Here is a 112,703-nt window from a genome sequence, read left to right on the forward strand (position 1 = left end):
GCCGGGGGTGACGGCGGCGGGGTGTGAGAGGCCGGGGGTGACGGCGGCGGGGTGTGAGAGGCCGGGGGTGACGGCGGCGGGGTGTGAGAGGCCGGGGGTGACGGCGGCGGGGTGTGAGAGGCCGGGGGTGACGGCGGCGGGGTGTGAGAGGCCGGGGGTGACGGCGGCGGGGTGTGAGAGGCCGGGGGTGACGGCGGCGGGGTGTGAGAGGCCGGAGGTGAGGGGGGCGGATGGGGTGATGGCGTCGGCGGCCGCGTCCGGCGTGCCCCGGTTGCCGCGTGACCTCGCGCGCCGCGCGCAGTTGATCCCGGTATGAAGAAGCGCAGCATGCTCGCCATCGCCTCCCTCGCCACCGGCTTCGTCGTCGCGGCGATCACCCCCTCGCACGGTCTGGCCGGTCAGGACCTCGACGGGCTGAACGTGGGGGACACCCTCACCACGCTCGACCCGGCCATCGCGAGCGACAGCCTGTCCGGCGTCGACGAGAGCGCCCTGGGCGGGAACGACTGACGGATCCGCACACCGCCGTGGCGCCGGTCCCCGCCCCGGGGGCCGGCGCCACGGTGTTCACGCGACCTCAACGGGAGGTGGTTTCCGTGGCAGGGTGGAGCGGGCAAGCCACAGGGGGCCAACAGAAGAGGGGGAAACGTGATCGTCTGGGTCAACGGTGCGTTCGGCGCGGGGAAGACCACCACCGCACGCGAACTGGTCGACCTGATCCCGAACAGCACGCTCTTCGACCCCGAGGTCATCGGTGCGGCGCTCCCGCAGCTGCTGCCGGCCAAACGCCTCGCCGAGGTCGGCGACTTCCAGGACCTGCCGATCTGGCGCCGGCTCGTGATCGACACGGCGGCCGCGCTGCTGGGCGAACTCGGCGGCACCCTCGTCGTCCCCATGACCCTGCTGCGCCAGGAGTACCGTGACGAGATCTTCGGTGGCCTCGCCGCCCGGCGCATCCCCGTGCGGCATGTGCTCCTCGCCCCGGCGGAAACGATCCTGCGCGAGCGAATAGCCGGGCGGGACATCCCGCCCGACCTCCCCGACGGCGAGATGCGCCTACGGCAGTGGTCCTACGACCACATCGAGCCGTACCGCGCGGCCCTCGCCGCCTGGCTCACCGCGGACGCCCACCCGGTGGACACCAGCGACCTCACCCCGTACGAGACCGCCGTGCGCATCGCGGAAGCCGTCGGCAGCGGCGCGGTGCCCGCCTGCGACATCGTGCAGACCCCCGAACCCACCGGGGAGACACTCGCCGCCGGCGTGCTGCTCTTCGACGACCGGGACCGGGTGCTGCTCGTCGACCCGACGTACAAACCCGGCTGGGAGTTCCCCGGCGGTGTCGTGGAGCCCGGCGAGGCCCCCGCGCGCGGGGGCATGCGCGAGGTCGAGGAGGAGACCGGCGTGCGCCTGGACGACGTACCGCGGCTGCTCGTCGTCGACTGGGAACGGCCGGCACCGCCCGGCTACGGCGGGCTGCGCCTCCTCTTCGACGGCGGCCGGCTCGACCCGGCGGCGGCCGAGGGGCTGCTGCTGCCCGGGCCGGAGCTGCGCGCCTGGCGCTTCGTCACGGAGGACGAGGCGGCCGATCTGCTGCCACCGGTCCGCTACGAGCGGCTGCGCTGGGCGCTGCGGGCGCGCGAGCGGGGCACGGCGCTGTACCTGGAGGCGGGGGTCCCGGTCTGACGGGTCAGCCGGCGGGGACGGCCCGCCGCAGCGCCTCCGCCGGGTACGGGGTCGACGGGTGGACGGCCCCTGTCCGGCGGGTGAGCGCCGCCCGCCGGACAGGGGCCGGTGGCGGCTCAGCTCGCCGCGTAGGTGCGCAGGAACAGGGCCTCCGCCACCGACAGGCGCTCCAGTTCCTCGGGGGACACGCTCTCGTTGACCGCGTGGATCTGGGCCTCCGGCTCGCTCAGGCCGATGAGCAGGATCTCCGCCTTCGGGTACAGGGCGGCGAGGGTGTTGCACAGCGGGATGGAGCCGCCCTGGCCGGCGTACTGCATCTCCCGGCCCGGGTAGGCCACCGCCATCGCCTCGGCCATCGCCGCGTACGCCGGGCTCGCCGTGTCGGCGCTGAACGGCTGGCCCTGCCCGACCTGCTCGGTCCGCACCCGCGCGCCCCACGGGGTGTGCGCCTCCAGGTGGGCCCGGAGCAGCGCGGTCGCCTCGGCCGCGTCCCTGCCCGGCGGCACCCGCAGGCTGATCAGCGCGCGGGCGCTCGCCTGCACGGACGGGGTGGCGCCGACGACCGGCGGGCAGTCGATGCCGAGGACGGTGACCGCCGGGCGGGCCCAGATGCGGTCGGCGACCGTACCGGAGCCGATGAGGCCGACGCCGTCGAGGACCTTGGCGTCCCGGCGGAACTGCTCCTCGTCGTACTCCAGGCCCTCCCAGGCGGGGCCCTCGGTCAGTCCGTCGACGGTCGTCGAACCGTCCTCGGCGCGCAGCGAGTCCAGGACGCGGATCAGCGCGCCGAGCGCGTCGGGCGCGGCGCCGCCGAACTGTCCGGAGTGCAGGTTGCCCGCCAGCGTGTCGATCTGCACCCGCACCAGGGTCATGCCGCGCAGGGTGGTGGTGACGGTGGGCAGGCCGACGCGGAAGTTGCCGGCGTCGCCGATGACGATGGTGTCGGCCGTCAGCAGCTCGGGGTGCTGCTCGGCGTAGCGCTCCAGACCGCCCGTGCCCTGCTCCTCCGAGCCCTCGACGATCACCTTCACGTTCACCGGGACGCCGCCGTTCGCCTTCAGGGCGCGCAGGGCGAGCAGGTGCATGATGAAGCCGCCCTTGCAGTCGGCGGTGCCGCGCCCGTACCAGCGGCCGTCGCGCTCGGTCAGCTCGAACGGCGGGGTGACCCAGCCGGCCTCGTCCAACGGGGGCTGCACGTCGTAGTGGGCGTAGAGCAGGACCGTCCGGGCGCCCTCGGGTCCGGGCAGGAAGCCGTACACGGACTGCGTCCCGTCCGGCGTGTCGAGCAGGGCCACGTCCTGGAAGCCCTCGGCGCGCAGCACGCCGGTCATCCAGTTCGCCGCGGCCTCGCTCTCGCTCCGGGGGAACTGGTCGAAGTCCGCCACCGACCGGAAGGACACCAGCTCGGTGAGCTCCGCCTTCGCCCGGGGCATGAGCGAGGCGACGGTCTCGGCGACCGGATTCGACGACATGGGCACGCTCCTTGTGGGTGCGACGTTGTACCGATGAGTGCCGTCGATCCTCCCACAGCGGGCCGTGGCGATCTCGGTCGTAGGATGCGGGGGACAGGTGCGGCAGGCGGCGTGATCGGGAGCAGTAGACCATCGTGAGCAGCGAGAACTCTTCGGCGGACGACGAGCGGCGGGTGTGGGACGTCGTCGTGGTGGGCGCGGGACCCGCGGGGGCTTCGGCCGCCTACGCGGCGGCGGTCACGGGACGGCGCGTGCTGTTGCTGGAGAAGGCGCAACTGCCCCGCTACAAGACGTGCGGCGGCGGCATCATCGGTCCCTCCCGCGACGCCCTGCCACCCGGCTTCGAACTGCCCTTCCAGGACCGGGTGCACGCGGTGACCTTCTCCCACAACGGGCGTTTCAGCCGCACGCGCCGCTCCCGGCACATGCTGTTCGGGCTGATCAACCGGCCGGAGTTCGACCAGCAGCTCGTCGAGCACGCGCAGAAGGCGGGCGCCGAGCTGCGCACGGGCGTCACCGTGCAGCGCGTCGAGCAGCACGGCTCGGCGGTGCCGGACCGGCGGTCGGTCGCGGTCGTCCTCCAGGGCGGCGAGACGATCCTGGCGCGCGCGGTCGTCGGCGCCGACGGCAGCGCCAGCCGCATAGGGGCGCACGTCGGGGTGAAGCTCGACCAGGTGGACCTCGGCCTGGAGGCGGAGATCCCGGTGCCGGAGACGGTCGCCGAGGACTGGAAGGGGCGGGTGCTCATCGACTGGGGCCCGATGCCCGGCAGTTACGGCTGGGTGTTCCCCAAGGGCGACACGCTGACGGTGGGGGTGATCTCGGCGCGCGGCGAGGGCGCCGCCACCAAGCGGTACCTGGAGGACTTCGTCGGGCGGCTCGGCCTGGCCGGCTTCGAGCCGAGCATCTCCTCCGGCCATCTGACCCGCTGCCGGGCCGACGACTCCCCGCTCTCGCGCGGGCGGGTCCTGGTGTGCGGGGACGCGGCCGGCCTGCTCGAACCGTGGACCCGGGAGGGCATCTCCTTCGCGCTGCGCTCGGGCCGGCTCGCCGGGGAGTGGGCGGTCCGCATCGCGGAGGCGCACGACGCGGTGGACACCCGCCGCCAGGCCCTGAACTACGCGTTCGCGATCAAGGCGGGCCTGGGCGTGGAGATGAGCGTGGGCAAACGCATGCTGGCGCTCTTCGAACGGCGCCCGGGTATCTTCCACGCGGTCCTCACCGGCTTCCGTCCGGCCTGGCGGGCGTTCACGGACATCACCCGCGGCCGGACCACGCTCGGCGAGCTCGTCCGGACGCATCCGCTCGCCCAGCGCGCGCTGAACGCGATGGACCGGCGCCAGACGGGCGAGGACGCCGGATCCGCCTCCTGAGCGGACGGACGGCGCGGCTCAACGTCGCTCCGGATCACCGTCGGCCCGGCCCACCGTCAGCTCCGCTCACCGTCGGTGCGGATCGCCTTCGGTGGGGACCGCCGTCGGTGGGGACCGCCGCGGTACGTGCCGTCGGTCCGGATCACCGTCGGTTCGTGACGGTGATCCGGAACACCGGGTGGTCCGGGGCGACGCGGCGCAGGTCGGCGTCGGCGGAGTCCGGGCCGACGCCCTTGAAGAAGACCCCGACCTCGGCCTTCCAGCGCTTGAGGTAGGCCCGCAGCAGCGGCACCTTCTCGTCGTCGCCGACCTCGACGGCGGTGAACTCCTCCACCGTCCGGCCCAGGTGCAGTTCGCCGCCGCCGGCCGCGCGCATGTTGTGCGTCCACTGGACGTGCCCGCGCGGGGCGACGAGGTACCGCTGCCCGTCCACGGTCAGCAGGTTCACCGGCGTGGTCCGCCACTCCCCGCTCTTGCGGCCGCGCACGGCCAGCACCCGAGAGCCCCACACGCTCAGGCCACGGCGGGTCAGCCATGCCACGGCGCGGTTGAGGACGTTCACGGTGAGCCAGCCGGGCTTCTGGACGTGCGTGGTGGTGGACATGTCTGTGGCCTCCTCGGACGAAGTGTGAGCACTGCTCTCGCTCGTTCATGGGAAGTCTGCACCGGATCGGTGATCCATGGCAAGAGCAGTGCTCTTCTTTGTGCTCAGCGCTCTCCTTTGTGGGCACTGCTCCGCTTCCATGGGACACTGGCCCCATGAACAGCAGCGCACGCGGGGTCCGCGCCCGCGCCCGGATCGAAGTCACTGCCGCGATCAAGGAGGAGGCGCGCAGGCAGCTGGCGGCGGAGGGCGCCGCCAAGCTCTCCCTGCGGGCCGTCGCCCGCGAGCTGGGCATGGTCTCCTCCGCGCTGTACCGCTATTTCCCGAGCCGCGACGACCTCCTCACCGCTCTGATCATCGACGCCTACGACTCCCTGGGGGAGAGCGCGGAGACCGCCCACGCCGCCGTCATGGACGACGGGCCGGTCCGGCGCTGGGTCGTCGTCTGCGAGGGAGTGCGGGCGTGGGCGCTGGCCCATCCGCACGAGTACGCGCTCATCTACGGCTCACCGGTGCCCGGTTACAGCGCGCCGCGGACGACGGTCCCTCACGCCGCCCGCGTCGGCACCCTCCTCCTCGGCATCGCACGCGACGCCCGGGGCGGCCGGACGCGGCCCGTCGAGCCGGAGCTCCCCGCCGACCTGCGCGCCGAGGCCGCGCGGATGGCGTCCGACCTCGCGCCCGACCTGCCGCCGGAGGTGGTCGTGGCGCTGGTCGCGGCCTGGGCGCAGCTGTACGGGCTGGTCGGCTTCGAGCTGTTCGGGCAGTTCCACCGGGTGGCGGAGGACCGCGAGCCGTTCTTCCGGCACGCGGTGACGCGGCTCGCCCACGGGGTGGGGCTGGCGGAGAACGGGTGACGGGTTCGGTGGCCGGAGGGCGATGTCGTGCCGCCGGGCGGGTACGGCCGGCCGTGGCCGGTGGTGGCGGTCCGGCCGTGGCCGGTGGTGGCGGTCCGGCCGTGGCCTAGGCGTCGGGGTCGGTGCGGCCGGGAGGGGTCCCGTCGGTCCCGTCGGTCCCGTCGGTCCGGTCGGTCCGGTCGGTCCGGTCGTCGGCGGAACGGAAGCGGGTCAGGACGCTCACCACCCGGACCGTGAAGAGCACGGGCGCGAGCACGCCCCCCGTGCGCAGGAGCAGTGTCTCGACGCCGTCCGGGAGCCGGAACAGCAGCGCCGGGCCGGCCACCGCTCCGAAGAGGACGGCCGCCGCGAAGGCGGCGCTGGCCAGCGCGTACCCGATCTCGACGGTGATGGCATCGCGTTCGGCCTGTGTGCGCCGTCCCCCGTGACCGCTCATACGGCGAGTGTCGCGGACGTGCGCCCGGCGGGACAACCACCCCCGCCGGGCGCACGTTGGGAGGCGCCTCCCTACCTGCGCACCGGGACCGGTTCCGCGTGTGCCTCCTCCACCGTGGACCCGGCGACCACGACCGACCGCTGCGCGCGGCGCGTGCGCAGGCCGGTGAGGCTGATCAGCAGCCCGAGGGCGGCGACCGCGGTGACCACCGCCAGGCCGGGCCGGTAGCTGTCCAGGACCGCCTGCGGGGTGGGGTCGGCCGGGGCGCCCGCGGTCACCACCGCCGTCACCACGGCGAGGAACAGTGCGCCGCCCACCTGCACCGACGTGTTCAGCAGGCCGGAGACCATGCCCTGCTCGTGGTCCTCCACCCCGTTGGTGGCCTGGATGTTGAGCGAGGGGAAGACCAGCGCGCAGGCCGCGCCGATCAGCAGCATGCTGGGCAGGATCGCCGCGGCGTACACCGGGTCCAGGTCGACGCGCAGGAACAGCGCGTACCCGACGGTCATCAGGGCGAAGCCCGCCACGAGCAGCCGCGGGGTGCCGTACCGGTCGACGACGGAGCCGACCCTGGTCGAGGAGAGCGCCACCAGCGCGCCCGCCGGCAGGAAGGCCAGTGCCGTGTGCAGCGCGGACCAGCCCAGCAGCGTCTGCATGTAGAGCGTCGCCAGGAACTGGAAGCCGACGTACGAGCCGAAGAAGGCCATTGCGCCGAGCTGGGCGCGGATCTGGCTGCCGGAGCGCAGGACGCCGAGCCGGACCAGCGGCCCGGCCGAGCGCCGCTCGACGAGGACGAAGACGGCCAGCAGGACGGCCACGGCGAGGAAGGACAGCAGGGTGCGGGCGGAGGCCCAGCCCGCCTCGGGCGCCTGGACGACGGTGAAGACCAGCAGCAGCATCGACGCGGTGCCGAGGACGGCGCCCGGGACGTCGTAGCCGCTGTGCCGCTCTTCGCGTTCGCTGCGCGGCAGCAGCCTCAGGCCCGCCAGCAGGGCGATGAGCGCGATCGGCGCGGGCAGCAGCATCGTGAGGCGCCAACTGGCCTCCGTGAGCAGACCGGAGAGGACGAGGCCCATGGAGAAGCCGGTGGCGGCGCAGGTGGTGTAGAGGGAGAGCGCGCGGTTGCGCAGCGGGCCCTCCGGGAACGTCGTGGTGATGATCGACAGGCCGGCCGGGGCTGTGAAGGCCGCGCTCAGGCCCTTGATGAACCGGCTGGCGATCAGCAGCGGTCCCGAGTCGACGAGCCCGCCGAGCAGGGAGGCGAGCGCGAAGACGCCCAGGGCGACCAGGAAGACCTGGCGGCGGCCGAGCAGATCGGCGGTGCGGCCGCCGAGGAGGAGGAGACCGCCGTAGCCCAGGATGTAGCCGCTGACGATCCATTGCAGGGTCGAGGTGGACAGGCCGAGGTCGGAGCCGATGGACGGCAGGGCGACGCCGACCATCGACACGTCCAGCGCGTCCAGGAACATCGCCGCGCAGAGCACCAGCAGGGTGCCCCACAGCCGCGGGGTCCAGCGGACCTCCGGCGGAAGTGACGCGGGGGAGGGGAGCGGAGAGGTCATGCGGCGACACTACATGCACATGCATGGAATGCAAGTGCATTTAATGTTGGTGCAATGAAATCGGTTCTCTGCTACGGTGCGGGCCATGGCGGCGGAGAAAGCCGGACAGGCGGCGCTCGTGGAGCGGTGGCGGGGCATCCTGGCGATGCACGCGCGGACCCAGTGCGCACTCGACCGCGCGCTGCACCGGCACGGCCTGTGCGGCAGCGACTTCGAGGTGCTCGACGTGCTCGCCGGGAAGACGGCCCCGGACGGCTCGTGCGGTTTCCGCGTCCAGGAGATCTCCGAGCGGGTGCATCTGAGCCAGAGCGCGCTCTCGCGGCTGATCGCCCGGCTGGAGAAGGAGGGCCTCGTCGAGCGCGCCATGTGTCCCGAGGACCGCAGGGGTGTCCGGGTGGCGCTCACGGGAAAGGGGCGCGCGCTGCACGGTGAGGTACTGCCCGCGCAGCGCGCGGTGCTGACCGAGATGCTGGCGCAGTGACGGCACCGGCCGGCCGGTCCCGTCGGCCGGTCACCTCATGACGATGGCGGACGTCTCGCGCCACAGCTCCGCGAGCGTGGCGTCGCCCGTGACGGCGGGGAACGGCAACCGGTTCCACAACGCCAGGTAGAGCTGCGCCGCGGTTCCCGACACCTCGCAGTCGGCGTCGCCCCCACCGCCCCGCACGGCCGCGGGCGGCTCCGACGACAGGCGTACGGTCCACACGGCGTCGTCCGCGTCGGTCGCCCGCACCCGCAGGACGCGGGGCGTCCCGGTGCGGACCCGGCTCTTGGGGCGCGCGTGGAAGGCGCGCAGCAGTTCGTCGACGCCGTCCGCCGCGAAGGCGTGGTCGAAGAAAGCGGCGCTCTCCCCGGGCGCCGTGCCGCGCGCGGACTCCGCGTCCACCCGGTGCACGGCCGTCTCGTGCGCCTGCCGCCGGGCCCAGAAGGCGAGCGGCGAGGGCGCGGGCAGGAAGGCCCAGCACTCCACGTCGGGCGGGGCGGTGGTGAGGGTGTCGACGAGCCGGCGGTGCCCCTCCTCGAACCAGGTGAGCAGGTCGGCGCCGTCGAGGTCCGGCGGGTCCTCCACCGGGTGCGGGACGGTGAGCCGCTGGGCGACGTGCGACGTCGCCCAGCGGTGCACGACGCCCGTGTGCCGCAGCAGATCCCGGACCTGCCAGTCCGGGCAGGTCGGCACCTTCGCGTCCGGGCCCGCCGCGGCCGCGGCGGCGGCGAGCCTCGAGCCCTCCCGGTCGAGGACGCTGATGAACTCGGCAGTCTCCATGCGGGGAAGTGTGCCGGATGGAGTGCGCTCCAGGCACTCCCGCGCGGTGCTCCCGATCGGCTCAACTCGCCGTCGCGCGGCGGAAGAAGACGCCGATCAGGGCCGCGACCGCCGCCAGCGCGGCCACGCTGGTCAGGGCGACGGGCAGGGAGAACCAGTCCGCCATGAAGCCGATCGCGGGCGGTCCGAGGAGCATCCCGCCGTACCCGAGGGTGGAGGCGACGGCGACGCCGGTGGGTCCGGCGAGGGCGCCCGCGCGTTCCACGGCCACGGGGAAGAGGTTGGCCAGTCCGAGCCCGGTGACGGCGAACCCGAGCAGGGCCGGCCAGGCCGTGGAGGTGAGGGAGGCGACCAGCATGCCGGCCGCCGCGGTCGTGCCGCCCGCCACGACCGTGCGCGTCCGGCCCAGGCGCTGCAGAAGCGTCGTGCCGGTGAGCCGGCCGATGGTCATGGCGAGCGCGAAGCAGGAGTAGCCCGCGGCCGCGAGCCCCGGGGAGGCCGCCAGGTCCTGCTGGAAGTGCAGGGCGCCCCAGTCGGCGAGGGCGCCTTCGCCGTAGGCCGTGCACAGGGCGATGAGGCCGAAGACGACGACGAGGCGGCGGTCGCGGGGCGCGAGGCGGTGCGGCGGCCCGGCGGGGCGCGCGCGGGGCGCGGGCTCCTCCCGGACGGGCGGCGCGGTGCCGGCGGGAGCCGGGCGCGTGCGGTCGCCGGAGGGCCGCCGCCCGGTGTGCGTCTCGCCCACGACGGTCCCGGTGTGCGTCTCGCCCGCGGCGGTTCCGGTGTGCGTCTCGCCCGCGGCGGTTCCGGTGTGTGTCCCGTCCGCGGCGGTCCCGGTGTGCGTCTTGTCCGCGACGGTCCCGGTGTGCGTCTTGTCCGCGACGGTCCCGGCGTGCGTTCCGCCCACGGCGGTTCCGGTGTGTGTCCCGTCCGCGGCGGTCCCGGTGTGCGTCTCGCCCGCGGCGGTCCCGGTGTGCGTTCCGCCCGCGGCGGTTCCGGTGTGTGTCCCGTCCGCGGCGGTTCCGGTGCGTGTGTCCTCCACGGCTGTCCTGCCGTGGGCCCCGTCCATGGTGGTCCCGGGGCGGGGGGCGTCCCCGGCCGTTCCGCCGGTGTCCCGGGCGGACGCCGGCGGAGGCGGTGTCTCGCGCAGCAGCGTCGGCCCGGCGAGCGCGGTCACCAGCAGGCCGATGAGGCACAGGCCCACCAGATGGCGCGTGGGGGAGAGGGTGCCCGCGACGAGCCCGCCCAGACCGGCGCCGATCATCCCGCCGAGGCTGAAGGCCGCGTGGAACGTGGGCATGATCGGTCGGCCGAGGGCCGCGACCAGATCGACGGCGGCGCTGTTGAAGGCGACGTTGATACCGCCGTAGGCGGCCCCGAAGACAAGGAGGACGGCCGCCAGCGCGGTCGCGGAGCGGGTCAGCGGGGGCAGGGTGACGCTGAGCGAGAGCAGGACCGCGCAGACCACGGTGACCTGGTGGTTGCCGTAGCGCCGGCAGAGCCGTCCCGTGAGCATCATCGTGACGACCGCTCCGGCCGAGACGCCGAGCAGGGCGAGCCCGAGCGCGCCGGTGGAGGCGTTCGTCTGTTCCTTGACGGCCGGGATGCGGACGACCCAGCCGGCGAAGACGAATCCGTCGAGAGCGAAGAAAACGGTCAGGGCGATCCGGATCCGGCGGAGCGCGTCGCCCGGCACGGCGTTGTGCGGACGGGTTTTGTTTATGAGCGGCACAAAGTCAGGCTAGGTGAGCGGCGCGCCCGGAACAAGGCAGGTTTCGGGCGGTGGGAACGTTCCCGTCCCCCTCGGGGCCTGGCCTCCGCTCTCCTCGGGGTCCGGCCTCCGCTCTCCTCGGGTCCCGATTCCCGCCTCTTCCCGGGCCCCCTTCCCGGGCCCCCTTCCCGGGCCCTCTCCCTGGGCCCTCCGCTCGGGTTTCGGACTCCCTCCTCGGACCACCGCTCGCCCCCGCGGGTGCGCAGATTCTTCACACTCCGCTCACCGAAAACTCTACTTGCTTAAGTCAATCAAAGGGACCTAGAGTCTGGGCCGTCGTGCACACTGCATCTCCCCCCGGAGGCCCGGCCCATGACCCCTGCCCACCCCAGCCCCGAGCCGACGGCGGGGGTCCCCGCCCCGCGGGCCGGTCTCGTCGTGGCGGTGCTGGCCTTCGGCGGGATCGTGGTCTCGCTGATGCAGACCCTGGTGATCCCGATCGTTCCCGAACTGCCGCGGCTGCTGGACGCCTCGGCCTCGGACGCGGCGTGGGCGGTCACCGCCACGCTGCTCGCGGCTGCGGTCGCCACCCCCGTCATGGGCCGCCTCGGCGACATGTACGGCAAGCGCCGCATGCTGCTGGTCAGCCTCGTGCTGCTCGTCGCCGGGTCGGTCACCGCCGCGCTCAGCGACACGCTGGCCCCTCTGCTCGTCGGCCGGGCGTTGCAGGGACTGGCCTCCGGCGTCATCCCCCTCGGCATCAGCATCATGCGCGACGAACTGCCCGCCGAGCGGCTCGGTTCGGCCACCGCGCTGATGAGCGCCTCCCTCGGGGTCGGTGGCGCCCTGGGGCTGCCCGCCGCCGCGCTGATGGCCGACCACTTCGACTGGCACGCGCTGTTCTGGACCTCGGCCGGGCTCGGCGTCCTCGCCGTGCTGATCGTGCCGCTGGCCGTGCCCGAATCGGCGGTGCGCACCGGCGGGCGGTTCGACCTGGTGGGGGCCGTCGGTCTCGCGGCGGGGCTGGTCTGTCTGCTGCTGGCGGTCTCCAAGGGTGCCGACTGGGGGTGGGCCGACGGCACCACGCTCGGGCTGTTCGCCGCCGCGGTCGTCGTCCTGCTGCTGTGGGGCGCCTTCGAACGGCGCGTCGCGCAGCCGCTGGTGGACCTGCGCACCACCGCGCGCCGCCAGGTGCTGGTGACCGACCTCGCCTCGACGGCGTTCGGATTCTCCATGTTCGCCATGTCCCTGGTCCTTCCGCAGCTCCTGCAGTTGCCTGAGGCGACGGGCTACGGTCTGGGCCGGTCGCTGCTGGACACGGGCCTGGTCATGGCACCCGCAGGCCTGGTGATGATGGCCGTGGCGCCGGTCTCCGCCGCGCTCTCCAGGGCGCGGGGGCCGAAGGCGACCCTGATGCTCGGTGCGATGGTGGTCGCCGTCGGCTACGGCCTCGGCATCGTGCTGATGGACGCCGTGTGGCAGCTCGTCCTGGTGTCCTGCGTGATCGGCGCCGGCATCGGCTTCGCCTACGGCGCGATGCCCGCGCTCATCATGGGCGCCGTGGACCCCGCCGAGACGGCCGCCGCCAACAGCCTCAACACCCTGATGCGGTCCATCGGCACCTCCACCGCCGGTGCCGTCGCCGGCGTCGTCCTCGCCCGGATGACCACGACGTTCGGCACCACGGCCCTGCCCTCGGAGAACGGGTTCAGGGTCGTCATGGCCGTCGGATCGGGCTCCGCCGTGCTCGCCCTGCTGGTCGCCGCCTTCATCCCCCGGCAGCGGACGGCCGCCGCCGAGGAGCAGGGGGGCGGGGACGGTCCCGCGCTCGCTGCCACCGCAGGGCAGCGCCCCGAGGGCCCTGTACCGGCCACCGCCGGGCAGCGCCCTGTACCGGTCATCGGTGAGCAGCGCCCCGAGAGTCCTGTACCGGCCGCCGCCGAGCAGCACCCCGGCCGCCCCGTACCGGTCGTCGCCGGGGCATCGGAGCGGGCCGTGGGCGCGGCTGTCGCCGTTCCGCTGGCCCGTGCCGTCGCCGACCTGGTCGCCGCCGTGCCGGGCCTGGCCGACGGCGGCCCCGCGACGGGCGGGTACCGGGTGCGCGGCCGGGTGCGGGGCGCGGAGGGCGCTCCGGTGGGCGGCGCCTCCGTCACCCTGATCTCCCTGGGCGGACGCCAGCTGAGCCGATCGGCCGCCGCGCCCGACGGCTCCTATGCGGTGGAGGCGCCGGGGGAGGGGACGTACGTGCTGATCGCCTCCGCCGACGGCCACCAGCCGCAGGCCACCACCGTCGTGGTCGGCGCCGCGCCGGTGACGTACGACGTGCTCCTCGTGGGCGGCAGCGGGCTCGCCGGCGTGGTGCGGTCGGCGGACGGCGGGAAGCCCGTCCCGGGAGCCGTCGTGGTCGTCACGGACGTGCGGGGCGACGTGCTGGCGACCGTGCGCGGCGACGGCGCCGGCGCGTTCTCCGTCGCCGATCTGGTACCGGGGCCGGTGACGCTCGCGGTCAGCTCCCCCGGACACCGTCCGTCGGCGATGTCCGTCGAGGTCGCCGCCACGGGGATCACCCGGGTCGACGTCGAGCTGCGGCCCGGGGCGCAGGTGCGGGGCACCGTGCGGGGAGCGGGCGCGCCGCTCGCTGACGCGCGGGTCACGCTGGTGGACGCCGCCGGGAACGTCGTCGCCACCACCACGACCGGGAGCGACGGCAGGTACGCCTTCTCCGACCTGGACGGCGGGCAGTACACGGTCACGGCCACCGGCTACCCTCCGCGCGCGCAGGGCGTGCGCCTCCTGGGCGGGGACGTCGACGGCCACGACATCGAACTCGCCCACGCCGCCGACTGAGTTCTCCGGACGGAGATCCCGATCCCCGATCCCCGTTCCCCGACGTGCGATCCCCGATCCCCGACCTGCGATCCCCGATCCCCGTTCTCCGGACCGGGGGTCCCTCCGCGGCGTTCACGCACCGCGGAGGGAATCCATACGTTGCGGCGTGGGAGGTGTACGCGGGGCCGCCGCGTCTGGCAGTACTGCAAGGAGCCGGAAGCCCGGGGTCCGCCCCTCCGGCGCACCCGTCCGCCCGCTCTCCAAGGAGTCGCCCATGCCCCGCTCGGAAGCCCGCGTCCGCACCGACCGCCCCCACCGCTACGGCAAACAGCTCGCCGCCCACCTGGGCCGTCGCGCCGAGTCGAGCTGGGACGAGGAGAAGGGGGTGGGAAGCATCACGTTCCCGCAGGGCACCGGCACCCTCACCGCGACCGAGGACGCTCTGCTGCTCACCCTGGACACCGAGGCCGAGCACCTCGACCGGCTGGAGGACGTGATGGGCCGTCACCTGGTCCGCTTCGGCACCCGTGACGAACTGGTCGTCGAGTGGCACCGCGACACGGGGGAGCCGGGCAGCACCCAGCGCGGCGAACCCGCCTGACAACAGCGGCCGGGCCCGCCCGAGTTCGGCGGCCGGGCCCGCCCGAGTTCGGCGGCCGGGCCCGCACCGGAAGGCGGCCCGGCCCGCCCGGGTCACGGCGGTCGAGCACGCCCTGGGAACGACGGCCGGGCCCGCCCGAGCACGGCGGCCGAGCACGTCCATCGCACAGGGGCCGCCACGACCGCCGAACGGCCGCCGCGACCGATGAACGCCCCCGCCCGTCCCACGGCGGGGGCGTTCCTGCTTCGCTCGTCAAGACATGCGTCTCAGCATGTGAAACCAGCCTTTGACATTAGCCGATCTTATGGCTGATAAAGGGGATGCTTTGGCCATCTATTAGCGTTCTGTAGCCGATCAGCCGATCAGCCGATCAGCCGATCAGCCGATGGCCCCCTTCTAGCCGAATGAGTTCCGCCGTGCCCGAGCCCGCCACCGCTCCCTCTCCCACCGATGCCGCGGAGCGATGGAACGCCTGGTGTGCCGGGCGCCGCACGGCGCTCACCGCCCCCACGGGCAATCTCGCCCTCGTGGAGACCCGCTGGCTCCCGGCGGGCGAACTCCCGGACGTGGACGCGGCCCGCGCCGGTCTGCCCGACACCGTGACCGTCACCACGGTGAGCCGCACCGACCTGGTCACCGGCGCACCCGAGCACGGGCTGCGCTTCTGGGACGCCGCCGCGCCCGCCGTCGAGGGCTTCGAGCGTGTGGACGTCTTCCCCTACGACCCCTCGTGGGTCCTCGAGGCCTCCTACACCCCGGTCCCGGGCGCCCGCCGCGTCGACTTCGAGCACATCCGGGACAACGGCGGCACCCGCGACCTCGTCGTGCCCGGAGACATCTCGCTCACCGTCGACGGCCACGACTACACCCTCAGCGCCTTCGACGACGACGGCACCCTCCTCCTCGTCTTCGGCGACCCCACCAACGGCGACAGCACCTACGGCGCCGGCCGTTTCCTCTTCGTCGAGCGCACGGAGGACGACCACCGCGTGGTCCTCGACTTCAACCGGGCCTTCGTACCGCCCTGCGGGTTCTCCGATCAGTACAACTGTCCGATGCCGCCGCGGCAGAACCGCCTCCACCTGGCCGTCGAGGCCGGCGAGAAGCGCCCCGTCTTCCGCGACGGCTTCCCCGCACAGCACTGATCGCTCCCTTCCCCGTCCCGCAGCACGCACGAAAGCACCGCACGCCATGAGCATCCAGAAGTCGTCCCTGTACGCGATCACCACCGCGGCCGCCCTCTCCCTCACCCTCACCGCCTGCGGCGGCGGCTCCACCGGGGGCAGCGCCTCCGGCGGCACCTGGGACAAGGACGCCACCGTCAACATCGGCTCCCTCTACGAGCCGCAGAACCTCGACAACACCGCGGGCGGCGGCCAGGGCGTCACCGAGGCGCTCAACGGCAACGTCTACGAAGGCCTGTTCCAGCTCAGCGACGACGGCGACGTGAACAAGCTCCTCGCCCAGGACTACCAGGTGAGCGCCGACGGCCTCACCTACACCTTCACCCTCCGCTCCGGCGTGAAGTTCCACAGCGGCAAGGAACTCACCAGCGCCGACGTCAAGTACAGCCTGGAGAAGGTCCTCGCGGACGACTCGCAGTCGGCCCGCAAGAGCAACCTCGAGGTCGTCAAGGACATCGCCACCCCCGACGCGAAGACCGTCAAGGTCACGCTGTCGCAGAAGTCGATCTCCTTCGTCTACAACCTCTCCTACGTCTGGATCATCAACTCCGAGGCGAAGGACCTGAAGACCGGCGAGGACGGCACCGGCCCCTACACCCTCGCCAAGTGGACCCGCGGCTCCGCGCTGAGCCTGAACCGCTTCGCCGGCTACTGGGGCGACACCGCCGCCAACAAGCAGGTCGTCTTCCACTACTACAAGGACGCCACGGCGCTGAACAACGCGCTGCTGACCAACGCCGTCGACGTGGTCACCGGCGAGCAGTCGCCCGACGCCCTGGAGCAGTTCAAGAGCAACCAGAACTACAAGGTCAACGACGGCGACTCCACCACCAAGCTGCTGCTCGCCTTCAACGACAAGGCCAAGCCCTTCACCGACGTCAAGGTGCGCCAGGCCGTCTCCGCCGCCATCGACGACAAGAAGCTCCTGGAGTCGGTCTGGGGCGGCTACGGCAAGCTCATCGGCTCGATGGTGCCGCCCACCGACCCCTGGTACGAGGACCTCACCGACGTCAACGCCCACGACGTCGCCCAGGCCAAGAAGCTGCTCGCCGAGGCCGGTTACGCCAAGGGCTTCAGCTTCACCCTCGACACCCCCAACTACGACCCCCACCCCACCGCCGCGACGTTCATCAAGTCCGAACTCGCCAAGGTCGGCATCACCGTCAAGATCAACACGATCACGCCCGACGAGTGGTACACCAAGGTCTACAAGAACCACGACTTCACGGCCACGCTCCAGGAACACGTCAACGACCGCGACCTCGTCTGGTACGGCAACCCCGACTTCTACTGGGGCTACGACGACGCGCAGGTCACCCAGTGGGTCGAGCAGGCCGAGGCGGCTTCCACCGCCGCCGAGCAGACCGAGCTGCTGAAGAAGGTCAACCGCAAGACCGCCGAGGACGCCGCCAGCGACTGGCTCTACCTCTACCCGCAGATCGTCGTCGCCAGCAGCAAGCTCTCCGGCTACCCGCTCAACGGCCTGAACTCCCAGTTCTACGCCTACGACATCAAGAAGACGGGCTGATGGGCCGCTACCTGCTGCGCCGGCTCGCCTTCCTGCTGGTGTCGCTGGCCCTGGCGAGCGTGGTGCTGTTCGTCCTCCTGCGCATGCTGCCCGGCGACCCGGCCAACGCCCTCACCGCGGTCGGGGCCACCGACGAGCAGATCGCCGCCGCCCGCCACGCCATCGGCTCCGACCGCCCGCTGCCCGAGCAGTTCACCCACTGGCTCGGGCAGCTGGCGAGCGGCGACCTCGGCACGTCCTTCGTCAGCTCGCTGCCCGTCGGCCCCGAGGTCACCGCCCGGCTGAACGTCACCGTGCCGCTCACCCTGGCCGCCTTCGTGCTCGCGGTCCTGGTCGCCGTACCGGCCGGGTTCGTCGCCGCGCACAAACGGCGCACCTGGTACGGCGCCCTGCTCAGCGGCGTGTCCCAGCTGGGCATCGCCGTACCCGTGTTCTGGCTCGGCATGATCCTCATCGCCGTGTTCGCGCTGAACGCCGAATGGCTGCCCTCCGGGGGATTCCCCCAGGACGGCTGGTCCGCCCCGGCCGACGCGATCCGCTCGCTCGTCCTGCCGGTCGTCACCATCGCCCTGGTGATGAGCGCCTCCCTGATCCGCTACGTCCGCTCCGCCACCCTCGACGTGCTCGGCAGCGACTACCTGCGCACGGCCCGCGCCCTCGGCGAGGGCTTCGGCACGGCCATGTGGCGCCACGGCCTGCGCAACGCCTCCGTACCGGTCATCTCCATCCTCGGCATCGAACTCGCCTCCACCCTCCTCGGCGCCGTCGTCGTCGAGTCCGTGTACGCGCTGCCCGGACTCGGCTCCCTGCTCGCCACCGGCATCGCCCAGCACGACTACCCGGTGATCCAGGGCGTCCTCTTCGTCTCCACCCTCGCGGTGCTGCTCATCGGCTTCCTCGCCGACCTCGTCCAGCGGATCGTCGACCCGCGGCTGCGCGGCCGCCTCTCGGGAGGTGCCAGGTGACGGCCCCCACGGACATCCCCGCCCGCCCGGCCGAACGGCGGACGGGGTCCCGCACCCGCCGCGGCTCCGCCACGCTGACCGTGGGCTGCGTCCTCACCGGCCTGGTCGCGCTGCTCGCCCTGGTGTCGTTCCTCTGGCTGCCCTACGCCCCCGACGACACCACCGGCGGGCGGCTGGCCGGCCCCGGCGACGGACACCTGCTCGGCACCGACAAGCTGGGGCGCGACCTGTTCACCCAGCTGATGACCGGTGCGCGCATCGCCTTCGGGGCGGGCCTCGGCTCCGTCGCCGTCGCCGCCCTCATCGGCGTCACGCTGGGCGTGCTCGCCGCCTTCGCCCAGGGCTGGCTCGACGACACGCTCTCGGCCTTCCTCGACATCCTCATCGCCTTCCCGACCCTGCTGCTGGCGATGCTCGTCGTCGCCGCCCGTTCGGCCACCCTCGGATCGGCGGTCCTGGCCATCGGCCTGGCGCAGAGCGCGGTCGTGGCCCGCCTCGTCCGCATCCTGGCCAAGCGGGTCCTCACCCAGGACTACATCACCGCGGCCCGCACCTCCGGCACCTCCTGGCCGCGCACCGTCGCCGGCCACGTCCTGCCGAACATCTGGCCCACCCTCGTGGTCAACCTGGCCCTCCAGTTCGGCCTCGCCGTCCTCGCCGAGGCCGGACTGTCCTACCTCGGCCTCGGCGCGCCGCCGCCCAACGCCTCCTGGGGACGCCTGCTCCAGGAGGCCCAGGCCACGTTCACCATCGCGCCGGCCGGCGCCCTCGCCCCCGGCATCCTGCTCGTGCTCCTCGTCGTGGGCGTCAACCTGATCGCCGACGGCCTGCGCGACACCCTCGACCCGGCGAGCCGCGGGAGGCGGACATGACCCTCCTCGACGTGGACGGGCTGTCGGTGCGCACCGCCGGCGGACGGCCCCTCGTCACCGACCTGTCCTTCACCCTCTCGGGCGGCGAACGCCTCGGGCTGATCGGCGAGTCGGGTTCCGGCAAGTCCCTCACCACGCTCGCGGTGCTCGGACTGCTGCCGGAGGGCATGACGGCCACCGGCAGCGTCGTCCTCGCCGGCACCCAGATCGTCGGCGCCCCGGACAGACGCCTGGCAGCCGTCCGGGGCCGTGACGCGGCGGTCGTGTTCCAGGAACCGCTGACCGCCCTCGACCCCCTGATGCGCGTGGGCCGCCAGATCGCCGGCCCCCTGGCCCGGCGCACGGGTCTGAAGGGGAAGAAACTGCGGACCGCCGTGTTCGACGCGCTCGAACGGGTCCGGCTGCCCGAACCCGAACGCATCGCCCGCGCCTTCCCGCACGAGATCTCCGGCGGCCAGCGCCAGCGCGTCGCCCTCGCCGCCGCCCTGGCCTGCGAGCCCGCGCTGCTCATCGCCGACGAACCGACCACCGCCCTCGACGTGTCCGTGCAGGCGGAGATGCTCGACCTGCTCGACACCCTCGTGCGGGAACGCGACATGGCGGTGCTGTTCGTCAGCCACGACCTCGCCGTCGTCGCGAAGGTGACCGACCGGGTGCTCGTGATGAAGGACGGCCGGGCCGTCGAGGAGGGCACGGTGCGGGAGATCGTGGGCGACCCCCGCGAGGAGTACACCAGGAACCTGGTCGCCAGCGCCCGCACGCTGGAGTCCGCACTGCACCTGAGGAGCGCGAAGTGACCCCCGTGCTGGAACTCGCCGACGTGGCGGTGCGCTACCGGGGTGCCCGCGCCGACGTGGTCCGGGACGTGTCCCTCGCGGTGCGGCCCGGCGAGAGCCTCGCCCTCGTCGGTGAGTCCGGCGCCGGCAAGACCACGCTGCTGCGTCTCCTCCTCGGCCTCGCCCGACCCACCGCCGGCACGGTCCGCTTCGACGGCGCGCCCCTGGCCCTGCGCGACCGGCAGCAGATGCGGCGCTTCCGGCGCAGCGTCCAGTGCGTCTTCCAGGACCCCTACTCCTCCCTCGACCCGCGCCGCCGGGTGGGCGCGATCGTCGCCGAGCCGCTGCGCTCGCTGGGCCTGGACTCCCGCGCGAGCGCCGCGCCGAAGGTGGCCGCGGCGCTCGAAGGCGTCGGGCTGCCCGCCGACGCCGCCGAACGCTATCCGCACGAGTTCTCCGGCGGCCAGCGCCAGCGCATCGCCATCGCCCGCGCCACGGTGTGCGACCCGCGCGTCCTGCTCGCCGACGAGCCCGTCAGCGCGCTCGACGTCACCACCCGCGTGAAGGTGGTCGACCTGCTGGCCGAGCTGAAGCGGGAGCGGGGCCTGACCCTGGTGATGGTCTCCCACGACCTGTCCGTCGTGGCCTCCCTGTGCGAGCGCACCGCCGTGCTGGAGCGCGGCCTGATCGTCGAACAGGGCGACACGTCACAGGTGCTGGGCGACCCGGCCCACCCGTACACCCGGCGCCTGATCGACAGCGTCCCCCGCCTCCCCGCCTGACGCGCCACCGGCGCCGGGCGCGGGCCGCGTGCTCCGCCCCGCATGCCTCGATCCCCGTGCCTCGGCCCCCGACACACACCCGTGGTCCCCGCTCGGGGACGTAGCAGCCGCCGACGCGGCCGGGAGTGTCCGTGCCGGACGCGGAGGGCATCGGCCTGCTCGATCTGGGGCGGGGCGCGGCCGACGCCTCTTCCCGCGCGCGCCGGGTCCGGCGCGCGCGGCCACCGGGTGATCGACGTGCCCTGCCGGTGACCGGCTTCGCCGACGGAGTTCTTCCGGAGCACGTGTCCTTCCCCCCGGACCGACGGTGCATTAGGTTAGCCTCACCTAAGCGTTGGGGGTTCGGTGCGGCGCACCGGGCTCCGTGCACAGATCCACCGCGCCACCGTGACAGAGCCGGTGCCCGGAGCGCCGGACGAGTACTCCGGATCCTTCACCCTCACCCGTCAGGAGAGGAACCAACAGTCATGGCCAACCCGTTCGACGCCGACGACGGCGTCTTCCTCGTACTGGTCAACGACGAGGGCCAGTACTCCCTGTGGCCGGAGTTCGTGCCCGTCCCGGCCGGCTGGGCCGGCGTTCACGGCCCCGACAGCCGGGCCGCCTGCCTGGAGCACATCGAGCGGAACTGGACGGACATGCGCCCGCGCAGTCTGGTCGAGGCCATGCGCGGAGCCGGGGACTGAGGGTGGCCCGCCCGGTCGTGGAGGGCAGCCTCCGCCACCCGCGGGCCGCCTACCGCCCCCGGCGCTCCGGCCGCCCCGTCCAGCCCCGTGCGGGCTCGTCCGGCACACGCGGGACACCGTCGGCGGCCTACCACCGCCCGACCTCCCCCTGGCCGACCTGACCCACGAGGACATCGACGACTTCGAGAGCGACGTCGAGAACGACGTCGAGAGCGGCTCCAGTACTTCCAGGACTTCCCCGACGACGACGTGTGAGTGAGGGAGCGGAGGAACCGGTGACGCAACACCCCCCGACCGCGGACGACCTGCTCCGTGCGGTCATCGACACGTTCGACCCCGCGCGGCGACCGGGCGAGGACGACAGCCTCATCTCCTGGGGCCTGGACCCGGTCACCCTGATGAGGATCGCCGGCGGCTGGCGCCGGCAGGGCGTCGAGGTCGGCTTCGCCGAACTCGCCGAGGAACCGACGCTCAGCGCCTGGCGGACCCTGCTGGCCTCCCGCAGCCAGGCCACCCCCACCCCCACGCCCACCCCCACCCCCACACCAGGCCTCGGGCCGCAGGCCGCAGCCCGCCCCACCCCGGCGCCCGCCCCCGACGCGCCGTTCCCGCTGGCCGTGATGCAACATGCGTACCGGATCGGACGCGGCGAGGACACCGTCTGCGGATCCGTCGCGGCCCACCTCTACGTCGAGTTCGACGGCACCGCCGTGGACCCCGGGCGCCTCGACGCGGCCGTAAGGGCCCTCGCGGCCCGCCACGGCATGCTCCGCGCCCGGTTCACCGACGACGGCCGCCAGGAGATCCTGCCCGCGCTCACCCGCCCCGCCACGACCGTGCACGACCTGCGCGGCCTCGACGAGAAGGCGGTCGCGACCCGCCTGGAGGAGCTGCGGCAGGCGTCCTCGCACGCCCGGCTGGACGTCGAGGGCGGCGAGGTCTTCTCCGTGCGGCTCTCGCTGCTGCCGGAGGGACGCGCCCGGCTCCACGTCGACGTCGACAGGCTCGCCGCGGACGCGCTCAGCCACCGGATCCTCCTCGCCGACCTCGCCGCGCTGTACGAGGCCCCCGGCGCCGCCCTGCCGCCCATCGGCACCAGCTACCCGGCCTACCTCGCCGAGCGCGCGGACGTACGGCGGCTCAGCCGCGAGCAGGCGCGCGCCTGGTGGCGACGGCGGGTGCCCGAGCTGCCCAGCGCCCCCGACCTGCCCCTGGTCGCCGAGTCGGAGCGGGCCGACCCGACCCGGATGACACGGCGTCACCACCGGTTGTCGCCGGGGGAGAAGCGCCGGCTGACCGCCCGCGCCCACCAGCACGGGCTGACGCCCGCCATGGCGCTGGCGACCGCCTTCTCGGAGGTGCTCGCCGCCTCGAGCGGTGAGCCCCGCTTCCTGCTCCAGGTGCCGGTGTCCGACCGGCGCGGCTCGCACCCGGACGTCGGCCTGCTCGTCGGCGACTTCACCAGCTCGGTGCTGCTGGACGTCGACCTCGGCGCTCCCGAGCCCTTCGCGGAGCACGCCCGGCGCCTCCAGGACCGGATGCACACCGACGCCGCGCATGCCGACTACTCCGGCGTGGAGGTCCTGCGCGACCTCTCCCGCGAGCGCGGCCAACAGGTTCTCGCCCCGGTCGTGTTCACCAGCGCGCTCAACCTCGGCGAACTCCTCGCCCCCCGGGTGCGGCGGACCTTCGGCGAACCGGTGTGGATCATCTCCCAGAGCCCGCAGGTCCTGCTGGACGCCCAGGTCACCGAGGTCGACGGGGGGCTGCTGGTGCACTGGGACGTCCGTGAGGACGCGTTCCCCGCCGGGCTGGTCGACGCGATGTTCGCCGCCTTCCACGGGCTCGTCACCCGCCTCGGCACCGAGGACGAGGTCTGGGACCGGCCGGGGCCCGCCCTGCTTTCCGCCGACCGGCGTGAGGTCCGTTCCGCCGTCGACGCCACCGCCGGCCCGCGCGGCCACCGCCTGCTCCACGACGCCTTCTTCGCCCGGGCGGCCGTCCGGCCGGAGGCGTCGGCGCTGCTGTGCGGGGCGGACGGAGTGCTGACCCGCGGCGAGCCGGCCGACCGCGCGCCGCGCTGTAGTGTGCCGCCGCCCTCGTGGCCCGCGGCACCCGACCCGGGGACACCGTCGCCGTGAGCCTCCCCGCCGGGCCCGACCGGCTCACCGCCGTCCTCGGGTGTCACCTCCGGCTCCACCGGCGAGCCCCAGGGCGTCGACGTCTGCCCTACGGGGAGCGGCACGGACAGGAGGACGAGGACGGGGAAGGCGAGGCGTGGAGGAGGGGCCGCGGGGCGGACCGTACACCCCGCGGCCCTCCGGTTCGGACGGGCCGCGCCGGTCGCCGGTCGCCGGGTCGCCGGTCGCCGGGTCGCCGGCCGAACGCGGCGAACCGGGCTCCGGGTGTCCGGCGCCCACGGGGAGGATCGCGGGCGCTCGGCTCCGCCTCAGGGCCGGTCGGTGAGGTAGCCCCCCATCGTGCGGAAGTACTCGCCCGCCGCGTACTCCGTGCCGTCGTCCGTGCGCAGCCGGCGGATCACCAGCCCCCGGGACCGGCCGGTGTGCGCCTCGGGACCGGCCACGATGACCACGCCGTCGCCCTCCCGGATGAAGATCCGCCCCGGGGTGCCGCCGTAGCGGCCCTCCGAGACCGCGGCCGAGACGATCCGCAGCCGCTGTCCCCGGTGGTGGGTGAACGCGTTCGGGTACGGGTCCGACTGGGCGCGCACCAGCCGTTCCAGCCGCTCGGCCGGCCACCGCCAGTCGATGCGGCTGTCCTCGAGCGCCCGCTTGTGGAAGAAGCTCGCCCGGCCGCGGTCCTGTGGCACCCACTGCCCCGTGTCCCGGCCCGAGGCGATGAGGTCGAGCGATTCGCGCACGATCGGCGCGATCAGGTCGACCGTGCGGTGGAACAGGTCGGTCGCCGTGTCGGTGGGGCCGACCGGCACCGCGCGCTGCACCAGGATGTCCCCCGCGTCCAGTTCGGCGTTCATCCGGTGCGCGGTCACGCCGACCCGCTCCTCGCCGTTGATCAGCGCCCAGATGAGGGGGGAGAAGCCGGCGTACGCCGGCAGCAGCGAGTCGTGGATGTTGAGCGTGCCGTGTGGCGGGAGGTCGAACAGCTCGGGCGGCAGCCAGGTGCGCCAGTTGTTGGCGACGATGATGTCGGGGCGGGCCGCGCGGACGGCGTCGAGCAGTTCGGGGTCGTCGGGGCGGTTGCGGAGCAGGACCGGGATGTCGTTCTTCTCGGCGAGTTCGGCGACGTTGTCGCCCCATATCTTCTCGTAGGCGTGGTCGCTCTTGGGGTGGGTGAGCACGAGGACGACCTCGTGCCCGGAGTCGAGCAGGGCCTGGAGCGTGCGGTGACCCCAGGTCTGGTAGCCGAGCATGACGACGCGCAAGGCGGTTCTCCCCTCGGACGGCTCCCATTGCAAGGTAAGGCTTACCTTATCTAACATGTGGCTGCCTGAGGGAGGCGATGCCACGGTGAAACCACCGCATCTGGGATCGGACATCAGCCACGACATCCTGGGAATCGGCTTCGGCCCGTCGAATCTCGCCCTGGCCATAGCCATCGAGGAGCACAACGCCGGACTCCCGCCCGAGCGGCGGCTCGACGCCCACTTCCTCGAACGCCAGCCGCGTTTCGGCTGGCACCGGGGCATGCTCATCGACGACGCCACCATGCAGGTGTCCTTCCTCAAGGACCTGGTGACGTTACGGAACCCGGCCAGTGACTTCAGCTTCCTGTGCTTCCTGCGTGACCGCGGCCGGCTCGTCGACTTCCTGAACCAGAAGACGCTCTTCCCGCTGCGCGTGGAGTTCCACGAGTACTTCGAGTGGGCCGCCGAGCGGATGCGCCACCTGGTGTCGTACAGCCACCACGTCGTCTCCATCGACCCGGTCCGGGACGAGTCCGGCGTCGTGACCTGCTTCGACGTCGTCTGCCGGGACCCCGGGCGGCCCGGCCGGACCCTGACCCGCCGGGCCCGCGACATCAGCGTGGCCGTCGGCCTCGAACCCCATGTGCCGCCGGGCGTCGAACTGACCGAACGGGTCTGGCACAACAGCGAGTTGCTGCCCCGGGTCGCCGAACTGACCGCACAGGGGCGTCCGGTGCGCCGGGCCGTCGTCCTCGGCGCCGGACAGAGCGCCGCCGAGACCGTCGACTACCTCCACCGGGCCTTCCCCGCCGCCGAGATCTGCGCGGTCTTCGCCAAGTACGGCTACACCCCGGCCGACGACAGCCCGTTCGCCAACCGCATCTTCGACCCGGAGGCGGTGGACGTGTACTTCACCGCGCCCTCCGAGGTGAAGCAGTCCCTGTTCGACTACCACCGCTCCACCAACTACTCGGTCGTCGACATGGACCTGATCGAGTCCCTGTACGCCACCTCCTACCGGGAGAAGGTCACCGGCCGGGAGCGGCTGCGCTTCCTCAACGTCTCCCGCATCCGCGACGTACGGCCGCGGGCCGACGCCTCCCTCGACATCGCCGTGGAGTTCCTGCCCACCGGCGAGGAGCAGGTGCTGGAGGCCGATCTGCTGGTGCACGCGACGGGATACCGCCCACGGGACCTGACGGCCCTGCTCGGCGAGGCGGCCAAGGTCTGTCTGCGCGACGACGGGGACGCCCTCCGGGTCACCCGGGACCACCGGGTGGAGACCGCGCCCGACGTCACCGCGGGCATCTACGTCCAGGGCGGCACCGAGCACACCCACGGTCTGACCTCGACCCTGCTGTCGACCACCGCGGTCCGCGCCGCGGAGATCCACGGCTCCCTGCTGGACCGGCGCGTCGCGTCCGCGTGACCCGGCCCCCCGCGCCGGCCGTCCCCGGGTGCGCCCCTGGCCGGCACCCGGAGATCCCCGCCTCATCGCACCGCCGCACCGCATCCACCCGACCATCGCCCCGGCCCCGTCGCGGGCGGCGGCGCCGGCCCGACCCGCTCGCCGGCCCGGTCCGTACCCAGCGCCCCGCCGCCGCCCGGCCGCCGCCCGCGGCCTCGGTGCTGACCGGCCGGGCAGCCACGTCCCCCGACCCCGACCGGGAGGTGCCGTGCCCCTCACCACCACCGGCGAACTGGTCAGCCGGGCCCGCGCGGCCCGTACCGCCGTCGCCGCCTTCAACATCGTCACACTGGAGCACCTCGAGGCCGTCGTCACCGGAGCCGAGTCCGTCCGCGCCCCGGTCGTCCTCCAGATCAGCGAGAACGCGGTGAGGTTCCGCGGCGGACGCGTGCTCCCGCTCGCCCGCGCCGCCGCCACCGCCGCCGAACAGGCCGCCGTACCCGTCGCGCTGCACCTCGACCACGTCCGCGGTGACGCCCTGCTCCGGCAGGCCGCGGACGCCGGTTTCAGCTCCGTCATGTACGACGCCTCCCGCCTGCCGTACGAGGAGAACCTCGCCGCGACCCGGGCGGCCGTCGACTGGGCGCACGCCCACGGACTGTGGCTCGAGGCCGAGTTGGGAGAGATCGGCGGCAAGGACGGGACGCCCCCGCGCGACGCCCACGCGCCCGGCGCCCGCACCGACCCCGCCGAGGCCCGTGCGTTCGTCACGCACTCCGGGGTGGACGCCCTGGCCGTCGCCGTCGGCAGCGTCCACGCGATGACCACGCGCACCGCGTCCCTCGACCACGACCTGCTCGGGCGGCTCGGCACGGCCCTGGACGTGCCCCTCGTCCTGCACGGCTCCTCCGGCGTGCCCGACGAGGAGCTGCGGGCCGCCGTCGCGGGCGGCATCGCCAAGGTCAACGTCGGCACCGCCCTCAACCTGGCCCTGACCGGCGCGATCAGGCAGTACCTCGACGCGCACCCGGACGCGGTCGACGCACGCGCCTACCTGGACGCCGGGCGCGAGGCGATGGCCCGGACGGTGGAACGGATCCTCACCGGCGTGGGGCTCACCCCCGCTTGACGGCCTTCAGCACCACGAACTTGCGGTCACCGGCGACCAGCCTGCTGTTGCCGAACAGCCGCCGCAGCTTCACGTGGTACCCGAGGTGCCGGTTGCCCACCACCCACAGCTCACCGCCCGGCCGCAGCGCGCGCCGCGCCCCGGTGAACATCCGCCACGCCGTGGCGTCCGTCGTCGCCTGGTGGGAGTGGAACGGCGGATTGTTCAGGACGAGGTCGACGCTGGCGTCCGGTACGCCCGCCAGCCCGTCGCCGACCCGGAACTCCGCGTGCCCCGGCACCCCGTTCGCCTTGTACGTCGCCTCCGCCGAGGCCACCGCCTGGAACGACTCGTCGGTGAACAGCACCTCGGCCCGTGGGTCGGCCAGCGCGACCGCCGTCCCGACGATCCCGTTGCCGCAGCCGAGGTCGACGACGCGGCGCGCGCCCCGGGTGTCCGGCAGGTGCCCGAGGAGGAACCGGGTGCCGATGTCGAGCCGGTCGGCGCAGAACACGCCCGCGTGGTTGACGACCGGACGGCCGGAGAGCGGCCCGATCCCGTCGGGGAGGTCGTAGCCGTACGGCCATGGACTGGTGGGGCGCTCCAGGGACGGGTCGCACGTGGTGAGGATCAGCCGCGCCTTCTGCTCGGCGAGCGAGGTCCGGGTCGGGCCGAGGATCCGCTCGAACAGCCGGAGCGTCGAGGTGTGGATCTCCTTCACCATGCCGGTCCCGACGACGACCGTGTCCGCGTGCACCGACGGCGCCAGCCGCAGCAGCTGGTCCTCCAGGAGCGCGAGGCTCTTCGGCACCCGCACCAGCAGCACGTCGATCCGCGCGGGCGGCGGGTCCTGGGTGGTCAGCAGCCGCACGGAGCCGGGTTCGGCGCCGTTGCGGGCGAGGTTCGCCCGGGTCGCCTCCTGCCCCAGCCACGAGTCGGTGATCTGCGTCGGCCGGTACGCGGCGAGCGCCGTGGCCAGCGCTCCCCAGCGGTCGCCGAGCACCACGACCGTCCCGGTCAGCTCGGTCCGCTCCGCGGCGAGGTGGCGCAGCAGGTACGCGTCGGAGGCGTCCCAGGCGCGCAGGCCGTCGCGCGGGTCCTCGGGGTGGCGGGCGAGCGAGAGCTCGCCCCACGGCGTCGTCATACGGTCGTCCATCGTGCGTCAAGGCTAGCCGAGCCGCAGCTCAGGCCCGCCGGGGGAGGATGGGGGCATGGACGGTGAGCTGTTCCCCCGCGAGCGCGCGCTGATCGCGCCGGGCGCGGTGCACGCCCCGGGCTGGCTGGACGCGCCCCGCCAGCGACGGCTGCTGGACGCCTGTAGGGAGTGGGCCCGCCCGCCGGCCGGCCTGCGTACGGTCCGCACCCCCGGCGGCGGCACCATGACCGCCCGCCAGGTCTGCCTCGGCTGGCACTGGTACCCGTACGCCTACGCCCGCACGGCCGTCGACGGCGACGGCACCCCCGTCAAACCGTTCCCGGCGTGGCTCGGCGACCTGGGCCGGCGCGCGGTGGCCGACACACTGGGCGCCGGACGGGCACAGACGGCGGCGTACGACATCGCGCTCATCAACTTCTACGACGGCGACGCCCGCATGGGCATGCACCGGGACGCCGACGAGCGCTCCGACGCACCCGTGGTCTCGCTCAGCCTCGGCGACACCTGCGTCTTCCGCTTCGGCAACCCCCAGACCCGTACCCGCCCCTGGACCGACGTCGAACTCCGCAGCGGCGACCTGTTCGTGTTCGGCGGGCCGTCGCGGCACGCCTACCACGGGGTGCCCCGGGTGCTGCCGGGAACGGCGCCGGCCGGGCTGGGACTGAGCGGGCGGCTGAACGTCACCCTGCGCGTCAGTGGCTTCCCGGCGGCCACCTGACCAGCGGATCATGGGAGACTCGCCCTCATGAGCGGCAAGGCGGACCCCCGGGCGGCGGGGGAAGGGACCACCTCCAGGGCGCGGCTGGACCGGGGGCGCGGTGCGCTCGGCCCCGCGTTGGAGCTCGTGCACACCGGACGGGCCCCCACCCGTGCGGTGCTCACCGCCGAGCTCGGCGTCACCCGCGCCACCGCCGGCGCGGTCGCCGCCGAACTGGAGGCGCTGGGCCTCATCCGGGTCGACGCGCGGCCCGGCGCCGCCGCCGGCTCCCAGGGCCGCCCCTCCCACCGGCTCGAACTCGCCGAGGACGGCCCCGTCGCCCTGGCCGCCCAGGTGCACGCCGACGGCTTCCGGGCCGCGCTGGTCGGCCTCGGCGGGCGGATCGTCGCGACGACACCCGGCTGCGAGACCGTCGACGCCGACCCGGCCAAGGTGCTCGCCACCGTCGTGGAGGCCGGCGCGGAACTGCTGCGGTCCACCGGCCGCCGCTGCGTGGGCGCCGGACTCGCCGTGCCGTCCGCGGTCGCCGCACCCGAGGGCCTGGCCCTCAACCCCCTGCACCTGGCCTGGCCGGTCGGGGCACCGGTCCGGGAGATCTTCGCCGAGCGGGTCCGCGCGGCCGGCATCACCGGCCCGGCCTTCGCCGCGAACGACGTCAACCTCTCCGCCCTCGCCGAACACCGGCACGGCGCCGGGCGCGGCGCCCGCGACCTGCTGTGCGTGGCGACCGGCCACCGCGGGGTCGGCGGCGCGCTGGTGCTCGACGGGCGGCTGCACACGGGCAGTTCCGGGCTCGCCCTGGAGGTCGGCCACCTCACCGTCAACCCCGAGGGCCGGCCCTGCCACTGCGGCAGCCGCGGCTGCCTCGACGTCGAGGCCGACCCGCTGGCCCTCCTCACCACCGCCGGCCGCCGGCCGGGCCCGGAGGGCTCGCTGCTCCAGCAGGCCAACGAACTCGTCCGCGAGGAGTACGCCGACCCGGTCGTCCGCATGGCCGTCGAGGCCCTCATCGACCGGCTCGGGCTGGGCCTGGCCGGCCTGGTGAACATCCTCAACCCCGACCGGATCATCCTCGGCGGGCTGCACCGCACCCTCCTGGACACCGATCCCGAGCGCCTCCGCGCGGTCGTCGCCGACCGCAGCCTGTGGGGCCGTAGCGGAGGCGTCCCCATCCTGGCCTGCTCCCTCGACCACAACAGCCTGGTCGGCGCCGCGGAGCTGGCCTGGCAGCCGGTGCTGGACGACCCGCTGGAAGCGCTGAGCCGGGTCTGAACACCCCCGTACGCGGTACGCCGCCCGCCGCGACGGACGGTACGCCGCCCGCCGACGGACGGCCGCGATCGCCTCGGCCGGCCCCTCGCGCGTCCGACGCTCCGGCGTCGCCCCACGACCGCGCACCTCGCGGCGCGGTCCCCGCCCGCCGCGGCTCCGGCGGGACGCCCCCGAACGCGGTGCGGACGGCGTTCACCACTGCCGGCCCCCGGGCAGCACGGGCCGCCCCGGCGCCGACACGTGCAGCACCTGGAACAGGTCGCCGCCGCCCTGCACCGCGCCGGGGTCCGGGTGCTCCCACAGCGAGAAGTGCACGGTCTCCCAGCGGCTCGTGTCGACGGCCGCCGCCGCGAGCACCGCCCCCTCCTCCCGCGCGAGCCGGCCGGCCTCGTCCGCGGCCTCCCGCGCCACCTGCGCGTACTCCACTCCGTCCGGCACGGGCCGACGGTGCCGTACGGCGAACCGGGCGGGTGCGCCGACGGCGACGCCCTCCTCGTACGCGAGGCCCGTCCACTGCCGGACCACCGGACGCCCGAAGTCGTCGCTCAGCCCCTGGAAGGGGCCGCCCCACAGGAAGGCGTTCATGCCCTCCACCGTGTTCCACAAGTAGAACGGCGCGTACTGGTCGACCGGCGAGCCGTGCACCCCGCGCTCGCGCAGGAGATACGCCTTGAGGCCGAGCCCGGCCCAGTCGTCGAGCTTGTGCCCGACGCGCGACACACGGGCGCGGATCAGGTCCGTGTCGTATTCGGCGGGCAGCGTCACCGCGTACTGCATGGCGTGCATCGGGATCGGGCTCCTCGGAAGGCGGGGGGCGGTCGTGCGGACAGAGGCGCCCGGCGGGGGACCGGGGGCCGAGGGCCGGGCGGCGGTGCTCGGGGACCGGGCAGGTGGCGCCGGGCGGAGGAGCCCGGTTGGTTCGGGTGCCGGGCGCGTGTGCTCGGCGGGGGTGGTTCGGGGCGCCGGGCGGGGGGTGTCCGGCGGGGGTGGTTCGGGGTGCCGGGCGGGGGGTGTCCGGCGGGGCTGGTTTGGGGTGCCGGGCGGCAGGCGGATACTGCCGGGTGGCCCGGGGGACGCCGGAGGTGGCGGTTCCTAGCGGGCGGTACGGGAGGCCGGCGGGGAGTCCGGTGGGGAGGCCAGCAGGGACAGCAGCCCCCGGACGCCCGCGTCGAAGGCGGCGGGTGAGCCCGAGGCACGAGCGAGCACATAGCCGCCCTGTACGGTCGCCACCACGGCCGCGGCGATCTCGTCGCCGTCCAGACCGGGCCCGAAGTCGCCCCGCGCCTTGCCCTCCTCGACGATCCCGGCGAGCCGCCCGCGCAGCCAGCCGATCGTCTCGTCGACCGGTGCGCGCAGCTCCTCGTCGGCGACTACGTCCGGGTCCATGGTCAGCCGACCGAGGGGACAGCCGCGCAGTACGTCACGCTCCCGCAGCAGATACGCCTCGATCCGCTCGTACGGCGTGCCCGGCCCGCCGAGCACGCCTTCGGCCGCCGCCCGCATCTCCTCGGCCGTCCTGCGGATCGCCGCCGCGGCGAGATCGGGTTTGCCCCGGAAGTGGTGGTACATGCTGCCCTGCCCGGCACCGGCCCGCTCCAGGATCGCCTTGGGGCTGGTGCCCACGTAACCGCGCTCCCAGAGCAGCTCCCGGGTGGACTCGATCAGTCGCTCCGACGTCCTCATGCACCGCACTGTACATACCAGTAGGTACAGAAGTCGACGCCCGTCGGCCGTCCTCGACGTGCCTACCGCGGGAAAGGCTCCGGCGGAGGAGCCGCCGGCACGGACATCGCCCGCCCGCGCCGCCGTGGACGGACGGACAGTCCCGGCGGTCACGGCCGTGGAGCCCTCACCGCCGTGGACGGCGCGGCGAGGGCATGCACAACCGGGGCGCCGCCGGTCAGCCGACGACGGCCGACCGGGCGGGAGCGTGCGCCGGCGCGAGGTCGTCGACCGCGACGACCTCCGGGAACCGGCGCGCACCCTGCTCGTCGGCCGCCCGGCGCGGGGGACGCGCCGCGCGGTCCCGTGGCGCACCGAGGGCCGGCAGCGTGAACCACACGACCTTGCCGGACTCGCCGTCCGGCCGTGCTCCCCAGCTCTCGCTGACCGCGGCCACCATCGCGAGCCCCCGCCCGCACGTGGCGAGGACGTCGGGGTCCGTGACGTGCTCCACCGCGGGAAGCCGCGGATCGTGGTCGCGCACGGAGACGGTGAGCCGGCCGAGCAGCAGTTCCATCTCGACGGTGCACGTCTTGTCAGGCTGGGCATGCCGGTGGACGTTGGTCAACAGCTCCGTCACACCGAGCGCGGCCCGGTCTATGAGGGGATCCAGATGCCAGTAGCGCAACTGCGCCGATACGATTCTGCGGACCTGGCCGATCCGCGACGGCAGGGCTTGAAGCTCCACCGTGCAGTGCCTGCTTGGGTTGCTGATCACGGCTGCGACTCCCCGACGTGAGGTCCGGAAGAACACGGAGTTCGGATCGATCGGAGCAGTGCGTCTGCGCGAGGGCGGCCGCCTGCTGTCGTGGCCGGCGGGCTGGTTCGCAGCGTTGTCGCCGGTAAACCCAGAGTGACGTGAGACCAGCGTGACGCACGGTGTCGCGGATCGCAACTCGCCGTCAGGGAACGGTCACCCTGCGCGGCCGGCCCGGCCGTCGCGGCCCGCCGCCCGGCGTACGGCCTCGATGAACCGCCGCGCCGCGGGCGGACCCGGCTCGCCCGGTGCCGGGTCGTGGTCGCCGAGGGTGAGCAGGTACCGCTGGCCGTTCAGATCGGCCAGTGCCCGGTCTTCCGGCGCGAACCACGGCCGCGAGGCGCGTACCGCCTGCACCGGAGCGCTGTCGATCTCGCTGCCGTAACTGGTGAGCAGCTCCAGCCGGCCGTCGCTGATCCGGACCTGTCCGGCCCGGGTGAGCGACCGCAGCCGCTTCCCGATCCGCACGCCCGTCGCGGTGAACTCCGGCTCCGCCATGCCCGCCCCCTTGCCCGTGGGTGTCCCGGCCCGCGTCCCGCGCCTCCTCCGGCGTGCTGCCACGCGGGCCGGCACCAGCTCGTGTCGTGATCCAGTGTGCGCCCCCGAACGGGACCTTCGTCCCGCCGGGTGCAGTCTGCCCGCGCGGGGCGTCGAGCACCAGTGCGTGCGGCACGCGGTCCGGAGGCGGCCGGAGCACTCGCGTGAATGCGCCCCCACCGGGCGCGGCCGCTCGGCCCCCGACCGGCGCGCCCCCTCGCCCCCAGGGCCGTCTTTCAGCCGCTCAAAGCAGCGTTTATGCAGGTGGGAAGTGGTGCGAAAGGTGCTTATGATCGAACCGCCGGCCGCCCGAGGGGCCGTCGGCGCGCAGCACGAAGGAGCACCACCGTGACCGTCCCCGCGCAGAGTCCGACCGGCGCCACCCTCGACGTCGACCGCAGCGATCCCGCCTACCGCACCTGGCTGAAAGAAGCCGTCCGCAAGGTCCAGGCCGATGCCAACCGCTCGGCCGACACGCACCTGCTGCGCTTCCCGCTGCCCGCGGACTGGGGCATCGACCTGTACCTCAAGGACGAGTCGACCCACCCCACCGGCAGCCTCAAGCACCGCCTCGCCCGCTCCCTCTTCCTCTACGGCCTGTGCAATGGCTGGATCCGGCCGGACCGCCCGGTGATCGAGGCGTCCAGCGGCTCGACGGCCGTCTCCGAGGCGTACTTCGCCCAGCTGATCGGGGTGCCCTTCATCGCCGTCATGCCGCGCACGACGAGCGCCGAGAAGATCCGCCTGATCGAGTTCCACGGCGGCCGGTGCCACTTCGTGGACGACTCACGGAAGATGTACGAGGAGTCCGCCCGCCTGGCTGGGGAGACCGGCGGTCACTACATGGACCAGTTCACCTACGCCGAACGGGCCACGGACTGGCGTGGCAACAACAACATCGCCGAATCCATCTTCCGGCAACTGGCGCTGGAGCGGTTCCCCGAGCCCGCGTGGATCGTCGCCACGGCCGGCACCGGCGGCACCTCCGCGACCATCGCGCGTTACGTCCACTACATGCAGTGGGACACCCGCGTCTGCGTCGCCGACCCCGAGAACTCCTGTTTCTTCGACGGCTGGACCACCGGCGATCCGGACGTCACCTGCGACCGCGGCTCCCGTATCGAGGGCATCGGCCGGCCCCGTATGGAACCGAGCTTCGTCCCCGGCGCCGTCGACCGGATGATGAAGGTGCCGGACGCCGCCGGCGTCGCCGCGGTCCGCGCCCTGGAGCGGGTCATCGGCCGCAAGGCGGGCGGCTCGACCGGAACCGGCCTGTGGAGCGCGTTGAAGATCGTCGCGGAGATGGCGGCCGAGGGGCGGCAGGGCAGTGTGGTGACCCTGCTGTGCGATTCCGGCGACCGCTACCTCGACAAGTACTACTCCGACGCCTGGCTCACCGGACAGGGCCTGGACATCACCTCGTACAGCGCGGCGATCGACACGCTCCTGGCCACGGGCGTCTGGCCGGACTGAGGGCGCCTGAGGCGGGACTCGGTCCGGGCGCGGGCGCCCACGACGGTCCGGCGGGTCTCCGGGGCGGCCGTGTCACCGCGTCCTGGGAGGCCCGGCCCGCCCGGCCCCGGCCGGGGACCAGCCGTACGGGTGCCAGGCCCTCCGGCCGGAGCCCTCCAGCCGGACAAGCGCCGTCCGAAACCCCGTCAGGTGTCCGTGTCCCGGTCGGGCTCGCCCGCGACCACCAGCCGCCGCAGGTGCTCCGAGACCTCCGCGCGGGCCTCGTCCGGCAGACCGGAGTCCGTCACCAGCGTGTCGACCTGCTCCAGCGCCGCGAAGGAGCTGAGCCCCACCACCCCCCACTTGGTGTGGTCGGCGACCACCACGACCCGGCGCGCCGACTGCACCAGACGCCGATTGGTCTCGGCCTCCGCCAGGTTCGGCGTCGACAGGCCGGCCTCGGCCGATATCCCGTGCACCCCGAGGAAGAGCACGTCGAAGTGGAGCGCCGCGATGGCCTGGTCGGCCACCGGCCCCACCAGGGAGTCCGACGGTGTGCGCACGCCGCCCGTCAGCACCACCGTGGCCGCGCCCTGCCGGGCACCTGCCGCGCGCTGCGCGACGTGGAAGACGTCGGCCACCCGCACCGAGTTGGTCACCACCGTCAGGTCCGGCACGTCCACCAGCCGGTGCGCGAGCGCGTACGTGGTCGTGCCGCCCGACAGCGCGATGGCGCTGCCCGGCACGACCAGCTCCGCCGCCGCGCGCGCGATGTCCTCCTTGGCGGTCAGTTCCAGGCCCGACTTCGCCTCGAAACCCGGCTCGTGCGTGCTCGCCTCGACCACCGGCACCGCGCCGCCGTGCACCTTCTCGAGCATGCCCTGCCGGGCGAGCGCGTCGAGGTCGCGGCGCACGGTCATGTCCGACACGCCGAGCTTGCGCGTCAGCTCGTTGACGCGGACGCCGCCACGGCGCCGGACCTCGTCCAGAATCAGGGCGCGGCGCTGCTCCGCGAGGAGGTTCTGATTCTCACTCACGTCCGCTCCGGTCCTCTCGCCTCAAGCCGATCCGCTCAGTCCGACACGCCCCGCGCACCTGCTGCGACGACGCCGTCGCGCCGGTCGCTGAAGCGGGCGTCCCATCCTCGCACGGGCCGGTACGGGCCGCGCCACCACCCACCCGACGCGGACATGCCATCGTCGTGCGTACGTCGGTCCCGTTCCTCACACGGATCGGGGGAGATTCGGTGACGACAGGTGTGCGCGGGCCCCCGAGCGGAGAACCTGATGCCCGCACGCACACAGAGACCGACGCAGCGTCACGGGGGAAGTGCGAGACAGTGGAACGAGTCCACGAACGGGACGGCATCCACCGGCCGACCGGAACAGCCCTGGAACTCCTGGTGCACGGCGTGGGCGGGGCCACGCCCGACAAGATGCTGGGCGACCCGCGCACGGTGCGGATCACCGGCGACGACACGGCCGCCGTGTTCCGCCGCGCCGACGACGTGGACGCCGACCGGGCCGACGGCGCGACCGACGGCCCCCGCCAGCGGCCGGTCCCCGAGGCCTACGTCTGGTGCAACCTGACCTCCGGCAACGGCACACGCGCCCTGTGGCTCCTGCTCCTGCCGTTCATGGTCGTCAACCTCGCCCACTGGATGCGCCCCGCCGCCCGGGAACGCACCCGTGCCGTCCGCCTCTACGGGCTCCTGGTGCGGCTCGCCGGCCTGACCCTGACCGTGCTGCTCGTCGCCGCGGCCTGCGAGGTCGCCCTCGACCTGACGGCCTGGCAGTGCGCGGGCACCCGCGCCTGCGCCCAACGGCACTCCTGGCTGGGTTTCCTGTCGCCGGACGTCAGGGACGGCGGCTGGTGGACCCGGCCCGGCCGCCGCCTCGCCCTCGCCGCCCTGGTCCCGGCCGCCCTCACCGGCCTCCTGTGGTACCTCTCGCACCGCACCTGGCGGGCCTACGAGTCCCAGGAACCCCTCGACGGCAGGCCCGAGCGCGAGGACATGCTCGGCCACACCGCGCTGGGCCGCCCCGGCTTCTGGTACGGGCGCCGCCTGGTCGCCCGGCTGCGGGCGGCGCACACCGCGGCCGGCCTGCTCACCGTGGCCGCCGCGGTCGGCACCGCCGCCGCCCACCAGGACCACCGACCGGGCGGCCCCGCCCTCCTCGACGTCCTCGGCCGGCTCCTGGAGGCCGCCCTGGCCGCCGGCGCCCTCGCCACGGTCTGGGTGGTGTGCCGCCGGGGCCGCAGCGAACGCCGCCTCGACCGCCGGCTCGACGCCCACCTCGTGCGCAGCCTCCCCCTGGCCGCCCTCGTCCTGCTCGCCCTCACCCTGGTCTACGCCGGCTGGCACCGCCCCGGCTGGACATCGGCCGGACGCCTCCCCGGCGACGCGGCGTTCGGTGCGATCGCCCTGCTCCAAGGCGCCCTGGTACTCGTCCTGGCCGTCGTCGCCGCCGTCCTCCACCGCGCCGCCGGCCCCGACCCGCGGGGGCGCGCCGCGCTCCGGGGGCTCGGCGGTCCCGCCGTCGTGATGCTGGCCTGCGCGCTCGGCGGTGTGATGTCCGGCGGGGTCTCCCAGCGGGTCTCCGACTGGCTCGACGGCACCGGCACCTTCCTCGCCGGCCCGCCCGTGCTGCTGACCTGGCAGGCGTCCGTGATCCCGGTCCTGCTGATCGTGCTGGGCGTGCTGGGCGGTCTGCTCGGCCGCAGCGCCTGGCGCCTGACGCGGGCCGAGCGCGCGGCGGTGGCCCGTGAGTACGGTGCCGACCCGGGCGACCCGGCCCGCACCCAGCGCATCGCCCGCGCCCGCGCCATGGCCACGCTCACCGACCGCGCCCCGCTCTTCGTCGGCGTCACCTCCGCCACGACCCTCCTGCTGGGCGCGGGAGCCCTGGCCGGCGCCTTCGCCACGGGAAGGACACCCAGCCGGGCCACCGAGGGCGCCCCCTCCTTCCTCCAGGGCGCCGCCCAGACCGGCCAGGCGCTCGGTTCCTGGCTGATCGGATTCGGCTTCATACTGTTCGTCACCTGGGGCAGGCGCGCCTACAAGGACGCCTCCGCGCGCCGCACCATCGGCATCCTCTGGGACGTCGGCACCTTCTGGCCCCGTGCCGCCCACCCCTTCTCGCCGCCCTGTTACGCCGAGCGCGCGGTGCCCGACCTGACCTGGCGCATGGCCACCTGGACCCGAGCCACCGGCGGCCGCCTGGTCATCTCCGGCCACTCCCAGGGCAGTGTCCTCGCGGCGGCCGCGGCCTGGCAGCTGAGCGCAGCCGACCGTGGACAGGTCGCCCTGCTCACCTACGGCTCCCCGATCGAGAGGCTCTACGGCCGCTGGTTCCCGGCCCACTTCGGCCCGGCCGCGCTGAAGGCCCTGCACGAGGACGTCGACTGCTGGCGCAACCTCTACCGGCTCACCGACCCCATCGGCGGCCCCGTCCGGCTGTCCGGCGAGGGCCGCGTGCCCGAGGTGGACCGCGCGCCCCTCGCGGACCCGCTCGCCTACGGACGTACGGAGCACCACCCGCTGCCGGCGCCCGTGCTGGGCCACTCCGACTACCAGGCCGACCCGGCGTTCGCGGAGGAACGCGAGCGGCTGCTGGCGCGCCTGTGCCCCGTCGTCCCCCCGCAGGGCGGCGAGCCGCGGGAGCAGGAACGGTCCTGATGACACCCCTCCGGCCCGTCGTCCGGGCGGACGACGGGCCGGAGGCCGGGCTGGAGGCGCCGGGGGCGGGCTGGAGGCGCCGGGGGCGGGCTGGAGGCGCCGGGGGCGGGCTGGAGGCGCCGGGGGGCGGGCTGGAGGCGCCGGGGGCTGCGAAGACGGACGGCGTCAGCGCAGTTCGGGCAGATCCTCCGGGTACAGCAGCGTCAGATCGTCCGTGGTCGGCTCGGTCACCTGAGCGACCCGGCCGGCGTGCCGCTCGACCATCGCCTCGAACGTCTGGCGCGCGGTGCGGCCATTGCCGAAGGCGGGGCCCTTCGGGATCTCCGTCAAGTACTTCAGCAGCGCTTCCTCGGCGCCCGGCGTGAGCCGGTACTCGTTCTCCTCGGCCTGCTGCTGCACGATCCGCAGGAGTTCCTCGGGGCCGTAGTCGCCGAAGGTGATGGTCCGGGAGAACCGGGAGGCGACACCGGGGTTGACCGTCAGGAAGCGTTCCATCTCGGCCGTGTACCCCGCGACGATCACCACCACGGCGTCCCGGTGGTCCTCCATCAGCTTCACGAGCGTGTCGATGGCCTCCTTGCCGAAGTCCCGCCCGGCGTCCTCCGGCGACAGGGCGTACGCCTCGTCGATGAAGAGCACGCCCCCGCGGGCCCGTTCGAAGGCCTCCTGGGTGCGGATCGCGGTGGAACCGATGTGCTCGCCGACCAGGTCGACCCGGGACACCTCGACCAGATGGCCCTTCTCCAGGACGTCCAGCGCGGCGAGGATCTCGCCGTACAGGCGTGCGACGGTCGTCTTGCCGGTGCCGGGGGAGCCGGTGAAGACCAGGTGACGCTTGACGGAGGCCGCCTTCAGGCCGGCCCGCTGCCGGCGCCTGCCCACCTCGATCATGTCGGTCAGCGCCCGGACCTCCCGCTTCACGCTCTCCAGGCCCACCAGCGCGTCGAGTTCGCCGAGGACGTCCGTCGAGGACCGCGCCGGCTGCTCCGCCGCCCCGGCGGCCGACGCCGCCTCCGGCAGGTCGGCCCGCTGCCCGGGGAGCGCGCCGAGCAGGCCCGTCGAGGGGGGCGTCTGCGCGGCAGTCTCCCGCGCCGCCTCCGGCGGAGTGCGCGGGCCGGCGCTCTCGTCGCCCGTGCAGTCCTCGACCACCGGCCCCGCACCGGCCGCCGCGTCCGGGCCGCCGTCGGCGAACTCGTAACCGCCCCGCGTGCAGCGCTCGGTGCGGCACTTGCGCAGGGTCGTGCGGCAGCCGTCTATCACGTGGAAGCCGTAGCCGCCGCTGTTGGTCACGCGGCAGTTCAGGAAGGTGCCGCGGCCCCCGGCCGACACGTAGAAGCCGGCCTCGGCGGGGGAGTCGACGGTGCAGCGCTCGATGGTGGGGTCGGCGCCCTTGGTGACGATCACACCGGTCTGGGTGGCGTCGATGCTGCAGCTGTTGAGGGTGCCGCCGCTGCCGTGGTCGCGGAACCAGGCGCCGGTCCCGGCGTCCCGGATGCGGCAGTCGTCGAGCTGGGCGGTCGCGCCGTCGCTCACCGACACGGCCGTGTTGCGCACCTGGGACACGTCGCTGTCGACGACGTCCGCGCGGGAACCGCGGTCGAGGACGAACAGGGCGTCCGGCACGTCGTGCACCCGGCAGGAGTCCAGGACCACGGTGGCGCCGTCACTGACCCAGACGGCCGGGTAGTCACCGGTGCTGTCGAAGATCTCGCACTGGTTGGCGTCCACGCGCGTGCCCGGGTCCCACACCGACAGCCCGTTGCGCCCGAACCGGCTGACCGTCGTCCGGGTGAGCGTCAGCACGGAACGCGACCTCAGATCGACCGCGTTCTCGGGAATGTCGTGGATGCGGCAGTCGGCCAGGGTGAGCACGGCGTCCGTGTCGAGTGTGACCCCGTCGGCGGTGGTGCGGTGGACGTCGCAGTCGGTGAGGTGCGCGGTGGCCCGGGCGGTGATCTGCACACCGCTGCCACGGACCTCGTACACCTCGCAACCGAACGCCTCCAGGGCCGAGTTGTCGCCGGTCGCGCTCAGACCGGCGCCCGAGGCGTGGTGCACCCGGCAGTGCTCCAGACGGGGGTGGGCACCGCCGCGCACCGCGACGCCCGCCTGCCCGGCCGCGACGACCTCGCACTCCTCGAAGACACCGCCGCCGCCGTCGACCACGGCGATGCCGATGCCGGCCGGGTTGTCGACGGTGCACCGCCGGACGGTCGGGCGGGCACGGCCCCGCACCTCGATGCCGGCCGCGGACCGCGTGACGACCCGCACGTCCAGCAGCTCGGGGGCGCCCTCCTCGACGAGTACCGCGGGCGCCGCCGCGTCCTGGCCCTCCACGTGCAGGTCCTGCACCACGGCCGAGGCGCGCACGGTCAGCGGCACCCCGTCCAGGGGCGCGATGCGCACGGATCCGGGGGAGCCCTCGGGGCCGCGCAGGGTCACGGCCCGCTCCACCACGAGGTTCTCCCGGTAGGTGCCGGGGGCGATGGTGAGGACGTCACCCTCGGCCGCGGCCTCCAGGGCGGCGGCGAGCGAAGCGTACTCACCCGTGCGGCGCCGCCACCGCGACGTGCCGGTGTGCGTCACCTGGACCGTGCCCTGTGCCATGGCGTTGCTGTGCCCCCACCTAGGTCGTGCTGGACGGCTCGTTCGCCTTCGGGGCGTGCGCCCCTACGGATCCCTCGCGCGGGTTGTCGCCGAATGCGTCGGCCGGTCCACCGTAGCGTGCGCACGGGCCGTGGGTTGACCACAGACGCGACACCGTCAGCTACCTGTGCCGGTACGGCCCCAGTCGGGGCCCGCGCGGTCCCAGGCCTGGTCCCAGCGGGCGTACCGGCGGCGGACCATCCGCCACACGATCAGCCGTCGGCCGGCCTCCACCACACCGGCGGACAGCAGCGCGGCACCGAACCCGGCGAGGACCGCGTGTGTCGTCGCCGTGGCGGAGTCGAGCGGACGGGCCACCAGACGGCCGTGGGTGTCCGTCCATATCGCGAAGTGGTCGCCGCGGTGCGGGGACTCCAGACCCGCCAGGACCGCGCCGTGGCGCGCGGTGCCGTCCGGGGCGGTCCAGTCGGCGATCACCCGGCTGCGGAGGTCCCGCCCGGAGGCGATCTCGGGGTCCGCCTCCAGCAGCGGACCCTCGACCCTGCGCACCACGGTGGCCGTCACCTGGTGCCGGGCCGCGTGCTGGGCGTGGACCGACCGCTGCAGCGCGTCCCGGGCGACAGCACCGGTGAGCGAGCCGACGACGGGCGCGGCGAGGAGGATCAGGAGCAGCGCGCACAGGGCGACCCACGCCTCGACCAGATCCGTCGTACGGCGCAGCGGATTGTGCCGCCAGCGCCAGATGCCACCGATCACCCGCACCGTCCGCACCCCCTTTCCGCTCCGTGATAACCCCCCGCCGGGCCGTTCACGCGCGGGACGGGCCGAAGAGAGAGGCAAATCACCCGCGGCCGCGGCGCGTCGTGAACGTCCGGGAACGTCTCACAACGGCAAACGGCCAAGGGGGTGGCGGAGGTTCCCGCGGCCGCCCGACCGGTGCGGGACCGCCGGGACGTTCGCAACAGCCCTAGGTTCTGTTGTCACCTTCCCGTCTGCCCGGCGACGCCCTGCACGCTCCCCCACTGCCTGAACGGCGTGGGCGGTGCCCCCACTCGCCGCACCGGGCCCAGACCCAAGTACATCCAGTACGCGGGCCGGGGCCCGGCACTCCCCCAGCCTTCGGCCGGGGGGACCCCCGGAGCACGCACCTGACGCCGCCGGGCCCGCCCTTCGGGCGGACGACGGGAATGTGACGACAGGGCCTAGGCGACGACCGTCACCGGATCGCCGACCCGGATGGTGCCGCGGGACAGGGGCACCAGGTTCTGCCCGAAGACCAGCTTGCCGCCGAGGCGGCGGTGCCGGCCCAGGCTGTGCAGGGGCTCCCTGCCGCGGCCCGCGGTGGCCTGGTCGGTCGTGGTCACGACGCACCGCCCACAGGCCTTGGCGACGCGGAAGTCGACCTCGCCGATCGTCAGGCGGAACCAGCCGTCCTCCGCCCACGGGTCGGTGCCCGCCACGACCACGTTCGGCCGGAAGCGGTTCATCGGCAGCGGGCCCTCGGCGGTGTGCTCCCCCTGTGCGATCAGGGCGTTGAGGGCGTCGAGGGACGCGCTGGTGGTGACGAGCAGCGGATAGCCGTCGGCGAACGTGACCGTCTCGCCCGGCAGCGCGTACTCGGGGTCGACGGGCCGGCGCGTGGCGGGGTCGTCCATGTGCACCAGACGGACGTCGGCGCCCAGGTGGGAGCTGCACCAGGCGTGCGCGGCCTCGTCGGCGAGGACCCCCTCCACCTTGTCGCGGAAGATCGCCAGCGAGACCGTCCCCACCGGCTCGGGCACCCGCACGGTGAGCGGTTCGAGCCCGGGCGCGGACAGACGGAGGCCGCCACCGGGCAGAAGCTCGGCGGCGGCCAGCGCCATGCGCGGCTGCTGGCGCTGGGTGACGACCTTGCCCCCGTCGTCGATCAGGGCCCAGCGTCGGTCTCCGGCCAGCCCCCAGGGCTCCACGACGGCCTCCCGGGGTGACTGGGCCCGGAAAGCCTTGACCGGATGAACGTGGATCGACAGCAGCTGCGCATTGCCCATGAGGCCCATCCTGCCAGGTGGCGCGGACGGTCCCCGGTCCGGCTCAGTAGCCCCGGTACTGCTGGTTGCCGTACGGGTCCTGGTACTGGGGGGCGGCGGGCCGGGGAGCCGCGGGGCGCATCGCCTCGTAGCCCATGCCGGGCGCGGCCGGGCGCGGCTGCTGCGCCTGCGGGCCGGGGTAGCCGCGCGGCGCGGTGGCCTGCGGCGGGATGTAGGCCGCCGGGGCCTGCTGCAGCGGGGCGGGCTGCTGCATCTGCGGGTAGCCGTAGGACGGCTGGGACGGTGCCGCCGGGAGGGCGGGCAGCGCCGACGGCAGCGCGGGCAGGTTGCTGCCGGTGTCGTAGGCGGCGGGAACCCGGATCGGGGCGATCTGCGGGGTGCCCCGCTCGGCCACGAGCGAGTCGTAGATCGGAGTGTCCGGGAAGGAGGCGGAGTAGTAGCCGCCGCCATAGGTGGAGCGGGGGGAGGTCATGGCACATAAGTTAAGCCCACGATGTGCTGGTTGGGGAGACCGATAAGAGGGTTGTTTTCCGTGTCGGCGGTGACCTTGGATCCTCAATGCGAGCGAACTTGGGAAAAAGGGGCGGCATTCACGGTTTGGATCGTGTAAGGCCCCATTTCTGCAGGGGTTACCGGCGGTCCGGCCGGCGCGGGCCACGGCCGCTCCGGGGCCGGGCGGACGCCTTCCGGGGCCGGTGTGCGCGTGTTCCTGTGCCGGGGATGGGAGTTCGCCGTCCGGCCGCATAGGTTGGCCGGACAGAATCCCGATGGGTGCCGGGGCACGTGGCCCGGCACGGAGACAGGTGATGGGGGCGGACATGTCGATGTCGAAGGGATCCAACGCTCCGGTGCCGACGACGGCACTGCGCGTCGAGGTGGGCTGGCGCTCCGGTCCGGGCGTACCCGACGCGGACGCCTCGGCACTGCTGCTGGCCGCCGGAAAGGTCCGCTCCGACGCCGACTTCGTCTTCTACAACCAGCCGGCGCATTCCTCCGGAGCGGTCCGTCACGAGGGCAAGCGGGAGACCGGCGGCCGGGTGACCGACACCCTGGTCGTCGACCTCGCGCGCGTGGAGCCCGCGATCGAGACCGTCGTCCTCGCGGCCTCCGCCGACGGCGGCGCGTTCGGGCAGGTGCCGGACCTGTGCATCGAGGTGCGGGAGGCGGCCCGCGACACCGTGGTCGCCCGGTTCGACAGCACCGGGGCCACCGTCGAGACGGCGTTCGTGCTCGGGGAGTTCTACCGCCGCCAGGGCGCCTGGAAGTTCCGGGCCGTCGGCCAGGGCTACGACAGCGGACTGGAGGGGCTGGCCACCGACTTCGGCATCACCGTCGACGAACCGCAGCACACCGGGCCCCCGGCCGCCACCGCGCCCACGCCGCCGCCTCCCCCTCCGACGCCGCCCGCCACCGTGCCACCCCCCGTCCCCCGCATCCCGCCACCACCGCCCGCCGCACCGGTCCGCCTGACCAAGGTGACGCTCACCAAGGCCGCCCCGTCGGTGTCGCTGACCAAACAGGGCGGCACCTCCGGCGCCCTGCGCGTGAACCTCAACTGGGAGGTGCGCAAGCAGTTCTCGGGCTGGGGCAGCAAGCGGGGCCGAGCGATCGCCCTGCACAACGACCTCGACCTCGACCTGTGCGCCCTGTTCGAACTGGCCGACGGCCGCAAGGGCGTCGTCCAGTCCCTCGGCAACGCCTTCGGCGCCCTGCACCAGCCGCCGTACATCCACCTCGACGGCGACGACCGCACCGGTGCCCTCGCCGCCGGGGAGAACCTCACCGTCAACCTCGACCACAAGGACGACTTCCGGCGCATCCTCGTCTTCGTCACCATCTACGAGGGCGCCCGTTCCTTCGCCGACCTGCACGCCACCGTCACCCTGCAACCCCAGTACGGCGCCCCGATCGACTTCTCCCTGGACGAGTGCACCGTCCCCTCGACCGTGTGCGCGCTCGTGCTGATCACCCACCAGGGCGGCGACCTCGTCGTCCAGCGTGAGGCCCGCTACCTGGTGCCCGAGCGCGGGGTGAGCCCGCAGCGGACCGTCGACCACGCCTACGGCTGGGGCATGAACTGGACGCCCGGCCGCAAGTAGCGCCCGGCGTCGGCTCACCCCTCGTCGGCCACCGCGTCCGGACGCGCGTAGGTGCGGCCCTTCCAGGCCGCGCCACGCCCCCGGTGGTGCTGCACCGCGGAATCCACCGTCATCAGCAGATAGAGGAGCGCGGTGAACGGCAGCAGCGGGGCGAGCCGCACCGGCAGCCGGTAGTAGCGGAGCATCGGGACGTACGTCCCCGTCATCACCAGCCACGCGGAGCCCCCGAACACGGCCGCGGCCGGATCGCCCAGGGCGAGCCCGGCGAGCAGGGCGACCGGAGGCACCAGGTACACCAGGGCCAGCCCCAGCACCGTGCCCGCGAGCACCGCCAGGTTGTGCCGCAACTGCGCGTAGGCGCTGCGCGACACCATCCGCCACAGGTCCCGCAGCCCCGGGTACGGGCGCACGCTGTCCACGTGCTCGGCGAGCCCCAGCCAGATGTGACCGCCGCCCGCCTTCACGGCGCGGGCCAGCGCCACGTCGTCGATGACGGCGTGCCGGATCGCGTCCGGGATCCGGGCCCGCTCGGCGGCCTCGGTCCGCAACAGCACACAGCCGCCCGCCGCGGCCGCCGTACGTGCCCCGCGCCGGCCGACCCGGCGGAACGGGTACAACTGGGCGAAGAAATAGACGAAGGCCGGCACGACCAGCCGCTCCCACCGGCTCTCCGCCCGCAGCCGCGCCATCTGGGAGACCGCGTCGAAGCCGCCGGTGTGCGCCGCCGCCACCAGTTCCCGCAGACTGTCCGGCGCATGCGCGATGTCGGCGTCGGTCAGCAGCAGGTATTCGGGCCCACGCGCGCGTGCCAGGGCGACGCCGTGCCGCACCGCCCACAGCTTCCCCGTCCAGCCCGCCGGCGGCTCGCCGGGCGAGTCCACGGTCAGCGGCACCCCGCCGTGCCGCCGCGCGAGCTCCCGGGCCAGCTCCCCGGTCCCGTCCAGGCTCCCGTCGTCGACGAGGAAGATCTCCACCCGTCCCGGATAGTCCTGCGCCAGCAGCGACGGCAGACTCGCGGCCAGGACCGCCGCCTCGTCGCGCGCGGGGACGACGACACAGACCGACGGCCATGCGTGCGGCTCCCGTCGCGGCGGCAGCCGCACGTCGGTGCGCCAGAAGAAGCCCTGACAGAGCAGCAGCCACAGCCAGACGGCGAAGGACACGGCGGCGATCCACCCGATGAGGCCCACGCGCGCAGTCTGCCCCACCCGGCCGGGCGGCACCGGCACATCGTCTATCGTGGCCGGGTGAAGATCGCGCTCATGGACTCCGGAATCGGGCTGCTGGCGGCCACCGCCGCGGTACGGCGCCTACGACCCGACGCCGATCTCGTGCTGTCCCTGGACCCCGACGGGATGCCCTGGGGACCACGCACCCCCGAGGACCTCACCACGCGCGCGCTGGCCGTCGCCGAGGCCGCCGCAGCCCGAGGCCCCGAGGCCCTCATCGTCGGCTGCAACACGGCCACCGTGCACGCCCTGCCCGCCCTGCGCGCCCGTCTGGAACCGGCCGTTCCGGTGATCGGCACGGTCCCCGCGATCAAGCCGGCCGCGGCCGGCGGCGGCCATGTCGCGATCTGGGCCACACCCGCCACCACCGGCAGCCCCTACCAGCGGAACCTGATCCGGGACTTCGCCGACGGCGTCCCCGTGGCCGAGGTGCCCTGCTGGGGCCTGGCCGAGGCCGTGGAGCGGGCGGACGAGGAGGAGATCGACGCCGCCGTCGCCGCGGCCGCTGAGCTCACCCCCGAGGACGTGACGACCGTCGTCCTGGGCTGCACCCACTACGAACTCGTCGCCGAGCGCATCCGCGCCGCCGTCCAGCGCCCCGGCCGCCCACCGCTCGCCCTGCACGGCTCGGCCGGCGCCGTGGCCGCCCAGGCACTGCGCCGCATCGGTGCCGGGCCCGCCCCCGACGCACCGGCGCACGGCACGGTGACGGTCCTGCTCAGCGGCCGGGAGGGCGTGCTTCCGGCGCCCGCCCTCGCCTACCCGGAGGGCCGGCTCCTCCAGGCGGTCAGCCCGGCCCGGTGACCCCGGGCCGCCTGGACGGCCGGATTCCGTCCGTCGTCGTCCGGTCGGCGCAGTCACCCTGCGCGACCCGGTAGCGGCGGAGCGAAACGTGAGTAACCTCATGAATATGAGGGACCACCACCCCCGCGACGACGACGTCCCGAACCCCGAGGTCTGGCACGGGCGCGCGACCAACCGCTTCCAGTGGCTGCTCGCCATCGCCGGCGCCGCCTGCATGGCGCTCGGCATCGCTCTGGCGGTCGACTCCGCGTGGACCTCGGGTATCGCCCCGCTGGCCATGTCCGTCGTCGGCTGCATCGCCGCCGGACTGCTGGTCCTCTTCGGCACCCTCGCCTTCGTGCACGTCGACCTGAAACTCGACAGGGAGTGCCTGGAGATCCGCTGCGGCCACATCGGCGTCCCGCGCCGCCGTATCCCGCTGTCCCACGTCGCCGGAGCCGACTTCGAACCGCACGTCACCCCGCGCCACTGGGGCGGCTGGGGGTATCGCTGGCGTCCGGAGAAGGGCACCGCCGTGGTCGTACGGCGCGGCGAGGGCGTGGTACTGAGGCTGTGGGACGGCCACACGTTCACCATCACCGTGGACGACGCCGAGTCCGCCGTACGGGTCATCCGGGACCGGCTGCGGCAGGAGACGCCCGGCGCGGCGCACTGACCTCAGGCCGCCGGGCGGTCGCCCCACGGGCTCGGGTCCCCCGCCCACTCCGTCGGCGCCCCGGCCGCCTGCGGCTCGGCGCCGAACGGGCGGGCCGTGGCCAGGCCGGCCAGCAGCCCGGCGCCGGCCGACACCGTGGTGAAGCTGAGCACGTTGCCCACCGAGGCGAGCGCGGCCAGCGCCGTGAGCGTGGCACCCGCCGTGAGGACGACCGGGGTCGGCCGCGCCGCGCGCCACAGCGCGAACAGCACCCAGCAGAAGGCCGCCGCGAGGAGCAGCACTCCCACGACGCCCTGTTCCGCGGCCATCTGGAGCGGCGCGGAGTGCGGTCTGCCGTCGGACGGCGCCACCCCGGCCGCCGTGGCACTGAGCTCCCCGAAGCGCCCGGGACCCACACCCAGACCGGCGTCGCCGCGCGCCAGGCCCAGGGCGTCGCGCCAGAGGCCGGCCCGGTGGGGCGTCAGCTGGTCCTCCAGCGCGGCGGCGAGCCCCGCGGGCAGCGCGTTCCCGGCGACCGCCCAGGTCAGGCCCGTCACGACGGCCGCCACCAGGGCAAGGCCCGCCAGCCCCGGCCCCCGGTGGCGTACCCGGCCGGCGGCCAGGGCACACAGCAGCACGCCGCAGCAGGTCACCACCGCCACCGTCGAGCCCAGCACCGCCCCGGCGAGCGTGATGCCCGCCGCCAGCGCCCACAGGCCGAGCCGCACGAGGGGCCGGGGAGCGGACCGGGCGGCGCAGCAGGCGGCACCGGCCGACAGGGTGAGCACCGCGGCCGTGGCGCCCGCGTGGCCCAGGGGCGCGGCGATCTCCGGCCCCGGCGTGAGCCGCGGCAGCGCCACCGTCAGGGCGAGCCCGGCCAGCGCCGCCGCACCGGGCGCGGCGACCGGCAGCAGCGCCCCGGCGATACGGCCCGTGGCGTATCCGGCGGCCACGGCCAGCACCGCGAGCAGCACGCCCTCGGGCCGTCCGCCGTGTGCGGCCGCGGTGATCAGGGACCAGGCGGCGCAGGCGCCGAGCACCGCCACACCCGTCACGTCCGAAACGTTTCGTCTGTCCCCGTCCGCGTCCTGACCGGCTGTGGACGTCATCCCCGTGGACCCCACCCCGTCCGTCCCCCCTGCGTCCGGTCGCCCCCCGACCGTGACGGCCCCGGCCACCCCGCGCGACAGGAGCTCTGCCACACCGTAACCGCCGATGGGCGGTTTGGGGATGTGTCGTACACGGGCGGGAGGACCCGGGGCCGGGACCGGCCGAGGCGCCGTGCGGGCGACGGAGCCGCCGTGGGGCGACGGAGGTGGTGTGCGGGCGACGGAGGCGGCGTGCGGGCGACGGAGGCGGCGTGCGGGCGGCGGGGCGGCCTTGCCGTACCGGGCCGGCCCGGGGCCGAGCCGCCCGTGGACCGTGTTGCCGGCCGAAAGGTCACCCGCCGTACACTCCCGGGGTGACCGTCACCGCACCTTCCGTGGACCGACAGGACGAGCCGGAAGCCAAGGCCTCGCCGTCGTGGGGCGCCCGGCTCCTGCGCCTCGTCCCGGCCGCCGCAGCGGCGCTCTCCGGAGTGCTGCTCTACGTCAGCTTCCCGCCGCGCACCCTGTGGTGGCTGGCCCTGCCGGCCTTCGCCGTGCTCGGCCGGGTGCTGCGTGGCCGCGGCTGGAAGGCGGCCCTCGGCCTCGGTTACCTCTTCGGCCTCGGCTTCCTGCTGCCCCTGCTGGTGTGGACCGGCGTCGAGGTCGGCCCCGGCCCCTGGCTGGCCCTGGTCGCCATCGAGGCGGTCTTCGTCGCCCTGGTCGGCGTCGGCGTCGCCGCGGTGTCGAAGCTGCCGGCCTGGCCGGTGTGGGCGGCCGCGGTGTGGATCGCCGGCGAGGCGGCCCGCGCGCGCGTGCCCTTCCACGGCTTCCCCTGGGGCAAGATCGCCTTCGGGCAGGCGGACGGTGTCTTCCTGCCGCTCGCCGCCGTCGGAGGCACCCCCGTGCTCGGCTTCGCCGTCGTGCTGTGCGGCTTCGGCCTGTACGACGTCGTCCGCGTGGGCCTGGAGTGGCGGCGCACGCGCCGGGTGCGGCGCCCGGCCGCCGCGATCGCCCTGCTCAGCCTCGTACTGCCGGTCGTCGCGGCCCTGGCCGCCCGCCCCCTGGTGAGCGACGAGGCGGAGGACGGCACCGCGACGGTCGCCGTCATCCAGGGCAACGTCCCCCGCCTCGGCCTGGAGTTCAACGCCCAGCGCCGGGCCGTGCTCGACTACCACGCGCGCGAGACGGAGCGGCTGGCCTCCGAGGTCGAGGCGGGCAAGGTGCCGCAGCCCGACTTCGTGCTGTGGCCCGAGAACTCCTCCGACATCGACCCCTTCGCCAACGCCGACGCCGCCGCCGTCATCGACCGGGCCGCGCGGGCCATCGGGGCGCCCATCTCGGTCGGCGGGGTCATCGAGCGCGACGGCAAGCTCTACAACGAGCAGATCCTGTGGGACCCGGACAAGGGCGCCACCCAGACCTACGACAAGCGGCAGGTCCAGCCGTTCGGCGAGTACCTCCCGCTGCGCTCCCTCATCGGAGCCGTCAACGACACCTGGACCTCGATGGTCCACCAGGACTTCAGCCGGGGCAGCGAGCCGGGCGTGTTCGACTTCGGCGATGCCCAGGTCGGCCTCGCCACCTGCTATGAGGCCGCCTTCGACTGGGCCGTGCGCGACACCGTCACCCACGGCGCCCAGATGATCTCCGTCCCCAGCAACAACGCCACCTTCGACCGCAGCGAGATGACCTACCAGCAGCTCGCCATGTCGCGCGTACGCGCCGTCGAGCACAGCCGCACCGTCACGGTGCCGGTGACCAGCGGGGTGAGCGCGATCATCATGCCGGACGGCACGATCAGCCAGAAGACCGGCATGTTCGTCGCGGACTCCCTGGTCCAGGAAGTGCCGCTGCGCTCCTCGCAGACACCCGCGACCCGCCTCGGCATCCTGCCGGAGATCGCCTTGGTGCTCGTCGCCGCGGGCGGGGTGGGCTGGGCGATCGCCGTGGGGGTCCGCGGACGGCGGGTCTGAGAGGGCGCTCGTACCCCTCGTACACGCCCCCGCCTTGCTTCGGGCCGGACGCCGGCCCCGTTAGGGTCGGGGCATGCCGATTCCTGACTTCATCCGTGACATCCGGGCCACTGCCGGCCACCAACTCCTCTGGCTCCCCGGCGTCAGCGCCGTCGTCTTCGACGACGACGGCCGGGTACTGCTGGGGCAGCGCTCGGACAACCACCGGTGGACCGTGATCACGGGTATCCCGGATCCGGGTGAGCAGCCCGCGGACTGCGCCGTCCGGGAGGTGTACGAGGAGACGGGGGTGCGCTGCGTGGCCGAGCGCGTGGTGCTGGTCCGCTCCGGACGGGAGGTCGAGTACCCGAACGGCGACCGGTGCCGGTTCATGGACATCACCTTCCGCTGCCGGGCCGTCGGCGGGGAGGCCCGGGTCAACGACGACGAGTCCGTCGAGGTGGGATGGTTCGAGCTGGACGCGCTGCCGGTGATGCCCGAACGGCAGCTGTTCCGCATCAAGCAGGCCCTCACCGACGAACCCACATGGTTCGAGAACACGACTTCCTGATGAACTGTGGGGCCTGACCATATGGGGTGGGGGGTGGGCGCTGCCTAGGGTCGGGTCATGACCTCGCCCCCCGCCGCCCCGGGTTCCCCCGCCCCCTCGCTCGACCTCGGTGGTCGCACCGCCCTCGTCACCGGCGCCGCCGGTGGCATCGGCCGCGCCTGTGCGCTGCGGCTGGCGGCCGCCGGGGCCGAGGTACGGGCCGTCGACCGGGACGCCCCCGGTCTTCGGGCGCTCGCCGAGAGCGCCGCCGGCCTGCCGGGCGTCGTCGAGCCGCACGTCCTGGACCTCACGGACCTGGACGCCGCCGAGAGCGCCGCCGCCGGAACCGACGTCCTCGTCAACAACGCCGGGCTGCAGCTCGTGCGCCCCCTGGAGGACTTCCCGCCCGACGTCTTCCACATGGTGCTCACCGTGATGCTGGAGGCGCCGTTCCGGCTCATCCGCGGCGCTCTGCCCCATATGTACGGCCAGGGCTGGGGCCGGATCGTCAACGTCTCCTCCGTCCACGGGCTGCGCGCCTCGGCCTACAAGTCGGCGTACGTGGCCGCCAAGCACGGGCTGGAGGGCCTGTCCAAGACCGCCGCCCTCGAAGGCGCCGCCCACGGCGTGACCTCCAACTGCGTCAACCCCGCCTATGTGCGCACCCCGCTGGTGGAGCGGCAGCTCGCCGACCAGGCGAAGGCGCACGGCATGCCCGAGGAGCGGGTGCTGGCCGAGGTCCTCCTGCGGGACAGCGCCGTCAGACGGCTCATCGAACCGGAGGAGGTCGCCGAGGCCGTCGCGTACCTGTGCGGCCCGTCGGCGTCCTTCGTCACCGGCACCTCGCTCGTCCTCGACGGCGGCTGGACCGCGCACTGAGCAGCACCGCGGCCCGCGGGACGGGAGTTTTCCACAGGGCTGACGGGCCGGCCCGGTCATGAGTGATCCTGTGAGCATGTCCCGCGATCACGTGGAGCCGGCCGAGCGCTCCGTCAGCGATGCCCAGGCACCCCGGGGTGCCTGGGCGGCCCCGGGCGTCCCCGACGGCGTCGAGGCGCCGTTCCTCGCGCTGCTCGCCCGAGGCGCTCCCGCCGAGGCGTACGAACGGCCGGTCCTGCTCGCGCGCGCCGAGGGGCTCCCCGTCGAGGGGATCACGGCGCTCGAACACGCCAAGCTGCTCGCGCTGCGGGTCCGCGCGGAGCTGGAGGGGCTCCGCCGGCGGGAGACCGAGCTGTCGGCGCTCTTCGAGACCGCCCACGACCTGGCGGGCCTGCGCGACGTCGACGCCGTCCTCCAGGCCATCGTGCAGCGGGCCCGTTCCCTGCTCGGCACGGACGTCGCCTACCTCAGCCTCAACGACCCGGTCAGGGGCGACACCTACATGCGGGTGACCGAAGGCTCGGTCGCCGCCCGCTTCCAGCAGCTGCGCCTCGGCATGGGGGAGGGGCTCGGCGGCCTGGTCGCCCAGACCGCCCGCCCGTACGTCACCGACGACTACTTCCGCGACGACCGCTTCCGGCACACGACGACCATCGACGCGGGCGTCCACGACGAGGGCCTGGTGGCCATCCTCGGCGTCCCGCTGACCCTGGGGGCGAACGTCATCGGAGTGCTGTACGCCGCGGACCGGCGCGCCCGGGTCTTCGAGCGGGAGCAGATCGCGCTGCTCGGCTCCTTCGCGGCGCTGGCCGCGGCCGCCATCGACACCGCGAACCTGCTCACCGAGACCCGCTCGGCGCTGGCCGGCCTGGAACGCGCCAACGAGATCATCCGGGACCGCAGCGGTGTCATCGAACGTGCCTCGCACGTCCACGACCGGCTCGCCGAACTCGTCCTGCGCGGCGGCGGCGTCCACGACGTGGCGGCCGCCGTCTCTCAGGTCCTCGACGGCACGGTCGAGTTCACCGAGGCCGCCGACACACCGTCCGAGGCGCTGGAGCGGTCCCGCGCCGAAGGACACGCGGTACGGCACCGGGACGACTGGGTCGCCGCCGTCGCCGCGGGCGGTGAACTGCTCGGCGCGCTCGTCCTGCGCGGCCACCCCGGCCTCGACCCCGTCGACCAGCGCACCCTGGAGCGCGCCGCGATGGTCACTTCCCTGCTGCTGCTCGCCCGGCGTTCCGCCGCCGAGGCCGAACAGCGCGTCCGGGGCGAGCTGCTCGACGACCTCCTCGACGCCCGCGACCGCGATGCGCGCCTGCTGCGCGAGCGCGCCTCGCGGCTCGGGGCCGACCTCGACGCCACGCACGTCGTGCTCGCCGCCCGCCTGGACGCCGACGCCGCCGACGCCGATCAGGAGGCCGTCGCCCGACGGCGCCTGTGGTCCGCCGCCTCCCACCTCGCCGCCACCCGGCACGGCCTGGCCGCCGCCCGTGACGGCGGCACCGTCCTGCTGCTGCCCCTCGCACCCGGCGACACGGCGACGGAGCTGGCCCGCCGCACCGCCCGCCGGCTCGGCACCGCCGTCCGCGAGGCCGTCACCGTCGGCGCCTCCGCGCCGGTCCAGGACCTCACCGCCCGCCCGGACACGGTGGTCGCCGCGTACGAGGAGGGCCGCCGCTGTCTGGACGCCCTGCGCCTGCTGGGGCGCTCCGGCGACGGAGCGGCGGCCGAGGACTTCGGCTTCCTGGGGCTCCTGCTCGCCGGCAGCCGCGACGTGACCGGTTTCGTCGAGCGCACCATCGGCCCGGTCGTCGCCTACGACGAGCGGCGCGGCACCGATCTGGTGCGCACCCTCGACGCGTACTTCGCCAGCGGTACGAGCCCGGCCCGCACCAAGGACGAACTCCACGTCCACGTCAACACGGTGGCCCAGCGCCTGGAGCGCGTCGGCCGCCTCCTGGGCGACGACTGGCAGAGCCCGTCCCGTGCCCTGGAGATACAACTGGCCCTCAAACTGCACCGATTGGCGTCCTCCATATCCCGCTGACCCCATGCCGTCGCCCCCGTACGCGGGCCGGCGTACGGGGGCGACGAGCGGGGTTCGACCAGCGGGGGTCGTGGCCCGGGCGGGATCAGACGGCGCGCGCGTCCGCCGACGGGGCCGTCGCGGGCTCCGCGTCGGCCGAGGCGTCGATCTCGGCGAGGTCGCGGTGACGGGTCTCCCGGGCCGCGCCCACGGCGACGACCGTCAGCAGGGCCGCGGCGATCACGTACAGGGCGATCGGCGTGGAGCTGTCGTAGTCGGCCAGCAGCGCGGTGGCGATCAGCGGCGCCGGCGCGCCGGCCGCGACCGAGGCGAACTGCGCGCCGATGGAGGCGCCGGAGTACCGCATCCGGGTCGCGAACATCTCGGAGAAGAACGCGGCCTGGGGTGCGTACATCGCCCCGTGCAGCACCAGACCGACGGTCACGGCGAGCAGGAGGCTGCCGAAGCCGCCCCTGTCGACGAGCGCGAAGAACGGGAACATCCACAGCCCGACCCCGACCGCGCCCAGCAGGTACACGGGACGCCGCCCGATCCGGTCGGAGAGCGCCCCCCAGGCCGGGATCACGGCGAAGTGCACGGCGGAGGCGACGAGGACGGCGTTGAGGGCGGTCTGCTTGGAGACCCCGGCCGACGTCGTGGCGTAGACCAGGATGAAGGCGGTGATGACGTAGTAGGAGATGTTCTCCGCCATGCGCGCCCCCATGGCGACCAGCACATCACGCCAGTGGTGCCGCAGTACGGCCACGAGCGGCAGCTTCTCCGCGGCCGCCTGTGTCGCCTTGCGCGCCTCGGCCTGGGCCAGCGCCTGCCGGAAGACGGGCGACTCGTCGACGGACAGCCGGATCCACAGACCGACGATCACCAGCACACCGGAGAGCAGGAACGGGATCCGCCACCCCCAGCTGCCGAAGGCGGAGTCCGACAGCACGGCGGTGAGCAGCGACAGCACACCGGTCGCGAGCAACTGGCCCGCCGGCGCCCCGGTCTGCGGCCACGACGCCCAGAACCCGCGCCGCCGGGCGTCCCCGTGCTCGGACACCAGCAGCACGGCCCCGCCCCACTCACCGCCCAGCGCGAAACCCTGCACCAGGCGCAGCAGGGTCAGCAGCACCGGCGCGGCCGTCCCGAGGGTGGCGTGCGTGGGCAGCAGCCCGATGGCGAACGTCGCCCCGCCCATCAGCAGCAGACTCAGTACCAGCAGCTTCTTGCGTCCCAGCCGGTCCCCGTAGTGCCCGAAGACCAGCGCCCCGAGCGGCCGCGCGGCGAACCCGACGGCGTAGGTCAGGAAGGACAGCAGCGTGCCGACGAGCGGGTCGGAGTCGGGGAAGAACAGCTTGTTGAAGACGAGGGCGGCGGCCGAGCCGTAGAGGAAGAAGTCGTACCACTCGACGGTGGTGCCGATGAGGGACGCGGCGACGATGCGCTTGAGGTTGGCGGGGGGTGGGGGAGTAGTTGATACCGAGGCCATGAGCGCCACTTCCTCGTGTGCGGTGGGGACGGGTACGTGTCGGCACACGGTAGGAAGATGCAGGTCACGGGCACATGTGGTGGGGCGCCATAGTTCGGTGGTCGGCTATGCGTGTGGTCACCATGCCGGGCCGGGGAGGGGCGGTTCAGGGCTCGGAGGTGGTCGCGACCAGTGCTGTCCGGGAAGCGAAGTTGGGGATGATTTGGCGGCCCGGTGCTCAAGTCCTGGTTTCCGTCCTGCCACCGCGGAACACACCCGTGTCGGCGGGGAGGACGGGCTGGGAGAGGAGGAACTTCTTCTTCTGCTCGACGCTTCCGGCGCCGTCGTAGTCGTAGACGGCGATGACCTCGGGCTTGCGTTCGACGACCTGCTCCCAGGAGACATCACCGAAGACGTCGTCGAGGTCCGCGAAGACGTTGCGGCCGCCCGCCAGCCGGATCAGCTCGGTGCCCAGGCTCTTGCCGCCCGCGGTGAAGGCGGCCCATCAAGAGCGATGCGAGGGTGACGGCTGCCTGGTAGGACTCGGCGGTCTTGTCGTAGCGGGTGGCGATGCCGCGCCATTGTTTGAGGCGGTTGAAGCACCGTTCGGCCACGTTGCGCCGCTTGTAGAGCTGCTTGTCGAAGGCCGGCGGTCGTCCGCCGCGGCTGCCGCGTCGGAGCCGGTTGCGGACCTGGTCGGCCCGTTCGGGGATGGTGTGGCCGATGCCGTGCCGTCGCAGCCAGGTGCGGATGGCCTCGACTGGCTGGTGTCGGTCGACTCCACCGGTCCCCGGCGGCGTCAGCCCCGGCCCGGGCGGCCCGGAGCATCCGCTCGAAGGTGCCGTCCAGGGCCCACCGGCGGAAGCGGGTGTGCAGCGTGTGCCAGGGGCCGTACCGCTCCGGCACGTCCCGCCAGGCCGTCCCGGTGCGGAACTTCCACACGATCCCGTTGAGCACGGTCCGGCCGTCCAGCCGCTTCCGGCCCCGCGACGACACAGGCAGCAACGGCCGGACGAACTCCCACTCAGCATCGGACAGTTCATGACGACGTATCACCCGACCATGATCCACCATGCAAGATCAATTGAAGACACCTAGACTAGGGCGCGTATCGAGTCGTGATCAATGGGTGCTCCGGGTGAGGTCTTTGATCCAGAGCTCGGCGTCGTGGTTCGGCACTTGCCGCGCACATGCAGCCGGTCGATCGACGCATAGGTCGGATCAGTTGTGCGTGGTGGCCGGTGGGCCGGTGATGGCGGTGAGCCGGAGCTTGGTCTCGTCCTCGCTGCCGGGCACGGCGGTCATGATGACGATCTTGAGTTCGGAGTCGCCGTCGGTCAGGACGTCGCAGTCCACCGTGACCGGGCCCACCGACGGGTGGTCGATCGTCTTGTGGTCCTCGCGGTGCGCGGCCACCTCTCCGATCGCCCATAGCTCGGCGAACCTCCTGCTGCCCGCGTTCAGGTCGCGGATCAGCGTGGTCAAGCGGCTGTCCTGGGGGAAACGACCGGTGGCGCGGCGCAGGTCGGAGACGACGGCGGCGTCGGTGGCGTCGCGGTCCGCCTCGGTCACCGGCCACAGCGCGAGGTGGGCGGGGCCGGCGTCCACCAGGAACCTGTCGCGGGCGAAGTTGCGTAGCCGCGGCGGTGCCGCGGAGGGGTTGCCCAGCAGGGCGGCCCACCCACGGTTCCACCACACCAGTTGCCAGTCTGCGGCGAACACGGCAACCGCCACGTCCCCGAGGCGGGCGAGCATCCGCTGTACGCCGGGCGGGAGATGGTCAGAGATCGCGTCGTCCACCGGCGGTACGAGCTGCGCCAGCCGGTACAGGTGGTCCCGCTCGGCGGTGGACAGCTGCAGGGCGCGCGCCAGGGACGCCACCACCGATGCTGAGGGTGTCGTGGCCCGCCCCTGTTCCAGGCGCACGATGTAGTCGACCGATACCCCGGCCAGGTCAGCCAGTTCTTCGCGCCGCAGCCCGGCCGCCCGGCGTCCGCGGGCCACCGGCAGCCCGGCGGCCGACGGGGGCAGCCGGTCCCGCCACGTGCGGATCATCGCGCCCAGTCCGGTTCCGGGTGTCGTCGACATGATCTCCATCTTTCTGCATCCCCGGTCGTGCGTGTGGGCGCAAGGGTGGTACTGGTCTTCCTACCGTCAAAGCGTCCCTGGTCCGCTTCCCTCTTCGAGGCAAGTATCGAACGCATGACGATCACCTTCATCACCGGAGCCAACAAGGGCCTCGGCCGCGAGACCGCCCGCCGCCTGATCGAGTGCGGCCACACCGTGCTCGTCGGAGCCCGCAACCGCGAGCAGGGCGAGGAGGCCGCCGCCGCGCTCGGCGCACGCTACGTCCCCATCGACGTGACCGACGACGCGTCCGTTGCCGCCGCGGCCGCGAATGTCGCCGAACACGAGGGCAGGATCGACGTCCTGATCAACAACGCTGGTGTGCACGGCCCCGTCGGCGATCCCAGCGACCTCACCGCCGCCGACGCCCGCGCCGTCCTCGACGTCAACGTCATCGGCGTCGTCCGCACCACCACCGCGTTCTTGCCGCTGCTGCGCCGCTCGGACGACCCTGTAATCGTCAACGTCAGCAGCGGCATGGGCTCCCTCGCCCTCACTCACGACCCCGGCCGACCCGAGTCGCACGTCGTCGCGCCGCTGTACACCTCCTCGAAGGCGGCGCTGACGATGTTGACCACGCAGTACGCCAAGGGGCTCAAGGGCATCCGCGTCAACGCCGCCGACCCCGGCTACACCGCGACCGACCTCAACGGTCACAGCGGCCCCCAAACCGTCACCGAGGGCACGGACGCGATCGTCGCCCTCGCCACCGAGGAGCCCGGCGCCGGCACTGGACGCTTCGTCTCCCGCCATGGCGAGATCGCCTGGTCCTGAAACCGGCCGTGCCGGATCAGCCATCTGCGCCGGCCGCTGGCCGGCCGGGTGCTGCTCGACGGCCACGACGTCACCCGGGAGGGCCCGGCCCGCCGGGCCCGGCGCGGTCTGTCCCGCACCTTCCAGCACCTGGAGCTGTTCGGCCGGCTGACCGTGCGCGACAACCTCCTCGTCGCCGCCGAACTCGGCCCCGGGCGACGGCACGCGGCCGGCATCACGGACCGGGTGCTCGCCCGCCTCCGCCTGACGGAGCTGGCCGACGCACCCGCCGACACCCTGCCCACCGGCGCGGCCCGGCTCGTCGAGGTCGCTCGCGTGCTCGTCCTGCGACCGAAGGTGCTGCTGCTCGACGAACCCGCCGCGGGGCAGGACGCCGAGGAGACCGCACGCTTCGCCGGCCTGCTCCGCTCCCTCGCCCAGGAAGGCACCGCCGTCCTCCTCGTCGAACACGACGTGAGCCTGGTGATGACCTGACTTACGAGAACGCCAGGCGCTGGTACTCCTTCGACCCGTTCACGCACATCCCGCGCGACCAGGCCACGGTGGGCGCGCTCCGCAAGGCCGCCGAGGGCCACGACGTGTCCGTGAAGCCCCGCAGCAAACAGGTGGCCGTCGCCCCGGCGGAGAAACTGGCCAACTACCGGAGGAAGGCGGAGGCGGCACTCGCGGCGGCCCGGGACTGAGCCCTGCGCCGTCGCGGTCCGGCGCCCGCCGGGCGTCGGACCGGACGTGCACTCGGTGACAACCCGCTCGGACGTGCGGGCACCATGCTCCCTGAGACCGGGGCTGGCAGCGGAGTGTCCGTGCACTGCGGTCAGGCCGTCTCAGGGAGGTGCCGGAGCGGTGTATCGCGCGTGGGTTTCGTGCGGGCAGCACTTCGATAGTCTCCGGGGGTGATGTTGCATCCCCTTCCTGACGAGCGGCGGCCCGCGAACGAGGGGCCCAGGGCCGCCGCCCGCAATCGGGCCGCCCTGATCGCGGCCGCCCGGGAGGTTTTCGCGGAGTCGGGGCTGAAGGCTCCGCTGTCGGCGATCGCGCGTCGGGCCGGCGTCGGTCAGGGGGTGCTGTACCGGCACTTCCCCGACCGGACCGCCGTGGCGCTCGCGGTGCTGGAGGAGAACGTCCGGCAGATCGAGCAGGCGGCGGGGGCGGACGGTGCGGACATCGCCGGGGTCCTCGGTGTGCTGACCTGGCACCAGACGGAGTCGACCGCCTTCGTCGGCGTCCTGCACGCCGACGGGGCGGGCAGTCACTCCGACGCCCCCGCGTACGCCCGGGCCCTGTCCCAGCGGGTCGAGCGTGCTCTGCGGCGGCATCTGCCGGAGGGGCATCGGCTCGCCGCCCGGCCCGGCGATCTCATGATCGCCGTGGGCATGGTCTCCGGTGCCGTCACCGGACCCACCCGTGAGCAGCGGGAGCGCCGGGCACTGGCGGCGTGGCGGCTGCTCGGCGTCGAGGTGGGACCGGTGCGGCCCTTCGAAGGGGGAGCGTAGGAAGGGTTTCAGCCGCCGTTGGACTGGCGGACGCCCTCCGCCAGCGCGTCGAAGGCGTACAGGTAGCCCCCGGCGGGTCCGCTGACGGTCATGTAGGCCCTGGTTCCCCCGGGGGTGATGGCGACGTTGGTCGCGGAGGTGAGCCCTTCGGCCGCGCGGGCGGGGACCTCGACGGTCGCCAGGCGCTCACCGTACCGGTCGTACACCGCCATCGCGGGCCGGCCGTGCAGTCCCTGGTAGAGGTTGCCGTCCGCGTCCACGGCGATCGAGTCGGTCTGCGCGATCCCGCCGTCGACCCGGATGGCGGTGTGCCGTGAGGCGACGCCACCCTTGCCGTCGAGGAGCAGGTAGGAGACGCGGTTCCGCGTCAGCTCGCTGAACCACAGCCCGCGGTAGCCGGCGTCGAAGGAGATGCCGTTCGGCGCCGCCAGGTCGTCGGCCAGGACGGTGGCGTTCTTCCCGTCGCGGTCGATCCGCACCACGCGTCCCGTCGCCTCGCCCTCGGACATACCGCGTGAGTCGCTGACGTACAGGTTGCCCTCCCGGTCGAAGGCGAGGTCGTCGGGGCTCATCGGGGCTCCGTCGACCTCGCCGGTGAAGAATGTGCGCGGGTCACTGCCGTCCGGCGCCAGGCTCACGATGTCGCCGTGGGAGAAGTCGGTGAGGTAGAGGCGTCCGTCGTACGGGCTGAACTGGGCCGACGTGTAGGCGCCGTGGTCGTCGGTGTGGACCGCGCGTGAGGTCTTCTTCCCGACGTCGACGCGCAGCACCTTCGGCTCGCCCGCGGGTGCGGTGACGTCGACGACGAGCAGGCTGCCGTCCTCGGCGAAGGTGGGCCCCTCCAGCAGGGTCATTCCCGTCGTCTCGTGCACCTCCGTCAGCCGCATGACCTGCTGGGCGCGGATGGTCCGGTCGGCACCGGCGCCGGAGGCCGCGTCCGCCGTGGACCCCGCGGTTTCGGTGCCGCACCCGGTGAGGGCCAGCAGACCGATCACGGCCAGCCCGGCCAGAGGCCGGATCGGGAGTCGTCGCATGGGGGATCACTCTTCCTTCCGAGGTGTGCGGGAGCAGTCTCCGCCCCCAACCGGACAACAGTGTCCGGTGCTTGCTACGGTAGTGCACGGCTGCCCAAGTCCCGTGACGTATCGGCCGGTTCATGGACCCGGGCAGCTCTCCGAGGCAGCGAACCGGAAGGAACGAGGACCCCCCACATGACGAATCCCCCAGCGTCGTCCTCCGAGGCACTCGACCGGCTCAGGGAGCGCTACCGGATCGAACGGGAGCGACGTGTGCGCCCCGACGGTGCCCGGCAGTACCTCGCCGCCGACGCCGAGTTCGGCTACTACGCCGCCGACCCCTACGCGGGAGAGGTGGCCGAGCGCGAGCCGGTCCGGGACAGGGTGGACGTCGCGGTCGTCGGCGGCGGCTTCGGCGGCATCCTCGCGGGCGCACGGCTGCGCCAGCAGGGTGTCGAGCGCGTCCGCCTCATCGAGAAGGGCGGTGACTTCGGGGGCACCTGGTACTGGAACCGGTACCCGGGCATCCACTGCGACATCGAGTCGCACGTGTACCTGCCGATGCTCGACGAGACCGGGTACGTGCCGGAGTGGAAGTACGCCCCCGGGGAGGAGATCCGCCGGCACGCGGTGCGGATCGCGGAGAAGTCCGACCTCTACGCGGACGCCCTGTTCTCCACGACGGTCACGTCGTTGACGTGGGACGACACTTCCGAAGCCTGGATCGTCACCACGGACCGGGGCGACAAGGTCCGGGCCACGTACGTCATCACGGCCACCGGTGTCCTGTCCGAGCTGAAGCTTCCCGGCATCCCCGGCATCGAGAACTTCAAAGGCCACACCTTCCACACCTCACGCTGGGACTACGCCTACACCGGCGGCACCCCGGACGGGGGCCTGAGGGGCCTCGCGGACCAGCGCGTCGGTGTCGTCGGCACCGGCGCCACCGGCATCCAGGTCATTCCGATGCTGGCCGAGGACGCCGGACACCTCTACGTCTTCCAGCGCACGCCGTCCACCGTGGACGTGCGCGCCAACCGCCGCACCACCGTCCAGGACGTCGGCGCCGACCGCCCCGGCTGGGCGGGCGAGCGCCGCGACAACTTCCTGCGCATCGTGTCGGGCGAGACCGTCGAGGAGGACCTCGTGGCGGACGGGTGGACCGCGTCGGCGGGCCTCTTGGAGAAGCTCCTGCCGAGCTACCGCCGGCACGGCGACCGCGACCGGGCGGCCTTCGAAGCGGCCTACGAGCTCGCTGACGCCGCCAGGATGAACGAGATCCGCGCCCGTGTCGAGCAGGTCGTCACCGACCCGGAGACGGCGGAGAAACTGAAGCCCTGGTACCGGTACGCGTGCAAGCGACCCACCTTCTCCGACCTGTACCTCCAGGCGTTCAACCGTGGCAACGTCACCCTGGTCGACACCGCGGACACGCACGGCATCGAGCGGATGACCGAGCGCGGCGTCGTGGTCGGCGGCACCGAGTACCCGCTCGACTGCCTCATCTTCGCCACCGGGTTCTCCGTCGGGGTCTCCGGCATCACCTCCGGCCGGCTGCCCGTCCACGGCCGGGGCGGCACCCTGCTCCAGGAAGCGTGGGGGAAGCAGGGGCCGCGCACGCTGCACGGGTTCACCAGCAACGGCTTCCCGAACCTCATCCAGCTGGGAGGCGTGCAGAGCGCGAGCAGCGTCAACTACACGCACGTCGCGGACGAGCACGCCGTCCACGCGGCGGCGCTCGTCGCGGCGGCCGAGGCCGCGGGAGCCCTGATCGAACCGTCGGCCGAGGCCGAGGACGCCTGGCTCGCCGTCCTCGCCGAGGGCGCCCCCGACCACGAGTGGTTCCACGCCGAGTGCACCCCCGGCTACTACAACGCCGAGGGACGCGGGCGGCCGAACGGCCCGACCGCCTACCCCCACGGCGCCTTCGCCTTCCACGGCCTGCTCAAGCGATGGCGTGAGACGTCCATGACCGAGATTTTCCGCCCCAGGACCGTCACCAGGCACCAGGCGGTGTAGCCGACTGTCCCCATGGGCCGGCAGGCTCCCCTGCTGCCCGACGCGGCCAACGGCCGTCTCCCGTGAACGCGTCGGTCGGCCACTTCCACCCGTGTGCCGCCATGACGAACCCTGGCGGGATCCACGACGGTCCGCCCCGGTTCCCCGGAGACGCCGGCCGTCACGCGAACCACCCCCACGCGAACCGGCCACGTGCAGGCCGGAACAAGGAGGAACCACATGAGTACCGAACTGGCGGGACGCAGCGTCGTGGTGACCGGCGCGGCATCAGGCATCGGGCGCGCGACCGCCCTGGCGTTCGCGCGCGCGGGCGCGAAGGTCCTCGTCGCCGACCTCAACGCGGCCGGCGCCGACGCCGTGGTGAAGGAGATCGACGGGGCCGGCGGCACCGCCGTTGCCGTCGCCGGGGACCTGAGCGACCCTCAGGTGGTGGACCGCGTCGTCGGCCGGGCGGTCGAGACGTACGGCTCCCTCGACGTCCTGGTGAACAACGCGGGCATCATGGACCGAATGTCGGCCCTCGGGGAGACCGACGACGCCGAGTGGGAGCGCGTCATACGGATCAACCTGACCGCTCCCTTCCTGCTCACCCGTGCCGTGCTGCCCCACATGCTGGCCGCCGGCCGTGGCTCCGTCGTGTTCACCGCTTCCGAAGCCGGCTTGCGCGGCGGCGCCGCGGGCGCCGCTTACACGGCCTCCAAGCACGGTGTCGTCGGCCTGGTGAAGAGCCTGGCCGTCATGTACCGCGAGCAGGGCATCCGGGCCAACGCGATCGCTCCGGGACCGACCGCGACGAACATCCAGGTCGACGCCGCTCCCGGCGCTCACGGCCCGGCCCTGATCGGCCGGCTCGTCGGAGCCAACATCGGACGCCTGGGCACCGCCGAGGAACAAGCGGCCGCCATCGTCTTCCTCGCCTCCGACGCGGCCGCCTTCGTCAACGGGGTGGTACTTCCGGTCGACGACGGCTGGTCCGCCGTCTGAGCGCAAGCCCATCACAGAATCGTTTCCCGGCCGGCGTCCCGGGTCCGTACGCGGCGCGGGACCGCCGGTCCGCCTTCCCCGCTAGTGAGGAGCGACCGGCAGGAGCCGTGCATCCGGTACCCGTTCCCTGCCGCACGTGCCTCTGAACGGCCCGGTCATGTGGACCGAGCCTTCGCGGATCGAGGTCTTCTCCGTCGGGCCGGATGTCAGCCCGCCGTCGTGATGGCTGCTCGGGGCACAGGGCGGCGGCCCTGCGCACCGCTTGTTCGTGCTCGGCGGGTACCTCGGGCAGGAGCGCCACGGAGTACCCGTCGTCACTCAGGTCGAACACCTCGGGACAGATGCCGCAGCAGACGCCGTGCCCGCGGCAGCGGTCGTCGTCGACCGCGACCTTCATCGTTCCTCACCTTCGACGGTGTCGAACTCCAGATGCAGCTCGGTCAGTCCACGCAGGATGAACGTCGGTACGTAGCTGTAGCGCCGGGCGTCGGCCGGCCCGTGCGCCTGCTCGGAGATCCTGATGGCCGTCGTGCGGTCCAGGAGCCGCTCGATCGCCACCCGGGCCTCTGCCCGGGCCAGCGGGGCCCGGGCAGCTGTGGACGCCGCGGCCGAAAGCGAGATGCCGCCGTGTGTTCGCGCGTTCGATGTCGAAGACCTCGGGATCACCGAACTGGCGCGGATCACGGTTCGCGGCGCTGTTGACGAGCATCACCGTGGTACCGGCGGGCAACTCGACGCCGCCCACCGTCGTGGCCGTCCTCGACAGCCGGAAGTCTCCCTTGACCGGGCTCTCCGTGCGCAGTGACTCCTCGATGAAAGCGGGAATGCGCTGGCGCTCGGTACGCAACAACCCCTGTAGGCGGGGGTGTTCGGCGAGCGTGCGGAGTGCCCAGCCGAGCAGCCGGACGGTCGTCTCCTGGCCGGCCGCGAACAGGTTGGCGGCGACGCGCACCACGTCGGCGACCTCGGGCGTCGAGCCGTCGGGGAAGACGGCGGTCGCCAGCCCGGTCAGTACGTCCTCGCGGGGACGGCGACGGCGCTCCTCGATGTACGCGGTGAACCGCCCGTAGAGGAAATCCAGCGGATGGTGCTTCAGCGTCTCCTCACCGGTGCCGCCGATGCCGGGCTCGTGCGCCTCCGGGCGCTGGAGCCCGGCCCGGAACTCCGCACGGTCCTCCTCGGGCACGCCGAGCAGATCGGCGATGACGAGCAGCGTGAAGGGTTCCGCGAAGTCGCGGACGGAGTCTCCCTCGCCCTGATCCAGATACGCGTCCAGGAGCCGGTCGGCGACGTGCCACACGGCGGCCTCGTTCTCCTTGAGGCGCTTCGGAGTGATCAGGCGCATCAGCAGGGCCCGATGGGCGGGGTGCGCGGGCGGGTCGAGGGTGGACAGCTGGTCGCTCATGGGCAGCTCGTCGCGATGCCGTGCGATCAGTTCGCTCACGTCGTCCCCGCGCAGGGGTACGGGAAACCCGGGGAACGGGCCGGTGACCGAGGTGCACGACGAGAACGTCTCGTGATCGTTGTAGATCCGTACCGCCTCCTCGTAGCCCGTGACCATCACCACGCCGTGGTGCGGCTCGCGCTGTACGGGGCACTGCGCGCGCAGGTACTCGAAGTAGGGGTAGGGGTCCCCGACGAAAGTCTCGTCACGGAAGAAGTCGATCGCGCCGTAGTCCGTCATGGGTGGGGAACGCTCCCGTCGTCGCGCCGGGCCCACCGGCGCATCGTCGCCGCGTCCGCAGAGCCCGGCCACGCCTGGCGCTACGACCTGGACGGCAAGCTCTCCTTCGTCCAGCAGGAAGGCGAGTTCTTCGACCTGGACAAGGCGCAGTACGGACTCAAGCAGGTGCAGGCCGAGGTGTGGGAGGGGTGGGTCCATCTTCGTGAACCTCGACCTGCGGAACCGCACGCCGCTGCGGGAATACCTGGGCGAGCTGGCCAAGGGCATCGAGGGCTACCCGTTCCACAAGCTGACCCAGGTCCACAAGTTCCGCGCCGAGATCGGCAGCAACTGGAAGCTCTTCATCGACGCGTTCGCCTTCTACCACGCGCCGATCCTGCACTCAGGCCAGTACACGCCCGACCAAGCCCGCCGGATCGCGAAGTACGGGTACGAAGCGCTGCACTACGACGTCGACGGCCCGCACAGCATGGTGTCGTCCTGGGGCGGCATCGCCCCGCCGCACGACCGTGAGATGGTCCAGCCCATCGAGGCGGCGCTGCGCAGCGGCCTGTTCGGCCCGTGGGACGCGCCGGACATCGGCATGACCACCGAAGAGCTGCCGCCGGCGATCAACCCCACTCGGGACCCGCGCTGGGGCATGGACTCCTTCGTCTTCTTCCCCGACTTCATGCTGCTCATCTGGCGGCCGAACTGGGTCCTCACCTACCACTACTGGCCGACCTCGTACAACACGCACATCTTCGAGGGGACGTGCTACTTCGTCCCGCCTCGGAACGCCTTCGAACGGCTCCAGCAGGAGCTCGCCGCCGTCTCCTTCAAGGAGTACGGCCTGCAGGACGGCAACACCCTGGAGGCGACCCAGACGATGCTCGAGTCGGGCGTGGTCGACCGCTTCCCCCTGAACGACCAGGAGGTGCTCCTGCGCCACCTCCACCACTCCGCCCAGGAGTACGTCAGCGAGTACCAGCGCCGTGCCTCCGGCGCACCGACAGTGTCCTGAACCGAGGAGCCGCCGTCATGGCCAGCATCTTCCCCGAGGGCTTCGAAGCCCTCGACCCGTTCGCCGAGTGGGCGATCCCGACGGAGAAGGCCCGGTACGCCAAGCGGATCACGAGCACCATGGACGAGCTCGACGCGTTCTACGACGTGGCCTTCCCCCTGCTGAAGACCGGCACGGCCCGCCTGGAGAACATCGCCATGGAGGACATCCGCGAACCGGACAAGCGCCTGCTGTGGCTGTTCTGCTCGCTGGTGACCGTGGCCTTCTCGGTGGAGGCCTGGCGCCAGCCCAGGGAGCCCCGACTCCGGAGCCTCAAGCATCGACGCGATCCTCGAACCGGCCGTCTGACCGGTCCGATGACGCGCGGGCCTGACAGGCCGGCGCGTCATCGGCGCCTCCCCGAACCGGGTCCTGCACGCCAGTTCCTGGAGGCGCGGATGCCGGGCACTTGACCGCCGCCTGACGATGGCTGGGCGGGCCCGATCATGCTCATCCGGGGCAGCCTCGAAGTCCGTCCGCAAGGTCGCCGGCCCACACTCAAGCAGCGGCAATGCGCCTGCGTGATGTCCGAGGTGCCGCCGCCAGTGCCTCCGCCAACCCGCCTTCCACTTTCGATACGCGGCCCAGCTGTTGCGGGTCATGACGTTGTTGACGGTGGGTTTGGGGCGGTCGGCGGGGCGGGATGCGTTGTGGACGGTCTGGCGCGGACGATGGCCTGGTCTCCTCGTGGACCGAACAGGTGCAGGATCTCCACGGTGCTCGTGTCCGCGGGGCCGAACCAGTGGGGCTCGGTGGTGTCGAACTCGACCACTTCGCCGGGCCGCAGCGTGAAGTCCTGCCCCCCGAGGATGAGGCGTAGCCGACCGGCGAGGACGTAGAGCCATTCGTAGCCCTCGTGGGTGACCAGTTCCGGTTGGCGGGGGGCCAGTACCTGCTTGAAGACCTGTACTCGGCCCGGGTACTGCGTCAGGGGTACGAGGACGCTGCCGCGCTCCTTGTGCAGGGGCCGGAGGTGCACCCGAGGGTCACCGCTGGCGGGCGCCGCCACCAGTTGGTCGAGTGCGACGTGGTGGGCCCGTGCCAGCGGGATGAGCAGGTCCAGAGTCGGGCGCCGCTTGCCCGACTCCACCCGGGACAGTGTGCTGACCGAGATCCCGGTCGTGGCCGCGAGTGCCTCGAGCGTGAGTCCCCTTTCCCGGCGCAGCACGCGCAGCCGGGGCCCGATGCCATCGAGGATCTGTTCCAGCTCCGCATCCCTGGATCCTGTGTTCATGGATTCATTTTTGCAGTGTTCGCAAAACTGATGGGCTGCGGCGGTCGTTCGGGCTGAGTCTTGCCGGGCACTGTTCCCGGACATCAGAGGTAGACCGTGACCGCGACGACACACCCTGTTCAACCCATGCTGAGTGCGCGCAGACGCTGGACGGTCCTGGCCGTCTGCTGCCTGAGCATGTTCCTGGTGGGCCTGGACACCACCATCGTCAATGTGGGTCTGCCGGCCATCGGGCGCGGCCTGGATGTCGACACGCGCGGTCTCGAATGGATCGTGGACGCCTACACTCTCGTCCTGGCCAGCCTCCTGATCTCCTCCGGCGCGCTGGCGGACCGCTTCGGACGCCGCCGGGTGTTCCAGTGCGGACTGGCCGCATTCGGCGCGGCCTCGCTGCTCTGCGCGCTCGCCCCGTCGGCGGGCGTACTCATCGCGGCCCGCGCCCTGCAGGGCATCGGTGCCTCGATGCTCAGCCCCGTGGCCCTCGCGATCGTGGTGAACGCGATGCCGGACCCGAAGGAACGGGCGCAGGCGATCGGTATCTGGGCGTCGGTGTTCGGGCTGAGCATGGCCGCTGGTCCCGTCACGGGCGGTGCGCTGCTCGCGGAGCTCGGCTGGCGGGCATTGTTCTGGGTCAACGCACCGGTCATCGCGGCCGCTCTGCTGCTCAGTGCGGTGTTCGTGCCGGAGTCCCGGGCACCGCGGGCCCGGCGCCTCGACCTGCCCGGCCAGGTCCTGCTGACCGTGGTCCTCGCGGTCGTGGTCGGCGTCCTGATCGAAGGGCCTCGCATCGGCTGGACGTCGCCTGCGGCGCTGGCGGGATACGCGGGGGCTGCTGTGGCGACAGCCGGATTCGTGTGGGTCGAGTCCCGCCGACGTGAGCCGCTGATGGATCCGCGGCTCTTCGGACACCCGGTCTTCAGCGGTGCCGTCGTGGGCGCGGTGGCGGTCTTCGTCGCTCTGACCATGACGCTGCTGCTGAACACCCTCTACCTACAGCACACCCGGGAATGGACGCCGCTGGCCGCCGGAGTGGCGACCTTGCCCCTGGCTGTCGGAGCGACCGTCTGTGCCCCCTGGTCCGGCCGCATGGTCGGCCGCACGGGACCGCGGCTGCCGCTGCTCCTTGCCGGCGGTTTCATCACGGCCGGCGGGCTCTGCCTGGTCCGGCTCACTCCGCACACGAGTGTGCTCCTGCTCCTGACCGCATACTGGCTCATCGGCGTCGGGTTCGGCTTCGCCAACGCCCCGATCACCAGCACTGCGGTCAATGGACTGCCACCCGCCCGTGCCGGCGTGGCCGGGGCGATCACCTCCACCGCACGGCAACTCGGCTCCGCCCTCGGCATCACTCTCGCCGGCGGCCTGGCCGCGGGCACCAGTCCGATGGGGCTCGCACACGCGTTCCGCCCGGGCTGGGTCCTGGTCGCCACCTGTGGCGTGCTGCTCCTCCTCGTCGCCCACGTATCACGGCCGAAGGAGGCCCCCACGGGCCCCGCCTCCCCGCAAGCGAGGTGAGCCACGTGACTCACCGCAACGCACCGTCGTCCGTCGAAGGGCGTCGCCGCCTCGTCGAGCGCTGCCGAACTCGCCCCACCGCTCACGTCGCCGCTGAGACGGGAATCTCCCGGGCCTGTGCCTCGAAGTGGGTGAACCGCTACCGCAGATCCGGCGAGATCGGGCTCTTGGACCGCTCCTCGACGCCACGACACCAGCCGACGGCCACCCCAGGCGAGGGAGTTCGGGTTGGCGCTGGCGGACGGCGCGATCCGCAGAGATGTCGGACATCTGGATCAGAGGCGGTCCTGCTTGAGGCAGGCTACGGCCGTACTGGTGGCTGACGCCGTACTCGCGACGATCGAGCGGATCGCTTGGCCGAGTGGGTACCGGCAGCAAGGTGGACCAGACAGCCACGCAGGAGTCCCGCCGAAGGGTTCGGCGGGACTCCTGCGCACGGTGGCCGGAAACCCGACAGCCGGCTGCGGAAACGTCGTCAGTCGGGGCGCGTAAAGGGCGGCACGCCCTGAGTGGGGTAAGGGGCATACATCGATCGCACGGGTACGCCTTCCGGCGCCTTCACCCGCGAGACTGAAATGCCGTGGAGGCATGCACCGCACCACAGCAGCACGTACCCGATGCGGCTCTCCGGATCAACGACGTACCGATACTCGAGTCGGTTCTCGCCGCAATGGGGACAGGAGGCGGATCCCTTCTCCGCTGCGGCGGAGAGCCGATCGGTCAGCTCGGCCAGGGCGTGCAGCCACCTCGCACGATCGGCCATCAGCGCCCTCCGTTGAAGTAGTTGTAGTAGTACCAGAACTGATCCTCAGAGCCGAAGGCGGCTCGTTCCCAGGAGCCCTCGCCTGCCGCTTCTTCACTACGACGGCTGGAGGCTCTGGTTGGAGACAGGACGGTACGCGGCACCGCGTGCGAGAAGTTTCTCGTGCGTACCGACGTCGATAAACCGGTTCCCCTTCAGGCAGGACGACAGCCGGATTGGAAAGGGCTTATCTTCTCGGGCATGGATCATCAGGGAGAGTTTCGTCGGGCAGCGCTCGAGTTGGGCATTACGGGCGACGAGATCAGCAGATTCAGCCGGCACCTTCGTCTGTCGATCGCATTGTCCGTGGGTGGTGATTCTCCGGTCGGGCAGTTCGGTGGGTTGCCCCGGCTGCCGGTGGGCATGAAGTGGCCGTCCGCCGGGGACATTCCGTTGCCGTTGCTCCTTTCCGTCGATTGTGGGGCGCTGCCGAGAGTCGACGGCTTCGACCTGCCGGCGGACGGCCACGCTGCTCTTCTTCGTGAACCAGGAGATGGACCATGAGGATGGTTCCGGGAGGTACGCGCGAGTCGTGTATGTACCGGACGGCACCGAAACCGCGGTCGCGGAAGCCCCCAGCTCCAAGTGTGTCCGCGAGCAGCTCGACGTCGGCGCCGAGCTCAGAGCCGAACTGCGGCACGTGTGAGGGTGCGTCACACGGCGCCCGCCACGCGCCCCGTCCCAGGCACTGCGGCGCGGCCGCACCACCGGCGCGCGTCGCGGGCGGTTCGTCCGCACCGGCACCGGGCTGCCGCATGAGCCCGGTGCCCCCACTCCTTCCACCGCACCTCAGGAGCCGATCATGACCAGCCCTCAGCCCTCCGAAGCACCCCGGGGCCGCGGCGGGAGGCAGCGACTGCCCCGGCGCCGGGTGACCGTCGCCGAGGTCACCGCCGTGACCCCCCGCCTGGTCCGGGTCCGGGCCGAAGGCGACCTGACCGGCTGGACCGCTGACGGCCCCGGTGCCCACCTCAAGGTGTTCGTGCCCGGTCCCGACGGCGGCAACGTCATGCGGACCTACACGGTCCGGCACTTCGACGCGGACGGCGGCGAACTGACCGTGGAGTTCGGCATCCACGCCGACGGCCCGGCCACCCGCTGGGCCTCCGCCGCCTCGCCCGGCGACACGCTGGAGATCTCCGGCCAGGCCCGGGGCGGGTTCTTCCCCCGGGCCGGCACATCGAGGATCGTGATCCTCGGCGACCACTGCGCCCTGCCCGCCATCGCGACGATCCTGGAGTCCCTCCCCGACGGGATACGGGCCGAGGCCGTGATCGAGATCGTCGGCCTCGAAGACCGTATCGATCTGGACGGCCCCGTCGGCGCGGACATCACCTGGACCGCCGAGTCCGGTCGCCCCGGAGGACAACTGGTCGCCTTCGCCGAGGACTTGACCTTCTCCGACGAGTCCACCGAGGTCTGGGTCGGCTGCGAGGCCGGAGTGATGCGGGAGATCCGCCGCCACCTGCTGGCCAACGGAGCGCAGCTGCCCTCGGCCCCGCCCGTCGCCGGTGCGCCCGCCCTGCACGCCCGCGCGTACTGGAAGCTGAACACCGCGAACCACTCGGATCACGACACCGGCGAGGACGACTGACGCGTTGACGCGTGCGAGGGAGTGTGCGGCGACCCGGCCTCACGGCACCGTGCCGCGGCGCACTCCGTCATGCCGTCGGCGGAGAATCGATGGTGAGGGAAACGAGCGCCGTCCGGGACGCATAGTTCAGGGTGGTCGAATTCGAGTTCGATGTACTGATGTCCAGTACCGAGAAAGCTGCCCGCCCGGTGGTGACGTGGCGGGGGACATGCGCACGTTGGCCGGATGTATATGCCGACGTCGCTGATCGGTCGGTCAGTTGTGGGAGCGGGTGGCGGTTTCCCGCCGGATCGGTGGGCGGGGTCGGCACACCCTCTTCTCGGGTCCTTCACATTCCATGAGTGCATTGCAATTTCAGTTGCATCCGACTTCCCTTCCGTCCCTCGGGGATCTTCCGCTTTCCCGTCGAGAATTCAAGCAAGTGGGAATCGCGCCACCAAGTCCTCTCGGCAGTTTCAGGACTTTGTCTTCCGGGTGAACCGATAAATCGTTTCGGCATATCTACGATCGCAGGCTATGACCGACACTCCACGGGACAACTCCGCCACCCGTGCCCGCTGGCAGACCTGTCTCAGGCTCGCCCGTGAACTCCTCCTCGTCGGACCCGACGGAAAAGACCTCAAGCTCGAATACCTGCACGCTCTGATAGACACGGGCCGCCTCGGCACCACCCGCCACCCGCGCAAGAAGGTCCTCGTCATCGGCGCCGGCATCACCGGTCTCGTCGTCGGCCGGCTGCTCAAGGACGCGGGGCACGAGGTCACCATCCTCGAGGCGAACGCCAACCGCGTCGGCGGACGCATCAAGACCTTCCGCACCACCAAGCACCACCAGCCTTTCGCCGACCCGGCCCAGTACGCCGAGGCCGGGGCCATGCGGCTGCCCGACTTCCACCCGCTCGTCCTCGCCCTGGTCGACAAACTGGGGCTCGGCCGGCGCCAGTTCTACAACGTGGACATCGACCCCCACACGGGAAGCGGTCCCGACGTGCCGGTCCCTCCGGTGACCTACACCTCCTTCACCGGCCGGACGTGGACGTACGGCGACGACAGCCCGGACTTCGCCGAGCCCGACAAGCGCGGCAACTCCTGGATCCGCGCCAACCGTGTCCAGGTGCGGCGCGCCGACTACGCCGCCGGACCCGAGCGGATCAACGAGGGATTCCACCTCACCGACGACGAGGTCCGCGCCCCTGTCGCGCGGATGGTGGACGAGGCGCTGGAGAGCGTGCGCGACTACTACTCCGACGTCGTCGACGGCAAGCGGGTCGACAAGCCGTTCGACGAGTGGGTCGAGGGCTGGGCGCGGGTGATCCGCGACTTCGACGGCTGCTCGATGGGCTCCTTCCTGCGCGACCGCGCCGGGCTCAGCGACGAGGCCGTCGAGGCCGTCGGAACCCTGGAGAACATGTCCTCGCGGCTCTACCTCTCCTTCTTCCACAGCTTCCTGAGCCGCAGCGACATCAACCCGGGCGTCCGCTACTGGGAGATACCCGGCGGCAGCTGGCGCCTGCCGCACGCCCTGTACCAGGGCCTGCGCGACGAGGTGCGGCTCGGTCAGCGCATGATCCGCCTCGAATACCACGACCCCAGCCGCGACACCGACCCCGAAGGCACCGGGGCGGTCGGACCCGACGGGTGGGGCGTGGCCGTACAGACCGTCGACGAGGAAGACCCGAAGGAACTGCCCCGTCTGTGGACGGCGGACCTGGCGGTCGTCACCATCCCGTTCTCCGCGCTGCGCTTCGTGGAGATCGTCCCCTCGATGTCGTACAAGAAGCGCCGCGCCATCATCGAGACCCACTACGACCAGGCCACCAAGGTGCTGCTCGAATTCAGCCACCGCTGGTGGGAGTTCACCGAGGACGACTGGCGCGACACGCTGGACGGCATCGCGCCCGGCCTGTACGAGTACTACCGGCGGGGGCACGAGGCGGACACCGGGACCGTGTCCGTGCCCACGCTGCCCGAGCCCGGGGCCGGGCTGCTCGGCGCCGCCGTCAAGGACAGTCTCGTCACCGAGGAGATGCGGCGGATCGACGGGAGTCTGCCGCTGCGCGGCCCGGCCGTCCGGCCCGCCACCCACTGCTTCGGCGGGGGCTCCGCCGCCGACAACCCCAACCGGTTCATGTACTACCCCTCGCACCCGATCGCGGACAGCACGGGCGGCGGCGTCGTCCTCGCCTCGTATTCCTGGTCCGACGACGCCGCACGCTGGGACTCCATGCCGAAGGCGGAGCGCTACCTCTACGCCCTGCGCAACCTCCAGGCCGTGCACGGCCGTCGCGTCGAGGTGTTCTTCACCGGCCGGGGCGCCACCCAGAGCTGGGCCCGCGACCCGTACGCCTTCGGCGAGGCCGCCATCTACACCGCGCACCAGATGACCAGCTTCCACCTGGACGTCTCCCGGCCCGAGGGCCCGGTGCACTTCGCCGGCGAGCACACGTCCCTCAAGCACGCCTGGATCGAGGGCGCCCTGGAGAGCGCCGTCCGCGCCGCCCTCGCCGTCCATCAGGCCCCGCCGGTCACCGACAGGAAAGGCCCGGACCAGGACGTCTCGGGTGCGGACCGGGAAGGGGAGTCCTCGTGAGTGCGATCACCCCTGCCTGCACGGTCGCCCGCTATCTCGCCTTGCGACTGGCCGAGCTGGGCATCACCCACCTGTTCGGCGTCCCCGGCAACCATCTCGGCCCGTTCCTCACCACCGTGCGGGCCGAGGGCGACATCGAGTGGGTCGGCACTCCGACCGAGGGCGGCGCCGGCCAGGCCGCCGACGCCTACGCCCGCATCCACGGCGTGGGCGCCGCGGCGGTGACGTACAGCGTGGGCGCGTTCAACCTGCTCAACGCCTGCGGCGGCGCGTACGTCGAGCAGGTCCCGCTCATCGCCGTCAACGCCTGCCCGCCGTACGAGCAGTGGCAGAACTTCCGCGCGGTCGGGCTGCTCACCTCGCACATGAGCCCCCGGGCCGAGAGCAACCTGGACGTCTACCGGCAGGTCACCGTGGACGCACAGGTCATCTCGCACCCGGGCTTGGCGCCCGCCCAGATCGACGCCGCGCTCACCGCCTGCGTCTCCGAGCGCCGGCCGGTCTACCTGGAGGTCATGGAAGACCTGTGGGACGAGCCCTGCCCCGAGCCGACGGGGTCGATCGTCCGCCGCGAACGGCCTTTCAGCGGGCGCAACCAGAGCATGCTGGACCAGGCCGTGCACGCGATCCTCGCCCTGATCGAGGAGCACCCCGGCCCGGACGGCAGGCCCCGCCCGATCGTGTGGGCCGGCGAGGAGATCGGCCGGTACCGGCTCGGCGGGGAACTCACCGACCTGGTGGAGGCCACCGGCGTGCCGTTCTGCACGACCGTCGGCGCCAAGGCCGTCGTGGACGAGGACCTGCCGCAGTTCCACGGCGTCTACAACGGCAAGGCCAGTCATCCGGACGTGTACGCGATCTTCAAGGACTGGGCCACCTGCCGGATCGGGCTCGGGGCCTGGTCCACGTCGAAGAACCTCGGCGGTGAGCAGAGCGTCGGCACCGACTGGGTGATGGCGGCGCACGGCGGAGTCAGCGTCGGTACCTCCTACTTCCCCGACGTCCAGCTCGCCCGGTTGCTGCCCGCCGTCCAGGACGCGCTGGTGAAGGCCTACGGCTCCGAGGGACTGTCCTCGGACTACTACGCCGAGTCCTACAGCTACCAGGGGGCGCGGGACGACCGCCCCGCCGGCCTGGCCCAGTACCGCGCCTCGCTGAGCGTCAGCGGCGCGCGGTCGCGGGACGCCGAACGGCTCACGTACGACGGCGTGTTCGACCGGGTCAACCACTTCCTGGGCCAGGAGACCACGGACGACTGGACGGTCGTGTCCGACGCCGCGTTCTCCCTCATCGGCTCGATGAACCTGTCCCTGTCCGCGGGCGGCTTCCTGTCCCAGATCAGCTGGCTGTCCATCGGCTGGTCGGTCGGCGCGGCCACCGGCGCAGCGCTCGCCCCGGAACGCGGAGGCGCCCGCCCGATGGTGTTCGTCGGTGACGGCGCCTTCCAGGAGACCTGCCAGGAGATCTCCACGCACACCCGGCTAGGGCTGCGCTCGGTGGTGTTCGTCCTGGACAACGGCTCCTTCTACGGCATCGAGCAGATGTTGGTGCACCCGGCCTACTACGCCGGACGGGACCCCGCCGAGCCGGACTTCTACAACGTCCTCCACCCCTGGCACCACGACCGCCTCGCGGCCGTCTTCGCCGGCGAGGACACCCCGGCGAGCGGCCTCAGCGTCGCCCGCCCCACGGAGCTGGACGACCTGCTGGCCCGACTCGGCGACCCGCGCGACCCGGTCAACGCCGGACCCCTCCTGGTCCGCGTCCGACTGCACCGGCACGACTATCCGCGGGCCATGGCGTACAAGGTGCCGAAAACCTCGTGACCGGAATCCTCGTGACCGGAATCCTCGTGACCGAGACGCGCGCAACAGGAAATCCCGCGACAGAAACTCCCGCGACAGAAACGCCCGCAACAGGAAACCTCGAACCCCCAGGGGGAAAGAAATGGCGGACCTGAACGTACTGATCGCGTTCGACGCGGCCACGATCGTCGAGCAGAATCCCAACGCGTCACGGAATCCCGACGCGCCGACCTACGTCGACCAGAGCCTGATCTACATGACGACGCGCCACGACCACATCGTCGGCACTTCGGGCGCCGAGCTGAACCTGCGGGCCGAGCCCGGGGACACCATCCGGTGGCGGGAGACCACGGTGTCGCTGGCCAGCGACTACAAGGCGCTGCTGTACCGGTACGTGAGCAGCGACCGCGATCACACACTCATCAGGACGCCGGAGATCGAGGTGGTCGACGGCGTCTATCCGCTGCCGCGGGAGGGCAGCGAGGGCAGCCCGGATTTCGTGACGCAGAAGTACCAGGACCACTACTGGCGCACCACGGTGAAGAGCGTCGGCAAGGTCGTGTACCACTTCTACTTCCAGATCCTCGACCGGCACCGGCAGTTGAAGGGGTACTTCCAGTGGGACCCCTTCATCACCATCGAGGACTCCTGACGGTCCGGCCGTGACGGGCGGCGGCGGTCACCACCGCCGCCGCCCGCCGTGGTTTCCTGCTTCTGCCCTTCTGCCCTTCTGCCCTTCTGCCCTCCTGCTCTCGTCGAAGACACCCGCTGCTGAGGCCAGGCCGGCAGGTCGGGCACGGTCACCCGGGACGGTCGGGCAAACGCACATACCACCCATGAAGTCCGATAGCCCGGCTCATGCCAGGTGGTGAGGTGCTTACACCTGGCATTTGCGGCAGTATGCTGAGTCGCTGAGTCGCTGAGTCCTTGAGCAGGATGAGCAGGATGAGAAGGAGTAGATCCGTGACAACCCGTTCCGTGTGCCGGACCCGCCGCACCCGCCGGATGGTGCAGGCGGCCGGTGCGAGCGCCGCCGCACTGCTGGCCCTGGGCGCCTGCTCCTCCTCCGACGACTCGTCGTCCGCCACGTCCGGCTCCTCCGCCTCGGCGTCCTCCTCGGACCAGCTGTCGGGCACGGTGACCGTGTTCGCCGCCGCCTCGCTGAAGGAGAGCTTCACGACCCTGGGCAAGGAGTTCGAGAAGGCCCACCCGGGCACGAAGGTCACCTTCAGCTTCGGCGGCAGCGACACGCTCGCGGCGAGCATCACCGGCGGCGCTCCGGCGGACGTCTTCGCCTCGGCCAGTCCCAAGACCATGGCGATCGTGACGGACGCGAAGGGCAACGCCACCGAGCCGGTCACCTTCGTCCGCAACCAGCTGGAGATCGCCACACTGCCCGGCAACCCGGACGAGATCGCATCCCTGAAGGACCTCACCGACTCGGATCTGAAGGTCGTGCTGTGCGATGAGGCGGTGCCGTGCGGCGCCGCCGCCCGGAAGGCCCTGGACGCCAGCAAGCTGAAGCTCACCCCGGTCTCCTACGAGGAGGACGTCAAGGCCGCCCTCAACAAGGTGGTGCTGAAGGAGGCCGACGCCGCGGTCGTCTACAAGACCGATGTGAAGGCGGCCGGTGACAAGGTGGAGGGCGTGGACTTCCCCGAGTCGGCCGACGCCGTCAACGACTACCCCATCGCCCTGCTCAAGGACGCCCCGAACGCCGAGGCCGCCGAGGCGTTCATCGCCCTGGTGCGGTCCGCCGAGGGCCAGAAGGTCTTGACCGGGGCCGGGTTCCTCCAGCCGTGACCTCCCCCCACGACAGGTCCTCGGCCGTGGCCGACACCCTCATGGGCGGGCCACGGCGCGGGCGTGACCGCGCGGGCGCCGGACGGGGCGTACCGCTGCCGCTGCTGGTACCCGCACTCGTGGGGCTGGCGTTCCTGGTCCTGCCGCTGATCGCCCTGCTCGTCCGCACCCCCTGGCACAGTCTGCCGCAGCAGCTGACCAGCCCCGAGGTGTGGCAGGCCCTGCGGCTGTCCCTGCTGTGCGCCACGGCGGCCACCGCGGTGAGCCTGGTCCTCGGTGTGCCGCTGGCCTGGCTGCTGGCCCGCGTGAATTTCCCCGGACGCGGCTTCGTCCGGGCCCTGGTCACCCTGCCGCTCGTCCTGCCGCCGGTGGTCGGGGGTGTGGCGCTGCTGCTCGCGCTCGGCCGCAACGGCGTCGTCGGGAAGTGGCTCGACGCCTGGTTCGGCGTCACCCTGCCCTTCACCACCGCCGGGGTCGTGGTCGCCGAGGCGTTCGTCGCCATGCCGTTCCTCGTCATCAGCGTCGAGGGCACCCTGCGCGCCGCCGACCCGCGCTACGAGGAGGCCGCGGCCACCCTGGGCGCCTCCCGGTTCACCGCGTTCCGCCGCGTCACGCTCCCCTTGATCGCCCCGGGCATCGCGGCGGGGGCGGTGCTGGCCTGGGCGCGTGCGCTGGGCGAGTTCGGCGCGACGATCACCTTCGCCGGCAACTTCCCCGGCCGTACCCAGACCATGCCGCTGGCCGTGTACCTGGCCCTCCAGAGCGAACCGGAGGCGGCCATCGCCCTCAGCCTCGTCCTGCTGGCCGTGTCGATCGCGGTCCTCGCGGGACTGCGCGACCGCTGGATGACCGCCTCATGACCGACCTCGACGACACCGCGCACGACACCGGCACCGTGTCCCGTCCCGCCGATGAGGGACTGGACGCCCGTCTCGTGGTCGACCGCGGCCGTTTCCGCCTCGACGTCACCCTCACGGCCACTCCCGGTGACGTGGTCGCCCTGCTCGGCCCCAACGGCGCCGGCAAGACCACCGCCCTGCGCGCGCTGGCCGGTCTCGTCCCCCTCACGGACGGGCACCTCCGGCTCGACGGCGCCCCGCTGCACCGCACACCGCCCGAGTCCCGCCCGGTCGGCGTCGTCTTCCAGGACTACCTGCTCTTCCCCCATCTCACCGCCCTCGACAACGTGGCCTTCGGCCCCCGCTGCCACGGCGCCGGGAAGGCGGAAGCGCGGGCCCGGGCCGCCGAGTGGCTGCGGCGGATGGGCCTTGCCGAACACGCCGGCGCCAAGCCCCGCAGGCTCTCCGGCGGCCAGGCCCAGCGCGTCGCCCTCGCCCGCGCCCTCGCCACGAATCCCCGGCTGCTCCTCCTCGACGAGCCCCTCGCCGCGCTCGACGCCCGCACCCGCCTCGACGTCCGCGCCCAGCTCCGCCGCCACCTCGCCGACTTCGAGGCGGTCGCCGTACTCGTCACGCACGACCCGCTCGACGCGATGGTCCTGGCCGACCGCCTGGTCGTCATCGAGGACGGGCACGTGGTGCAGGAAGGCACTCCGCAGGACATCGCCCGCCACCCGCGCACCGACTACATCGCCCACCTCGTCGGCCTGAACCTCTACCAGGGGGAGGCCGAGGGCCACACCGTACGGCTCGACACCGGGCCCGCGATCACCACGACCGAGGACCTCACCGGGCCGGTCTTCGTCACCTTCCCGCCGAGCGCGGTCACCCTCCACCGCGACCGCCCGACCGGCTCCAGCGCCCGGAACCTGTGGCACTGCGAGATCGCGGGCCTGGAGACCCACGGCGACCAGATCCGAGCCGCCCTCACCGGCGATCTCCCCGTCGCCGCCGACCTCACCACCGTCGCCGCCGCCGAACTCGGCCTGCACCCGGGCGCACCGGTCTGGGCCACGGTCAAGGCGACGCAGACCCACGCCTACCCGGCCTGAGGCCCGGCGACGCGCCACGACCAGCTCCCGCAGCGGATGTGCCGTCCACGGGGGGACCGCTCGTGGAGGAAGCGGAGATCCTGCTGCCGGGCCAGGACGGTCTTCCGCGCTCCGGAAGCGCCGAGGACGACCAGCCCGCCGGGCCAGGGCCTGGACAGCGGTGACCATGGAGGTGGCCCCTAGACTGCTGTGGTGCCTTCATCTTCCAAGCAGTCGACTGCGCCCGGTGGTTTCCGCGCGCCCAAGCAGGAGCGGAGCCAGCGCTCGTTCGAGCTGGTCCTGGACACAACGCTGGAGTTGTTGGCCGAGAAGGGGTACGCCGGCTTCGCTCTCACCGAGGTCAGCAAGCGTTCCGGGGTGTCCATCGGGTCGATCTACACGCGGGTGGACGGCAAGGACGACCTGCTGCGGGGCGGCACAGGGTCATTTCGTGGCCGGGATGCTCGCGGAACACCGGACGCTGACCGACCCCGACCGGTGGGCCGGACTCACCCTGGCGGAGCTGCTGCCTCGGCTGATCGCGGGGTTCGCCGCGTTGCTGGAGCGTCAGGGGCGGGTGCTCGGAGCGTTCCAGCAGCGGGGGGCGGTCGACCCTGAGGTGGCCAAGGTGGGCAAGGCCGCGTACTTCGACCTGCTGGAGCGCTTCGCCGATCTGCTGCTGGCGCGGCGCGACGAGATGCGGCATTCCGATCCGGTGCGTGCGGTGCGGTCGTGCTTCACCGTCGTCTACGCCGCATTGGCCCGTGGCCTCGCGCTCGATGTGCCTGCCGCGGCGGCGGAGGGAACGGATCTGGACACGCTGCTGGAGGATCTCGGCGTGATGGCCCTGGCGTTCCTGTGTGCCGACGGCGAGGCCGAGCCGCTCTCGGATTGATCGGCGGCACGTCGGGGCGCAGGGCGGTGGCCTGCGCCCCGACGTGCCGCCCGCCGCGGACCGTGTCAGGGGGGTCCGCGGGGTCAGGTGGCCGGGAAGCTGCCGGGGTCAGGCCGCGCGCACGCTGGGAGCCGGTGCGCCGAAGCGGACCGCGAACTCGTGGACCTGTCCGCCGAGCAGGTCCAGCTGGGCGCCGACGGCGGCGTCGGTGCAGTCCCCGTCCGCGGTGAACAGTGGCCCGGTGCCGGAGTTGAGGGTGACACCGAGTGGCGTGGGCCAGCCACGCATGGCGTGCACGACGTTGCGCAGGGCGCTGAGGGTGGTGCCGCAGGCCTGCCAGCCGGCCGCCGTGACGACGAGGCCGACCGCGCGTCCGTCGAAGTAGACGCGGGTGTCGTCCGTGACCGTCTGCTCGCCGGCGCCGAACGAGCCCGCGAACTCATCAGCTCCTGAGCCGGGCGACCTCACCGGTCACCTGTCCCTCATGTTCCTCATCCACGCCCCCAACGGGCCGACCAGGAGGCCACCGTGCGCTTCTCCGCGTTCCTCACCACCCGCTCATCCGGCCCCGACGAGGACCGCCGCATCACGCGGGCGCTCGTCGACCACGCCGTCGACGTCGAACGCCTCGGCTTCGACGCGGTCTTTTTGCCCGACCACCACTTCACCGGCTACTGTCCGCCCGCCAGCGACCCGATGATGTTCGCCTCCTACCTGGCGGCCCGCCTGCCCCGGCTGCACTACGGGTTCTCGGTGCAGACCATCGCCCTGCACCACCCCGTGCGGTTCGCCGAGCGACTGAACCTCCTGGACCAGCTCACCGACGGCAAGCTCCTGGTCGGCACGGGCAGCGGCACCACGCCCGAGGAGATGATCGGCCTCGGCATCAACTTCAAGGACACGCCGGAACTGTCCAGGTCCCACCTGGCCCTGGTGCGGCAGCTGTGGGACAAGAAGGCCGAGGACGCGCCGTTCGTCTTCGACAACGGCCACTACAAGGGCGCGGTCGTCTCCCGGATCGTGCCCGCCGCCCACACCCAGGGCGGCCCGCAGCTGATGTCCGTCGCCCTGCGCCCCTCCAGCGTCGAACGCGCCGCCGCCGAGGCCCAGCCCGCCTTCATCCCGGCCTTCACCCCGCCGGCCCTGGACGACGGCGAGCCGCTGAAGCACCTGCGCACGCACTTCACCGCCTACAGGTCGGCCCTCGAAGCCGCCGGACACCCGCAGGAGAAGGTGGCGCGCGCCCTGGAGTGGACCACCCACACCTACCAGCACGTCCATGTCGCCGAGACGGACGAGCAGGCCGAGGAGGAGTTCCAGCTCCTCATGGCCCAGTACCAGGCCGCCATCGAGCGCGAGCACGAGGCGAATCTGGAGGCGGAGAAGCTCTCCGGCGTCGCCCTCAACCCGCCGCCGAACGCCCTCACCCCCGGCTGGCAGAAGACCTGGTGCGTCTGGGGCAGCCCGGCCACCGTCGCCGAGCACCTGCACGAGGTCTGCGAGATCGGCATCGGCAACGTCCTCGGCGGCTTCCTCGGCGGCCCGCTCACCCCCGAGCGCGCCGAGTTCGGCAAGAAGTCGCTCGAACTGTTCGCCACCGAGGTCATGCCCACCTTCCGTACGAACTGACCTCACCCCACGGGTCCCGCCGCTGCCCGCCGCGCGGCGGGGGCGGGACCCACCCGCCACCGCCCCGGCGCGCCGCCGGGGCTCCACACCCGGGTCGCCCGCATTCCACCGGCACCGGTGACCCCCTGTCACCCGCACCCCGGCACAGCCACACGCAGAACGGATGCCACGTTGAGCGCACCTACCCGGCTTCGGGTCGAACACCTGGACCACGCACTCGGCATCACAGAAGCCCGGCCCAGGCTGTCCTGGCAGCTGCCGGCCGGGTGCCGGATCCAACGCGCCTACCAGGTGCGGATGGGGCAGTGGGACTCGGGGCGTGTGGAGTCGGGGGAGAGCGTGCTGGTCGACGTCGGAGCGCCGCCGCTGAGCTCGCGTGAACACCGCGCCTGGCAGGTACGGGTGTGGACGGACGCCGGGCTCAGCGACTGGTCGGCGCCGTCCTGGCTGGAGGCGGGTCTCCTGCACCCGGACGACTGGCGGGCCGGCTGGATCCGCCCCGCAGAGGACGTCGTCGCCGCGCCGGGTGAGCGTCCCGCTCATCTCCTGCGCGGGACGCTCACCCTGCCGGACGCGGTGGCGTCGGCGCGGGTCCACGTCACCGCCGAGGGCCTCTACGAACTCTTCGTCAACGGCGTCCGGGTCGGTGACGACGAACTCACCCCGGGCTTCACCGACTACCGCCACACCGTGCAGGTCCAGACCTACGATGTCGGCGCCCTGCTGCGCCCCGGCGGCAACACCGTCAGCGCGGTCCTCTCCGACGGCTGGTTCCGCGGCGTCAACGGGATGTTCCGGGATTCCGACTGCTTCGGCGACCGCACCGCCCTGCTGCTCCAGATGCATCTGACGCTGCCAAACGGCACGGAAGAGGTCTTCTGCACCGACGCGACCTGGCGCAGCACCACGGGCCCGATCACCCGCGCGGACCTCCTGGGCGGTGTCACCGCGGACCTGCGCGCGGAACCGGCCGAACGATCGGCGGCCGACGCGCTCGACGGTGCCGGCTAGGCGCCGGTGACCGTGGCGGACCTCGGGTTCGACCGCCTGGTGGCCTCGCCCGCGCCCGCGGTGCGCCGCACCGAGCACCGCCGCCCGCTCACGGTCCACCGCGCCCCGTCCGGTGCCCAGGTCGCCGACTTCGGGGAGAACATCGTCGGCTGGGTGCGCCTCGCCGAACTCGGCCCGGAGGGCACCCGGCTGGTCGTCACCCACGGGGAAGCACTGTCCCCGGACGGCGAGGTCAGTCTGCGCAATCTGCTTCCGGACCACAGGCCGCCCGCGTGGGAGGAACAGCTGACACCCGGACAGGTGGACGTCGTCGTCTCCGCGGGACGCCCGGGAGACGTGTTCGAACCCCGCCACTCCACCAAGGGATTCCGGTACGTGGCCGTGGACGGTGCGGGCCTGCGCGACCTCACTCCGGACGACATCACCGGGGTCGTCGTCCACACCGACCTGCGCCCCACCGGGTCCTTCCGGTGCAGCGACGAGCGACTGAACCGGCTGCACGAGGTCGTTGTACGCAGTTTCCTCGGCAACGCCGTCGACATCCCCACCGACTGCCCGACCCGGGAACGATCCGGCTGGACCGGGGACTGGGCCCTCTTCGTGCCGACGGCCGCCTTCCTCTTCGACGTGGCGGGGTTCTCCCGGAAGTGGCTGCGCGACCTGGCCACCCAGCAGTTCGAGGACGGCGTCGTACCCAACTGGGTGCCCGACCAGCTCGGCGCCGCCACGCGTGACCACCCCCTCCTCGGGGAGAACCTGGGGTCGGCGGGCTGGGGGGACGCCACCGTGATCGTGCCGTGGGAGATCTACCGGTCCTACGGCGATCAGGGTCTGCTGGCGCGTCAGCGGCCGTCGATGGTGGCCTGGGTCGAGCGGGCGATCCGCATGGCGCGCGACGGGCGGCACCCGCGACGCGCCGCCGAGCGACCCGAGCCCGCACCGCACGAGGAGTACCTGTGGGACACCGGCTTCCACTTCGGTGAGTGGCTGGAACCCGGGGAGCAGCCCGGCTGGGAGGAACTGCGCGCACAGGACCAGTCCGCGGTCGCCACCGCCTACCTGCGCCACTCCACCCGCCTGCTGGCGCGCGTCGCCGCCGTACTCGGCCGCACCGCCGAGGCGGAGCGCTACCGGCGGATCAGCGAACACGCCCGGCACGCCTGGCAGACCGAGTTCGTCGACGACACCGGCCGGGTGCGCCCCGAGACCCAGGCGACCTTGGTGCGGGCCCTCGCCTTCGACCTCGTCGAGCCCGGACTGCGCGCCACGGTGGCCGGCCGGCTGGCCGAGCTGGTGACAGCGGCGGGCAACCGCCTGGGAACCGGCTTCCTCGCCACCCCCCACCTCCTTCCCGTCCTCGCCGAGACGGGCCGTGCGGACCTCGCCTACCAGGTGCTCCTCCAGGACGCGCCGCCGTCATGGATGCACATGCTCGACCAGGGTGCCACCACCGTGTGGGAGCTGTGGGAGGCCGTGGACGCCGAGGGCGTGGCGCACGAATCGCTCAACCACTACAGCAAGGGTGCGGTGATCGACTTCCTGCACCGGTTCGCCGCGGGACTGCGCATCGTCGACGAGGGGCCCGGGTACCGGCGCTTCCGGGTCGAGCCCTGCCCGGGGGGAGGACTGACCTGGGCGGAGGTCACCCACGACAGTCCGTACGGCCGGATCGAAGTGGCCTGGCGGAAGCACGGGCAGGCCACCCGGCTGAGGGTGACCGTGCCCCCCGGCGCCGAGGCCCACGTCGTGCTGCCCGACGGGCGGTGCGCCGACGTCGGCCCCGGCACCGCGCTCTTCGACTGCACGGACGCGGCGGGGCCGGCCTGAGCAGGTCGACCGGCCCCGGCGGACGCCGGCAGAACGTCGCATGCGGTGCCGAGGCCGTCGTGTCAGTGGTGGCCGGTCCCCATGGGGCCGCACCGTACTGACCGGCTGACGGTGCCGCTCACGCCGGTCACCTCCGCTCCAGCGCGGCCAGCCGCAGCTCGAGCTGGTCGACCCGGTGCTGGAGCAGGGTGACCTGGGCTTCCAGGCTGACCTCCCGTTCCGCCCTGCGCTGGATGCGCGGTGACGCGGCGGCGCGCTCGATCACCGCGTCCAGCTGGACCAGGCGCTGCGGCCCGTTCGGACCGTCCACCAGCCGGGACCGGATCTCGCCGTTGCGGTACCAGGACCGCAGGGCCGAGCGGGAGACGCCGGTCTCGGCTTCCGCCCTGGCCAGCGTGACCCAGGGTGTCTCGTCCAGCCGCTCGAACAGCTCCAGCTCGTTCTGCCAGCGCGCGAGCCGGCCCTCCCAGTCCGACGGCGTCTCCATCGCAGACCCTCTCCTCAGCACGGTGACCCTGTCAATACCAGTGTATTGACAGGGTTGAGAGCATGGAACCATGCCATTCGAACGGTTCACGGTGGAAGCCCGCAAGGTGGTCGTCACGGCTCAGGAGGAGGCGAGGCTGCTCAAGCACAGCCACATCGGAACGGAGCACATCCTGTTGGGGCTGCTCGACGCACCGGACAGCACGGCGGCGAAAGTCCTGCACCAGCTCGGGTACGACAAGGAGACGGCGCAGGCCGATATCGCCGCGATGGCCGAGCCCGGCACGGAGGAGCTGAGCGGCCACATCCCGTTCGCGCCGGGCGCGAAGAAGACGCTGGATCTCGCCCTGCGCGAGGCGCAGCAGCTGCACCACACCTCCATCGGCACGGAACACATCCTGCTCGCCCTGGTCACCGGGGAAGGCGAGGGCCTCGGCGCGAAGGTGCTCGCCGAGCGCATCCGTCCGGTCAGCAAGATCCGTGCCGCGGTGCTGGCATCACCGGAGGGCGTGCGGGACGTCGCGGCCGGCCCATGGCCGACCGGCACACCCGCCACCGAGGACACCGTGTCCGCCGCCGGCGCGCTGGCCGGCGGCGCACCGGTCGGCAGCCATCACCTGCTCGAGGCGATGCTGCGGGCGGAGAACAGCATGGCGGCCAGGGTGCTGCGCGAACTCGGGGTCGACCCGGACGCGGTCGCCGCCAAGATCGACGAACTGGATCCGGAGACGACCACGGACGCGAACCCCGAGGAGACCGCCGCGCGCAGGATGGAGATCCGGCTGGTCGACGACGAGGTGCACCTGATCCTGCGGGACCCGGCGACGGTCACCGCCGCCCAGAAGGTCACCGAGCTGTCCGGCGGCCCGATCCAGGGCGTCGGACCGGTCGCCGGCATGTTCGTCCCGCTCTGGCGCTCGACCAACCAGCTGCTGCTCCAGATCCAGCGCCTGCTGGAACCGGAACCCGAAGAAGAGGGCGGATCCGCCGCGAGCAACGTGGCCAAGGTCGTGCGCACGGCGCTCGCACCCCGGCTCCGCCGGTGAACCGGCTGAGCAGACGATACGGCGCATCGGAGGCAACCATGACCATCACCATCGTCGGAGCCGGACTGGGCGGCCTGGCCCTTGCCCGCGTGCTGCACGTGAACGGCATCGACGCCGTCGTGTACGAACGGGAACCGTCGCGCGGCGCGCGGGGTCAGGGCGGCATGCTGGATCTGCACTCCGCAACCGGGCAGCGGGCGCTGCGCGAGGCCGGCCTGATCGACCGGTTCCACGCGATCGCCCGCCGCGAAGGCCAGGACCTGCGACTTCTCGAGCCGGACGGCACCCTGCTGCTCCAGGAGGACACCCCCGACGACGCCCCGCTCGACCGACCTGAGGTCGACCGTGCCGATCTGCGCAACCTGCTGCTGGACTCGCTCCCCGACCACACGGTGCGCTGGGGGCGCGCGTTCGCGTCCGCCGAGGACGGCCTGCTGCACTTCGCCGACGGCAGCAGTGCGCCGTACGACCTCCTGGTCGGCGCCGACGGCGCGTACTCCCGGGTCCGCGCGCTGCTCACCGACGCCCGGCCGGCGCACACCGGCCACAACGCCGTCGAGCTCGGCATCCCCGACATCGACCGCACCCACCCCGACCTCGCGGCGATGGTCGGGCGCGGCAACTACTGGGTGCTCGGCAACGGACAGTCCCTGTCGGCGCAGCGCAACGGAGACGGCCGCGTACGTGTCTACCTCAGCTTCTACGACACCGCCGAGGACTGGTTCGCGACCAGTGGGATCCCGTTCGGCGACCCGGCCGCCGCCCGGGTGCGGCTGATCGACCTGTTCACCGGCTGGGACCCACGGTTCACCGCACTGATCGCAGCCTGCGACGACACTGTCCTGCCGCGGTCGATCAGCGCTCTCCCGGTCGGCCTGACATGGCCGTCGACGCCGGACGTCACGCTGCTCGGCGATGCCGCCCACCTGATGCCGCCGGTGGGGCAGGGCGCCAACATGGCGCTGCTCGACGGTGCCCTGCTCGGCCTCGCGCTGGCCGCGCACCCGGACGACGTGCCCGCCGCCGTCCAGGAATACGAACGCGAGATGTTCGCACGTACCAGCGCTGCCGGCCGGCAGTCCGCGCGTATCCAGGACGTCCTGTCGTCGCCGGACGCGAGCCGGAAGATGCTCGCGTTCTTCCGACGGTAGGCCCTCACCGCACCGAATTCCGGCGTCCGCGCCGGACGCGTATGTCCCGGACGCGGCAGCTGCTCGACGGCCCTGGACCGGAGTCGTCCAGGGCCGTCGAGCACGTGGGCACCGCCGCCGGGTCACCGCAGTGCGGCCACCACGACGAGGTCCCGCTTCCGCGTCAGGGGGACGGCCTGCCCGGCGACGGTGGCGCTGCGCGCCCAGGGAGCCGCCAGGCAGAGGTTGGCGCCGCCGGCCACGGCGGCGGTGCCGGAGACCTCGATGGTCTTGTCCCTCGTGTTCCACCGCACCGCCAGAGTGCCGTTCAGCGCCCGGTCGGCGGCGAGCAGGTCGCTCTTGCCCTGCTGGAGCGTGGTGCCACCGGTGAGCAGGATGCGGAGCATGCTCTGGTCCTGATCGACGTAGGCCAGGGGGCCGTCGTACCGGTACGGCCCGAAGCCGCGTGGGGTCCCGTCGTCCGCCGCTCGCAGGTAGTACCCCTTGAGCGAGTCGGCCCGCAGTTCCAGCACCCGCGCGCTGTCCGAGCAGGTCACCAGGCTCAGGCTCGCCTTGGCGCGGGTGTGCTCCCGCACCGGCAGCAGCAGCGTGTCCAGCTTCACCGTGCCCGCCGAGGTCAGCGAGTAGGACACGTAGGCGGCGGGGGCCACCTGGTAGGTGACGGAGGAGTAGTGGCCGTCCTTGAGAGCAGGAGTGGCCGCGTCCGGGTCGGCGGGGATGATGTGCAGCTGGGTGCCGCTGCCGAACGTGGTCCGCGCCGTCGCGCCGTCGAGGGTGGGGGCGGCGTCGGGCAGCAGGTGCCAGTTCTGCTCGTAGGAATGCTCCGCGGAGTCGGCGGGAGTCAGGGCGTCGGAGACGATCCAGCCCAGGTCGTGCAGGAACAGGGCGGAGCGTTCGTGGCGCACTCCGGCCGTCGCGTCGGTGTGGCCGTCGGCGAGGTCGGCCCACGGCGTGGCGACGTTGCCGACCGATCCGTCGGCGGTCGGGTCCTGGGCGGCCCCGTCGATGGTGATGGTGTTGTGCGACTGGGTGGTCTTGCGCAGCCAGTCGGCGGTGGGGTCGGTGACGTAGGCGTAGGCGCCCATGGCGGGCAGCAGCGGCCGGTCGTGGGCGTAGACCTGGACGGCGAGTTCGTCGGGGTGGCCGTGGTTGCCGCGGTCGGCGCCGATGCGCAGGTACCAGTCCGTGTTGGTCCAGCCGGTGCGCTGTACGGCGACCCGGGTGTCCGGGTAGGTGACCGAGGTGTGGTCGGGCTCGGTGCCCTCGGCGCCGCCGGTGGCCACGTATTTCAGCTGGTCGTCGCCGAGCAGGTCGGCGAGCTTGGTCAGTGAGGCACGCTGGTCGGTGTAGCTGGAGTCGCCGTAGGCGGGGTCGTAGCCGTTGGGGTAGGTCTGGTCGGCGAGGAACCAGGACAGACCGCTCAGCGGGGCGACGGCGCCGACCTCGTAGTTGTTGGCGACCAGTACGTTCGAGGTGCCGACGAACGTGTTCGCGACGCCCATGGCGTAGGTGGAGGACGCCTCGGTGTAGCCGCCGTCGGCGTAGAGCGAGCTGCCGAGCTGCTGGACCAGGTACTCCTGCGCGTCGGAGCGCCACTGGGAGGCTGCGGCGAACTCGGGGAAGCACGTGCCCAGGTAGACCAGCGCGCTCTTGATGGTGATCATCCAGTTGGGGGTGACGGAGGTGGTGGTGGAGAAGAAGGGCCCGGCGGCGTAGAGAGCCTTGAGCAGGGTGGTGTTGGCGTCGGCCGTCAGCGACGGGCTGGAGCGCAGGATCTCGTACGCGTAGCACCAGTTCTGCACGCGCCAGGCCGCGTCCAGGTTCCGGGGGTAGCTCGCGGAGCCGGCCGTCGACCCGTAGGTGTTGGTGTCAGCGATGAAGTCGGTCATCAGACCGATGAGTCCGGTGGCGACCTCCTCGTCGCCCGCGGCGGCGTAGGCGTCGGCGAGCGGGCCGGCGAAGTAGAACCGGGGCAGCTGGTAGTAGAACTCGCTGTCGACGTTGGCGCCCGTGATCTTCTTCCAGTCGAAGCCCTTCGCGTCCCCCTGCCAGGAGAAGGTGTTCTGGACGGTGTTGCTCCAGGTACGGGTCGCCTCGTCGAAACTGACCTGGACCTGGTAGAGCATGACGTCCTGCTCGGTGCCGCTCGTGCGGCCGGTCAGGCTGAGGGTGGCGGTCAGCGGAGAGGTCACGCCGGACAGGTCGAACCACAGGTAGCCCTTGCGGCTGGTGGAGCTGAAGGCTCCGGTGCCCTCGTCGTGCACCTCGATGGTCCCGGCGGAACCGAAGACGGCGTCCGCGTCCGTGCCCGCCGCGATGTAACAGCTCTGGTCCGCCGCCAGGGTGTGGACGGTGCCGTCCGCGTAGGTGAGCGTCAGCTCCGGAGCGCCGTCGGCCGCGTGCCGACTCGCGAACTCGGCACGGGCGGACTCCTTGTTGCGGGCCATGAGCATGAAGCCCACCCCACCGGCACTGATCGCGCCCTGCACCGCCGAGGTGACGTCGGGGGCCGACGCGGTCCAGCCGGTGCCGACGGTGAGGGTGGTCTGGTAGATCTCCCCCTTGCCCAGGGTCCATATGTGGTCGAGGAACAGCGGGACGAGCGCCGTGCTGTACAGGCCGTTGTACGCCCAGGCGGGCGGGACGCGCTTGTCGCGGCCGTTCATGTACTGGAGGAGGGCGGTGCGCGCCGTCTTGTAGTCACCCGCGCGCGCGGCGTCGGCAACGGACGTCATCCCAAGGTGACCGTCGTAGTCGAACACCGGGCTGGTGCTCCAGGTGCCGGTGGTGGAGTTCCAGGCGCCGAAGAACGCGGCGTCGGAGATCTCGGTGGAGACGGTCGCCGCCGCGGCGGTGCCCGCTACGGCGCTCAGCAGGGGCGTCGCCGCCGCGCCGGCCAGGATCGCCTGGAGGAGGTTTCTGCGGGTGAGGGGCATGCTGGTCTCCTGCGAGGGTCGGGGTGGGTGGGTCTCAGGTGGTGGGATCGACGTCGTCGAAGCCGCTGTCGGAGTCGGCGGCGGCAGCGACGTTGTCGTGCCAGACGACGCGTTCGGTGATGGCGGTCGCCCCGTCCCGCCAGGCGGGCTTGTAGATGCCCCACTTGAGGTAGCCGTAGGTGCTGGATGCGTCGTTGTAGGTGTTGGCCACGTTCTCGGCGTCCAGGACCTGGGTCCAGCCGGTGGCCTTGCTGGTCTGGTGCCAGGCTTTGATCGAACCGGTCTGCGTGTACTGCCAGTTCACCTGGAAGACGAAGTCGTGCCAGACGCCGGTCGTCAACGTGGCGAGGTTGTAGCTGGTCTTGCTGAGGGCGGCGCTCGCGTTGTCCTGGTAGTCGCACAGCACCGGGTCGGAGTTGACCCGCAGCCGCAGCAGGGAGGCGGCTGTCGAGGTGGCCGGCAGCACCTCCAGGAACATGGAGGGGGAGCGGTTCGGGTCGTCACACGAGGACTTGGTGTGGTGCCACTGGAAGATGATGTCCTCGGCGGTGTCGGCCTGCCAGGTGGAGGGGATGTAGACGCTGAAGCCGTACCAGTACGTCTGGCCCGGCTGGAAGCGGGTGGCCGTGATGCTCTCGGCGTCGCTCTCCGCCCGCGGCCCGCCGGCGGAGGTGTCCCCGTACTTCAGGTCGGAGCGCAGGGAGTCGCTTCCGGTGCGGGCCAGGGAGCTGTCGACGGTCAGGGAGTACGTGCAGCAGCCCGCCAGGCCGATGCCCGAGATACCGGAGGAGGTGTCCCCGGTCTCGTAGGTCGCGCGGATGACCGCGTCCGCCGACGCGGAGGTGGCGAAGCCGACGAGCAGGGCCTGAAGGGCGAAGAGGATGATCAGTAGGGGTCGACAGGAACCTTTCTTTCCACTGTCCGGCATGACTTTCCTGCCTTTCTGAGAGGGCTCCGGACGTTCTGGGGCGTGGGTCGGCTGGGGCAGGGGGGTGGCGCGGTCGACCGTCTCGGGTCAGGCGGACCGGGCGAGCCGGGCGTGATGGACGGGGCGGGCGAAGGGCTGTCCCGCGGCGAAGCGGGCCAGTTCCGCGAGCGCGTGTTCGGTGAGCCGCTTCAGTTCCCCGCCGATCGAGCCGGCGATGTGCGGGGTCAGCAGCACCCCGGGCAGTTCGTACAGGGCGGAAGAGGCCGGCAGGGGCTCCGGGTCCGACACGTCGAGCACGGCGTGGATACGCCCGGAGACCAGTTCGCGGGTGAGGGCGTCGGTGTCCACGAGCGCCCCTCGCGCGGTGTTGATCAGTGTCGCTCCGTCGCGGAGCATCGCCAGCCGCCTGCGGTCCATCATGTGGTGGGTCTCCGGCAGGCTGGGGGCGTGCAGGGAGACGGTGTCGGACGCGGCGACCAGGGTGTCGAGGTCGACCAGGCGGGCTCCGAGCGACCGCGCCTCGGGCTCGTCCAGATAGGGGTCGGTGACCAGGACGTCGAAGTCGAACGGCCGCAGCAGCTCCAGCACCCGGCGGCCGATGAGCGAGGCGCCGACGATTCCCACGGTCCGGCGGTAGTTGCCGACGGCCGGGACGTGGTCGGTCCACGGCAGGAACGTGCGGTGCTCGCGGTAGAGGTTCCCGATCTGCCATACGCGCTTGTGGGCGAAGAGGATGGCGGCCAGCGTGAACTCGGCCACCGGTACGGCGTTGGCCTCGGCACCCGAGGAGACCGCGATGCCGCGCTCCCAACAGGCCTCGGTGATGTGGTGCTTGACCGAACCGGCGATGTGGATGACCGCTCGCAGACGCGGGGCCCGGTCCAGGACGTCCCGCTCCAGCGGCGGGCAGCCCCAGCTGGTGATGAGCACCTCCACGGAGCCGAGATCGGCTGCCTCGCCGAAGTCCTCCATCACGTCGGCGGGGTCGACGTCGGCGAGCTGGACCAGACGGGCCGTCAGGTCCGGCGTGAACAGGGAGTCCCGCACGGACCGGCGCATGGCGAGCCTGGCCACGGGGCGGCGACCGGGGGTGGTCCCCATGGCGGCGGTGGTTCCTTCCGGGGGAGCGCTCACTTGACGGCTCCGGCCGTCATACCCGAGCGCCAGGACCGCTGGACGGCGAGGAACAGGGCGATCAGCGGGATCACGGCCACGAGCGAGCCGGTGATGGCGAGCAGGTAGTCGTCCGGGTGTCCCTGGCTGAGCGCGCTCGCGTTCCAGGCGTACAGGCCGAGGTTGACGGGGTACAGCTGCTGGTTCGACAGCATCACCAGGGGCAGGAAGAAGTTGTTCCAGATCGCGGTGAACTGGAAGAGCCCGATGGTGACGACGCCGGAGCGCATCATGGGCAGGGCGACCGACCAGAACGCCCGCAGTTCTCCGGCGCCGTCCATGCGGGCCGCCTCGATGACCTCGTCGGGGACGTAGGAAGCGCTGAAGATCCGCGCCAGATAGACCCCGAAGGGGAAGACCAGGCCGGGCAGGAACACCCCCCAGAAGTTGTTGACCAGGCCGACTTCGGCGGCGAGCAGATAGGTCGGCAGGACCAGGGCGGCGGAGGGGACCATCACCCCCAGCAGCACCAGCCCGTAGGCAGCGCCCTTGCCGGGAAAGGTGAACCTGTCGAAGGCGTAGCCGGCCATCGCGCAGATCAGGGCGGCGAGTACGGCTCCGCCGCCGGCGTAGAGCAGGGTGTTCCACAGCCAGCGGACGTAGATGCCGTTGTCCGCGGCGAACAGGTGGCGGAGGTTCTCGAAGAGGTGGAACTGACGGCCGGGAGCGAACCCGTTGGTCCCGAAGAGGTCGGTCAGGTTCTTGGTCGACGCCATCAGCAGCCAGACGGGAGGCGCGAGGGTGTAGACGACGACCAGCAGCAGGATCGCGTTCACCCCGAAGCGGGAGAGCGATCCGGGGGTGCGCGCCCCGCGCCGCCGGCGGGCGGGCCCGGTCGTGGGCCCGGCGCCCGGCGCCGCCGTGGGCGGGTGGTGCGCGGCGGAGTCGTCGCCCGCGGCCGGGTCCGTGCGGGGAGGTCCGAGGGTCTTGTTCATGCGGTGCTCCGTCGGTTGGCCAGCCGCGTGACGACGAAGGACAGTACGGCCGCGAAGCCCGCGATCAGCAGCGAGGCGGCGGCAGCGGTCCCGTAGTCGTTGCGGTTGAAGGCCGCGTCCTGGGTGTAGAGGTTCGGCGTCCAGGTCCTGGTGATCGAGGAGGAGGCCTGGAGGAGGATCTTCGGCTCGTTGAACAACTGGATGCCGCCGATGACGGTGAAGAGGGCCGCCATGGCCACGGCGGGGCGGATCAGCGGCGCCTTGATCCGCACGGCGAGTTGCAGCCGGTTGACGCCGTCCAGGGTGGCCGCCTCGAGCACCTCCTGGGGAACGGCCTGGAGGGCCGCGTAGAAGATGACGACGTTGTAGCCCAGCCATTCCCACATGGCGACGTTGACGACGGACAGCAGGGGATGAGTGCTGGCCACGCTCGCGGTGTCCGACGACTGCCCGAGCCAGTCGGTGACCGGGCTGAGCCCCGGTGTGTAGAGGTAGAGCCAGATGAGGGCCGCCACCAGTCCGGGAACCGCGTGCGGAATGAACACGATCACCTGGGTGACGCGCCTGGCCGCGGCCAGACCGGAGTCCAGCAGCAGCGCCACGGCCAGGGCACTGAGCGTCAGCACCGGGACGTAGATGGCCACGTAGGCGGCGATGGTGAGGGAACCGTGCAGGAACTCGGCGTCTCCGAGCACCCTGGAGTAGTTGCCGATGCCGGTGAACTGCTTTTCCACTCCGCCGAGTCCGAGACCGGAGGACTGCTCGCTGAACAGGCTCAGCCAGGCCGCGTAGCACAGCGGCGCCAGGGTGACGAGGGAGAAGAGGATCAGGAACGGTGAGAGGAACAGGACGGCGCCGCGCAGCTGCCGTTGTCTCATGGGGATCGCCATGGGGGTTACTCCTGGGATTGTCTGCCGGCCGGCCGGACACGCCGAGTCCCGCGCGTTCCGGCCGGCGGCCGGATCACTGGGCGACGGTCAGACCGCGGTCCCTCGTCGCCTTCACCGTGGCGTCCTGGACCTGCCGGTAGACGTCGGGGAGACGGGCCGAACCGCTGGTCACCTTGCCCAGCCGGTCGGCGAAGGCCGACTCCGTGGTGGCCATCGTCGGGCCCCACCGCCAGTCCGGCTCGACGGAGTCGTAGGAGTCGGTGAGCACCGAGAAGATGTCCTGGCCGCCGTAGTAGTCGGTGGTGAACTTGCTCTTGGCGGTCGTCACCAGCGCCTTCTTCGCCGGGTACATGCTGGTGGCGTCGTTGGCGTACCAGGCTTCGACGCCCTTGGCGTCCGTGGTGATCCACTTGATGAACTCCAGGGCGGCGGCGGAGTTCTCGGCGCCCTTGGGGATGACGAAGGAGGATCCGCCCCACATCGCCGAGCTGCTGGTGCCGTCCCAGCTGGGAAGCTCGGCCACGGCCCAGTCGCCGCTCTGGTCCGGGACCGTCGCCTTCAGGTTGCCGGCGCACCAGGAGGCACAGAAGTAGCCGACGAGCTTCTCCTTCTGCACGTCCGTCCAGAACTGGTCGGTGTAGTCCGGCAGGGTGCTGACGAGGCCGTCGCTCACCAGGTCCTGCCAGTACGAGGCGACCTTCAGGGACGCCGCGTCATCGATGCCGATCTTCCAGGAGTCGCCCTCGGTGCCGAACCAGTTGCCGCCGGCCTGCCAGGACAGTGCGGTGAGCAAGTTGTAGTTGTTGGTGAGATAGGCGCCGGCCCGCTTGTCGCCGTCGACCGACTTGACCTTGGCCGCGAGCTCCTTGTATTCCGCCCAGGTGGTGGGCGCGGTCAGGTGGTGCGCGTCGAAGAAGTCCTTGCGGTAGAAGTACACCATCGGGGACGCGTCCCGCGGCACGGCCCAGGTCTTGCCACCGAGCTGGACCAGGTCCTGGACGGGATCCGGGAAGGTCTTGTCCACCAGCGACCCTGCCTGGTCGCTGAGGTCGGTGGCGCCGCCGAGGCTGACGATCTCGGGAAGCCTGGTGTACTCCGCCACGGCCACGTCCGGCACATCGCCGGACTTGATGGCGTTGGACAGCTTGTTGTAGTAGTCCGTGGTGCTGGCGGGCTGTGTCACGAACTTGACCTTGATGCCCGGGTGTGACGCGTTGAAGGCGGCGGCCACGGTGTCCGAACCACGGAGGAAGGACCAGAAGGTGACTTCCTGCACCTTGCTCTCCGCGCCCTGTGTGCTGTCCCCGGACGAACACGCCGCCGTCACCGACAGCAGCAGGGCCGCCGCGAGGGCGACCACAGATGATCTCCGTCTACGCATCTTCATTCGCCTTTCGTTTGATGTCAGCTGACTGTGTGATATCGAACCCTGCCTGTCAAGCGGTGATGTGGTGTCGTTTTCGCCCGAGACTCCCTAGCAACTGATATCGTTTACGTCCAAGTGATCGAGGGGAAAGAAGAGAAGCGTGCATGCGGAAGACAGGCACCGGGCGATCATCGAGACGACCAGAGCCCGGGGAACCATTACGATCCGTGAACTCGCCGAGGAACTCGGGGCCTCGGCGGTCACCATCCGTGGCGATGTGCGAGAACTGGCGCGGCAGGGCGCCGTGCGGCGCGTGCACGGAGGAGTGGTGTGGCCCGCGCAGGAGGAACAGCCTCCGAGGCCGTCCTCGCCGGCCGCGCACCCGGCGGAGCCCTCGGTGCCCGAACGCTCACCCTATGAGGCGGCTCCGGTATACAACCTGGGCATGGTCGTACCGCACTCGTCGTACTACTACCCGGAGGTGGTCAACGGCGCGCGCGCCGCCGCGGAGGCCCTGGGGGTGAAGCTGACCCTCGGTGTGTCGCACAACGCCGTCGCCGAGGAGCAGGCCCTGGTCGCGCGGATGCTGCAACCACCGTCGGGGATCGGCGGTCTGGTGCTGACCACGGTGGAGGACCCCCGCACCTCGCCCGGCACCGAGGCCTGGCTGCGGGAACTGCCCGTCCCCGTCGTCCTCGCCGAGCGCCGGATCGGGCCGGCCGCCGGCTTCGTCGAGGACGTGGCCACCGATCACGAGTACGGCGCCTATCTCGCGGTACGCCATCTGGCCGGACAAGGACGCCGCCGTATCGCACTGCTCCAGATCGACACCCTCACCGCCCCCATGCTGCAGGTCGGCTACCAGAACGCGATGGCCGCCCTGGAACTGCGGCCCTGCTCTCCCGAGGTCCCGGGCCTGCTCATGGAGAACGATCTGGCGGACCTGGACCAGAAGTGCGCGCAGCTGGTGCGCGCCGTCAAGGAGGGCCAGGTCGACGCCGTCCTGGTCCACAACGACTCGATCGCCCTTCCCCTGGTGAGCCGCCTCCAGGCGGCAGGCGTCCAGATCCCCGCGGACCTCGCGGTCGTCACCTACGACGACGAACTCGCCGCTCTCGCCTCCCCGCCCCTGACCGGCGTAGCGCCGCCCCGGCACGCGGTGGGCGCGGAGGCCGTCAGGCTGCTGGTCAGAAGACTCCAGGACCCGGGCCGTCCGGCTCATTCCCTCAGGCTGCGCCCGTTCCTCAACGTCCGGGACTAGGAGAGGGCTGCGCTCTCCGGTTCCTGCCCCGGCTCGGTGGAGCTGGGGCCCGTCATGCAGGCATGCAGGACGAACGGTCCGGGGATGTGGTCGGGCCGGACGTGAGGGAGACCTGTCAGGACCGAAGTCATCGCGGTCGAGCCCGATGCGGCGATGCTGACCGAGCCGCGCCGCTCGCTGCCGGCTGTCCGTGCCCTGTCGGGCAGCGCCGAGGCGATCCCGCTGCCGGACGCTTCCGTCGATGCCGTGTCGGCCGGCAACGCCATGCATGGGTTCGACATGGCCGTCGCGGGACCCGAGATCGCCAGGGTCCTCGCACCCGGTGGCGTCCTGGCCGGCCTGTGGAACGTCGTGGACGACCGGGTCGAGTGGGTCGCCGGGCTCGCGCGGGTCAGCGGGAGCGGGGCCGTCGGCCCGCGTGACACGTCCACCGGCTGGCGTGCCAGGACGGCCGACGCCCACCTTCCGGAGACCGGCGTGGCCGCCCGGTTCGGCTGGCCGGAGCAGGCCGAGTTCCCGCACGGGCAGCGCCGCACCGCCGACTCTCGTCGCGGCCCTCGCGACGCGCGCGGGGATGCTGGTCATGCCGGAACAGGAGCAAGAGGCCACGCCGGGCCGTATCCGTGCGTTCCTCGCGAGCGGACCGGAGACCGCCCGCGGCGAGTTCACCCTCCCGATGCTGACCGGCGTTCTGCGCGTCCGGCGGCTGGGACGCTTCACGTCGACATCCGAGACCGACGCACGGCCGTGAGCATGCGGGGGAGCGGCCGCGGCGAGCACCCTGCGCACCGCCCGCCCCGCCGGAACCAGCCGGGGCGGCCTGATGCCCCTCGCCCGGGGTGACCACACCGGCCGGGCCCGGGCCAGGCCGCCGCGGTGGACCGGCTGGACGGCTACCGCGACGTTCTCCCGGACGCCGCGCCGCACCTGGTCGTCGAGGGCGACTTCACCGAGGAGGGAGGCGCCGGGGCGATGCGCCGGCTGCTGGACGGGTGCCCCCGGCTGGACGCCGTGTTCGTCGCCTCGGACCTCAGGGCGGCCGGAGCGCTGCGCGTCCTGCGGGAGAGCGGACGGCGGGTGCCCGAGGACGTGGCCGTCGTCGGCTTCGACGACCTCCCCGCCATCGCACCGGCCACCGATCCGCCGCTGACCACGGTGCACCAGGACGTCGAGGGGATGGGCCGGCTGATGGCCCGGCTGCTGCTCACCCGCTCCTTCGGCGGGAACGGCGCACCCGCCGCCGGCGAGGCCCCCGCCTCCCCGGTGGTCAGGCCGACCCGCCTCGTGGTGCGCGGATCGGCCTGACCCGGGTCGTCCGGCCGGTCGGGGCGGCCGGACGGGGTCCGGTCAGCCGCCGGCGGCCGGCGCGAGGCGCCCCAGCGGGGCCAGCGCGTCGAGTTCGGCCCGGATCTCCTCCGGCAGCTCCAGGGCGATCCCGTCCAGCGCCTCGTCCAGCTGGGCCACGCTGCTCACGCCCAGCACCGGCATGACCGGCACCGGGCCGCCCGTCATCCACGCCAGCGCGAGCTGGTTCGCGGTGACCCCCAGCCGGGCGGCCAGCTCCCGCAGCAGCGCCACCCGCCGCTCGTTCTCCGGGGACCGGTACTCGGGGCCCAGCTCCCGGTCGGCGCGGGTCAACGCGCCCTGGAGCAGCGGCGAGTAGCCCTGGAGCAGGGCGCCGTGCTCGGCGGCGTACCCGGCCAGGGCGTGGTCCAGCGGCAGCTGGGGGCGGATGTCGTGCGCCGGGTCCGGCCACAGGTAGGAGTGGCGCACCTGGACGACGCGGGGCAGCGCGGTCGCGTCGTCCGAGGACGCCAGGCGGGCCGCCTCCCGCAGGCGGGCCGCGTCCGGGTTGCTCGCGCCGACGACGGCGACGCGCTGGGAGGCGACCAGTTCGGAGAGGGCGCCCAGGGTGTCGGCGAGCGGGGTCGCAGGGTCGTCGGCGTGGGTGAAGTACAGATCGACCGACGGGCAGCCCAGCCGCTCCGTGCTGCGCTCGAACTGCCCCAGCACGACCTCCGGGCGTAACCCCTCCGCGGACTCCGGGAAGGGGCCGTCCAGCGGATCGGGCAGACAGCCCACCTTGGTGGCGATCAGTGTCTCGTCGCGGGCACCGGTGGCGGCCAGCCAGCCCCCGATGACCCGCTCCGATTCCTCACCGGTGCCGCCGGGGGCCCAGAAGGCGTAGCAGTTGGCGGTGTCCAGCAGCCGGCCGCCGCGCTCGACGAAGCGGTCCAGGAGCGCCCGGGAGGTCGGTTCGTCGATGGTGGTGCCGAAATACATGGTGCCGAGGGCGACTTCGGTGGTACGGAGCCGGTCCATGACCGATTCTCCGTATGCCGTCGTCAGCATGTGCGGGTCCTTTCGCGCAGGGAACGGGCCGAACGCCGTGTCGGATGGAGCTGACAGGGGTTCAGGTCGATGGGATATCAGGTGGGACGGGCGCGGCGGAAGCGTGCTCCGTGATCCGGCCCCCGGCCGGGTCCGCGGCCCCGGCCGGCGGGCCGGCCCGGCGCGCCGCCAGGCTGCCGTACCCGAAGGCGAGCACGTCCGCCGCGGCGAGCGCCAGCCGGCTGGCCGCCGCCGCCACGGCCGCCTCGGCCGGGGGAAGCACGGACGCCAGGGACACCGCGAGCAGCGCCTCGCGCACCCCCAGTCCGTCCGGGACGACCACCACCAGGCTGCTCAGCGAGGTGGCCACCGCGAACCCGCAGACACAAGGCAGCAGCGAGCCGAGCGGATCGGCGCCCAGTGCCACGGCGAACAGCCACAGATGGCCGCCGGTCACCGCCCAGGACAGCGCGCAGAGCCACACCGCGCGCCGCAGCACCGGGGAGGGGACCGGCGCGAGCCTGCGGTCCAGCGCCTTGACCGTCCTGAGCAGCCGCACCGCCACGACCAGCAGCCGGGGCAGCACGACCAGCGCAGCCGGCACCAGCGCCGCCGCCACCACCGCGGCTCCGGCGCCGTAGCCGTACCCGGCGAGGGCGGGCAGTCCGATCGCGGCGCCGGTGCCGAGGGACACGGCGGCGTAGAGGCCGAACGCCGCGGTGAACTGGAACACGGTGATCCCGGAGCCCGCGGCGAGACGGGTCTGGAGCACGATCGACCACATCACTCCGGGGACGTACTTGCCCAGCGCGCCGGCCGCGAAGAGCCGTACCGCGAACGTGCCGCGCATCGGGACCGACAGGGCCTGGAGCGGTTCGCGCCAGGACAGCGCGGTCAGCCACAGTCCGGCCACCGCCAGGACCAGGGACAGCGGGAACAGCGGCCCCAGCTGCCCCAGGGCCTCGCCGGTGGCCGCCCGGTCCCGGACGAGCGACCGCAGCAGGAAACCGGCGCACAGCGCCAGCACCGTCACGGTGAGCGCGCCCCGTACCCAGGGGCGCCGGGCGAAGGACCGCGGTCCGGCCCACCACCGCCGTGGCGGGCCCGGCCGGCCCGGCGCCCGGCCGGCCGGGTCCCGATCCGTGCCGCCCCCGGCGGGCGGACGGCCGCCCCGCAGGCCGGGGGGAGGAGCGTCCGGTGGCCTAGTCATGCCCGGTGGCTCCCGCCGCGCCGCCCGCCCCGGCGACGGCCGGCGCACCGCCGTAGCGGCGCCGGAAGGACGCCGAGCCCAGCCAGCGGACGGCTCCCACCGCCGCGGCGACGCCGGTGGTGGCCGTCATCAGCAGGTGCAGTCCCGCCATCATCGGCAGCGCGCGCGTACCCGCCGCGGTACGCAGGAACCGCAGCAGCCCGCGCTCCTCCGCGGCGAACGCGCCCAGACCGGCGACGGCCGCCGCGGTGCCGGCCACCGGCCACAGGGGGGCGGCGGCGAGCCCCGCCAGCACCAGGGACACACCCGCCACGGCCGTCGGCCGGTAGGCGGTGTCCGACAGCTGCGGACGGCCCCGGCCCCGGCTGCGGTCGGCGAAGAGCGACACCAGGGGCACCGAGCGCCGGTACTGCTTGGTCAGCAGCACCCGGAGGCGGTCGTCGTCGTCATGGCGCCCCACGATCCGGGGGTCGAGCAGCACCGACGACACGGCCGCGAGCCGCGCGCCGTACTCCACGTCCTCGGTGTCCCGCAGGGACTCGTCCAGCGGGCCCACCCGTTCGTAGGCGGTGCGGGGCATCGCGCCCAGCGAGAAGTACGCCGCCTTGATGGGGCCGGCGGTGCGCCGGCGCCAGTAGTGCCCGTGGAGCACCTTGTAGCGCTCGACGGCACCGTCGTCGATGAGCGGCACGGAGTCGTAGATGCCGCAGACGAACCCGACCCGGGAATCGGACCGCAGGACGTCCACCGCGATGCGGACGGCGTCGGGGCGCAGCGCGATGTCGGAGTCGAGGAAGAACAGGATCTCACCGGTGCTGCTGCGGACCCCGGTGTTGCGGGCGGCGGACACCCCGCCGTTCGCGGTGCGCACCAGCCGGACCGGGAACTCCTCGGCGATGCGCGGGGATTCGTCGGTGCTGCCGTCGTCGACGACGACGATCTCGACGTGCGGATACGTCTGGGCCACCACGGACTCCAGGCACTGACGCAGTGTCCGCGCGTAGTTGTAGTTGGGGATGATGACGGAGACGGTGGGCGGTCGCATCGGTGCACCTCACAGAAGACGGCCGACGGCCAGAGCGGCCAGCCACAGAACGGCGTTGATCACGAGGGGGGTGTCCGTGAGCACGTCTCGCCCCGGTTCCCCGCCGCTGCGCAGCATCGCCAGCAGTTGCACGTAGCGGCACGAGGCGAAGACGGCGAAGGGCGTGGTGACGACGGCCAGCGTGGCGGCGTGCGGATGCGGTGCCGACAGGGTGAACAGCACGTAGCTGATCAGCGTGGCGGCCAGCAGCACGGCCACGAGCTGGTCGAGCAGCGCCACCGAGTACCCGGCGAGGGCGGGCCGTTGTTCGGCCGCGTCCCCGCGCAGGCTCGCGGCCTCCAGCTCGTGCCGCCGCTTGCCGAGCGACAGCAGCAGGCACGTGCAGTACACGCAGATGATCAGTGCGGGGTTGAGGGGCGCCGCCACCGCCGCGCAGCCGGCGACCGCCCTGAGGACGAAGCCGACCGCCACCAGGCTGACGTCGACCAGTGAGTAGTGTTTCAGCGCCAGGCAGTACGCCAGGTTCAGCACCAGGTATCCGACGACGGCGGCCGTCACCTCGGGGGGCAGCAGCGCCGCCCCGGCCGCCGGCACGGCCAGACAGCCCGTGCCCAGCAGCAGGGCGCCGAGCGGACCGATCCGGCCGCTCGCCAGCGGCCGGTGCCGTTTGACCGGGTGCAGCCGGTCCCGCTCCCGGTCCAGCCAGTCGTTGAGCACGTAGACCGCCGCGGAGGCCGCCATGAAGGCGGCCACCGTGAGCAGTGCCCGGTCCAGGTGGTGCAGCAGGGCCGCCGGTTCCACGGCCAGCGGGACGAGCAGGACGAAGACGTTCTTCACCCACTGGCGGGGGCGCAGCAGCACCAGCCAGGCCGGGAGCCGCGAACGCTTGGGGACGCGACGGGGGGCCACGCCCTGCCGGAGCGGGCCGTGCGCGTCGCCGGTGGGGCGCGGCTGCTCGCGCGGGGGCGTGGCGGGTTGTGGAGCGGGGGTGGCGCTGTGGGGGCCGGACAGCGCGGTCACGGCCGGGAGGTCCCTGTCATCCAGAATCTCTTCTCCGCTCAGCGGTTTCACGGTCGGGCACCCGTCAGGAGCCGCCGGAACGCCTCTTCGTGGGCGTCGAGGAAGGCCTCACCGCCGAAGAGCTTGGTCGCCGTCTCCGCGCCGGCCCGCCGGTCCTCCTCGGGCAGCGCGGCCAGCTCCAGCAGCGCCTCGCGCAGCGCGGCCGGGTCCCGGGGCGGGACCAGCCGCCCGAAGCCGGTGGCCTCCACGGGGTACCGGGAGCCGGAGAGGTTCGTGGACACCGGCGGGATGCCCGCCATCATGGCCTCGACCTGGACGATGCCGAAGGACTCCGAGATCGAGGGCAGCGCGAAGACGTCGATGGACGCGTAGAAGTCGCGTACGGCGTCACCGCGCAGCAGGCCGGTGAACCGGATCCGCGGATCACCGGCGGCCTCCCGGCGCAGCTCGTCGATGTTGCTGCCGCCGGCCACGGTCGTGTAGTCCCCGGCGATCAGCAGACGGGCCCGCGGGTCGTCGAGGGACCTGAAGGCCCGTATGAGGTACTCGATGCCCTTGTCCACGGTGATCCGGCCCATGAAGCCGATGTGCAGCCCGTCCCCGTCGCGCAGCCGGGGCGCGCCTCCGTTGCGGTCGACGCACGGGGAGGGGATGGGCGCCAGCCGGCGGCGCCGGATCGTGGGCCAGATGCGGGAGCCGCGCGCCTGGTCCTCGCTGTTGGTGATGACCAGGTCGGCCCGGCGTACGGCCGCCTTGCACACCTCGTCGACGGCCCGCATCCCGAAGCGGTTGACCGGGCTGTCGGGCAGGAACACGTCGATGTGGTACGTCACCACCAGCCGGGCGTGTCCCTTGAGGGCGGCGACCAGGGCGGCCTCGGGGTTGGGCAGGTGCATGTGGACGATGTCCGAGCGCGCCGCCAGGCGCCGCGCCAGCAGGGGCAGGGCCGGGGAGACGAAGCCCCGGCTGATCCGGGCGAGCACGGGTGCCCGGAAGACGTGGACACCGTTGACGACCTCGTGGCGGGGCAGCGCGGGGTCGTGCTGGGCGCAGACCACCGCGATGCGCCAGCCGCGGGCGGCCAGCCCTTCGGCGGTCAGTCGCGCGGCCTCGGTGAGGCCGCTGACGTACGGGGCGTAGTAGTCGAGCATCACCGTCACGTCGAACCTGTCGGGTTGCAGCACGTTGCGTCCCTTCTCACGTCTCTTCGGGGGTGTGCTTCGGGTTTCATCACGGGGGGTGACGTGGGCCTTCCGGGCGTCCCGGACGTCGTCCTGGGCGTCCCGGGTGTGCTCCGGGCCGGGCCGGGCGTCCCCGGTATGTTCCGGGCCGGGCCGGGCGTCCCGGGTGTGCTCCGGGCCGGGCCGGGCGTCCCGGGTGTGCTCCGGGCCGGGCCGGGTCAGTCCGTGGTGTCCGGGACCACCACGCGGATCTCCTGCGCCGCGTGGTCGGAGAAGTCCTCTCCGCCGCCGAACCGGTAGCCGGGCACGGCCAGGCCGCCGTCGGTGAACAGCCAGTCCAGCCGCCACAGCCGGGGCAGCGGGTAGTCCGAGACCGGCCAGGAGCGGGCGGGCAGCAGGGAGGCGGCGGGGCTGTGCAGCCGGGTGCCGGCTCCGAGCGGGGTCAGTTCCATCCAGGGCGAGTTGAAGTCGCCGGCCACCACGGCCGGGTGGGGGTTGTCCGTCAAATCCGCGCGCAGCTTGCGCAGTTCGCTGTTCCGCCAGTCGGACTGGTCCTTCGTGAAGTTCCAGAAACGACCGCTCAGGGGGTTGTCGCCGACCCGGAACGGCACCGCGAGGTGCACGTTGTAGAAGGAGACGACGCTCCCGCCGACCTGGATGTCCGTGCGCTGGGCCTTGGTTCCCTTCCAGTACCAGTCCGTGCCGCCGGCGGCCACGTGGTCGTGGTGCTCCGTGACGACGGGCAGCCGGGACAGGGTGAGCAGTTCGCCCTCGACGGAGAGGTGGTAGCCGGGGAACTCGGCGCGCAGCCGTGCCGAGTCGTCGATGCGGACCGGCTGGTCCCCCTCCCAGTACAGGTACTCCTGGAGGAGGTACACGTCGGCGTCCTGCCGGCGCAGGAACGCGTAGAAGGCGTCCTTGTCGTCGGTCATCTGCCAGTAGTCCGTGGACCAGGAGAAGACCTTGACCTCGGTGCCCGGCGGGGCGTCGGTGGCGCCGCCCCATCCGGGCCCGTAGCCGGCCAGGTGGGCCCCGGCCAGCAGCAGGACGACCTGGACCGCGGACAGCCAACGGCGTACCGGCCGGGCCAGCGGGACGAGGGCGAGCAGCAGCAGCGGCACCGCCACCAGGGTCAGCGGCGGGGTGGCCTCGACGACGACCCACAGCCACCAGCGGCCGGCGAGCAGCAGGTGCAGGGCGAGGAGCAGTGCCCACACCGCCGTGGCCGCCACCAGCAGCCGGGTGCCCAGGCACCAGCGCCGGGCGGCCCCGGTGTCCTGCCCGTCCGGGGCGTCGCGCTCGTCCCGGGCGTCCGTCCGGGGCGTTCCGTCGGCGTCGGCCGGCCGGGACGGCCCGCCGCCCGCGGGCACGTCCGCCGACGGGCCGCCGGCCACCGTCTCTTCTGTCGAGGGCATGTCAGAAGAAGACCTTCGCGAGCCCCAGCACACCCTGCCGCCAGGGGTCCCGGCTGGTCTGACCGCCGCCCTTGCCGGCCGTGACGGGTGCCGCCGTCGCACGCTGCGCGCGCCACCACTCGTACGTCCCGAGGATGGCCTCCCGGTTGGACAGCCGGGGGCTGAAGCCCAGCCGGTCCCGCGCCTTGTCGACACTGACGTAGGAGTCGGCGAGCAGCTTGGACAGCAGCCTGCCGTACACGGGGGACAGCTTGGTCCGCTCCAGCGTGCGCAGCACCGCCACCGCGGGCCGCCCCGGCACCGAGACCACGCGCCGGCCGTGACCGGCCGCGTCCAGCACCGCCTGGAAGTCCTGCCGCAAGGTGCCGAACTCGGCGGCGCCGATGTTGTACGTGTCGCAGGCCACCTCGTCCGGAGCGCGCAGCACGGTCGCCACGGCCTCCACGAGGTCCTCCAGCGCCAGCATCTGGATGCGGACGTCGCCGCGGCCGAGCACGGGGAAGTGGCGGCCCTCCTCGGCCCACTGGAAGAGCATGTCGAACAGCCCCATCCGGCGCGGCCCGAGGAACGTCTTGGGCCGCAGCACCGGCAGACACATCCCCGCCGCCCGGAACCGCTCGGCGACCTTCTCCGCCTCCGCCTTCGCCGAGCTGTACGGGTCCACCGGCACATGCGGGTGGTCCTCGGGCGTCGGCACCAGCCGGGGCAGCCCGTAGACGGCGGTGGAGGAGATGTGCACCACCCGCGGCACGGCGGTGGCACGGGCCGCCTCCAGCACGGTCGTCGTGCCCTCGACGACGATCGACCGGATGTCGGCCACGGGGTAGCTGGGCAGCGCGGACGCGCAGTGCACCACGGCGTCGGCATCCTGGAGCGCCTCGGTCACGGCACGCAGGTCCCGTATGTCCCCGGTGAACGGCGTCAGCCCGGGGGCCGCGGGCACCGGGCGCAGATCGAACGCGCTGACCCGGCTGCCCGACCGCAGCAGGTGGTCCACCAGATGCGAGCCGAGCACCCCGGCGGCACCGGTCACGGCGACCCGCGCGGGCAGCCGCGGCCGGTCCTCCCGCTGCGTGAGCCGCTCGGTCCCGTGCGCGCTGTCGTCGCGCGGCGCGTGCGAGGCGTCGGTCACCACAGCGAGCTCACCCGCTCCCGCACGAACCGGCCGAGCAGGCGCTTCATGCCCTCGGCGAGCGTGGCGTCCAGGGCGGTGAGGAACCGCTCGACCTCCTCCGGGCCCGCCACCAACGGTGGACTCACCACCAGCGGACTGCGCCCGTTGAGCGTGTTGTACGTGTAGACGTCGTGCTTGCGGTACAGCGTGTCGATGACCGCGGCGGTGATGATCTTCGTGCGGATCAGCGGGTCCTTGGCCGGACCGGTCGCCGGCAGCTTGCCGATGAGGTCCAGGATCTTGGGCCCGCCGGAGAGGAAGATCCCGAAGAGGGCGCCGGAGCCGCGCACGTCGTCGATCACGTCCGGGTAGGTCTTGCGGATGCGCTCCAGCCCCGGCCCCAGCACCGCCTCGATGGCCCGGGCCCGCGCCGGATAGTCGTCCTCGACCGCGACGGAGATCGCCTCGATGGCCGTCGCGGTCTCCTCGCCGAAGCCGTAGTACGTCGTACTCGTGCTCTGCATCATCGCGTCCGTCATGTTGTCGTACGCCTTGCGGAAGACCGGTTCGCGCGCCACGTACGCGGAGACGGACGACTTGCCGCCGCCGAAGGACTTCGAGGTCGTCACCACGTCCGGCACGAGCCCCTCGTACCGGGTGAAGTGGAACATGCTGCCGGTCTTGCCCCATCCGGTGTAGATCTCGTCGAAGATCAGCACGATGTCCTCGGCGGTGCACAGCTCACGCAGACCGCGCAGGAACTCCTCGGAGCACCAGCGCATCGTGGACGCGCTGAACGGTTCGATGAGCAGCGCGTACACATCGCTGTGCCCCCGCGCGTCCCGTGCCTCGGCGAGGACCCGGCGGACGGAGTCGAGGTCGTCGTAGGCGAAGGTGCGGATCCCGGGGATCGTCGGGAACGCGAAGTGGTTCTGCGCGCCCCCGGTGAGTCCGCCGGAGCCCAGCAGCTTGCCGTGGAAGCTGATGTCCGCCCGCAGGATCTGCCGCCGCCGGCCGCCGTGGTACTTGTACGCCAGCTTGACCGCGCCCTCGACCGCCTCGGCCCCGGAGTTGGGAAGGAACGAGCGGTTCAGGTCGCCGGGCAGCACCGCCGCCAGGTTGTGGCCCAGGGCGGCGAGGTAGGGCGAGAAGTAGGTCTTGTGCACCTCCATCCGCCGCTGCTCCTGGAAGCGTTGGCGGGCCGCGACGATACGTGGATGGTTGTGCCCGTGGTTGAGCACGCCGATCCCGCCGGTGAAGTCCAGGATCCTGCGGCCGTCCCGCGTGTGGACGTAGGCCCCCTCGGCGTGGTCGACGAGCTCCTGGCCGAAGCCGAAGGAGGTCATCAACCGGACCTGGCTCTTGTTGATGTACGTGCGGTAGAGCTCGTGTACTTCCTCGACGTCCAGCTTCTCGGCCTCTTCGAGGCTGATGAGATGTGCCATTGCCCTCTCCCATGCGACATCGATGTCGGTCAGCCGTCCGCCAAGGTCGCACGGGAGAGAGGGCGGGCACGAGACGTGTCCGGTGGCAGGTGCTGGCACGGCTACTTCTGGACAGCGCTCTCCGGGGCCGTCTCCGCGGTGCCCGCTCCGGCGGCCGGGCCGGTTCGGGGCGGGGCTTCCGGCGCGGCCTGCCGGCGGCCGATGATCACCCCGGCCTGGAAGCGGCTCATGGCGCCGAGTTCGTCCATGAGTGCCGAGATGTGACGGCGGCAGGTCCGGGTCGCCATGCCGAGGCGGCGCGCGATCACCTCGTCCTTCAGCCCCAGGGACATCAGCCGCAGGATGGAGGCCCGCAGATCCGCGTTCACCTGCTGGTCGTCGGTCGGTTCCGTGCCGCTGCCGAAGGGGCTGCCGGTCTGCCAGGCCGCCTCGAAGGAGCGGCACAGATAGGCCACCAGGGTCGGGTCGGTGACGACGGCCGCGCCGGGCGGTCCGTCTCCCCGCCGTTCCGTGGGAACAAAGGCGATGGTCCGGTCATAAATGATGAGGCGCTCGGAGAGTTCCTCCGCGGTGCGGACTTCCGCACCTTCTTCGGAGATATGTCCGACATAGGTCCGCGTGGTGAGGCTCGATCGCGCCGTGTGCTGATAGAGAGTGCGGATCCGGACACCGCGCCTCAACAATTCCGTCGTCTGGACGAGATCTTGCTGGAGAAGGTCCGCCGAGCGGCCGCCGCCCGGCTGGAGACTCATCCGTTCCGTGGTGCACCGGCGTCTCGCCAGATCAATCTCCCGGCGCACATCGTCGGCGTTGTCAAGAACGCGGATCGGGACATCCGCCGAGCGTGATCTCTCGGCGGTCCGATAAGGCCCGACGAGCGAGTGGAGTTGCCGGTGTATTCCCGCTATCCGCCGCCGCTGGCTGGCGATCATCGTCTCCAGGGGCGTCACCAGGTCGGCCTCCACGACCGCCGGGTCCAGGGGCACGACGGGACTGTCGTGATCGTCCGGGCTGAGCAGGCGCAGATCCTGCAAGGCCTTGCGGGCCTCCACCACCCGCGCGGGAGACACTCCCAGTTCGGCGGCGACCTCCTCGTCGTCGAACACCCCGATACGCAGTGCGGCCCGGTACGCGTCGACGGCCAGCTCGCTCAACAGGGGCCGGGCCGGCTCGTCTAACAAGGGTCGGTTCTCCACAGGACACCTTCCGGTCGACGTCCGCCGCTATCCACTTGTGGCCAAGCCATCATAGGACAGTGATCGAGTCTCGACCTGAGTCCATTTGGCGACCAGGCTTCTATGGGTCCGGAAACGGGCGCGACATTGAGTCGAATCCAGAATCGACGGAGTCATGATGGCGAAAAATCGGTGGGTCCCGGCCCGCCTTTCCGTAGCTCTCCTCCGCTCCGCCGGAATTGCCGGTTCCATGGACCCGGTGATCTCCGGCGCCCTGTTCGGCGCGGGGCAGGCCGACTTCGCGGTCGCCGACGACAAATGGGATCTGGTGGGGGAGTGTCTTTCGCGCGGCCCGGTTCTGTGACCATGGTCTGAGAAACCGACGGGTGGGCCTGGCCACCAGGCCCACCTGCTCCCTCGCCCCCCGCCCCGCGGTCCCGTGACCGGCGTAGGGTGCCGCGCCACACACCTGCCGGGTGGACGCGGCCGCCTCGGGACCGGCATCCCCCCGAGGAGCGGGGGGGTGCCCGCCTGCCGAGCGGGTGCCGGCCTCGGCGCGGACGGGCACGTGCCTCGGCGTGAACGGGCACTCGCCTCAGCGCAGACGGGCACCCGCCCCCGGCCGCCGTCGTGCCGACGCCGCCTCCGCGATCTGCAGGAGGTTCAGCGCGGCGCCGGCGCGCAGGTTGTCCACGATCAGCCACAGCCAGAAGGCCCGCGGGTTGTGCGGGACCACTCTGATCCGCCCGACGTGGATGCGGTCCGGGTCGCCCGCCGTCAACGGCGTGGGGAAGGCTCCCGGCCGGTCCCCGTGGACCACCACCCGGGGCAGCCCGGCCAGCAGCGCGGCCAGCTCCGCGCGCTCCACGGGGAGCGCCGCCTCCACGAACACCGCGGCGGCGTGGCCGTTCACCACGGGCACCTGGACGCAGTTCGCGCTGATGTCCAGATGCGGCAGGGAGAGGATGCGGCGCGTCTCCTGCTCGATCCTCTGCTCCTCGGTGCTGGCGCCGCTCTCCAGCATCCGCCCGGCGACCGGCACCACGTTGAAGGCGAGTGCGGGGCGGAACAGGTCCGCGGGCAGCTCGGCGTCGGGGTCCCGGAGCGCGAGTTCGCTGCCCTCGAGCAGCTCCTCGATGCCCTGCCGGCCCTGCGCCGAGGCCGCCTGATAGCTGCTCATCACCACTTGACGCACGCCCCGGTACTGCTCGACGCAGTGCAGCAGCCGCACGAGCGGCACCGTCAGGGCGCCCGGGCCGGCGAGGACGCCGAACGGGGGGCGCTCGAGCAGATGGCCGTTGACCGGCGGGACGAGCAGCAGGGTGTCGGGGTCCGTGCGGTAGGCGCCGGAGCTGTCGACGACCAGAGCGCCCTGGGCCCTGGCGACCGGCACATAGCGGCGGCTGACCGCCTCCGCGGTGCAGAACAGGACGAGATCGGCGCCCGCGAAGTCGAAGTCGGCGAGACTGCGGACCGTCTCCAGCCGGCCGTCGACCGGGATCTCCCGACCGGCCGAGCGGTCCGAGGCCACGAGCCGGATCTCCCGGTGGCGTATCCCGAGTTCCTCGATCAGTTCGATGATGGCGGTCCCGAGGACGCCGGTCGCACCGACCAGGACGATGCGCGGAGCTGCGGAATCCATGACGTGCACCATCGAGTTCTCCGATCTGGTCGGACCGGCCGCTCTGCCGGACCCCGGAAGTGGCCTCGTCCGCCGGGACCGCCCGAGGCGTCACGCAGCGGCCCACCGGCCGGATCGGCCGGGCCGAGGCTGGAGTTGTCATCCAAACCCCTGGCGCGGGCCGCTGACAGCCCCTCCGTGATGTCAGTAAGCGGACAGGCGACAGGCGGACACCGGAGCCGACCCCTGCACACCTGAGCACCCCGCACCCCCGTGGGCGGTGTGCCGGGTGCGCGGACCTCAGGCGTTCGCGAGGCCGTGCAGGCTGCGACGGCCGGCATCGGCGGCCCGGCCGTCGAGGTGGTGCAGTTCGGGTCGTCGGCCGCCCGCTGCCGGACGACGTGGGCGAGTTCGTCGCGGATGACGTCGGGCGTCGGGCGTCCGGCGGTGCGTTCGCCGTGGTTGCCCGTGGCCTCGCACCGCAGGGGCCGGCCGTCGAAGCAGGGTGCGAGGGGGCCGGGGGCGCCCCCTCGGCGCCGTTCCCCGTTTGCCGCGGACGCCCATCCGACGGATCGTGGAAAGCGGGAAGGGCCCGATGCGCGGCCCCCGTCCACCCGGCGCTCGCCCCACCGTGTCCGTCCCCACGGCACCCCACGGTCATGTGAGGCGCGAGGCGGGAGGAGTTCACCATGCCCGACCCATGGATGTCCCGAGCCCTCAAGGCGGACATCGGCGACCATGCACCGTGTGACCCCGGGTTCCCCGCCAGGGCGATCGCGCACATCACGGCGGACAGGACGGCCACCGCCGAGGGGCCCCTCGACCTGGTCCCCTTCACCGCGCTCAAAAGCTTCTTCACCGGCAGCGGCAAAGGCCGGGCCCCGCACATCCTCTGGGACCCTTTCACCGGGGCGTTCGCCCAGTTCTTCCCCGCCACCTCCCGCAGCAAGGCCCTGTTCGACGCGGCCGGCGGTGTCCGTACCAACCGGACCGGCACGGTCGTCATCCAGATCGAGGCCCTGTTCTTCCCGCACTGCCGCGTCAACGGCAAGGTGTTCGCACGGCTGGTCGACACTCCGTGCGAGGGCTGGGACGACCTCAACGCGTGGATCAACTCCTGGGGCGTGCCAGACGTCTGGCCCATGGGCCGCCCCACGTCCCTGTCCAGCAACAGGTGCCCGACCGACATGTGGAGGTCGCAGGGCGGGTGGTACGCCCATGCCCAGGTCCCGGAGAACGACCACGTCGACCCCGGCTCCTGGCCGGTGTTCGTGTCACCACCGCCCGGACCGACCCCGGTGACGCCCCGGTTCGAGCCGTTCCCCGGCGCGTCGTTCTTCCGGCCGGGACGGACATCGCCCGTCATCGCGAGGATGCACACCCGGCTCGTCGCCGAGGACTGCGACCGCTACACGGCCGGCACCGGTATCGACGTGTGGGGACCGGGCGATGTGAG

At 72.6% G+C, this 112,703-nt stretch carries 98 protein-coding genes and 8 pseudogenes (1 of these 106 running past the window's edge); 58 read left to right on the forward strand and 48 right to left on the reverse strand.

Annotated elements, in window-relative coordinates; translation table 11 throughout:
* Positions 1-312 precede the first annotated feature (312 nt).
* Both ACIP67_RS00005 and ACIP67_RS00010 read left to right on the forward strand, forming a co-directional pair.
* The gene (locus tag ACIP67_RS00005) at positions 313-510 is read left to right on the forward strand and encodes a hypothetical protein (RefSeq protein ID WP_401684952.1); all 198 of its coding nucleotides are present in this window, start codon (positions 313-315) and stop codon (positions 508-510) included.
* 138 nt (positions 511-648) lie between these two features.
* On the forward strand, positions 649-1,686 hold the full coding sequence (locus ACIP67_RS00010; protein ID WP_401684955.1) for an NUDIX domain-containing protein: 1,038 nt from the start codon (positions 649-651) through the stop codon (positions 1,684-1,686).
* A gap of 116 nt (positions 1,687-1,802) precedes the next feature.
* On the opposite strand, the gene ACIP67_RS00015 is transcribed toward ACIP67_RS00010, so the two are convergent.
* Positions 1,803-3,158: a dipeptidase gene (locus ACIP67_RS00015; protein ID WP_401684957.1), complete on the reverse strand. Its 1,356-nt coding sequence runs from the start codon at positions 3,156-3,158 to the stop codon at positions 1,803-1,805.
* Between the two features lie 134 nt (positions 3,159-3,292).
* Between ACIP67_RS00015 and ACIP67_RS00020 the strand changes: the two genes are divergently transcribed.
* The gene (locus ACIP67_RS00020; protein WP_401684960.1) at positions 3,293-4,531 is read left to right on the forward strand and encodes a geranylgeranyl reductase family protein; all 1,239 of its coding nucleotides are present in this window, start codon (positions 3,293-3,295) and stop codon (positions 4,529-4,531) included.
* A gap of 142 nt (positions 4,532-4,673) precedes the next feature.
* Here ACIP67_RS00020 and ACIP67_RS00025 read toward each other — a convergent pair whose 3' ends face one another.
* A complete protein-coding gene (locus ACIP67_RS00025; RefSeq protein ID WP_401684962.1) occupies positions 4,674-5,135 on the reverse strand; it encodes a nitroreductase family deazaflavin-dependent oxidoreductase in 462 nt (153 codons plus the stop codon).
* 155 nt (positions 5,136-5,290) lie between these two features.
* Here ACIP67_RS00025 and ACIP67_RS00030 point away from each other — a divergent pair, with 155 nt between their 5' ends.
* The gene (locus ACIP67_RS00030; RefSeq protein WP_401684965.1) at positions 5,291-5,992 is read left to right on the forward strand and encodes a TetR/AcrR family transcriptional regulator; all 702 of its coding nucleotides are present in this window, start codon (positions 5,291-5,293) and stop codon (positions 5,990-5,992) included.
* A 106-nt stretch (positions 5,993-6,098) separates the two neighbouring features.
* Here the strand turns inward: ACIP67_RS00030 and ACIP67_RS00035 are convergent, their stop codons facing one another.
* Entirely contained in the window at positions 6,099-6,428 is a 330-nt protein-coding gene (locus ACIP67_RS00035) for a DUF6332 family protein (protein ID WP_401684968.1), read from the reverse strand.
* A 71-nt stretch (positions 6,429-6,499) separates the two neighbouring features.
* Positions 6,500-7,990: an MFS transporter gene (locus ACIP67_RS00040; RefSeq protein ID WP_401684971.1), complete on the reverse strand. Its 1,491-nt coding sequence runs from the start codon at positions 7,988-7,990 to the stop codon at positions 6,500-6,502.
* Between the two features lie 85 nt (positions 7,991-8,075).
* On the opposite strand from ACIP67_RS00040, the gene ACIP67_RS00045 reads away from it, so the two are divergent.
* Positions 8,076-8,471 carry a MarR family winged helix-turn-helix transcriptional regulator gene (locus ACIP67_RS00045; RefSeq protein ID WP_401684974.1) on the forward strand — a complete coding sequence of 132 codons (396 nt, stop codon included), beginning with the start codon at positions 8,076-8,078 and terminating at the stop codon, positions 8,469-8,471.
* Positions 8,472-8,501: 30 nt separating this feature from the next.
* Here the strand turns inward: ACIP67_RS00045 and ACIP67_RS00050 are convergent, their stop codons facing one another.
* From ACIP67_RS00050 to ACIP67_RS00060, 3 genes and pseudogenes are all read right to left on the reverse strand, one after another.
* A complete protein-coding gene (locus ACIP67_RS00050; RefSeq protein WP_401684977.1) occupies positions 8,502-9,254 on the reverse strand; it encodes a maleylpyruvate isomerase family mycothiol-dependent enzyme in 753 nt (250 codons plus the stop codon).
* 61 nt (positions 9,255-9,315) lie between these two features.
* Positions 9,316-9,909 (reverse strand): annotated as a pseudogene (locus ACIP67_RS00055) (MFS transporter); the annotation flags it as partial.
* 467 nt (positions 9,910-10,376) lie between these two features.
* Positions 10,377-10,947 (reverse strand): annotated as a pseudogene (locus tag ACIP67_RS00060) (MFS transporter); the annotation flags it as partial.
* 387 nt (positions 10,948-11,334) lie between these two features.
* Between ACIP67_RS00060 and ACIP67_RS00065 the strand changes: the two are divergent.
* The 10 genes from ACIP67_RS00065 to ACIP67_RS00110 all read left to right on the forward strand — a co-directional run bounded on the left by ACIP67_RS00065 (position 11,335) and on the right by ACIP67_RS00110 (position 23,326).
* Complete coding sequence (locus ACIP67_RS00065) at positions 11,335-13,809, forward strand: MFS transporter (protein ID WP_401684979.1); 2,475 nt, start codon at positions 11,335-11,337, stop codon at positions 13,807-13,809.
* A 256-nt stretch (positions 13,810-14,065) separates the two neighbouring features.
* Positions 14,066-14,392: a DUF2218 domain-containing protein gene (locus ACIP67_RS00070; protein WP_401684982.1), complete on the forward strand. Its 327-nt coding sequence runs from the start codon at positions 14,066-14,068 to the stop codon at positions 14,390-14,392.
* 404 nt (positions 14,393-14,796) lie between these two features.
* Complete coding sequence (locus tag ACIP67_RS00075; RefSeq protein ID WP_401684985.1) at positions 14,797-15,537, forward strand: DUF1684 domain-containing protein; 741 nt, start codon at positions 14,797-14,799, stop codon at positions 15,535-15,537.
* Between the two features lie 46 nt (positions 15,538-15,583).
* The gene (locus ACIP67_RS00080) at positions 15,584-17,104 is read left to right on the forward strand and encodes an ABC transporter substrate-binding protein (protein WP_401684988.1); all 1,521 of its coding nucleotides are present in this window, start codon (positions 15,584-15,586) and stop codon (positions 17,102-17,104) included.
* A complete protein-coding gene (locus ACIP67_RS00085; protein ID WP_401684991.1) occupies positions 17,104-18,069 on the forward strand; it encodes an ABC transporter permease in 966 nt (321 codons plus the stop codon). The genes ACIP67_RS00080 and ACIP67_RS00085 overlap by 1 nt, the downstream gene beginning before the upstream one ends.
* Positions 18,066-18,941, forward strand: a complete 876-nt coding sequence (locus ACIP67_RS00090) for an ABC transporter permease (protein ID WP_401684994.1) — start codon at positions 18,066-18,068, stop codon at positions 18,939-18,941. Before ACIP67_RS00085 ends, ACIP67_RS00090 begins: the two co-directional genes overlap by 4 nt.
* Entirely contained in the window at positions 18,938-19,738 is an 801-nt protein-coding gene (locus ACIP67_RS00095; RefSeq protein WP_401684997.1) for an ATP-binding cassette domain-containing protein, read from the forward strand. Before ACIP67_RS00090 ends, ACIP67_RS00095 begins: the two co-directional genes overlap by 4 nt.
* Complete coding sequence (locus ACIP67_RS00100) at positions 19,735-20,499, forward strand: ABC transporter ATP-binding protein (protein WP_401685000.1); 765 nt, start codon at positions 19,735-19,737, stop codon at positions 20,497-20,499. Before ACIP67_RS00095 ends, ACIP67_RS00100 begins: the two co-directional genes overlap by 4 nt.
* A gap of 467 nt (positions 20,500-20,966) precedes the next feature.
* Complete coding sequence (locus tag ACIP67_RS00105; protein ID WP_401685003.1) at positions 20,967-21,185, forward strand: MbtH family protein; 219 nt, start codon at positions 20,967-20,969, stop codon at positions 21,183-21,185.
* 275 nt (positions 21,186-21,460) lie between these two features.
* Complete coding sequence (locus tag ACIP67_RS00110; protein ID WP_401685006.1) at positions 21,461-23,326, forward strand: condensation domain-containing protein; 1,866 nt, start codon at positions 21,461-21,463, stop codon at positions 23,324-23,326.
* Positions 23,327-23,634: 308 nt separating this feature from the next.
* Here the strand turns inward: ACIP67_RS00110 and ACIP67_RS00115 are convergent, their stop codons facing one another.
* Positions 23,635-24,588, reverse strand: coding sequence for a methionyl-tRNA formyltransferase (locus ACIP67_RS00115; RefSeq protein WP_401685009.1), 954 nt, complete (start codon positions 24,586-24,588; stop codon positions 23,635-23,637).
* 55 nt (positions 24,589-24,643) lie between these two features.
* Between ACIP67_RS00115 and ACIP67_RS00120 the strand changes: the two genes are divergently transcribed.
* Together ACIP67_RS00120 and ACIP67_RS00125 are read left to right on the forward strand one after the other, a co-directional pair.
* Entirely contained in the window at positions 24,644-25,999 is a 1,356-nt protein-coding gene (locus tag ACIP67_RS00120; RefSeq protein ID WP_401685012.1) for a lysine N(6)-hydroxylase/L-ornithine N(5)-oxygenase family protein, read from the forward strand.
* A 247-nt stretch (positions 26,000-26,246) separates the two neighbouring features.
* Positions 26,247-27,107 (forward strand): ketose-bisphosphate aldolase, encoded by an 861-nt coding sequence (locus tag ACIP67_RS00125; protein WP_401685014.1) that lies wholly within the window; start codon positions 26,247-26,249, stop codon positions 27,105-27,107.
* Here ACIP67_RS00125 and ACIP67_RS00130 read toward each other — a convergent pair.
* Positions 27,094-28,230: a methyltransferase gene (locus ACIP67_RS00130; RefSeq protein ID WP_401686722.1), complete on the reverse strand. Its 1,137-nt coding sequence runs from the start codon at positions 28,228-28,230 to the stop codon at positions 27,094-27,096. The two genes, ACIP67_RS00125 and ACIP67_RS00130, sit on opposite strands and share 14 nt — an antisense overlap.
* Positions 28,231-28,297: 67 nt before the next feature.
* Between ACIP67_RS00130 and ACIP67_RS00135 the strand changes: the two genes are divergently transcribed.
* A complete protein-coding gene (locus ACIP67_RS00135) occupies positions 28,298-28,960 on the forward strand; it encodes an alpha-ketoglutarate-dependent dioxygenase AlkB family protein (protein ID WP_401685017.1) in 663 nt (220 codons plus the stop codon).
* 27 nt (positions 28,961-28,987) lie between these two features.
* Complete coding sequence (locus tag ACIP67_RS00140; protein WP_401685020.1) at positions 28,988-30,232, forward strand: ROK family protein; 1,245 nt, start codon at positions 28,988-28,990, stop codon at positions 30,230-30,232.
* A 192-nt stretch (positions 30,233-30,424) separates the two neighbouring features.
* Here the strand turns inward: ACIP67_RS00140 and ACIP67_RS00145 are convergent, their stop codons facing one another.
* The 4 genes from ACIP67_RS00145 to ACIP67_RS00160 form a co-directional block, all read right to left on the reverse strand.
* Entirely contained in the window at positions 30,425-31,018 is a 594-nt protein-coding gene (locus ACIP67_RS00145) for a DUF4865 family protein (protein WP_401685022.1), read from the reverse strand.
* Between the two features lie 306 nt (positions 31,019-31,324).
* Complete coding sequence (locus ACIP67_RS00150; RefSeq protein ID WP_401685025.1) at positions 31,325-31,915, reverse strand: TetR/AcrR family transcriptional regulator; 591 nt, start codon at positions 31,913-31,915, stop codon at positions 31,325-31,327.
* A 217-nt stretch (positions 31,916-32,132) separates the two neighbouring features.
* Positions 32,133-32,672, reverse strand: coding sequence for an ATP-binding protein (locus ACIP67_RS00155; protein WP_401685028.1), 540 nt, complete (start codon positions 32,670-32,672; stop codon positions 32,133-32,135).
* A gap of 195 nt (positions 32,673-32,867) precedes the next feature.
* Positions 32,868-33,209, reverse strand: a complete 342-nt coding sequence (locus ACIP67_RS00160; RefSeq protein WP_401685031.1) for a hypothetical protein — start codon at positions 33,207-33,209, stop codon at positions 32,868-32,870.
* A 387-nt stretch (positions 33,210-33,596) separates the two neighbouring features.
* On the opposite strand from ACIP67_RS00160, the gene ACIP67_RS00165 reads away from it, so the two are divergent.
* On the forward strand, positions 33,597-34,721 hold the full coding sequence (locus tag ACIP67_RS00165; protein ID WP_401685034.1) for a PLP-dependent cysteine synthase family protein: 1,125 nt from the start codon (positions 33,597-33,599) through the stop codon (positions 34,719-34,721).
* A 185-nt stretch (positions 34,722-34,906) separates the two neighbouring features.
* On the opposite strand, the gene ACIP67_RS00170 is transcribed toward ACIP67_RS00165, so the two are convergent.
* Positions 34,907-35,737 (reverse strand): DeoR/GlpR family DNA-binding transcription regulator, encoded by an 831-nt coding sequence (locus ACIP67_RS00170; protein ID WP_401685037.1) that lies wholly within the window; start codon positions 35,735-35,737, stop codon positions 34,907-34,909.
* A gap of 398 nt (positions 35,738-36,135) precedes the next feature.
* Between ACIP67_RS00170 and ACIP67_RS00175 the strand changes: the two genes are divergently transcribed.
* On the forward strand, positions 36,136-38,379 hold the full coding sequence (locus ACIP67_RS00175; RefSeq protein WP_401686725.1) for a hypothetical protein: 2,244 nt from the start codon (positions 36,136-36,138) through the stop codon (positions 38,377-38,379).
* A 165-nt stretch (positions 38,380-38,544) separates the two neighbouring features.
* Here the strand turns inward: ACIP67_RS00175 and ACIP67_RS00180 are convergent, their stop codons facing one another.
* The 4 genes from ACIP67_RS00180 to ACIP67_RS00195 form a co-directional block, all read right to left on the reverse strand.
* Positions 38,545-40,986, reverse strand: a complete 2,442-nt coding sequence (locus tag ACIP67_RS00180; RefSeq protein WP_401685039.1) for a right-handed parallel beta-helix repeat-containing protein — start codon at positions 40,984-40,986, stop codon at positions 38,545-38,547.
* Between the two features lie 156 nt (positions 40,987-41,142).
* Positions 41,143-41,748 carry a hypothetical protein gene (locus ACIP67_RS00185; protein ID WP_401685041.1) on the reverse strand — a complete coding sequence of 202 codons (606 nt, stop codon included), beginning with the start codon at positions 41,746-41,748 and terminating at the stop codon, positions 41,143-41,145.
* A 440-nt stretch (positions 41,749-42,188) separates the two neighbouring features.
* A complete protein-coding gene (locus ACIP67_RS00190; protein WP_401685044.1) occupies positions 42,189-43,013 on the reverse strand; it encodes an MOSC domain-containing protein in 825 nt (274 codons plus the stop codon).
* A 43-nt stretch (positions 43,014-43,056) separates the two neighbouring features.
* The gene (locus ACIP67_RS00195) at positions 43,057-43,485 is read right to left on the reverse strand and encodes a DUF6643 family protein (RefSeq protein ID WP_389516429.1); all 429 of its coding nucleotides are present in this window, start codon (positions 43,483-43,485) and stop codon (positions 43,057-43,059) included.
* A gap of 352 nt (positions 43,486-43,837) precedes the next feature.
* Here ACIP67_RS00195 and ACIP67_RS00200 point away from each other — a divergent pair, with 352 nt between their 5' ends.
* The gene (locus tag ACIP67_RS00200) at positions 43,838-45,112 is read left to right on the forward strand and encodes a TerD family protein (RefSeq protein WP_401685047.1); all 1,275 of its coding nucleotides are present in this window, start codon (positions 43,838-43,840) and stop codon (positions 45,110-45,112) included.
* Positions 45,113-45,126: 14 nt separating this feature from the next.
* Here ACIP67_RS00200 and ACIP67_RS00205 read toward each other — a convergent pair whose 3' ends face one another.
* A complete protein-coding gene (locus tag ACIP67_RS00205; RefSeq protein WP_401686728.1) occupies positions 45,127-46,320 on the reverse strand; it encodes a glycosyltransferase in 1,194 nt (397 codons plus the stop codon).
* Positions 46,321-46,359: 39 nt separating this feature from the next.
* Between ACIP67_RS00205 and ACIP67_RS00210 the strand changes: the two genes are divergently transcribed.
* Both ACIP67_RS00210 and ACIP67_RS00215 read left to right on the forward strand, forming a co-directional pair.
* A complete protein-coding gene (locus ACIP67_RS00210) occupies positions 46,360-47,145 on the forward strand; it encodes a glutamate racemase (protein ID WP_401685050.1) in 786 nt (261 codons plus the stop codon).
* 106 nt (positions 47,146-47,251) lie between these two features.
* Positions 47,252-47,800, forward strand: a complete 549-nt coding sequence (locus ACIP67_RS00215; protein ID WP_401685053.1) for a hypothetical protein — start codon at positions 47,252-47,254, stop codon at positions 47,798-47,800.
* 2 nt (positions 47,801-47,802) lie between these two features.
* Here ACIP67_RS00215 and ACIP67_RS00220 read toward each other — a convergent pair whose 3' ends face one another.
* A complete protein-coding gene (locus ACIP67_RS00220; protein WP_401685056.1) occupies positions 47,803-48,888 on the reverse strand; it encodes an O-antigen ligase family protein in 1,086 nt (361 codons plus the stop codon).
* A 353-nt stretch (positions 48,889-49,241) separates the two neighbouring features.
* Here ACIP67_RS00220 and lnt point away from each other — a divergent pair, with 353 nt between their 5' ends.
* The 4 genes from lnt to ACIP67_RS00240 all read left to right on the forward strand — a co-directional run bounded on the left by lnt (position 49,242) and on the right by ACIP67_RS00240 (position 54,298).
* Complete coding sequence (lnt, locus tag ACIP67_RS00225) at positions 49,242-50,840, forward strand: apolipoprotein N-acyltransferase (protein ID WP_401685059.1); 1,599 nt, start codon at positions 49,242-49,244, stop codon at positions 50,838-50,840.
* 73 nt (positions 50,841-50,913) lie between these two features.
* Complete coding sequence (locus ACIP67_RS00230; protein WP_401685062.1) at positions 50,914-51,390, forward strand: NUDIX hydrolase; 477 nt, start codon at positions 50,914-50,916, stop codon at positions 51,388-51,390.
* Between the two features lie 57 nt (positions 51,391-51,447).
* Positions 51,448-52,248 carry a 3-hydroxybutyrate dehydrogenase gene (locus ACIP67_RS00235; RefSeq protein ID WP_401685064.1) on the forward strand — a complete coding sequence of 267 codons (801 nt, stop codon included), beginning with the start codon at positions 51,448-51,450 and terminating at the stop codon, positions 52,246-52,248.
* Between the two features lie 76 nt (positions 52,249-52,324).
* Positions 52,325-54,298 carry a helix-turn-helix domain-containing protein gene (locus ACIP67_RS00240; protein WP_401685067.1) on the forward strand — a complete coding sequence of 658 codons (1,974 nt, stop codon included), beginning with the start codon at positions 52,325-52,327 and terminating at the stop codon, positions 54,296-54,298.
* An 85-nt stretch (positions 54,299-54,383) separates the two neighbouring features.
* Here the strand turns inward: ACIP67_RS00240 and ACIP67_RS00245 are convergent, their stop codons facing one another.
* The 4 genes and pseudogenes from ACIP67_RS00245 to ACIP67_RS00260 all read right to left on the reverse strand — a co-directional run bounded on the left by ACIP67_RS00245 (position 54,384) and on the right by ACIP67_RS00260 (position 57,842).
* A complete protein-coding gene (locus ACIP67_RS00245) occupies positions 54,384-55,766 on the reverse strand; it encodes an MFS transporter (protein WP_401685069.1) in 1,383 nt (460 codons plus the stop codon).
* A gap of 268 nt (positions 55,767-56,034) precedes the next feature.
* A pseudogene (locus ACIP67_RS00250) lies at positions 56,035-56,247 on the reverse strand (ABC transporter substrate-binding protein); the annotation flags it as partial.
* A pseudogene (locus ACIP67_RS00255) lies at positions 56,150-56,819 on the reverse strand (transposase). The pseudogenes ACIP67_RS00255 and ACIP67_RS00250, both read right to left, overlap by 98 nt.
* 147 nt (positions 56,820-56,966) lie before the next feature.
* Positions 56,967-57,842 (reverse strand): helix-turn-helix transcriptional regulator, encoded by an 876-nt coding sequence (locus ACIP67_RS00260; protein ID WP_401685072.1) that lies wholly within the window; start codon positions 57,840-57,842, stop codon positions 56,967-56,969.
* Between the two features lie 105 nt (positions 57,843-57,947).
* Here ACIP67_RS00260 and ACIP67_RS00265 point away from each other — a divergent pair, with 105 nt between their 5' ends.
* The 4 genes from ACIP67_RS00265 to ACIP67_RS00280 all read left to right on the forward strand — a co-directional run bounded on the left by ACIP67_RS00265 (position 57,948) and on the right by ACIP67_RS00280 (position 60,139).
* Positions 57,948-58,646 carry an SDR family NAD(P)-dependent oxidoreductase gene (locus ACIP67_RS00265; RefSeq protein WP_401685075.1) on the forward strand — a complete coding sequence of 233 codons (699 nt, stop codon included), beginning with the start codon at positions 57,948-57,950 and terminating at the stop codon, positions 58,644-58,646.
* Positions 58,647-58,670: 24 nt separating this feature from the next.
* A complete protein-coding gene (locus ACIP67_RS00270; protein ID WP_401686731.1) occupies positions 58,671-59,120 on the forward strand; it encodes an ATP-binding cassette domain-containing protein in 450 nt (149 codons plus the stop codon).
* A 68-nt stretch (positions 59,121-59,188) separates the two neighbouring features.
* On the forward strand, positions 59,189-59,329 hold the full coding sequence (locus ACIP67_RS00275) for a hypothetical protein (RefSeq protein ID WP_401685078.1): 141 nt from the start codon (positions 59,189-59,191) through the stop codon (positions 59,327-59,329).
* Between the two features lie 213 nt (positions 59,330-59,542).
* On the forward strand, positions 59,543-60,139 hold the full coding sequence (locus tag ACIP67_RS00280; protein ID WP_401685081.1) for a TetR/AcrR family transcriptional regulator: 597 nt from the start codon (positions 59,543-59,545) through the stop codon (positions 60,137-60,139).
* 8 nt (positions 60,140-60,147) lie between these two features.
* Here ACIP67_RS00280 and ACIP67_RS00285 read toward each other — a convergent pair whose 3' ends face one another.
* The gene (locus ACIP67_RS00285) at positions 60,148-61,173 is read right to left on the reverse strand and encodes an SMP-30/gluconolactonase/LRE family protein (protein WP_401685084.1); all 1,026 of its coding nucleotides are present in this window, start codon (positions 61,171-61,173) and stop codon (positions 60,148-60,150) included.
* A 177-nt stretch (positions 61,174-61,350) separates the two neighbouring features.
* Between ACIP67_RS00285 and ACIP67_RS00290 the strand changes: the two genes are divergently transcribed.
* Positions 61,351-63,174: a flavin-containing monooxygenase gene (locus tag ACIP67_RS00290; RefSeq protein ID WP_401685087.1), complete on the forward strand. Its 1,824-nt coding sequence runs from the start codon at positions 61,351-61,353 to the stop codon at positions 63,172-63,174.
* A 219-nt stretch (positions 63,175-63,393) separates the two neighbouring features.
* The gene (locus ACIP67_RS00295) at positions 63,394-64,158 is read left to right on the forward strand and encodes an SDR family NAD(P)-dependent oxidoreductase (protein WP_401685090.1); all 765 of its coding nucleotides are present in this window, start codon (positions 63,394-63,396) and stop codon (positions 64,156-64,158) included.
* On the opposite strand, the gene ACIP67_RS00300 is transcribed toward ACIP67_RS00295, so the two are convergent.
* Positions 64,112-64,555, reverse strand: a complete 444-nt coding sequence (locus ACIP67_RS00300) for a ferredoxin (RefSeq protein WP_401685093.1) — start codon at positions 64,553-64,555, stop codon at positions 64,112-64,114. The two genes, ACIP67_RS00295 and ACIP67_RS00300, sit on opposite strands and share 47 nt — an antisense overlap.
* Positions 64,556-64,561: 6 nt before the next feature.
* Positions 64,562-66,040 (reverse strand): cytochrome P450, encoded by a 1,479-nt coding sequence (locus ACIP67_RS00305; RefSeq protein WP_401685096.1) that lies wholly within the window; start codon positions 66,038-66,040, stop codon positions 64,562-64,564.
* Positions 66,041-66,044: 4 nt separating this feature from the next.
* Between ACIP67_RS00305 and ACIP67_RS00310 the strand changes: the two genes are divergently transcribed.
* The gene (locus ACIP67_RS00310; protein WP_401685099.1) at positions 66,045-66,845 is read left to right on the forward strand and encodes an RHO alpha subunit C-terminal catalytic domain-containing protein; all 801 of its coding nucleotides are present in this window, start codon (positions 66,045-66,047) and stop codon (positions 66,843-66,845) included.
* 17 nt (positions 66,846-66,862) lie between these two features.
* Positions 66,863-67,297, forward strand: a complete 435-nt coding sequence (locus tag ACIP67_RS00315; protein WP_401685101.1) for a hypothetical protein — start codon at positions 66,863-66,865, stop codon at positions 67,295-67,297.
* A 185-nt stretch (positions 67,298-67,482) separates the two neighbouring features.
* Here the strand turns inward: ACIP67_RS00315 and ACIP67_RS00320 are convergent, their stop codons facing one another.
* A complete protein-coding gene (locus ACIP67_RS00320; protein WP_401685104.1) occupies positions 67,483-68,118 on the reverse strand; it encodes a helix-turn-helix domain-containing protein in 636 nt (211 codons plus the stop codon).
* Between the two features lie 126 nt (positions 68,119-68,244).
* On the opposite strand from ACIP67_RS00320, the gene ACIP67_RS00325 reads away from it, so the two are divergent.
* Both ACIP67_RS00325 and ACIP67_RS00330 read left to right on the forward strand, forming a co-directional pair.
* Positions 68,245-69,633, forward strand: coding sequence for an MFS transporter (locus ACIP67_RS00325; protein WP_401685107.1), 1,389 nt, complete (start codon positions 68,245-68,247; stop codon positions 69,631-69,633).
* A 5-nt stretch (positions 69,634-69,638) separates the two neighbouring features.
* A pseudogene (locus ACIP67_RS00330) lies at positions 69,639-69,857 on the forward strand (helix-turn-helix domain-containing protein); the annotation flags it as partial.
* 251 nt (positions 69,858-70,108) lie between these two features.
* Here ACIP67_RS00330 and ACIP67_RS00335 read toward each other — a convergent pair.
* Positions 70,109-70,396: a hypothetical protein gene (locus ACIP67_RS00335; protein ID WP_401685110.1), complete on the reverse strand. Its 288-nt coding sequence runs from the start codon at positions 70,394-70,396 to the stop codon at positions 70,109-70,111.
* 162 nt (positions 70,397-70,558) lie between these two features.
* On the opposite strand from ACIP67_RS00335, the gene ACIP67_RS00340 reads away from it, so the two are divergent.
* The 10 genes and pseudogenes from ACIP67_RS00340 to ACIP67_RS00385 all read left to right on the forward strand — a co-directional run bounded on the left by ACIP67_RS00340 (position 70,559) and on the right by ACIP67_RS00385 (position 81,051).
* Complete coding sequence (locus ACIP67_RS00340; RefSeq protein ID WP_401685113.1) at positions 70,559-70,939, forward strand: DUF1963 domain-containing protein; 381 nt, start codon at positions 70,559-70,561, stop codon at positions 70,937-70,939.
* A gap of 298 nt (positions 70,940-71,237) precedes the next feature.
* Positions 71,238-72,029: a siderophore-interacting protein gene (locus ACIP67_RS00345; protein WP_401685116.1), complete on the forward strand. Its 792-nt coding sequence runs from the start codon at positions 71,238-71,240 to the stop codon at positions 72,027-72,029.
* 516 nt (positions 72,030-72,545) lie between these two features.
* A complete protein-coding gene (locus tag ACIP67_RS00350) occupies positions 72,546-74,618 on the forward strand; it encodes a flavin monoamine oxidase family protein (RefSeq protein ID WP_401685119.1) in 2,073 nt (690 codons plus the stop codon).
* Positions 74,615-76,444: a thiamine pyrophosphate-binding protein gene (locus ACIP67_RS00355; RefSeq protein WP_401685122.1), complete on the forward strand. Its 1,830-nt coding sequence runs from the start codon at positions 74,615-74,617 to the stop codon at positions 76,442-76,444. The genes ACIP67_RS00350 and ACIP67_RS00355 overlap by 4 nt, the downstream gene beginning before the upstream one ends.
* Before the next feature lie 121 nt (positions 76,445-76,565).
* Entirely contained in the window at positions 76,566-77,075 is a 510-nt protein-coding gene (locus ACIP67_RS00360; RefSeq protein ID WP_401685125.1) for an inclusion body family protein, read from the forward strand.
* A 293-nt stretch (positions 77,076-77,368) separates the two neighbouring features.
* The gene (gene modA, locus ACIP67_RS00365) at positions 77,369-78,226 is read left to right on the forward strand and encodes a molybdate ABC transporter substrate-binding protein (protein ID WP_401685128.1); all 858 of its coding nucleotides are present in this window, start codon (positions 77,369-77,371) and stop codon (positions 78,224-78,226) included.
* A gap of 41 nt (positions 78,227-78,267) precedes the next feature.
* Positions 78,268-79,086: an ABC transporter permease gene (locus ACIP67_RS00370; protein WP_401686734.1), complete on the forward strand. Its 819-nt coding sequence runs from the start codon at positions 78,268-78,270 to the stop codon at positions 79,084-79,086.
* The gene (locus tag ACIP67_RS00375; protein ID WP_401685131.1) at positions 79,083-80,177 is read left to right on the forward strand and encodes an ABC transporter ATP-binding protein; all 1,095 of its coding nucleotides are present in this window, start codon (positions 79,083-79,085) and stop codon (positions 80,175-80,177) included. The genes ACIP67_RS00370 and ACIP67_RS00375 overlap by 4 nt, the downstream gene beginning before the upstream one ends.
* A gap of 192 nt (positions 80,178-80,369) precedes the next feature.
* Positions 80,370-80,576: pseudogene (locus ACIP67_RS00380) on the forward strand (TetR/AcrR family transcriptional regulator); the annotation flags it as partial.
* Positions 80,577-80,607: 31 nt separating this feature from the next.
* The gene (locus tag ACIP67_RS00385; RefSeq protein WP_401686811.1) at positions 80,608-81,051 is read left to right on the forward strand and encodes a hypothetical protein; all 444 of its coding nucleotides are present in this window, start codon (positions 80,608-80,610) and stop codon (positions 81,049-81,051) included.
* Positions 81,052-81,159: 108 nt separating this feature from the next.
* Here the strand turns inward: ACIP67_RS00385 and ACIP67_RS00390 are convergent, their stop codons facing one another.
* Entirely contained in the window at positions 81,160-81,519 is a 360-nt protein-coding gene (locus ACIP67_RS00390; protein ID WP_401685134.1) for an NADPH-dependent FMN reductase, read from the reverse strand.
* Positions 81,520-81,579: 60 nt separating this feature from the next.
* On the opposite strand from ACIP67_RS00390, the gene ACIP67_RS00395 reads away from it, so the two are divergent.
* The 3 genes from ACIP67_RS00395 to ACIP67_RS00405 all read left to right on the forward strand — a co-directional run bounded on the left by ACIP67_RS00395 (position 81,580) and on the right by ACIP67_RS00405 (position 85,518).
* The gene (locus tag ACIP67_RS00395) at positions 81,580-82,680 is read left to right on the forward strand and encodes an LLM class flavin-dependent oxidoreductase (protein WP_401685137.1); all 1,101 of its coding nucleotides are present in this window, start codon (positions 81,580-81,582) and stop codon (positions 82,678-82,680) included.
* Positions 82,681-82,851: 171 nt separating this feature from the next.
* The gene (locus ACIP67_RS00400; RefSeq protein WP_401685139.1) at positions 82,852-83,691 is read left to right on the forward strand and encodes an alpha-L-rhamnosidase N-terminal domain-containing protein; all 840 of its coding nucleotides are present in this window, start codon (positions 82,852-82,854) and stop codon (positions 83,689-83,691) included.
* Between the two features lie 6 nt (positions 83,692-83,697).
* Complete coding sequence (locus tag ACIP67_RS00405; RefSeq protein WP_401685142.1) at positions 83,698-85,518, forward strand: family 78 glycoside hydrolase catalytic domain; 1,821 nt, start codon at positions 83,698-83,700, stop codon at positions 85,516-85,518.
* A gap of 127 nt (positions 85,519-85,645) precedes the next feature.
* Here ACIP67_RS00405 and ACIP67_RS00410 read toward each other — a convergent pair whose 3' ends face one another.
* Complete coding sequence (locus ACIP67_RS00410; protein WP_401685146.1) at positions 85,646-86,005, reverse strand: excisionase; 360 nt, start codon at positions 86,003-86,005, stop codon at positions 85,646-85,648.
* Positions 86,006-86,075: 70 nt separating this feature from the next.
* On the opposite strand from ACIP67_RS00410, the gene ACIP67_RS00415 reads away from it, so the two are divergent.
* A complete protein-coding gene (locus ACIP67_RS00415) occupies positions 86,076-87,050 on the forward strand; it encodes a Clp protease N-terminal domain-containing protein (protein ID WP_401685149.1) in 975 nt (324 codons plus the stop codon).
* 38 nt (positions 87,051-87,088) lie between these two features.
* A complete protein-coding gene (locus ACIP67_RS00420) occupies positions 87,089-88,201 on the forward strand; it encodes an FAD-dependent oxidoreductase (RefSeq protein ID WP_401685152.1) in 1,113 nt (370 codons plus the stop codon).
* A 122-nt stretch (positions 88,202-88,323) separates the two neighbouring features.
* Here the strand turns inward: ACIP67_RS00420 and ACIP67_RS00425 are convergent, their stop codons facing one another.
* From ACIP67_RS00425 to ACIP67_RS00450, 6 genes are all read right to left on the reverse strand, one after another.
* A complete protein-coding gene (locus tag ACIP67_RS00425) occupies positions 88,324-91,137 on the reverse strand; it encodes a heparinase II/III family protein (RefSeq protein ID WP_401685155.1) in 2,814 nt (937 codons plus the stop codon).
* A 34-nt stretch (positions 91,138-91,171) separates the two neighbouring features.
* Entirely contained in the window at positions 91,172-92,065 is an 894-nt protein-coding gene (locus ACIP67_RS00430) for a polysaccharide lyase (RefSeq protein WP_401685158.1), read from the reverse strand.
* A gap of 87 nt (positions 92,066-92,152) precedes the next feature.
* Positions 92,153-93,166 (reverse strand): hydroxyacid dehydrogenase, encoded by a 1,014-nt coding sequence (locus tag ACIP67_RS00435; protein WP_401685161.1) that lies wholly within the window; start codon positions 93,164-93,166, stop codon positions 92,153-92,155.
* 29 nt (positions 93,167-93,195) lie between these two features.
* Positions 93,196-94,173: a carbohydrate ABC transporter permease gene (locus ACIP67_RS00440; protein WP_401685164.1), complete on the reverse strand. Its 978-nt coding sequence runs from the start codon at positions 94,171-94,173 to the stop codon at positions 93,196-93,198.
* Entirely contained in the window at positions 94,170-95,063 is an 894-nt protein-coding gene (locus ACIP67_RS00445) for a carbohydrate ABC transporter permease (protein WP_401685167.1), read from the reverse strand. The genes ACIP67_RS00440 and ACIP67_RS00445 overlap by 4 nt, the downstream gene beginning before the upstream one ends.
* Positions 95,064-95,136: 73 nt before the next feature.
* Complete coding sequence (locus ACIP67_RS00450; protein ID WP_401685170.1) at positions 95,137-96,423, reverse strand: ABC transporter substrate-binding protein; 1,287 nt, start codon at positions 96,421-96,423, stop codon at positions 95,137-95,139.
* Between the two features lie 166 nt (positions 96,424-96,589).
* On the opposite strand from ACIP67_RS00450, the pseudogene ACIP67_RS00455 reads away from it, so the two are divergent.
* Together ACIP67_RS00455 and ACIP67_RS00460 are read left to right on the forward strand one after the other, a co-directional pair.
* A pseudogene (locus ACIP67_RS00455) lies at positions 96,590-96,754 on the forward strand (DeoR family transcriptional regulator); the annotation flags it as partial.
* A gap of 120 nt (positions 96,755-96,874) precedes the next feature.
* On the forward strand, positions 96,875-97,690 hold the full coding sequence (locus ACIP67_RS00460) for a substrate-binding domain-containing protein (RefSeq protein ID WP_401686737.1): 816 nt from the start codon (positions 96,875-96,877) through the stop codon (positions 97,688-97,690).
* On the opposite strand, the gene ACIP67_RS00465 is transcribed toward ACIP67_RS00460, so the two are convergent.
* Positions 97,687-97,956, reverse strand: a complete 270-nt coding sequence (locus ACIP67_RS00465) for a hypothetical protein (protein ID WP_401686813.1) — start codon at positions 97,954-97,956, stop codon at positions 97,687-97,689. The two genes, ACIP67_RS00460 and ACIP67_RS00465, sit on opposite strands and share 4 nt — an antisense overlap.
* Between ACIP67_RS00465 and ACIP67_RS00470 the strand changes: the two genes are divergently transcribed.
* Both ACIP67_RS00470 and ACIP67_RS00475 read left to right on the forward strand, forming a co-directional pair.
* Complete coding sequence (locus ACIP67_RS00470) at positions 97,844-98,533, forward strand: methyltransferase domain-containing protein (RefSeq protein ID WP_401685173.1); 690 nt, start codon at positions 97,844-97,846, stop codon at positions 98,531-98,533. The genes ACIP67_RS00465 and ACIP67_RS00470 overlap by 113 nt on opposite strands.
* 3 nt (positions 98,534-98,536) lie before the next feature.
* Positions 98,537-98,995, forward strand: a pseudogene (locus tag ACIP67_RS00475) (LacI family DNA-binding transcriptional regulator); the annotation flags it as partial.
* 42 nt (positions 98,996-99,037) lie between these two features.
* Here ACIP67_RS00475 and ACIP67_RS00480 read toward each other — a convergent pair.
* The 10 genes from ACIP67_RS00480 to ACIP67_RS00525 form a co-directional block, all read right to left on the reverse strand.
* Complete coding sequence (locus tag ACIP67_RS00480; protein ID WP_401685176.1) at positions 99,038-100,042, reverse strand: aldo/keto reductase; 1,005 nt, start codon at positions 100,040-100,042, stop codon at positions 99,038-99,040.
* A 61-nt stretch (positions 100,043-100,103) separates the two neighbouring features.
* Positions 100,104-101,054, reverse strand: coding sequence for a lysylphosphatidylglycerol synthase domain-containing protein (locus ACIP67_RS00485; protein WP_401685178.1), 951 nt, complete (start codon positions 101,052-101,054; stop codon positions 100,104-100,106).
* A gap of 169 nt (positions 101,055-101,223) precedes the next feature.
* Positions 101,224-102,276, reverse strand: a complete 1,053-nt coding sequence (locus tag ACIP67_RS00490; RefSeq protein ID WP_401685181.1) for a glycosyltransferase family 2 protein — start codon at positions 102,274-102,276, stop codon at positions 101,224-101,226.
* A gap of 9 nt (positions 102,277-102,285) precedes the next feature.
* Positions 102,286-103,296 (reverse strand): UbiA prenyltransferase family protein, encoded by a 1,011-nt coding sequence (locus ACIP67_RS00495; RefSeq protein WP_401685183.1) that lies wholly within the window; start codon positions 103,294-103,296, stop codon positions 102,286-102,288.
* 47 nt (positions 103,297-103,343) lie between these two features.
* The gene (locus ACIP67_RS00500) at positions 103,344-104,480 is read right to left on the reverse strand and encodes a glycosyltransferase family 4 protein (protein ID WP_401685185.1); all 1,137 of its coding nucleotides are present in this window, start codon (positions 104,478-104,480) and stop codon (positions 103,344-103,346) included.
* Between the two features lie 215 nt (positions 104,481-104,695).
* Positions 104,696-105,892: an endonuclease/exonuclease/phosphatase family protein gene (locus tag ACIP67_RS00505; RefSeq protein WP_401685188.1), complete on the reverse strand. Its 1,197-nt coding sequence runs from the start codon at positions 105,890-105,892 to the stop codon at positions 104,696-104,698.
* A gap of 1 nt (position 105,893) precedes the next feature.
* Entirely contained in the window at positions 105,894-106,943 is a 1,050-nt protein-coding gene (locus tag ACIP67_RS00510; protein WP_401686739.1) for an NAD-dependent epimerase/dehydratase family protein, read from the reverse strand.
* Positions 106,944-107,020: 77 nt separating this feature from the next.
* Positions 107,021-108,451: an aspartate aminotransferase family protein gene (locus ACIP67_RS00515; protein ID WP_401685191.1), complete on the reverse strand. Its 1,431-nt coding sequence runs from the start codon at positions 108,449-108,451 to the stop codon at positions 107,021-107,023.
* A gap of 101 nt (positions 108,452-108,552) precedes the next feature.
* Positions 108,553-109,632: a LuxR C-terminal-related transcriptional regulator gene (locus ACIP67_RS00520; RefSeq protein WP_401685194.1), complete on the reverse strand. Its 1,080-nt coding sequence runs from the start codon at positions 109,630-109,632 to the stop codon at positions 108,553-108,555.
* A 589-nt stretch (positions 109,633-110,221) separates the two neighbouring features.
* The gene (locus ACIP67_RS00525; protein ID WP_401685197.1) at positions 110,222-111,268 is read right to left on the reverse strand and encodes an aspartate-semialdehyde dehydrogenase; all 1,047 of its coding nucleotides are present in this window, start codon (positions 111,266-111,268) and stop codon (positions 110,222-110,224) included.
* Between the two features lie 668 nt (positions 111,269-111,936).
* Here ACIP67_RS00525 and ACIP67_RS00530 point away from each other — a divergent pair.
* A protein-coding gene (locus ACIP67_RS00530) for a peptidoglycan-binding protein (RefSeq protein WP_401685200.1) crosses the window boundary here: on the forward strand, positions 111,937-112,703 show its 5' portion. Its footprint extends 103 nt past the window's final position; only the first 767 of its 870 coding nucleotides appear in the window; the start codon lies at positions 111,937-111,939; its stop codon lies beyond the right edge, outside the window.

The sequence above is a fragment of the Streptomyces sp. NPDC088812 genome, from assembly GCF_044750285.1.
Lineage (GTDB): Bacteria > Actinomycetota > Actinomycetes > Streptomycetales > Streptomycetaceae > Streptomyces.

Excerpts from the sequence above, each read along its gene's own strand:
- ACIP67_RS00005 (WP_401684952.1), top strand. The coding sequence starts at position 313 with ATGAAGAAGCGCAGCATGCTCGCCATCGCCTCCCTCGCCACCGGCTTC.
- ACIP67_RS00015 (WP_401684957.1), bottom strand. The coding sequence starts at position 3,158 with ATGTCGTCGAATCCGGTCGCCGAGACCGTCGCCTCGCTCATGCCCCGG.
- ACIP67_RS00025 (WP_401684962.1), bottom strand. The coding sequence starts at position 5,135 with ATGTCCACCACCACGCACGTCCAGAAGCCCGGCTGGCTCACCGTGAAC.
- ACIP67_RS00030 (WP_401684965.1), top strand. The coding sequence starts at position 5,291 with ATGAACAGCAGCGCACGCGGGGTCCGCGCCCGCGCCCGGATCGAAGTC.
- ACIP67_RS00035 (WP_401684968.1), bottom strand. The coding sequence starts at position 6,428 with ATGAGCGGTCACGGGGGACGGCGCACACAGGCCGAACGCGATGCCATC.
- ACIP67_RS00040 (WP_401684971.1), bottom strand. The coding sequence starts at position 7,990 with ATGACCTCTCCGCTCCCCTCCCCCGCGTCACTTCCGCCGGAGGTCCGC.
- ACIP67_RS00045 (WP_401684974.1), top strand. The coding sequence starts at position 8,076 with ATGGCGGCGGAGAAAGCCGGACAGGCGGCGCTCGTGGAGCGGTGGCGG.
- ACIP67_RS00050 (WP_401684977.1), bottom strand. The coding sequence starts at position 9,254 with ATGGAGACTGCCGAGTTCATCAGCGTCCTCGACCGGGAGGGCTCGAGG.
- ACIP67_RS00065 (WP_401684979.1), top strand. The coding sequence starts at position 11,335 with ATGACCCCTGCCCACCCCAGCCCCGAGCCGACGGCGGGGGTCCCCGCC.
- ACIP67_RS00070 (WP_401684982.1), top strand. The coding sequence starts at position 14,066 with ATGCCCCGCTCGGAAGCCCGCGTCCGCACCGACCGCCCCCACCGCTAC.
- ACIP67_RS00075 (WP_401684985.1), top strand. The coding sequence starts at position 14,797 with ATGAGTTCCGCCGTGCCCGAGCCCGCCACCGCTCCCTCTCCCACCGAT.
- ACIP67_RS00080 (WP_401684988.1), top strand. The coding sequence starts at position 15,584 with ATGAGCATCCAGAAGTCGTCCCTGTACGCGATCACCACCGCGGCCGCC.
- ACIP67_RS00085 (WP_401684991.1), top strand. The coding sequence starts at position 17,104 with ATGGGCCGCTACCTGCTGCGCCGGCTCGCCTTCCTGCTGGTGTCGCTG.
- ACIP67_RS00095 (WP_401684997.1), top strand. The coding sequence starts at position 18,938 with ATGACCCTCCTCGACGTGGACGGGCTGTCGGTGCGCACCGCCGGCGGA.
- ACIP67_RS00105 (WP_401685003.1), top strand. The coding sequence starts at position 20,967 with ATGGCCAACCCGTTCGACGCCGACGACGGCGTCTTCCTCGTACTGGTC.
- ACIP67_RS00120 (WP_401685012.1), top strand. The coding sequence starts at position 24,644 with ATGTGGCTGCCTGAGGGAGGCGATGCCACGGTGAAACCACCGCATCTG.
- ACIP67_RS00130 (WP_401686722.1), bottom strand. The coding sequence starts at position 28,230 with ATGACGACGCCGTGGGGCGAGCTCTCGCTCGCCCGCCACCCCGAGGAC.
- ACIP67_RS00135 (WP_401685017.1), top strand. The coding sequence starts at position 28,298 with ATGGACGGTGAGCTGTTCCCCCGCGAGCGCGCGCTGATCGCGCCGGGC.
- ACIP67_RS00140 (WP_401685020.1), top strand. The coding sequence starts at position 28,988 with ATGAGCGGCAAGGCGGACCCCCGGGCGGCGGGGGAAGGGACCACCTCC.
- ACIP67_RS00145 (WP_401685022.1), bottom strand. The coding sequence starts at position 31,018 with ATGCACGCCATGCAGTACGCGGTGACGCTGCCCGCCGAATACGACACG.
- ACIP67_RS00150 (WP_401685025.1), bottom strand. The coding sequence starts at position 31,915 with ATGAGGACGTCGGAGCGACTGATCGAGTCCACCCGGGAGCTGCTCTGG.
- ACIP67_RS00160 (WP_401685031.1), bottom strand. The coding sequence starts at position 33,209 with ATGGCGGAGCCGGAGTTCACCGCGACGGGCGTGCGGATCGGGAAGCGG.
- ACIP67_RS00175 (WP_401686725.1), top strand. The coding sequence starts at position 36,136 with ATGCTGGGCGACCCGCGCACGGTGCGGATCACCGGCGACGACACGGCC.
- ACIP67_RS00180 (WP_401685039.1), bottom strand. The coding sequence starts at position 40,986 with ATGGCACAGGGCACGGTCCAGGTGACGCACACCGGCACGTCGCGGTGG.
- ACIP67_RS00190 (WP_401685044.1), bottom strand. The coding sequence starts at position 43,013 with ATGGGCAATGCGCAGCTGCTGTCGATCCACGTTCATCCGGTCAAGGCT.
- ACIP67_RS00195 (WP_389516429.1), bottom strand. The coding sequence starts at position 43,485 with ATGACCTCCCCCCGCTCCACCTATGGCGGCGGCTACTACTCCGCCTCC.
- ACIP67_RS00200 (WP_401685047.1), top strand. The coding sequence starts at position 43,838 with ATGTCGAAGGGATCCAACGCTCCGGTGCCGACGACGGCACTGCGCGTC.
- ACIP67_RS00215 (WP_401685053.1), top strand. The coding sequence starts at position 47,252 with ATGAGGGACCACCACCCCCGCGACGACGACGTCCCGAACCCCGAGGTC.
- ACIP67_RS00220 (WP_401685056.1), bottom strand. The coding sequence starts at position 48,888 with ATGACGTCCACAGCCGGTCAGGACGCGGACGGGGACAGACGAAACGTT.
- ACIP67_RS00230 (WP_401685062.1), top strand. The coding sequence starts at position 50,914 with ATGCCGATTCCTGACTTCATCCGTGACATCCGGGCCACTGCCGGCCAC.
- ACIP67_RS00235 (WP_401685064.1), top strand. The coding sequence starts at position 51,448 with ATGACCTCGCCCCCCGCCGCCCCGGGTTCCCCCGCCCCCTCGCTCGAC.
- ACIP67_RS00240 (WP_401685067.1), top strand. The coding sequence starts at position 52,325 with ATGTCCCGCGATCACGTGGAGCCGGCCGAGCGCTCCGTCAGCGATGCC.
- ACIP67_RS00245 (WP_401685069.1), bottom strand. The coding sequence starts at position 55,766 with ATGGCCTCGGTATCAACTACTCCCCCACCCCCCGCCAACCTCAAGCGC.
- ACIP67_RS00260 (WP_401685072.1), bottom strand. The coding sequence starts at position 57,842 with ATGGAGATCATGTCGACGACACCCGGAACCGGACTGGGCGCGATGATC.
- ACIP67_RS00265 (WP_401685075.1), top strand. The coding sequence starts at position 57,948 with ATGACGATCACCTTCATCACCGGAGCCAACAAGGGCCTCGGCCGCGAG.
- ACIP67_RS00280 (WP_401685081.1), top strand. The coding sequence starts at position 59,543 with ATGTTGCATCCCCTTCCTGACGAGCGGCGGCCCGCGAACGAGGGGCCC.
- ACIP67_RS00285 (WP_401685084.1), bottom strand. The coding sequence starts at position 61,173 with ATGCGACGACTCCCGATCCGGCCTCTGGCCGGGCTGGCCGTGATCGGT.
- ACIP67_RS00290 (WP_401685087.1), top strand. The coding sequence starts at position 61,351 with ATGACGAATCCCCCAGCGTCGTCCTCCGAGGCACTCGACCGGCTCAGG.
- ACIP67_RS00295 (WP_401685090.1), top strand. The coding sequence starts at position 63,394 with ATGAGTACCGAACTGGCGGGACGCAGCGTCGTGGTGACCGGCGCGGCA.
- ACIP67_RS00300 (WP_401685093.1), bottom strand. The coding sequence starts at position 64,555 with ATGAAGGTCGCGGTCGACGACGACCGCTGCCGCGGGCACGGCGTCTGC.
- ACIP67_RS00305 (WP_401685096.1), bottom strand. The coding sequence starts at position 66,040 with ATGGACCCACCCCTCCCACACCTCGGCCTGCACCTGCTTGAGTCCGTA.
- ACIP67_RS00315 (WP_401685101.1), top strand. The coding sequence starts at position 66,863 with ATGGCCAGCATCTTCCCCGAGGGCTTCGAAGCCCTCGACCCGTTCGCC.
- ACIP67_RS00320 (WP_401685104.1), bottom strand. The coding sequence starts at position 68,118 with ATGAACACAGGATCCAGGGATGCGGAGCTGGAACAGATCCTCGATGGC.
- ACIP67_RS00325 (WP_401685107.1), top strand. The coding sequence starts at position 68,245 with ATGCTGAGTGCGCGCAGACGCTGGACGGTCCTGGCCGTCTGCTGCCTG.
- ACIP67_RS00335 (WP_401685110.1), bottom strand. The coding sequence starts at position 70,396 with ATGGCCGATCGTGCGAGGTGGCTGCACGCCCTGGCCGAGCTGACCGAT.
- ACIP67_RS00345 (WP_401685116.1), top strand. The coding sequence starts at position 71,238 with ATGACCAGCCCTCAGCCCTCCGAAGCACCCCGGGGCCGCGGCGGGAGG.
- ACIP67_RS00350 (WP_401685119.1), top strand. The coding sequence starts at position 72,546 with ATGACCGACACTCCACGGGACAACTCCGCCACCCGTGCCCGCTGGCAG.
- ACIP67_RS00360 (WP_401685125.1), top strand. The coding sequence starts at position 76,566 with ATGGCGGACCTGAACGTACTGATCGCGTTCGACGCGGCCACGATCGTC.
- modA (WP_401685128.1), top strand. The coding sequence starts at position 77,369 with ATGAGAAGGAGTAGATCCGTGACAACCCGTTCCGTGTGCCGGACCCGC.
- ACIP67_RS00370 (WP_401686734.1), top strand. The coding sequence starts at position 78,268 with ATGGGCGGGCCACGGCGCGGGCGTGACCGCGCGGGCGCCGGACGGGGC.
- ACIP67_RS00375 (WP_401685131.1), top strand. The coding sequence starts at position 79,083 with ATGACCGACCTCGACGACACCGCGCACGACACCGGCACCGTGTCCCGT.
- ACIP67_RS00410 (WP_401685146.1), bottom strand. The coding sequence starts at position 86,005 with ATGGAGACGCCGTCGGACTGGGAGGGCCGGCTCGCGCGCTGGCAGAAC.
- ACIP67_RS00415 (WP_401685149.1), top strand. The coding sequence starts at position 86,076 with ATGCCATTCGAACGGTTCACGGTGGAAGCCCGCAAGGTGGTCGTCACG.
- ACIP67_RS00420 (WP_401685152.1), top strand. The coding sequence starts at position 87,089 with ATGACCATCACCATCGTCGGAGCCGGACTGGGCGGCCTGGCCCTTGCC.
- ACIP67_RS00425 (WP_401685155.1), bottom strand. The coding sequence starts at position 91,137 with ATGCCCCTCACCCGCAGAAACCTCCTCCAGGCGATCCTGGCCGGCGCG.
- ACIP67_RS00430 (WP_401685158.1), bottom strand. The coding sequence starts at position 92,065 with ATGCCGGACAGTGGAAAGAAAGGTTCCTGTCGACCCCTACTGATCATC.
- ACIP67_RS00435 (WP_401685161.1), bottom strand. The coding sequence starts at position 93,166 with ATGGGGACCACCCCCGGTCGCCGCCCCGTGGCCAGGCTCGCCATGCGC.
- ACIP67_RS00440 (WP_401685164.1), bottom strand. The coding sequence starts at position 94,173 with ATGAACAAGACCCTCGGACCTCCCCGCACGGACCCGGCCGCGGGCGAC.
- ACIP67_RS00445 (WP_401685167.1), bottom strand. The coding sequence starts at position 95,063 with ATGGCGATCCCCATGAGACAACGGCAGCTGCGCGGCGCCGTCCTGTTC.
- ACIP67_RS00460 (WP_401686737.1), top strand. The coding sequence starts at position 96,875 with ATGGTCGTACCGCACTCGTCGTACTACTACCCGGAGGTGGTCAACGGC.
- ACIP67_RS00470 (WP_401685173.1), top strand. The coding sequence starts at position 97,844 with ATGCTGACCGAGCCGCGCCGCTCGCTGCCGGCTGTCCGTGCCCTGTCG.
- ACIP67_RS00465 (WP_401686813.1), bottom strand. The coding sequence starts at position 97,956 with ATGGCGTTGCCGGCCGACACGGCATCGACGGAAGCGTCCGGCAGCGGG.
- ACIP67_RS00480 (WP_401685176.1), bottom strand. The coding sequence starts at position 100,042 with ATGCTGACGACGGCATACGGAGAATCGGTCATGGACCGGCTCCGTACC.
- ACIP67_RS00490 (WP_401685181.1), bottom strand. The coding sequence starts at position 102,276 with ATGCGACCGCCCACCGTCTCCGTCATCATCCCCAACTACAACTACGCG.
- ACIP67_RS00505 (WP_401685188.1), bottom strand. The coding sequence starts at position 105,892 with ATGCCCTCGACAGAAGAGACGGTGGCCGGCGGCCCGTCGGCGGACGTG.
- ACIP67_RS00515 (WP_401685191.1), bottom strand. The coding sequence starts at position 108,451 with ATGGCACATCTCATCAGCCTCGAAGAGGCCGAGAAGCTGGACGTCGAG.
- ACIP67_RS00525 (WP_401685197.1), bottom strand. The coding sequence starts at position 111,268 with ATGGATTCCGCAGCTCCGCGCATCGTCCTGGTCGGTGCGACCGGCGTC.